The sequence below is a fragment of the Phenylobacterium sp. genome, assembly GCF_030646615.1.
Taxonomy (GTDB): Bacteria; Pseudomonadota; Alphaproteobacteria; order Caulobacterales; family Caulobacteraceae; genus Phenylobacterium.
This window is the reverse complement of record NZ_JAUSLG010000023.1, coordinates 1-110,417: the sequence shown is the minus strand read 5'-3', so window position 1 is coordinate 110,417 and position 110,417 is coordinate 1. Positions and strand designations below refer to the sequence as shown.

Genomic DNA, 110,417 nt, shown 5'->3' with positions numbered 1-110,417 from the left:
TGGGCGCCCGGGCGCGCCGGCCGGCGCCTGGCGCAGGCGCTCGAACGCCGAGGGATTGTCTTCGAAGCGGGCGAGGTGGTCGGCCGGACCTCCGCCGCCTGCCAACTGGCGGATGGCCGCATCCTGCCCTGCGACGCCCTGGTGCTGGCCACGGGCCTGGAGGCGCCGCCGCTGATCGGCGCGCTGGGCCTGCCGGTCGGGGCCGACGGGCGTCTGCGGGTGTCGCCTCAGATGCAGTCGGTGGCCAATGCGCGGGTGTTCGCCGTGGGCGACTGCGCCGTCATCGACGGGGCCGAGCGGCCAGCCGCCGGTGTGTTTGGCGTGCGCGCCGCGCCGATCCTGCTGGCCAACCTGATGGCTGTGGCGACGAATGCGCCGCTCAGGGCCTACCACCCCCAGCCCCGCTGGCTCTCGATCATGGACCTGGGCGACGGGACCGGCCTGGCCCTGCGCGGCGGCCTGTGGAGCCATGGCCGCGCCGCCCTGTGGCTGAAGCGCCGCCTGGACCTGGGCTTTGTCGCCCGGGTCGGGCGTCTCAGGCCAGGTGCTTGAGCAGGGCGACGACCTTGCGGGTGCGGCTTGAGAAGAGGGCGGGCGTGTACCACTGGCCGGCCAGGCGCTTGTTGACCTCCCCCCGGGTCGGATAGGGGGCGATCATGCCGGTGACCTGGCTGAGCTTAAGGCCCGCGGACATGGCCAGAGCCCAGAGCTGGATGTGATCGCCGGCATGGCGACCCACCAGGGTCACGCCGAGGATCTTGCCCTTGGCCGTGGTGATCAGCTTGCCAAAGCCCCGCACATCGCCCTCGGCGATGGCACGGTCATTGCCGGCGAACTCGACGAGCTCCACGCGGATGTCGTCGCCCTGCGCCTTGCGCGCCTCGGCTTCGCTGAGGCCGATGGCCGCCAGCTCGGGATCGGAATAGGTGACCCGGGGGACCTGCAGGGTCTCGGCGTTGACCGGCAGGCCGAAGATGGCGCGCCGGACCACCAGGCCCGCATGGGCGCCGGCCAGGTGGGTGAACTGGCCGCGGCCGGCGGCGTCGCCTACGGCATAGACGCGGCGGTTGCCGCTGCGCAGGCTCCTGTCGGTCACCACGCCGCGGGCGTTGCGTTCGACGCCGGCCTTGTCGAGGTCCAGGCCATCGAGCGACGGCTGGCGACCGACAGCGACCAGCAGGTGCGAGCCCGGGATCTTCTCCTCGCCCGCCGCCCCCTCGACGACGAGGGTCGGGCCAGGTTCGACCCGCACGGCCTTGCGGCCGGCCATAAGGCGCACGCCATCGGCGGTGAGCTGGTCCAGGACTGAGGCGGCGGCGGCGGGATCTTCACGCCCGAGCAGGCGGTCGGCCTCGACGATCACCACCTCCGATCCCAGGCGACGGAAGGCCTGGCCAAGCTCCACGCCGATGGGGCCGCCGCCCAGGATGACCAGCCGCGTGGGCAGGACGTCCAGGTCGAACAGGGTTTCGTTGGTGAGGAACGGCGTGTCCGACAGGCCGGGAATGTCGGGGACCGCCGCGCGGGAGCCCGTGGCGATGACGATCTTGCGCGCACGAACCCTGAGGCTGTCGCTGGCGACGGTGCGTCGGTCCAAGAACCGCGCCGCCTCGCGCACCACCTGGACGCCGAGGCCTTCGAACCGTGCCTGGCTATCGTGGGGCGCGATCGTGGCGATAGCCGCGCGCACATGGGCCATGACCTGGGAGAAATCGACCGCGACCTCGGCCGCATGGACCCCCAGGCGGCTTGCCATGCGCATCTCGTGGGCCGCCGTGGCCGCCGCGATCAGGGCCTTGGACGGGACGCAGCCATAGTTGAGGCAGTCGCCGCCCATCTCCCCCTTTTCGAACAGCACGACCTTCAGGCCGAGCTGGGCCGCGCCCGCGGCTACGGACAGACCGCCAGAGCCGGCGCCGATGACGACCATGTCGGCCTTGATGGAGGTGCTCACAAGGTTTTCCCCGAACGGGCCCGCAGGCGTTGAAAGATGGTGGCCCCCAGCGACAGCAGGCCAAGGGCGACCAGGGGCAGGAGGATGGACGGCTGGAAGATCACGCCCAGGTCCGGCGCCTCATCCCTGGCCAGAAGTTCGCCGACGCCCGCGCCGATGCCGCTATAGATGAAGGTGGCGGGCATGATGCCGATCAGGGTCGCCAGGGCGTAGGCCCGGAGCGGCGCATGGGCCAGGGCCGCAGCCACATTGACCAGCCAGAAGGGCGCCAAAGGGATCAGCCGCAGGGTCAGGATATAGCCGAAGGCGCCAGCCTCGACGCCGTCCATGATCCCCTTGAGCCGTCCGCCCGAAGCCTCGGCCTTGTCACGCAGGGCTGCGCCGAGCGAGGTGCGCACCGCATAGAAGACGGCGATGGCGCCCAGCGTCGCCCCGACCACGGTGGCCGCCCCGCCGACCCAGGTCCCGAACAGATAGCCGCCGGCCAGGGTCAGGATGACGGCGCCGGGGACGCTGAGGGCCGTGGACAGGGCATAAATGCCGATGAAGGCCACGAGCGCCACGACCAGGTTGTCGGCGACCATGGCGCGCAGGGCGGCCTCGTGGGTCTGGAGCGCTTCGAGATTGAGATGGCGGGTCACGCCGCTGGCGAACACAGCCACCACACCGATCACCAGGATCGCGAGCGGCAGATAGCGTTTCAGATGTCTCATCAGCGGCCTTGGCTTGGGGCGATGTGGAGCGCCACACCATGTTACTGGTTACAGCCAAGCCGGGCCGCTCGTCCCCTCAAAACAGCGACGGCGCGCCGGTCCTGAGACCGACGCGCCGTGCGCCAGGATGCGGCTGGAGGGCTTAGAAGGCCAGCCGCATGCCGACCCGGAAGGTGCGACCCACCACATCGTAGAGGGTGCGATTGGTCTGCAGGTAGCCGACCGTGTTTTCTGCGCCGAGGGCGGCCGGGTTCGCCGTGAGCGGCGGATCGTTGTTGAAGAGGTTCTTGATCGAGATATAGGCCTCGCCGGTCGATCCGGTCGCCCCCAGATCAAAGGCGTAGGTCGCCGAGGCGTCGAAATAGAGGGCGCCATCAATGTGGTTGTCATCGATGGTATAGTAGGGTGCCACAAGCGTCGGGCAGGCGCTCTGGCATTCCGTATAGGCGTTGCTGATGACCCCGTCGCTGACCCCGCGCGCTGTGACATTGAAGGTCATGGGATCGAGGTTGTAGGCCGCCGTCACGCGATAAACCCAGTCCGGCGTCGAGCTCACATTGGAGCCCGCCAGATCAATGGCGGTGACGCCGTTGTCCGTGACGTTCTCCATATAATGGGTCGCCATGGCCCGCAGGCTCAGGTCGCCGGCCGCGCCAGGGATGAAGGCGTCGAGGGAGGTCCGGTAGGACGCCTCGATGTCCAGACCCTTGGCGCTCAGGCTGTTCAGGTTGTCGTAGAACAGATCAATGAAGGCCAGCTGCCCGTTCTCGTAGCGGAGATTGCTGCAGTAGCGCTGGACGTTATTGAGCAAGCAGAAGTCGGCGGTTTGTTGGGCGGTCACGAAGTCGATCACCCCTTCCACCTTGATCTCGTAGTAGTCGAGGGAAGCGGCGAAGCCGGGCAAGAAGCTGGGCTGGAACACCATGCCCAGGCCGAGACCATCGGCCACCTCGGGCTGGACGTCGGCATTGCCCCGCAGGTTCTGGACGAAGGCGGTGGCCACGCCGTTGATGGAGACGGAGTTGCTTCGCGCTGTGCCCGCGTCGAACAGTTCGCTCATATTGGCCGCGCGGATGTCGCGCGACGCCGAAGCCCGGAAGGTGATGTCGGAAATCGGCGTGTAGGTCAGCCCGGCCTTCCAGGTCGTCACGCCGCCTGACGTGCTGTAGCGCGTGTAGCGGGCTGCGCCGTTGAAATCGAGGCCATCGATGATCGGGATCAGGGTTTCGATATAGCCTTCGACCACATCATATTCACCGCTGGTGACCTTGTAGTTGCCGTACTTCCACCCATCGAGATACTGGGACTCGACCTCACCGGACATCTTCTCGTTTCGCCACTCGCCGCCGAAAGCGATGTCGATCGGGCCAGCCCAGCCCGGCAGGTCCGTGGTGAAGTTCACCGCGGCCACGTCCTGCACGAACTCCTGGGTCCGAAGGGGCTGGCCAAGGACATAGTCGAGCGCTTCCTGGCTCGCCACGCCGATGCCGAACCGGTTGAGCGGGACGCAGCCATTGGTCGGGTTGGTCAGGGTCGAACGGCAGACGATGGCCCCGCTCGCCGGATCCACGACAGCGTCGGTGGCGAGCGCCAGCCGGGCATTGTTCCAGGTCGGCGTCAGCTCCTCGCGGGTCTTGGTGACGCCGTGCTGATAATAGGCATCCCATCCAAAGTCGCGGCCCAGGGCGCTGAAGTCGCCGTCTGCGCCGACCACGTAGCGCTCGGTCTCGCGGATGTTGTTGCTGCCCGAGGCCGGCATGTCGGCATTGCCTGAGCCCATGACGAAGCTGGTCAGGCCCAGGGCCGTCATCTGGCTCCGCACCGACGCCGGCAGAAAGGCGTTGTCGGCGCGAATGGTGATGCCGGTATTGGTGGGCTGGATATAGTAGCTCAGCCCCTCATAGCGGGCGTAGGAGGCTTGAGCGAACACCGACAGGTTCGGGGCGACTTCATAGCTGACCCGCCCGAAGAAGCTGTCGCGGTCCTCGTCTGGAATAAGCGAGTTGGTGCCGTTCAGGCTGGAGGTGTATTCCCAGTCGCCGCCGACCATCCACTGGCCCGAGACGGCGCCATAGGCGAGCTGGCTGACCTGGCCGTTGACCCCGAAATAGGTGCCGCGAAGCGGGCCGGCCGTGATCAGGCCGCCGGGGGCATAGCTCGAGATGCCCACATTGTCGGCGACGATATAGAAGGGCGCGCCAGCTGAGGTGTCAGTGTTGCGGATGGCGAAATGGCCGGTGGTGTTCCAGTCGCGGCTTTCGTTGTGGACGCCAGTCTGGCTGACGGTTTCTGCGCTGAGCAGGATATGCCCGCGGCCCTCGGCGAAGGGCGTGCCGGCGGTGAAGTTGTACTTCCAGTTTTCGCCGTCGCCATAGGTCGTTTCGCCGTACTCGGCGGTCATCTTCAAGCCGGTATAGGCCTTGTCGAGAATGAAGTTCACGACGCCGCCGACGGCGTCGGAGCCGTAGGCTGACGACGCGCCGCCGGTGACGACCTCGACCCGCGAGATCAGCGATTGCGGGAAGGTGTTGGTGTCGACCTGGCCGGTGGCCGCCGAGACCACGGAGCGTTGTCCATCGAACAGGACGAGGGTTCTGCCGGTGCCGAGGGCCCGGAGGTTCAGGGCGCTGATGCCAGCCGCCCCGTTACTGAGTGAGCCCGACGAGCTGGCCGCCGTGACGGAGCCTGCGACGGAGGGCAGGGTGTTTACAAAGTCGGCGATGTTGGCCGGGGCTTCGGCCAGGATCTCCGCCGCGCCGAGAACGTTGACCGGGGTGGGCGCGTCATAGCCGTCGCGGACGATGCGCGATCCGGTGACGACGACTTCTTCCAACTCCGCGCTGGAGGCGGTCTGGGCGAGGGCGGGCGCGGCCTGGGCCATCAGGGCTGCGGCGCTCGCCGTGGCCAGGGCATAGTGGCGGAGGCGGCGAGAGGGGCGGGAGAGTGACAGTTGGCTCATTGCGGTTCTCAACTCTTCTAGCTTGGCGTCCACCCGCCGCAGGCGGCGTGAGGGGCCGTCACGCCCGCCCCTCCAGTGAGGCGAGCGTCTGCCAAGCGCGCCGGTGGGCCGGCTCGCCTGCTATTTCGGATCGGTCGGAGGCCCCTTCGAGCCGGATCGGGGAGATGATCCGGCCGACATCTCGGGGCTATTTTCTGCGCGCGCCTGCGTCCTAGGGGCGTCGCAGATGCGTATCAGGGCTCATGGGCTGCTGCGCCAAAGGACGCCGCCATTCGAAAAATTGGACTCGCCGGGCCAGAGTGGGCGCGCGGACCTTCTGTAAAATCGACCACACATGGAGACTACCCCCAGTTATATTTGTTCCAATGCGTCGGTTTCTTGCGACCAGGACTGCCGACACCCATCTGCACCCGCTGGTCGCTGTCTCAGCAGGGACAGATTAGTTTCGATTGCTGTTGGGCCACATTTGAATATAGGAATCTTATGCTCAATTCGCGGTTCTGCCGCTGAATTACGCAGTGAAACGGGGATTGCATGTCGAAATTCGAACACGTTGGCCTGGACGCCATCGACTTCCAAATCCTAAGAGAGCTGTCGATCGATGGCCGAGCTTCCGACGTGTGGCTGGGTGAAAAGATAAATCTCTCCAGCACGGCCGTGGCGCGGCGGCGAAAGATACTTGAGGAACGCCAGGCGGTGCTCAGCTACTCAGCTGACCTGAACCTTCCGATGCTTGGGTTCAGCGTCGTGGTCTTCGTGGCCATCGAGCTGAGTTCTCAGGCCGAGCGTGCGCTCAACGAATTCGAACGCGAGGTGGTGAAATGCCCCTCGGTCTCCTATTGCGGATTCGTATCCGGCGACACGGACTTTCTGATCATGCTGAACGTCGAGTCCTTCGAGGACTATGACCGGGTCTATCGCCGTGAGCTGTCCATGCTGCCCCACGTCTCGCGGATCCGCAGCAGCTTCGTGATCCGGGAGGTCACCAGCCGGTCCACCCCGCCGATCGTGTTCCAGGATCGGCCCGAGGGGCGGTGAGTAAAACCCAACTCAGAGGGCGCTTCGGGCCAGGACTCAAAAAAGAAGGGCCGGGGGTGCCGGCCCTTCTCGAATTGGGGCGTCTCGCGCCAAGGGGATCAACGCGAGACGCAGGTCTTGGGATGTTCATTTCGCCGGCGGATTGGGGTAGGCGATCCCAAGTTGTTCCAGATACGTGTCGTACTTGGAGGGGTCGTAATAGAACGGCTCCATCTTCGGACGCATCTGGGCCATGATGTTGGTGTTCAGATGGATGCCCGGCGTGTCCTCGGCCGTCAGGACCGGGTCGTACTTCTCATCCTTCAACTGGACATCTTGGAAATAGGCCTTGGCCTCGGTGACCAGGCTTGGGGTGGTCACCAGATCCAGCACCGTCATCGCCACGGCCTTGGCCCCGACCACCACGCCCTTGTGGGCGATGGGCGTCGCCATCCCGATGGCCGCGGTCACATGGTGGCCGATGGTGTTGGGGATGTTGGAGGGATAGCGCACGGTGATGGTCGGCACGGTCCACATGATGTCGCCGATATCGTCCGAGCCGCCGCCCATGGACGGCCCGCGGCCATCGGGCGTCGAGAGCGGTGACACTTCCGTGGCCAGGGGCTCCACCGTCAGATGGTTGGCCTCCTGTGTGGCCCGGGCGAAGGCCTGGTCAGCCGCGGTCCATTGGGGCATGCCGACGGCCTGGATATTGGCGTAGGCCGCCTCGGCCAGGGGCTTGTTGCCGTAGTTCGGCGCGGCGTAGCCCAGCAGGCGTCGCTCGACCGTGGTGTCGGTGGCCATGGCGGCGGCTTCGGAGATGCGGTTGCCGATTTCGTAGAGGCCGCGAATGGTCTCGAAGTTCTGCTCGCGGAAATAATACCAGACGCTGGCTTCCCCCGGCACGATGTTGGGCTGGCCGCCGCCATTGGTGATCACATAGTGGGAGCGCTGGGTCACGGGCAGGTGTTCGCGGCGCATGTTCCAGGCCGCGTTCATGAGTTCGACCGCGTCCAGCGCGCTACGGCCGGCCCAGGGTGCGCCGGCCGAGTGGGCGGTCTTGCCGTGGAAGGTGTATTCCACCGAGACCATGCCGTTGTTGCCGGCCGGCCCCCAGCCGGTGGAGAAGTCGCGGCTGACATGGCTGAAAATGCTGGCGTCCACGTCGTCGAACAGGCCGTCGCGGACATAGAAGGCCTTGGTGGCCAGCAGTTCCTCGGCGACGCCGGGCCAGATCATCAGCTGGCCGGGAAGGTTGTTGGCCTCCATGACCTCCTTGGCGGCCAGGGCGGCGACCACCATCATCGGCATGCCGGAATTGTGACCCTCGCCGTGGCCCGGCGCGCCGGGCACCTGAGGCTTGATCTCCGGCGAGCCGGGGACCTGCGACAGGCCCAGCAGGGCGTCGATGTCGCTGCCGAGCGCGATCTTGGGGCCGCCGGAGCCCCAGGTGGCGGTCCAGGCGGTGGGAATGCCGGCCACGCCGCGGGTGATCGTGAACCCGTTCTGTTCAAGAATGCCGGTGACGTATTCCGAGGTGCGGAACTCCTGGAAGCCGGGCTCGGCGAAGCTGTAGATCGAGTCGACCATCTCCTGGGCCAGCTTGGCGCGCTCCTCGACCCCGGCGACGGCCGCAGCCTTCATCTCGGGCGGGGCGGCGGCCTGGGCGGCCAGGCCCGGCAGGCACATGGCCGTGGCGAGCAGGATTGCGGTCAAGGATCGTGTGCGGCTGGCGGCCATGTGGTCATCCCCCAAGTGGTTTCACTGCTGACCGTTGGCGACCCTCGAGCCGCCCCCGGTCTATATCGTCCACCCTGAGGTCTTGCTTTCCACTGATCGACCCGCGGTTTGACGCGCAGGAAATCAAATCAAAAAGATCGAATAGGTTCGAAAACCATCAGGATAATGGAGCGCACCATAGAAATCCTGCGGTGTAAACGCCGCGGTGGAGAGGCTCAGGCGGAATCGCCTCGGCGCCCGCGGGTTGATGATTTTTTATGCGCGCTGCAGCCCAGCAGGGCGGTCGACGGCCCGGGAGCTGGGGCGCCACGACCCAGTGGGCGGTAGATTCATGACCAAGATTTCATGGCCGCGCTTGCATCTGTGAGGGACGGCCGCGGCCTCTTATGATCGAACGGGTCAAGAGCATCCGCTGCGCTTAACAGGAAAACTCTCATGGACGTCGCCATTGCTGGCATCATCTCCAGTGTCTTTACGACTGCGATCGTGTTCGGCGCGATCGTGGCCATCGTGGTTGTGCCGCGGTGGCTGAAGGCGCGAGAACGCGACCAGCTGCACAAGACCATTCAGACGGCCTACGACAAGGGCCAGCAATTGCCCCCGGAACTCATCCAGGCCCTGACCCAGGATGTTAAGGTGAAGCCCAAGCCCTCGCCGGCCCGGGATCTTCGCACCGGCATCATCTGGCTGGGGGTCGCCGTCGGCCTGGCCGCCTTCGGCTACGCCCTGGGCTTCGAAGAACCTGACGCCACCTACATCGTCTTGGGCATCGCCGCCTTCCCCGGCTTCATCGGTCTGGCCTTCGTGATCATGTCGTTCGTGGCCAGGGACAGGTCCTGATCGCGCGCATCGGGGAAAAGCCATGTCGCGCGCCGAACGACACCGACTCTCAAGTCTGCACGACGTCGAGCTGGCCAGCCTGTCGGCGGCCGGCGACCGGCAGGCTTTTGGCGAACTCGTCCGTCGGCACGGCTCGGCCGTTCGCGGCCTCCTGCGCAGGATGGGCGCCAGCGCAAGCGAGGCCGACGACCTGGCCCAGGACGCCTTCATCTCGGCTTTTGAATCGATCTCGGAGTTTCGCGGCGAGGGCGCCTTCGCCGCGTGGGTGAAGAAGATCGCCGCCCGGGCCTGCATGCGGCGGATGCAGCGGGCCAGGCGCCTGCGCGACCTGGCCACGGCCAGCGTCGCGGACGACGCCCCTGCGGCCCATCCCGATCCGGGCGGGCGGATGGACCTGGACGAGGCCCTGAAGGGCCTGAACGAGGGCGAACGCTTCTGTGTCAGCCTCTGCTATGGGGCTGGACTGTCTCATGCCGAGGCGGCTGAGGCCTTGAACCTGCCGCTGGGAACGGTCAAATCCCATGTCAAACGTGGTCTGGATAAACTCAGGGCGCGCCTGGCGCCGGAGGTTCAGTCAGTTGAGGGACGCCGCGACAATGGCTGAGGTCGAATTCGAGCGCGCCCTGGAGCGGATGTTCGCCCGCGCGCCGGAGGTCTCCGACGCCGAGAGCTTCGCCGACCGGGTGCAACGCCGACTGGACCGCGGCTGGGCGGCGCGGCGCCTCCTGATCGGCTCGGCCGGGGTCGTGGGCGGCGTCATCGGCGCCAGCCAGCTCATCATGTCCAACCTTTTCAGCCGCGCCGAGGCGGCGTCCAGCGAGTCGGCGCGGGTGCTGACCACTGGCGTCCGTCAGATAGCCCCTCAGGCCGATTGGCTGCTCAGCCGTCCGGCGGGGGTGGAGGCCGTCTGGGTGGCCGCCGGCCTGGCGGTTCTGGCCCTGGGCTTCGTGCTCACCCGCATCATCGAGGAGATCTGACCTGTCCGCCCAACGCCAGGAGACCGTGCGACGCCTTGCGGCGCCCGACATCGCCGAGCGGAAGGGAAAGACGCCCATCGTCTGTCTCACCGCCTATACCGCCCCCATGGCCGAACTCCTGGACGAGGCCTGCGACCTGCTGCTGGTCGGCGACTCGGTGGGCATGGTCATCCATGGACTGCCCAACACTGTGGGCGTCACCCTTGAGATGATGATCCTGCATGGCCAGGCGGTGATGCGGGGCTCGCGCCGGGCCATGGTGGTGATCGACATGCCCTTCGGCTCCTATGAGGGCTCGGCGCAGGAGGCCTATGCCAACGCCGCGCGGCTGATGAAGGAGACCGGCGCCCAGGCGGTGAAGGTCGAGTCCGGCCCCACTGTGGCCGACACCATCGATTACCTGGTCAAGCGCGGCGTGCCGGTGATGGGCCATGTGGGCCTGCGGCCCCAGGCGGTGCTGGTGGACGGCGGCTTCAAGGCCAAGGGCAAGGGCGCCGACGAACGGGCCCGGATCCTGGAGGAGGCCAAGGCCACGGCCGCCGCGGGGGCCTTCGCCCTGGTGGTCGAGGGCGTGGCCGAGGGCCTGGCGCGGGAGATCACTGAGGCGGTGTCGGTCCCGACCATCGGCATCGGCGCCTCGGCCGGCTGCGATGGCCAGATTCTGGTCACCGACGACATGCTGGGCCTCTTCGACTGGACGCCCAAATTCGTGCGGCGCTACGCCGACCTGCGCGGCGAAATCCTGCGGGCGGTGGAGGCCTACGCCCAGGATGTGCAGGCCCGGCGCTTCCCGGGACCTGCGGAAATCTACTTCGCCAAGGCCGTTTAGGCGGGCCTGACGGCTGGCTCGATCAAGGCCTTGGCCACGCCGTTGCGGCGGGACCTCTTGCACTATAGGTTCGCCGCCTCTGTTTCGTCGCCTGAGCGCGGAGTACCCCATACGTGACTGACGTTTTTGAAGAGGTCGAGGAGCAACTCCGCGCCGACCGCTACAAGACGCTCGCCCTGCGCGCGCTTCCCTGGGTGCTGGGCGCCCTTGTCCTGGCCCTGGTCATCGCACTTGCGATCTGGGGCTGGGGGGCCTGGCAGACCCGGACCGTCAATGAAGCCTCGGAAACCTATGCCGAAGGCGTCGAAGCCTTTGCGGCGGGCGACCTGGGCAAGGCCGAGCAGCGCTTCGCCGAGGTCGCTGAGGGGAGCGCCAAGGGCTATGCGGCCATGGCGCTGATGCAGCAGGCGGGCCTGCGCCTCAACGAAGGCAAGACTGCGGAGGCCGTCGCGCTGTTCGACAAGGCCGCCGAGGCTGCGCCGAACCCGATCCTGGGCGACGCCGCCCGCCTCAAATCCGCCTTCGCGCTCCTTGATACCGCGCCCCTGGAGGACATGGAGGCGCGCCTGCAGCCTCTCACCGAAGACGGCCGGCCCTACCGCGCTCAGGCGTTGGAGGCCCTGGCCTTCGCCAAGATGATGGGGGGCAAGATGGATGACGCGCGCGCAGATTTCGGGGTGATCACGCTCATGCCCGGCGCCTCGGACCAGGCGCGCCAGCGCGCCCAGGCGGCGCGGGCGATAATCGCCTCCGGTTCGGCGGCGTCCCTGGCCGGGGTGGTCAAGGCCGCCTCGGCGCTTCCCGACACCGATTCTGACGATGCGGCCTCCGATGGGGTTTCGCAGCAGCAAGGTTCCGCTTCGCAATGATCTCTTCCCGTCTCCCGATGGTCGCCGTGCTGCTGGCCGGCACGGTCGCGCTCAGCGGCTGCTCGACCATCAACCGTCTCAACCCCTTTGGTCAGGACGACGGGCCGCAGGAGGTTGCAGGCGAAGGCGAGCGCATCTCGGTTATCGCCTTCGACGACACCTTGACCGTGTCGGACACCCTGCGGGGGGCGGACTTCTTCCTGCCGACCCCCTACAGCCGCACGGCCTGGCCGCTTCCCGGCGGCAATCTGGAACAGGCGCCCGAGCATATCGAAGCGCCGGTCGCCTTCGACGTCGCCTGGCGCCGCGGCTTTGGCCAAGGCTCCGGCCGGGGTCACCACGTCACCGCCCCGCTGGTGGCCGCCGACGGCCGCATCTATGTGATGGACGGCGCAGCTACGGTGTCGGCGATCGATGCTCGGTCCGGTCAGGTGGTGTGGAACGCCAACCTCGAGCCCACCCGGCGCAGCGAGCGCGAAGGGTTCGGCGGCGGTCTCGCCCTGGCCGATGGCAAGCTCTATGTCGCGTCCGGCTACCGGTTCATGGCCCGGCTGGACGCCGCCACCGGCGCGTCCGAGTGGCGCACCCAGACCGAACAGCCGATTCATGCCGCACCGACTGTCACGGCCGGCCGCGTCATGGCGGTGGCGATCGACAACACCCTGCTGACCTATGACGCCGCCACCGGCGCGCCAAGCTGGACCTATCAGGCGTTGAGCGAGCCGGCCCGCATCCTGGGCGCCTCCAGTCCGGCCGTCTCCGGCGACACTGTGGTCGCCTCGTTCAGTTCGGGCGAACTGGTGGCGCTTCGCAGCGGCAACGGCAACGACCTGTGGAACGAGGGCCTTTCCCGGGCCAGCCGCACCAACGCCCTGTCGGAGATCCGCGACATCGTCGGACGGCCCGTCATCTATCGCGGCGACGTCTATGCGGTCAGCCATTCAGGCGCCTTCGCCGCCGTCGACCTGCGCACCGGCGCGCCCCGCTGGACCCTGCCGGTCACCGGTGTGACGACCCCCTGGCCCGCCGGTGATGTGGTGTTCGTCGTCTCCAAGGCCGGCGAGGTGATCTGCATCTCCCGCGAAAGCGGTCAGGTCTATTGGATCCGAGATCTCAACGAGGACGTCGAGCAGCGCAAGACCGGGGGCTTTTTCGGGATCGGCGGCACGATCGCGCCAAAGCCCCTGTGGACCAGCCCCTTGCTGGCCTCCAACAAGCTGGTGGTCGCCTCGTCGTCCGGCGAAATGGCCGTGCTTAACCCCAAGACGGGGGCAGTCGAGCGCCGGCTGAACCTCGGCGGCTCGGTGCTGCTCGATCCCATCGCCGTGGGTGGGATGATCTATGTGGCGACCGACAACGCCCAACTGATCGCCCTGCGTTAGGCCGGTCGCCCAAGGCGACGGTTGCGTCGCCGGGCCGCAGGCGTCACATCATTCCATTCTCCACCCGGTTCGACCCTTGGGTCGGGCCGGGTTCCAACGCGCCAGGGAGCGCCTATGCCGCTCAAGATCGCGATCGTTGGCCGCCCGAACGTGGGCAAGTCGACGCTCTTCAACCGTCTGGCCGGGCGCAAGCTCGCCATCGTCGACGACCTGCCGGGCGTCACTCGCGACCGCAAGTTCGCCACTGGACGCCTGGGCGACATCGACCTCGAACTCATCGATACCGCCGGGTTCGAGGACGTCACCGACGAGAGCCTGGAGGCGCGGATGCGCCGCCAGACCGAACTGGCCATCGAAGAGGCCGATCTCATTCTGTTCGTGATGGACTCCCGCGAAGGCGTCGCGCCGATGGACGTGGTGTTCGGCGAACTGCTGCGCAAATCCAGCAATCCGGTGATCCTGCTGGCCAACAAGGCCGAGGGCCGCCAGGGCGATGACGGAACGCTCGACGCCTTCCGCCTGGGCTTCGGCGAACCCATCCCCGTCTCAGCCGAGCATGGGGAGGGCATGGCCGATCTCTATGCCGCCGTGCTCGCCATGGCGCCCGAGGCGGGCGAGGATGAGGACGAAGGCGGCGAAAAGCCCGTCCAGCTGGCCATCGTCGGTCGGCCCAACGCCGGCAAGTCCACCCTGGTCAATCGTCTGATCGGTGAAGAACGCCTGCTGACCGGTCCCGAGGCCGGGATCACGCGGGACTCCATCCCCGTGGACTGGGTGTGGGACGATCGCGCCATCCGCCTGGTGGACACCGCGGGCCTGCGCCGCAAGGCCAAGGTCCAGCAGAAGCTTGAGAAGCTCTCCACCCACGACACGATCCGGGCGATCACCTTCGCCGAGGTGGTGCTGCTGGTGATGGACGCGACCCATCCCCTGGAGATCCAGGATCTGCAGATCGCCGACCTGGTGGAGCGCGAGGGTCGCGCCCTGGTCTTCGTCCTGGCCAAGTGGGACCTGGTGGAGGACCCGCAGGCGCGTCTGAAGGAGCTGCAGGAAGAGGTCTCGCGCAAGCTGCCACAGGTGCGCGGCGCGCCGATGATCGCCCTCTCGGCCGAGACCGGGCGCAATATCGACCGGTTGATGCCGGCGGTGTTCAAGGCCCACACCGACTGGTCCACCAAGGTCAAGACCCGGGACCTGAACGACTGGCTGGCCATGGCCGTCCAGCGCCATCCGCCCCCGGCCGTCAACGGCCGCCGGGTGCGCCCGAAGTACATCGCCCAGACCAAGGCCCGCCCGCCGACCTTCGTGCTGTTCGCCAGCCGGGCCAGCCAGTTGCCGGATTCCTATCGGCGCTACCTTATCCACTCGATCCGCGAGAGCTTCGACCTCCCCGGCGTGCCTGTGCGCCTGACGGTCAAGTCCGGCGCCAACCCCTATGCCGACGGCGAGGCGCGCTCGTCGGGGCCGTCCCGCACGGCGCCACGCAAGGTCAAGGCGGCGGGTAAGGGGGGCAATAAGAAGCCGACCGTGGGCAAGAAGCCTGTGGGCGCAAAGCCTGCCAAGCCAGCCCGGCCGAAGAGTTCCGGCTTCGGCGGCTCCAAGGCCAAGCCGAGCCGGCCCCGTCCGGTCAGTGGGCGGAAGACGCCTGCGCGGCCTTCCACGCGGAGAAGCTGACCGGGCTGTCGGGCGGACCCAGCTCAGCCTGGGCCAGTTCGACGATCAGCGGCCCGATCTCGGCGGCGTCCGGCAGGCTGAGGGGGTCTTCCCCCGGCATGGCCTCGGCCCGCATCTTGGTGCGCATGACGCCCGGATCGATCAGGGCGGCGCGGACCGGGCCGTGCTCCAGTTCGTCGGCCCAGGTGCGCACCAGGTGGTCGGTGGCCGCCTTGGTGGCCCCATAGACGCCCCAGAAGGCCTTGGGGCGGGCGACTCGGCCCGTGGTGAAGACCAGGGCCCGGCCGGCGGGCGCAGCCTTCAGCAGGCGCTCGGTGCTGCGCAGCAGGCGATAGGTGGCGGTCAGGTTGAGGGCCACGACCTGATCCCAGGTCTTGGGCTCAATGTGCGAAACCGGGCTCAAGCCCCCCAGCATGGCTGCGGCGTGGACCAGAACGTCCAGATGGCCGTGACGTTCATGGATAGCCAGGCCCAGCTGGTCGATCCCGCCGCCCTGGGCGAGGTCCATGGGCACGAGGGTGGCCGGCTGGCCCGTGGCGGCGCGGATCTCGTCATCCAGCTCTTCCAGCCCGCCCTGCGTGCGGGCGGTGGCGATCACGTGGGCGCCGGCCTTGGCGAGCGCCAGGGCTGAGGCGCGTCCGAGCCCGCGGCTGGCGCCGGTCACCAGGGCGATGCGGCCGGCCAGCGGCCCGGTGGAAGCGGCGGGGGTATCGGTCATGGGCGGCTGTCTAGCTGGTCTGTTCGGGGCTGTCCGCCCGTTTCGCATAGTGTCCGGCGATGGCGGCGCAGGCCATCAGCTGGAACTGGTGATAGAGCATGATGGGCAGCAGCACGAAGCCCACCGTGGCGGCGGGGAACAGCACCGCGGCCATGGGCGCGCCGGCCGCCAGGCTCTTGTTGGAGCCGCCGAACAGGATGGTGGCTTCGTCCTCGACCGGGAATTTCAGCCGGCGGCTGATCCAGATGGTCCAGCCCATGGAGGCCACCAGCAGCACGAGGCAGATGAGCGCCAGGCGCGCCAGGTCGCCCATGGAGACCTGACTCCAGATGCCCACGGCCACGGCGCCGGAAAAGGCGTTGTACACCACCAGCAGGATCGAGCCGCGATCCACCAGGCTGGCCTGCTTGGCATGGCGCTGGATGAAGCCGCCGATCCAGCGGCGCAGAAGCTGGCCGGCGATGAAGGGCACGAGCAATTGCAGCAGGATCGCCTCAAAGGCGCCCCAGGACAGGCCGCCGCCCTGCGCGCTGAGCAGTACGCCCACCAGCAGGGGCGTGATCACCACGCCCAGGATGTTCGAGGCCGAGGCCCCGCAGACGGCGGCGGCGACATTGCCCCTCGCCACCGCCGTGAAGCCGACGGCCGACTGGATGGTGGAGGGCAGGCAGCCCAGATAGATCAGGCCCGGCGCCAGGGCGGCCGGCACGATCCAGGCGGGCAGGGTCGAGAACAGCAGGCCCGCCACCGGGAACAGGGCGAAGGTGGTCAGCAGCACCACCAGGTGCAGCCGCCAGTGGCTGATCCCGGCCACCACCGCCTGGGGCGACAGCTTGGCGCCGTGCAGGAAGAAGACCAGGGCCACGCCGATCTTGGTCGCCACGCCGACCACCTCGGCGGCCTGGCCGCGGGCGGGCACGAGTGACGCGAAGATCACCGTGGCCAGGATGGCCAGGATGTAGGGGTCGATCTTGAAACGGGCGAGGACGCCGCGGATGGCGCCGATCACGCGTCCACCAGGAAGGTCAGCTGGCGTTCGTCGGCGGCGTTGCGCCCTTCGGCGATTTCGCGGTCCAGCAGACGGGTGGGATAGTCGCCGGTGAAATAGTGGTCGGTGAATTGCGGCGCGGCGGGGTTCCGCGGATCGGATTCCATGGCCCAGTAGAGGCCATCCACCGACAGGAAGCCGAGGCTGTCGACCTCGAGCATCTTGGCCATTTCCTCGATGGTGTTGTTGGCGGCCAGCAGTTGCTGCCGCTCGGGCATGTCGATGCCGTAGAAGTCGGGCCACATGATCGGCGGCGAGCCGGAGCGGAGATGCACCTCCTTGGCGCCGGCCTCGCGCACCATGCGCACGACCCGCAGGGAGTTGGTGCCGCGGACGATGGAGTCGTCGATCAGCATCACCCGCTTGCCGGCCAGGACGGCGCGGTTGGGCGACAGCTTCATGCGGACGCCAAGCTCGCGGGCGCCCTGCGTCGGCTGGATGAAGGTGCGGCCCACATAGTGGTTGCGCATGATGCCCATCTCATAGGGCACGCCGGTCTCCTGGGCGTAGCCCAGGGCTGCAGGCACGCCGGAATCGGGGACCGGCACCACCACGTCGCAGGGCGGCGCGCTCTCCTGGGCCAGACGGCGGCCCATGCGCTTACGCACCTCATAGACCGAGCGGCCGTTCACGACGGAGTCGGGTCTTGCGAAATAGACGTACTCGAAGATACAGGGCCGAGCCCGGGCGGCAGGGAAGGGGCGCAGGCTCTCGACGCCGCTCTCGTCGATGACCACCATCTCGCCATGCTCGATATCGCGGATGTAGCGGGCGCCGATCATGTCCAGGGCGCAGGTCTCCGAAGCCAGGACATGGGTGTTGTCCAGCTTGCCCAGCACCAGGGGGCGGATCCCCAGGGGGTCGCGCACCCCAATCAGCTTCTTGTTGGTCAGCGCCACCAGGGCGTAGCCGCCCTCGATCATCGACAGGGCGTCGATGAAGCGGTCGGTCATCCGCCCCTTCCGGGAGCGGGCCACCAGATGCAGGATCACCTCGGAGTCGGAGGTCGACTGGAATATGGCGCCCTCGGCCACCAGATGCTGGCGCAGGGTGAGGAAGTTGGTGAGGTTGCCGTTGTGGGCCAGCGCGATGCCGCCGCTTTCCAGATCGGCGAACATCGGCTGGACGTTGCGGATGAAGCTGCCGCCGGCGGTGGAGTAGCGGGTGTGGCCGATGGCGGCCCCGCCGGGCAGGCGCTGGGCGAGGTCGGCGTCGCCAAAGGCCTCGCCGACCCGGCCCATATGGCGTTCGGTATGGAACCGATGGCCGTCAAAACTGGCGATGCCGCAGGCCTCCTGGCCGCGGTGCTGCAGGGCATGAAGGCCGAGGGCGGTAAGCCCTGCGGCCTGGTCTGCGCCGAACACCCCGAACACCCCACACTCCAGTCGGAGACTGTCGTCATCCGGGTCGCGGACCGGGGAGGACCAGGCGTCGGAAACGGAGTTCATCGGGATTTCTCCACCAGATCGTCGATGTCGTCGCGGGCGCGGACGTCATAGCCTTCTTCCGAAGGCGGATCACCTGCGCCGTCACGAACCGCATCGGTGATGGCCGGCCGTAGCCGATCGGCAACATCGAGTCCCCTTGGCGCGAAGGCTTTCAGCACCTCCCCGGCGGCCTGGGTCAAGGGATAAAGCGCCGCACCGGCGATCCATTGCGGAATCCGTTCCGGGGGCGCCACAGCCGTCAAGGCGAGATGGAAGGCGCCCAGGACCACCAGAGAGCGGATCAGGCCAAAGCCCGCCCCAATCACGCGGTCCAAAAAGCCCAATACATTCGTGGCCTGCACCCGATTGGCGATGCGCCCCCCAATGAGGCGGAGGGCGATATAGATGACGACAAACACCAGGAGCACGGCCGCGACATTGGCCGCCCAGACCGGCTCGAGCATCCCGCGCAAGAGCGGCCCAGAGAACCGGAGTCCCCAAAGCGCCGCCGCCGCCGCCACCAGCAGCGCCAGGACCGTGGCCATCTCCCGCACCGCGCCGCGAAAGAAGCCGACGCCGCCGGACACCGCCAGGAGGGTCAGGGCCATGATGTCAAACAGGGTCAAACGCGACCTTTCCAGTCCCCGTCGCCGATGCGACGTATGGCGTCGGCCAAGCGGGCCACGCCGTTGATCTGCAATCCGCCGCCAGCGTCGGCCTCCGCCGGCGCCAGGGCCTGACCGAAGCCGAGCTTGGCGGCCTCCTTGATGCGGCCATCCATGCGGCTGACCTGACGGATATCGCCTGACAGGCTGATCTCGCCGAACCCCACGCAGTCCTGGGGCAGGGCGACCTCCAGCGCCGAGGACGCCAGGGCCGCCGCGGCGGCCAGGTCTGCGGCGGGCTCGGTGACGCGAAGGCCGCCAGCGACGTTCAGATAGACATCGCGGTCGCCAAATCCAAGGCCGCAGCGGGCCTCCAGCACCGCCAGCACCATGGCCAGGCGTCCGGAATCCCAGCCCACCACGGCGCGCCGCGGCGTGCCATAGGCGCTGGGCGCCACCAGGGCCTGGATCTCGACGAGGACGGGCCGAGACCCCTCGATGCCGGCGAAGACCGCCGCGCCGGCCGCCCGCTCGCCCGAGGTGTTGAGGAACAGGGCCGAGGGATTGACCACCTCGATCAGACCGGCGTCGGCCATTTCGAACACGCCGATCTCGTCCGTGGCGCCGAAGCGGTTCTTCACCCCCCGCAGGATGCGGAACGGATAGCCCCGCTCGCCCTCGAAGGTCAGCACGGCGTCGACCATGTGCTCGATCACCCGCGGCCCGGCGATGGCGCCTTCCTTGGTGACGTGACCCACCAGGATCACCGCGACGCCGCGCTTCTTGGCCATCCGCACCAGTTCGCCCGCCGCGGCGCGGACCTGGGTGACCGAGCCCGGCGCCGCCTCATGGGCGTCGCTCCACATGGTCTGGATGGAGTCGATCACCACCAGGTCGAAGGCGTCGCGCTTCAGACCATCGAGGATGACCCGCAGGGACGTTTCAGCAGCCAGCTGCACCGGGGCCTGGGCCAGGCCCATCCGGTGGGCGCGGGCGCGGACCTGTTCCACAGCCTCCTCGCCGGAGATGTAGGCGCAGCGGGCGCCGCGCAGGGCCGCCTGGCCCAGCACCTGCATCAGCAGGGTCGACTTGCCGACCCCGGGGTCGCCGCCCACCAGCAGGGCCGAGCCGGGCACGACGCCGCCGCCGCAGACCCGGTCGAACTCCGCCACCCCGGTGAGGATGCGCGGCGGGGCGGGCGTTTCGGCCGCCAGGGTTTCGAAGGCCAGGCCCCGCTGGCCCCGGCTGGACTTGGCCGGCGCCAGGCCGCCCGGAGGGCGCGACTGGCTTTCCTCGACCATGGTGTTCCAGGCGTTGCAGGCCGGGCACTGTCCGGCCCACTTGCCCTGGACCGAACCGCACGACTGGCAGACATAGACCGCGCCGTCTCTGGCCAAACAGAACTCCTGATTCGCAATTCGCCGCAGTCTAACCTGCGGGGCCGCTCAGCGCGCCGCCCAGACCGGTTCTGCGACCTTCTCGCCCACATAGAGTCGCTCGGCCCGGGGGCTGAGGCGCACCAGGCATTCGTGAGCGATGCTGCCCGCCGCGGCCGCCAGGTCGTCGAGCAGGGCGTTGGGGCCCAGCAGCTCGACCATCTCGCCCAGCTGCACATCGGCGTCGCCGAGATCGACCACCGTCAGATCCATGTCGACGATGTAGAGCCGGCGAAGGGCGCCGCCGACAAAGGCCTGGCCCTGCCGCCGGGCGGCGCGGATCACCCCGTCGGCATAGCCCGCCCCGACCACGGCCACCCGGGTGGCGCGGTCCACGGCGATGGTGTCCCCATAGCCGACCAGGTCGCCGGGATTGAGGTTGCGGATGTCGAGGACCGGCGCCTCCAGCCGCGCTACGGCCCGCAGGCGCGGGTCGAACCGCTCCCGGGGCCCGCCCCCATAGAGGCTGATGCCTGGCCGGACCAGGTCGAACCGATAGTCCGGCCCCAGGAAGGCGCCGGCCGAGGCGGCCAGGCTGGCCCGGGCCTCCGGGAACAGGGCGCGGACCTCATGGAAGGCGGCGAGCTGCTGGCGATTGCGGGGATGATCGGGCTCAGCGCCACAGCCCAGGTGGCTCATGACCAGGCCGATATCCAGGCCCCTCAGGCGGTCTGGAGACTGGGCGACCGCGGCGGCCTGCGCCACGGTGATCCCCTGGCGGTTCATGCCCGTGTCCACCTGCAGGGCGCAGGGCAGGGGCGCGCGGGCGCTGACGGCGAAGGCGCTGGCGGCGGACACCTGAGCCAGGCCGCTCAGCACCGGCGTCAGGCTGGCCGCCGCCAGCCGGGGTCCGGTTGCCGGGGTGAAGCCGTCCAGGACGAGGATGGTGGCGTGGCGGGCCCCCAGGGCGGCCCTCAGAGCCTCGCCCTCCGCCAGCCGGGCGACGAAGAAGGTGCGCGCCCCTTCGGCCCAGAGGCGTTGGGCCAGGGGGCCGGCGCCCAGACCATAGCCGTCGGCCTTGACCACGGGCGCGGTCTCCGCCCCGGCGGATTCGGCGGCGATCGTGTGGAAATTGTGGGCCAGGGCGTCGAGGTCGACGGTCAGCCGGGCGCGGGAGGACGGAGCCATTTCACCCCCATGAACCCGTGAGGCCCCGGGCGCAAGACCAGCGGCCTCAGTGGGGATCGTAGCGTCCGTCGCGGGCCAGATTGCCGAACTTGGTGAGGTCTTCGTTGAACGACAGTTTCACCGTGCCGATGGGGCCGTGGCGTTGTTTGCCGATGACGATCTCGGCCAGGCCTTTGACCGTATCCATCTGCTCCTGCCACTTGAAGTGCTCCTCGGTGCCTTCCCGAGGCTCGGTGCGGCTGAGGTAGTAGCTCTCCCGATAGATGAACATGACCATGTCGGCGTCCTGCTCGATGGAGCCGGATTCCCGAAGGTCCGAGAGCTGTGGCCGTTTGTCCTCGCGGTTCTCCACCTGGCGCGACAGCTGGGACAGGGCGATCACCGGCACTGACAGCTCCTTGGCCAGGGCCTTGAGGCCCTGGGTGATGGCGCTGACCTCCTGCACGCGGTTGTCACTGGAGCCTGCGCCCACCGTCACCAGCTGGAGGTAGTCGACCATGATCAGGTCCAGGCCCGAGGTGCGCTTCAGGCGCCGGGCGCGGGCGGTCAGCTTGGCCAGGCTAAGGCCGCCGGTGGCGTCGATATAGAGCGGCGCCTCCTGGATTTCGAGGGCCGCGTCACGGATGCGGCCGAACTCCATGGCGTCGATCTCGCCCTTCCGCAGCCGGTCGCCAGACACCCCCGAGGCCTCGGCCAGCAGGCGCATGGCCAGCTGCTCGGCCGACATTTCCAGGGAGAAGAAGGCCACGACGCCGCCGCTGACCGTCTTGCGGGTGCCGTCCGGTCGGGGCTCCCAGGCATAGTTTCGGGCCACGTCGAAGGCGATGTTACAGGCCAGCGAGGTCTTCCCCATGGAGGGACGGGCGGCCAGGATCACAAGGTCGGAGGGGTGCATGCCGCCGATCTTCTGATCGAGATCGATCAGGCCGGTGGAGAGGCCTGCGAGACCGCCGTCACGGGCGTGGGCCTCGGCGGCCATGGCCACGGCGCCATGCAGGGCGTCGGCGAAGGAGACGAAGCCTGAGCTGACCCCGCCGGTCTCGGCCAGGGCGTAGAGCTGTTGCTCGGCGGTTTCGATCTGGTCGCGGGCCGAGGTCTCGCCGTCGGCGGTTTGAGCGCCGGCGGCGATCTCCTGACCGATGCGGATCAGGTCCCGGCGCAGGGCCAGGTCATAGACGGCGCGGGCATAGTCCGGCGCATGGGTCGAGGGCGGCGCCCGGTCCACCAGGTCGGCCATATAGCGCAGGCCGCCGAGCTCCTCGAAGGCCGGGTCGCGGGCGAACTGCTCGGCGATCAGGATCGGCTCGGCCAGCTGCCCCTTGCGGATCGAGGTCTCGATGGCGGCGTACAGGCGGCCATGGAAGGGCTCGAAGAAGTGCCGCGCCTGCAGATGGTCGCCGAGCCGCTCGAAGACGGCGTTGTCATAGAGCAGCGCGCCCAGCAGGGCCTGTTCGGCCTCGATATTGGCCGGCGCGTGGGTGGGGGTGGGGGTGTCGTCCTGCGGCATGCGCAGGTCGAGAGCCGGAACGATCGCCATACCTTGCTGATAGCTTAAGGAGGGCCGGACGGCCCCCGACGAAACGTCGCGGTGCACAGGAAAACCGGTCCTGTGGACAAGCTGCGGGGGCGCCACGAAAAAGGGGGCGGACTTGCGCCCGCCCCCTCGTTTCGGACCGTCTGTTCAGACTACCAGCGCACGCTCATGCGGCCATAGACGAACCGGCCGTTGAAGCCGAACGGCGAGAAGGACGAGAACGGCGCAGCTCCCGTGGTGTTCAGGTTCGGCGGGATCTGGCGCGGATAGACGTCGAACAGATTGTCAGCCCCCAGCGCCAGGGTGACGCCCATGGGGAAGGTCCGGCGGGCCTCCAGATCGACGATGCCACGATTGCCGGTCTCGGTGTCGGCGCTGCCGTCGACCAGGGTGCCCGGCGACAGAACCGATCCGTAGAAGGTGGTGCGCACGGTCGCGCCCCAGTCGTTGAGGTTCCAGTCGCCCTGCAGGGTCAGCTTCTGCTTGGGCGTCCCTTCCTCGAACCGCAGCACGGCCTGGCGGCCGAACAGGCTGGTCGGGGTAGGCAGGATCGAGGTGCTGGTGGTCGGGGTCTTGGTGACCTCGAACTCGTTGATATTGCCAGCCGCCGTCAGGTCGAAGGTGCCGGCCTGCGGATCGACGATCCGGTAGCGGGCGACCACGTCGACGCCATTGGTTTCGGTATCGACCCCATTGATGAAGAAGCGCGCGGCCGTGGCGCCGAAGGGCGCCAGCAGGTCGGCGATGACCCGGGCGTTGGTGCCAGGCGCCGCCGTGGCCGAACCCTGGAAGGTCTCGCTGAGGACGATGCGGTCCTCGACCTCGATGCGATAGGCGTCGACGGTCAGTTCGAACGCGCCCTGACGATAGACCAGGCCCAGGGAGTAGTTGCGCGAGGTTTCCGGATCGAGGTCCTGGCCGCCCAGCGCCTGGCCGATCTGGCTCACCGACGGATAGGTGCCGGTCTCGAAGGGCACGCCGTTGATGTAGAGGATCGAGGTGGCCGTATAGAACTGCTGCTGCAGGCTGGGGGCGCGGAAGCCGGTCGAGGCCGCCCCGCGAAGGGCGAAGGCCGGCGTGAAGTCGTAGCGGGCCGACAGCTTGCCCGAGGTGTTGGAGCCGAAGTCCGAATAGTCCTCATAGCGCAGGGCGCCCGACGCCGAGAACTTCTCGGTCAGCTGGCCTTCCAGGTCGATATAGACGCCGACGGCGTCGCGATCGACATCCACCTCGTTGCTGGGGGTGAAGCCGGTGAAGCCGCGCGAGCCGAACGAGACAGTGGTGATCGGGCCACGGCTATAGGAGGCCGGCTCGCCCTGGTTGATCTCGAAGGTCTCGGTGCGGGCCTGCACGCCGAAGGCCACGTTCAGGGGCCCGGCCATGCCGACGTCCACGCCGCGGCTGAAGTCGGCCGAGACCACCGTCTGGCTGTATTCCAGGCCGCCGGCCTCGAACGAGGTCGGCGAGGCCGCCCCAAAGGACGGGTTGATGGTGTCGCGGACGCCGAAATTGATGTCGTTCTTGCCATAGGCGACGTTGAAGTCGGCGTTGAAGCCGGCGATCTCGCCGCGGACGCCCAGGGCCGCGCTCAGGTCGCTGGTGTCGGTGGCGAGCTTGGGCACATATCCGTTGGGATAGACCGACGGGACGTTCTGGTTGGCGTCGGTGGGCAGGCGATAGGTGGCGGCGCTGGAGGCGTCACGCTCCTGGACGCCGAACCAGCCATAGGCTTCCCAGACATCGTTCAGGGGCTTGCCGGCATTGGCGTAGAAGGAGATGTCCTCCACATCGGCGTCGCCGAAGCGCGAGGTGATGCGGTTGGGGCTCACCCGGGTGTCGATATCGCTGCGGTTGGTGTTCTCCCGGTCACGGTATTCCGCCGACAGGGTCAGGAAGCCGTCGGCGCCGAGGGGCAGGCCCTGCCAGCCGGACACCGTGGTGGTGGCGCCGTCGGAGATGTCGTCGTCGCGGCCGTAGAAGCCGTCGAACTGGGTCTTGTACTGGCCATAGGTCACCGACAGGCCGCCGCCGGAGGCGGCTTCACGCAGGCGCAGATTGATGACCCCGGCGATGGCGTCCGAACCGTACTGGGCCGCGGCGCCGTCGCGCAGGACTTCGATGCGCTCCAGGGCGGTGGAGGGGATGGCGTTCAGGTCCACGGCCGCCGAGCCGCGGCCGACAGAGCCGTTGGTGTTGAGCAGGGCGCTGACGTGGCGCCGCGTGCCGTTGACCAGCACCAGGGTCTGGTCAGGCCCCTGGCCGCGCAGGGTGGCCGGACGGACGGCGTCGGTGCCGTCGGTGTTGGACGGGCGCGGGAAGCTGATGGACGGCACGGTGCTGGCCAGGGCCGAGGCCAGCTCGGTGACGCCGCGCTGCTGCAGGCTCTGGCTGGTGACGACATCGACGGGCGCCAGGGTGTCCAGGCGGCTGCGGCCGGTGGTGCGGGTGCCGGTGACCACAAGCTCTTCAACCTGGGCGGCCGAGGCGGTGGGGGCGGTCTGGGCGATGGCGGCGGTTGAGGTCAGGCTGGCGGCCGAAACCGCGGCGAGAAGAAGTGTTCGATACTGCATGTGATCCCCGATGTTTTGGGGTGCGGTGACCGCCCCCAGGTCCTTGGTGGCCCTTGGGGACTTAGCTAGTGTGCTTGGCTCGCCAAAAGAATGACATATTTACAACAGATCGGCGCCATCTTGCGGGCAAAAGAAAAACGGCCCGGAGCGGGAAGCTCCGAGCCGTTGATCTCGCAGGCTTTTCAGGCCGATCAGGACTCGACGTAGTCGCCTTCGATCTGACCAGCGCCACCTTCCAGCAGATCGGCGGCGGCCTCTTCGGCGGCCGCGCGCTCTTCCTCGAACTGGGAGGTGATGATGTTCTCGCCGCGGGCCTGACGATCGGCCTCGTCCTGGCTGCGGGCGATGTTCATGGTCACCGTCACGACGACCTCGGCGTGCAGGCGGACCTTCACCTCGTGCATGCCGAGCGTCTTGATCGGCTTGTCGAGCACGACCATGGCGCGTTCGATCTTGCCGCCCTCGGCGTTGACGGCGTCAGCCACGTCACGGCCGGAGACCGAACCGTAGAGCTGACCGCTTTCGCCGGCCTGACGGATGAGCACATAGCTCTTGCCGTCCAGACCTTCGCCCGACTTGGCGGCGTCGGCGCGAGCCTCGGCGTTGCGGGCTTCGATCTGGGCGCGCTGGGCCTCGAACACCTTCATATTGGCGGTCGTGGCGCGCAGAGCCTTCTGGCGGGGCAGGAGGAAGTTACGGGCGTAACCGTCCTTGACGGTGACGACTTCGCCGAGGCCGCCACGGCCTTCGACGCGTTCAAGCAGAATGACCTTCATGATCCTGGTCCCTTACTTCACGACGTAGGGAAGAAGGGCGAGGAAGCGGGCGCGCTTGATGGCGCGGGCCAGTTCACGCTGCTTCTTGGCCGACACGGCGGTGATCCGCGACGGCACGATCTTGCCACGTTCGGACACGTAGCGCTGAAGCAGCTTCACATCCTTGTAGTCGATCTTCGGCGCGCCGGCTCCCGAGAACGGGCAAACCTTGCGGCGACGGAAGAAGGGGCGGCGGGGCGCGGCGGCGGCGGCCGGAGCGTCGGTATTGTTCGTATCAGTCATGATTCCAGATCCTCCCCTTAAGCGTCGTCGCGGCGCGGTTCGTCACGGCGGCCTTCGCCGTCGCGACGGGGGCCGTCTTCACGACGGGGCTCACGATCGCGGTCGCGACGGGCCAGAACCGGAGACAGCTCCAGGTCCAGTTCTTCGACGCGGACGGTCATGTAGCGCAGGACGTCTTCATTGAGGGAGAGCTGGCGCTCCATCTCCTTGACGGCCTCGGGCTTCGCATCGATGGCCAGCAGGGAATAGTGACCCTTGCGGTTCTTCTTGATGCGGTAGGTGAGGTTGCGGAGGCCCCAGTACTCGATCTTGGCCACGGCTCCGCCGGTTTCCTCGATCATCGCCTTGAGCTGGTCGTTCAGGGCTTCGGCCTGTTGCGGCGAAATATCCTGCCGCGAAATGACCACGTGTTCGTAAAGCGCCATTGTTCCTCTTCCGTTGGGAGGGCGGCGCGTCTGGGGCGGAAGTTCCGCAGACGCGATGGATCTCAGGCGCGGCGGTCGAGCTTATCCCGACCTGTTCGCGTTCCGGCTAGAGACCGCCATCCATGAAGAGGCGGGCTAGTACGCGAAATCCCCCCCAAGAGCAAGGGCTTGGGCGAAGCGCGGCCTCAGCGGGCGGCGCTCCTCCAGGCCTTCACCGCGCTCAGGGTCTCGGTGACGTGGTCGTTGGGCGACGACGCGCTGAAGGCGTGCAGCACCTTGCCGTCCGGAGCGATCACATAGGAGGTCCGGCTGGACCAGCCCGGACGCACCGCCAGGGTGGCGTCATACTGCTTGGCGATCTTGGCGCCGGGATCGCTGGCCACGGTGAATTTGCCGGCGCATTTCTCGGTGTCGGCGGAAAAGGCCTGAAGCCGGTCGAGATTGCCGGCGGTCACGCCGATGACGGTGGCGCCGTTCTTCCTGAACTCGTCCACGGCCTCGGCGAACAGCCGGGCTTCCAGGTTGCAGCCCGCGGTTTCGGCGGCGGGAAAGAAGTAGACGACGACAGGACCCTTGGCCCGGGCCTCGGCGAGCGAGAAGGCCGTGGGCTTGCCGGCCAGGAAGGCGGAGGCCTTGAAGTCGGGCGCGCGGGCGCCCGGGGCCAGGGCGGCCTGGGCTGGGGCCGCAAAGGCGGCGGCCAGGGCGACCGCGGGCAGGGTGGAGGCCAGAAGGCCTTGCAGGCGTGACATGGCGGGCTCCCGTGAACTTGCCCCCCGTTGTACGGCGGCGCCAAGCGCTTGTCTTCGCTGGGCGCGCCTCCGTGCGCCCTTAACCCCCCGGCAAATGAAAATTAATCAAGCCCATCTAAGTTGAGAGGGTCCGGACAGCTAAAATTCCGGCAGGGAGGAAGCGCATGTCTTCCGTAATGACGTCTTCGTACCGTCGGACCGTCTCCGACCATTTCGAACCGCAGGATGATAGCGATCCTGCCGCCCAGCGCCGGCTGCGTGGCCTGCTGGAACAGATCGACTACACCGCCTTCGCCTCCAATCGTGAGGTCGTGGCCCAGATGCTGGGGGGCGTCGATGTGGCCAAGTTCCAGCGCCTGGCGATCGCCGCAGCCCACGCCCGGGCCGCCTGGGTGGCCGAGGCGATGGCCTTGAGCCAGCGTTCCCACCTTCTGGGCCCTGCAGAAGTGGCGAGGCTCGCCCATCTGAGATCGGCCTTCGAGGAACTGACCGAAGCCTATGAGGCCATGCGGCGCATGGTCGAGCGTGGCTATCTCAACTGCGGGCCTGGGCCGACGACCTGACGTCGGTCAGTGCAGGGGGCGGCCGATCCAGTCGGCCAGGACGGGCAGCACCTGCTGGGCTGGCGCAAAACCACGGGTGACTGCGCCGTACTGTCCAGACTCGTCAGGGCCGCCCACCAGGGTCGGGAAGCCGGTGACGCCAGCCTTCTGTGAGATCGCATAGTCGGCCCAGGTCTCGTTGCGGGCGTTCTCGCTGCGCCAGTTGGCCTGGAAGGCGGCGATATCGGCGCCCGGAACGATCTCGGCCAGAATGTCGCTCAGCACCTGTTCCTGGGTCACATCGCGCCCCTCGCCATAGAAGGCGTGCTGGATGGCGCCCAGATAGTCCAGGGCCAGATCCGGCCGCTCACGGCGGATCACCACCACGGCCCGGGCGGCCGGGTCGGTGTCGTAGGTGAAGCCCGGCTGAGCCATGGCCTGATCGCTGAAACTCTGGCCGGAGGCTTCGGTCACATGGACCCAGTGGCTGCGGAGTTCGACCTTGGCCGCCTCGGTCATGGGCTCGGCGACCCCGGGACGCAGGCCGCCCATGACCAGGCGGATCGGCAGGGTCTCGCCGAAGGCCGCCCGGACCGCCGCGATCACCGGCCAGAACCCGTAGCACCACGAACACATGGGATCGGCGAAGTAGATCAGATGACGGTCGTCCACGGGCGGCTCCCGGCTGGCCTTTGGGGCGGAGAAGGTTGCGGAGTCTGACTCATCGGAGCGGCCGCGTCACCCCGGGGGCGAGGCCTCGCGCTTGCCGCCCTGGGACTAATCCCCTAACCCTCGCGGCTCGGAATCGACCAGAGCGCGCGCCGCCAGCCGGACGCCGCCTTGATAGGGAGCGCAAGTCTCATGAGCCTCGCCTTCATCTTCCCGGGCCAGGGCAGCCAGGCCATCGGCATGGGCGTCGACCTGGCCACCGCCTTCGCGCCGGCCCGCGAGGTTTTCCAGGAGGTCGACGACGCCCTGGGACAGAAGCTGTTCGCCCTGATGCGCGATGGCCCCGAAGGCGACCTGACCCTCACCGAGAACGCCCAGCCGGCCCTGATGGCGGTCAGCCTGGCGGTCACCCGGGTGCTCGAGCACGAGTTTGGCCTGGGCGTCGACAAGGCCGCCTTCGTGGCCGGCCATAGCCTCGGTGAATATTCCGCCCTGGCCGCCGCCGGCGCCATCAGCCTGGCCGACACCGCCCGCCTGCTGAAGCTGCGCGGCCAGGCCATGCAGCGGGCCGTGCCGGTGGGCGAGGGCGCCATGGCCTCCCTGATCGGGCCCAAGACCGATGTCGCCCTGGCCGAGGCCGCCGCCGCGGCCGGCGCCGAGGTGGGCGTCTGCGTCGTGGCCAACGACAATAACCAGGGCAATGTGGTGATCTCCGGCGCCAAGGCGGCCGTCGATCGCGCGGTCGAGAAGGCCAAGGAACTGGGCGCCCGCGCCATTCCGCTGAACGTGTCCGCGCCCTTCCATTGCCCCCTGATGCAGCCGGCCGCCGATGAGATGGCCGAGGCCCTGGCGGCCGCGACCATCGTCTCGCCCCGCGCCCCGCTGGTGGCCAATGTCACCGCCCGCCCGGTCCATGATCCGGAAGAGATCCGCCGCCTGCTGGTGGAGCAGGTGACCGGCCGGGTGCGCTGGCGCGAGAGCATCGCCTGGCTGGTGGAGACCGGCGGGGTGACCCGGTTCGCCGAGGCCGGCGCCGGCAAGGTGCTGTCAGGCATGGTCAAGCGCATCGCGCCGGACGCCGAGGCGACGCCGCTGAATGCGCCGGCCGACCTCGAAGCCTTCGCCAAGTCCCTCTGAGCCAAACCGCCGTGGAGGCGCCTTAGATGTTCGATCTTTCCGGAAAGACCGCCCTGGTGACCGGCGCCACGGGGGGTATCGGCGCCGCGCTCGCCCGCGCGCTGCACGCCCAGGGCGCTCATGTGACCCTGTCGGGGACCCGCGAGGCCGTGCTCGAAGAGTTGGCCGGCGACCTCAAGGAGCGGGTCAGCATCGCCTCGGCCAATCTGTCGGACGCAGCGTCCGTCGATGGGCTGGTGGCCAAGGCGGAGGCCGCCGCCGGCGCGCCCCTGGACATTCTGGTGGCCAATGCCGGCATCACCCGCGATGGGCTGCTGATGCGGATGAAGGATGAGGACTGGGACTCGGTGATCCGGGTGAACCTGGAGTCTTATTTCCGGCTCAGTCGCGCAGCTGTGAAGGGCATGATGAAGCGCCGCCATGGGCGAATCATCGGCATCACCTCGGTGGTCGGCGTGATGGGCAATCCCGGCCAGACCAACTATGCGGCCTCAAAAGCGGGGATGATCGGCTTTTCCAAGGCCCTCGCCCAGGAGGTCGCCAGCCGGGGAATCACCGTCAACTGCATCGCCCCGGGCTTCATCGAAAGCCCTATGACCGACGCCCTGAACGAGGCCCAGAAGGGCCAGATTCTCTCGACAATTCCGGCTGGCCGCCTGGGCACGGGCGACGAGATCGCCGCCTCCTGCGTCTATCTGGCCAGCGCCGAGGCCGCCTATGTCACCGGCCAGACCCTGCATGTGAATGGTGGCATGGCGATGATCTGAGGGTCGGTTTTCGGCGTCCGCTGCCCGCTGGCCTCGCTGGTGGGAACATGCTACGGCGCACGCCGATTGAGCCGGCCTGGACTGCCCGGGACCATATCAGAGGTCTCAAACCCAACACCGGCAACGGTTGACAAGCAGTCTCCCGTCGCGGATGCATCAGTTGAAATTAGAGGGACTAAAAGCGAATGTCCGACATTCTGGAACGCGTGCGCAAGATCGTCATCGAGCACCTCGACGCCGATCCCGAAAAGGTCACTGAGAAGGCCAGCTTCATCGACGACCTCGGCGCGGACAGCCTCGACAACGTCGAGCTGGTCATGGCCTTTGAAGAAGAATTCGATATCGAAATCCCGGACGACGCCGCCGAGCATATTCAGACGGTCGGCGACGCCGTGAAGTTCATTCAGGAACGTCTGGGCGCCTGACGCCTGGGCGTCTCGCCCTGAAGTACCGACAATGACCGCCGCGTCCCTTAGGCCCCTGCGCCAGAGAGGCGCGGCGGTTTTCGTTTAGGCGGCTGGGGAGTAGTAAACGCCATGTCGAACGCCAACACCCGCCGCGTCGTCGTGACCGGCCTTGGTCTTGTGACCCCGCTCGGTTCGGGCGTCGAGGTCACCTGGAAGGCGCTCCTGGCCGGCAAGTCCGGCGCCGGGAACATCACCACCTTCGACGCTAGCGACTATGCCTGCAACGTCGCCTGCGAAGTCCCCCGCGTCGATGGCCGCGGCGGCGGCGGCCCCGATGTGGAGGGCGCCTTCGATCCCGACGCCATCATGTCGTCCAAGGATCAGCGGCGGATCGACGACTTCATCCTCTACGCCATCGCTGCGGCTGACGAAGCCGTGCGCGACTCCGGATGGGCGCCGGAAGACGACGAGGGCCGCGAGCGGACCGGCGTCATCATCGGGTCGGGCATCGGCGGTCTGGCGACCATCGAAAAGACCAGCATCGAACTGCACGAGAAGGGTCCCCGCCGGGTCAGCCCGTTCTTCATTCCCTCCGCCCTGATCAACCTGGCCTCGGGCCAGGTCTCGATCCGCCATGGCTTCAAGGGGCCCAACCACTCGGTGGTGACGGCCTGCGCCACGGGCGCCCATGCGGTCGGCGACGCCGCGCGCCTGATCAAGTATGGCGACGCCGACGTGATGATCGCCGGCGGCGCCGAGGCGGCGATCTGCCCCGTGGGCATCGCCGGCTTCATCGCCTGCCGGGCCATGTCGACGGACTTCAACGACAACCCGACCAAGGCCAGCCGGCCCTACGACAAGGACCGCGACGGCTTCGTGATGGGCGAGGGCGCCGGCGTCCTGGTGCTGGAAGAGTATGAGCACGCCAAGGCCCGCGGCGCGAAGATCTATGCCGAGGTCGCCGGCTATGGCCTGGCCGGCGACGCCTATCACATCACCGCCCCGGCCGATGACGGCGACGGCGGTTTCCGCGCCATGCGGGCGGCCATCAAGGACGCCGGCATTTCCCCGGCCGACATCGACTATATCAACGCCCACGGCACCTCGACCCCGCTGGGGGACGAGATCGAGCTGGGGGCGGTGGAACGCATGCTGGGCAATGCGGCCTCACGGGTGACCATGTCGTCGACCAAGTCGGCGACAGGTCATCTTCTGGGGGCGGCCGGGGCTATCGAGGCGGCCTTCACCTGCCTGGCCATTCGCGACCAGATCGCGCCGCCGACCATCAACCTTGACAATCCCTCGGTGCAGACGCCCATCGACCTGGCCGCCAACAAGGCGCAGCCGCGGGAGATCAAGGTGGCCCTGTCCAACAGCTTCGGCTTCGGCGGCACCAACGCCTCCGTGGTGTTCAAGCAAGTCTGAGCTGATGGCCCGAAAGACCCGCGCCCGACCGGCCAAGACAGGCGCCGGGTCTTCGCCCCTGCGCCGCCTGATCGTGACGCTGACCAGCGCCGCCTTGACCCTGGTCCTGGTCCTGGCGCTGGCCGGCCTCTGGGCGCTGTGGATGTACCGCGGTCCCGGGCCCGAGGCGGCCGCGGAGACCACGACGGTGATGCTGCGCCGGGGGGCCGGCCTGCCGGAGATCGCCAGCACGCTCGAGACCTCCGGGGTCATCTCCTCGGCGCCGATCTTTCTCGCCGCCGCCCAGGCCACGGGCGCGGCGCGGGAGCTCAAGGCCGGTGAGTATGAGTTTCCCAACCGCGCCTCCATGGCCCGGGTCCTGGGCGATATCCGGGCCGGCAAGGTGGTTCGCCATTTCGTCACCGTGCCTGAGGGCATGACGTCTGAGATGGTCGTCGAGATTCTGGCCGAGAACCCCCTGCTGACCGGGGTGGCGCCGGCGCCGCCGGAGGGCGCGATCCTGCCCGAGACCTATCAGATCGAGCGGGGCGAGGACCGGGCCGCGGTCCTGCAACGGATGATGGACGCCCATGACGAGGTCCTGGCGCTCCTGTGGTCCAGGCGTCAGCCGGGCCTCCCGGTGCGGAGCCCTGAAGAGGCCGTGATCCTGGCGTCGGTGGTGGAAAAGGAGACGGGGGTGGCCAGCGAGCGGCCGCAGGTGGCCTCGGTGTTCGTCAACCGCCTGCGCCGCGGCATGCGCCTGGAGAGCGATCCGACCATCATCTATGGGCTGACCAAGGGCCGGCCGCTTGGGCGCGGCATCCGCATGTCGGAGCTGACCGGCGCCACGCCCTACAACACCTATATGATCGACGGCCTGCCCCCGACGCCGATCTGCAATCCCGGCCGGGCGGCCCTGGCCGCGGTGCTCGATCCGCCGCAGACCGATTATCTGTTCTTCGTCGCCGACGGCAGCGGCGGGCACGCCTTCGCCACGACCTATGAAGACCACCGCCGCAATGTCAGCCGCTGGCGGGAGCTGGAGCGCAATCGCGCGCCGGCGCCCCAGGTCGCGGCCGAGCCTTGAGGGCTCGATCCGACGACGCGACCGCTTCAAGGAAAGACAACGGATCATGCCGATTTCGGGGATGACGGGCTTTGGCCGGGCCGAGGGCGCCCAGGGCGACTGGAGCTGGGCGGTCGAGGCGCGCTCGGTCAACGGGCGCAATCTCGACGTCCGGTTCCGCGGGCCCCCCGGCTTCGATGGCCTGGAGCGGGCGGCGCGGGACGGGGCTCAGGCGCGGTTTCAGCGGGGCCAGGTGACCGTCGGCTTGCAGGGCAAGCGGGCCGAGGGCCAGGTCCAGGTGCGGATCAATCTCGACCAGGTGGAGCGCTATCTGGAGGCCACGGCCGCCCTGGTGGCCGCCGGTCGCGCGGCGCCGCCCAGCCTGGATGGCCTGTTGGCCCTGCGCGGCGTGATCGAGGCCGCCGAGCCCGACGCTGATCCCGAAGCCCAGGGGCGCCTGGAGCAGGCGATGGCCGCGTCGGTGGGGCAAGCCCTGGACGCCATGAAGGCCGCCCGGGACGCCGAGGGCCTGGCCCTCACCGGGGTGCTGATCGGCCTGACCGACAGGATCGCCCAGCTCACCGCCCAGGCCGGCGCCCTGGCCGGGGAGCAGCCGGCGGTGCTCAAGGCCCGGTTCGAGCGGCGGATGCGCGAGCTGATCGGCGATCCGGCCGGCCTTGAGGAACGCATCGTCCAGGAGGCCGCCGCCATGGCGGTGAAGGTCGATGTCCGCGAGGAGCTGGACCGCCTGGCCGGCCATGTGGACTCGGCCCGCGAGCTGCTGGCCGGCGATGGTCCGGTGGGGCGTCGGCTCGACTTCCTGACCCAGGAATTCATGCGAGAGGCCAATACGCTCTGCTCCAAGTCGGCCCTCGCCAACCTCACGGCGGTCGGCCTGGAGCTGAAGGCTGTGATCGAGCAGCTTCGCGAGCAGGTGCAGAATGTGGAATAGAGAGCGCGATCCCTCCGGCCGCGCACAGATCGAGTCCTGATGCCCTACAGCTCCATCCCCCGTCGCGGCCTCATGCTGCTGATTTCCAGCCCATCGGGGGCTGGCAAGACGTCCCTGTCGCGCCGTCTGGTCGCCGACCATCCGGACCTGAACCTGTCGATCTCAGCCACCACCCGCGATCCGCGGCCGGGCGAGGAGGATGGGCGCGAGTACCACTTCGTGGACCGGTCGGTCTTTGACGAGATGATCGCGCAGGACGCCTTCCTCGAATGGGCCAATGTCCATGAACATCGCTATGGGAGCCCTCGCGCACCGGTGATGGAGGCCCTGGGGATAGGCCAGGACGTGCTGTTCGACATTGACTGGCAAGGGGCGGCCCAGATCGCCGAGAAGGCCCCCGACGACGTGGTAAGGGTCTTCATCCTGCCTCCGAGCATGGCCGAGCTGTCGCGCCGGCTCCACGCCCGCGCCCAGGACCGGGAGGATGTCATCCAGCGCCGCCTGGGGCGGGCCTATGGGGAGATCGAGCGGGCGGTGGACTACGACTATGTCATCGTCAATGACGACTATGACCGGGCCTTCGCCGATCTGGCCCACATCTATCATGCCGAGCGCCAGAAGCGGGTGCGCAACCCAGGCCTGAAGACCTTCGTCCAGACCCTGCTGGACGAGCCCATCTAGGGCGCGGTCCCACAGGTGGGAACCCCGCTCTAGGATTCGAGCTGAGCCCTCATGCCCTCGGCCACGGCCCGCATGTCGCGGCCGGTCGGCGCCTGGAACAGCCGCAGGTCGAACTCCGGCAGGATGGCCAGGAAATGGTCGAACAGATCACTCTGGATCGCCTCATAGGCGTTCCAGTCCACCGTGTTGGCGAAGCAATAGACCTCGACCGGCAGGCCCTCAGGCGTGGGATCGAGTTGACGGACCATCAGGGTCTTCTCCTTGGCCACCCCAGGATGAACCTTCAGATAGGCGTCCATATAGGCCCGGAAGGTGCCGACATTGGTCAGGCGACGGGTGTTGACCGGATCGCGTCCCGACCGCACCAGAGACTCGTTCCAGGCCTCCAGCTCCTTGGCCTTGCCATCCAGATAGACGTCGAGAAGGGCGAAGCGGCGCAGGGCCTTGCGCTCGTCGGGCGTCAGGAAGCGGATGGCTGTCTGGTCCAGCAAGAGGGCGCGCTTGATCCGACGGCCGCCGGACTCCTGCATGCCACGCCAGTTGACGAAGGACTCGTTGATCAATCGCCAGGTGGGAATGGCGGTGATCGTCTTGTCGAAGTTCTGGACCTTCACCGTGTGCAGGGCCAGATCGATCACGTCGCCATTGGCGTTCAGCTGAGGCATCTCGATCCAGTCGCCGACCCGGATCATGTCGTTGCTGGTCAGCTGCACCGAGGCCACCAGCGACAGGATGGTGTCCTTGAACACCAGCAGCAGGACCGCGGCCATGGCGCCAAGGCCCGAGATCAGCAGCAGGGGCGAGCGATCGAGCAGGGTGGCCACCACCAGGATGGCGGCGGCGGCGTAGAGGATGATCTTGCCGACCTGGATATAGCCCTTGATGGGCCGTTGCCGGGCTTCGGGCCGCCGGGAATAGAGTTCGTTGGCCAGGTTGAGCGCCCCGGTGAGCGCCAGGATCACCGTCAGGATCATGAAGGCCGCCGCGACGTTCCGGACCACGGTCTCGGCTTCCGGCGGCAGGTTCGGAACCACCAGGACGCCCTGATAGATCACGATGGCCGGCGCCACATTGGCCAGACGGGCGATGACTTCGCGGAAGACGGTCTCGGACCTGTCTTTCAGCGACAGGCTGAGCGCGCGACGGACGATGCGCAGCAGAACATGTTGGGTCAGCCAGTTGACGATCACCGCCAGCAAGACCAGGACGCCGAGGCCCGCCAGGGTCTGGAGGTGCGGATAGTCGTTGAGGCTGTTCAGGGTCAGGTCGAGTTCGAACATGGCCCGGTCCTAGAGCATGATGCGATCAGACGGAACCGTCTGATCGTTGAATCATGCTCTAAACTCAAAGACTTGAGCGCGTTCCGACAACCGGTCGTAACGCGCTCTGGAGGACCCAGCCGGGCAGGGGCAAGGCTTGTGAGCTAGGGACGCTCAAGCAGCTTGCCCGCCAGGCCCAGAAACTCCTCCAGGGCCAGGGTTTCGGCGCGCCGTGAGGGATCGACGCCCGCGGCTTCGCAAAGCTCGGCGCCGCCCAGAACCTTGAGGCTGGAGCGCAGCATCTTGCGACGCTGACCGAAGGCCGCCTGGGTGATCTGTTCGAGGGCCGCCAGCAGGGACTCGGGCGGGCGGGTCTCATGGGGATCGAGGCGCACCACGGCGGAGTCCACCTTGGGCGGCGGGGTGAAGGCGCGGGCCGGCGCTTCCATCACGATCTTGGTCTTCGCCGTGGCCTGGGCGATGACGGCCAGGCGGCCATAGGCGTCGTCCCCGGGGCTGGCGACGATCCGTTCGGCGACCTCCTTCTGGAACATCAGGGTCATGGAGGCGGGCCGGTAGGCGCCTGTCAGCCATTTGATCAGCAGGGCGGTGCCCACATTGTAGGGCAGGTTGGCGACGATCGGCACGGATTGGTTGGCGGTGAGCTCCGCCTCATCAGCCTTGAGGGCGTCGGCCATGACGATCCGAAGTTTTCCTTCAGACACATCGGCGAGCTCATTGAGAAGTGGGAGGAATCTGGCGTCCTTCTCAATCACCGTCACCGCCGCGCCAGCCTCCAGCAGCGCCCGCGTCAGGCCCCCTGGACCTGGCCCAACCTCGATCACCTGAAGGCCTTCTAGCGGGCCGGCCAGGCGGGCGATCTTGCGGGTGATGTTGAGGTCGAGCAGGAAGTGCTGGCCCAGGCCCTTGTCGGCCATCAGGCCGTGGGCCTCGAGGCTCTGACGCAGGGGCGGCAGGTCTGTGAGCGCGCTCATAGCCGACGGTCAGCGATCTCTTTGGCCATCCGAATGGCGGCGATCATGCTGTCAGCGCGGGCCAGGCCGCGGCCGGCGATGTCGAAGGCGGTGCCGTGGTCGGGCGAGGTCCGAACGATGGGCAGGCCCAGGGTGATGTTCACCCCGCCCCAGAAGTCGAGCATCTTCACCGGGATCAGGGCCTGGTCGTGATAGAGGCAGAGCACCGCATCATACTTGGCCCGCGCCGCCTCGTGGAAGAGGCTGTCGGCGGGGCTGGGCCCCGTGGCCTCGACGCCCAGGTCGCGCAGGGCGCGCACCGCCGGTCCGACGATCTGGACCTCTTCGCGGCCAATCGTGCCATTCTCCCCGGCGTGGGGATTGAGTCCGGCCACCGCCAGGCGAGGGCGATCGATCCCGAAGTCGCGGCGCAGGGCCTGGGCCGTCACCAGGCCGGCATTGACGATCTTTTCCACGCTCAGCGCCGCCGGCACCTCGGCCAGGGGCTTGTGCACGGTGACGAGAGACACCCGCAGGCCTGGCGCCGCCAGCATCATGATCGGCCCCCGGGCCCCGTCATAGCGGTGGGCCAGGGTGAGTTCCCCAAGGAACTCGGTGTGGCCAGGGAAGGGAAAGCCGGCGCCGTAGAGACTTTCCTTGGCGATCGGCGCGGTCACCACCCCGCCGACCGCGCCCGACAGGGCCAGGCCCACGGCGGTCTCGATCCAGGAGATCACCGCCTTCGCCGCCCGTGGCGACGGGTTGCCGGCGACCACCGGCTCCAGCAGGGGAATGTCGATGACCGGAAGGGCCTGCCCGAAGACGCGGTTGGCGTCTTCCGCCGCGCTGACCTGGCGCACAAGGCCTGCTGTGCCCCCCGAGCCCGCAGCCACCTGACGAAGGTCTCCGACCACGACGAAGCTCGGCCCGGAATGCCGAAGGGCGCTCCAGGCCTTGAAGACAATCTCGGGGCCGATGCCGGCGGGGTCGCCGAGGCTTACGGCGAGAGGGCGGTTTTTCAACGGGTCTCGATGGTCGCGGAATTCCGAAGGTCGCGCATGTAACGCCGGGCGATCAGGCCCAGTTGCTGGAAGAACAGCCGGCGCTCCACAAGCTGGGCCGTGGGCTGGTCGGCGCCCGTGGCGCGCTTGCCACAGACCGCCACGATGTGCATGCCGGCCTCGGTGCGGATCGGCTCAGAGAGCTGGCCCACCTCAAGGGACTCAGCCGCAGCGCGGAAGGCCGGCGCCAGGTCACCGATCTCGGCCTCACCAAGGTCGCCTGCGACGACGCCCTCTTGGCCATTGGCCACGGTTTCCAGGTCACCGCAGCCGGATATCTGCGCGCGAAGCGCCATGAGACGCGCCCGCGTCGCCTCGACCACCGAGGGAGCGGAACCGGCCGGCAAGCCGATGGCGGCCTGCTTGAGGCTCACCAGCGTGGCGCCGGCGCCGGACCGCTTGTCCCGCAGATAGACGATGTAGACCCCATCGGTGACAGGAATCGGCTGGGAAAGTTGTCCCGGCCGCATCTGCTCCAGAGCCCGTTCGACCTCGGCCGGCATTTCGCCAGGGCCGATCCAGCCGGCGTCGCCGCCGGCTGCGGCGGTCGGGGCTGCGGAGAACTGCCGGGCCACGGCCTGGAAGGGCGCGCCCTGCTGCATCTGGCTGACCAGTTGTTCGCCGCCCCGAAGGGCGGTGTCCATGCCGCCGACCCGGGCGGCGTCGATGAAGACTTCGCTGACTTGGAACTGCGGACGCGACGCCTGGGCCGCCTGTTGGGCCAGCACGGCCTGCACCTGGTCGTCGCCAATCCGCAGGCGCGAGCCATAGCGGCCCTGGATCCAGCGCTGCCAGCTGGCCTGGGCGCGAAGCTGTTCGCGCAGGGAGGCCAGCACGCCCTGGCTCTGGAGCATGGAGGTGAACTGCGCGGGCGTCATTTCGTTGCCGGCGGCCATCTCGGCCAGTTCTTCGTCCACATCCTCGTTCGAGGCGATGATCGAGAACTTCTGCTCCCGCTCGACGCGCCGCAGTTCCTGGAACTGTAGGGCCTCGTCCACCAGGGAGATCAGGGCCTCCTGCTGGATCTGCGGCAGGGTCTGTTCGGTGGGTTGAACCCCTGTGGTGGCGATCAGCAGGCGCATCCGCTGCGCCAGGTCATAGGTCGAGATGATCTCGTCATTGACCACCGCAGCGGCGTACTCGGTCATGCCCTGAGGTTGAACCGGGGCGGCAGGCGCAGCCGTGGGGGCCTCGGCCTCGGAGGTTTGAGCCATCGCCACGCTGGAGGGAGCGGCGGCCACGAGAAGGGCCGCAAGGGCGACGCCGCAGGCCGCTCGGCCGCGGACTGAACGCGCAGAAAACATCGCTTGGGTCATTCCTTCGTGGCGGCTTGCAGCGCCGCTGGTCCTAGTTGGCATAGATAGGTTCGCCCAATGTGGCGAGGGTTAGGCGCACGGCGACCGACTCGCTGGGGCCCAGGCGACCGATGACGGTGTCCTCGCGACGATAGATGACTTCGATCCGCGTACATTCGTCCCGATAGACCACGCCGATGTCGCGCACCACCCAGGCGTCCTGCACCATGTCGCGGTTGCCATAGGCGGTAAGGCCCCAGTTCTTGGTCAGGAACACTTCGCCGCCCAGGTCGAGGTTCTCGCGCTTCACGCCATTGATGTCGAGGTCGTCCCACAGATAGCGGAAGAAGCCAGACCCCTGGGCCATGGCGAGATTGGCGCCGGTTTCGGCCCGGCGGACGTCCAGGCTCTCGCCGTCAAGGCGGGCGCGGCTGAAGACCGACAGGCCCCGGATCGGCTGGGCCTCGGCCGCGACAATCCAGTCGGACTCGGTGTCGCGAAGACCTGTGCGGCTGGAAAAGGCCTGCTCCTCGGAGTCCCGGAAGCTCCGGCCGATCAGCACGCTGGCGCGCCGGCCGTCGTCCCACAGCACGCTGGCGCGGCCCGCGACGCTGGCCCGCAGCCCGCCTTCCATCAGGTCGAAGCCCGGGAACTTGTCGGCCAGGAAAAGATTGGTCTCGTCGAACTCGAAGGCCAGGCTGTCTTCATCGAGATAGATCGGGTCGCCATTGGCGTCGACATCCACCTGGATCTGACTAGGCCGAGGGGATGCGGCGATCTGAACCAGAGGTTCAAGAACGACTGTTTTGTCATTGAATCGGCGATAGAATGGCCAGCTCAGATCGAGTCCGGCCGTCGCCATGCCGCGGGTTTCGGTCTTGCCGCCATAGTTTTCGGATGGGACGTCGCCCAGGCTGTAGGCGTCGGCCCGGAGGTTGATGAACGGCTGGACGCGCGCCCCCCCGGCCAGGGTGTAGCTGGCGCGCCAATCGGCCTGGCTAATCACCCGGCGGCTGTCCAGGCCCGGCAGGTTCACAAGGGTGGTGCTGGCCGGCGAGCGGTCGCGCTCCAGGGCGACGGCGTCCAGCTGGAGCTTCACCCGACCGCCGGCCAGCCGGAGATCTGGGGACCAACGGCCTTCAATCACCGGGGCAACGCTGGGGAAGGTGGCGTCATCGTCGCCGGGGCGCAGACCTTGGATATCCAGGGCGGCCGCGGACAAGTAGGAATTATCGTCCTGGCGGATCGCATAGAGCTGGGAGATCAGCCGGCGGTCATCGGCGATATAGGGGCCGCGGGACTGGAAGACGTCGCCGATCTCGTACTTGTCGAACAGCAGGTCCTCAGACGCCCGTTCGGCGGTGAAGCCCCACTCCCAGTTCTGGTCGATGGCGAAGGCGCCGCGGGCCAGGATGTAGCTGCGCGACGTCCGGTCGCCAAACCGGCCGCTGCTGTCGAAATCCTGGGCGTAGGTGTAGCCCCCGCGCACATCGATCTCGCCGGAATAGAAGCGCTTCCGATAGCGGGCGTTGAGGAAGGGCGCGACCTTGGTGTTGATCTGCGGGCTGACGGTCAGGTCGGACGAGGGCGACAGGACGAACAGATAGGGCTGCTCATAGGACAGGCCCCGCCGGTCGGAGGCGGAAATGTCCGGGGTCAGGAGCCCTGATTTGCGCTCGGCGGTCGGGTCAGGGTGCCAGAAGAGCGGCAGATAGAGCACCGGCGCGCCGAACAGGCGGAACACCGCGCCGCGATAATAGACCAGCTGGCGCTCGCGATCCTGGACCACCTTGTCGGCCTGGATCGACCAGGTCGGGGTCTTGTCTGTGTTGTCGGCGCAGATGTCGCAAGGCGTGTAGATCGCCCGGTTCAGCTCGTTGACATTCTCGTTGCGCCGGACCGCGCTGGCCGCCGCCAGCTTGACGTTCATGGGCAGCCGCGCGGAGAAGCCCCGGGCGACGCCGGCCTTCATCTCGTCGTCCAGCACGATCTCGCGGGCGAACTCCACACTGCCGTCGGGATTGAAGATCTCGACATTGGAGGCTTCCAGGACGCCCTGGGCCTCGTCATAGACCAGGGCGTCGGCGCGCAGATTGCGGCCGTCGTAGCGGGCTTCGACCTCGCCGGTCGCGGTCGTCCGCTCCCGGGAATCGTCGCGGACCATGGAGTCGGCCTCCATATAGATGGACCCCGGCAGCAGGCCGTCGGCGCCGCGCACAGGCGCCTCAGTGGCCGTCGCGTCGGCAAGGGGCTCGTCCGCCGTCTGGGCGGCTGCGGCGCCGGCGCACAGGCTGGCCACCGCCGCCCCGGCCAGGAGGCTGCGCTTGACCGAGGCGAGCGATACGCGCCGAGGTGACGTCTTCAAGCGTGAATCCCTTCTTGCCGCGCCCAGTGCGCAGGGAATAGCGGCGTGGCGGCGTGTTTCAACCGTCTTCGGTGTAGCAGAGCAGCGTGACCCCCGACAGGAGGGCGATCACCGGCGGCGCCCAGGCGGCCGCGGCGAGGGGAATGACGTCGGCATTGGCCAGGGCGCCGGCGAATTCGTTCAGGAAGAAGAACACGAATCCCAGGGCGACTCCCGCCCCCGCCAGACCGGCCAGTCCCCCTAGCCGGACAAGCCGCAGAGAGAAGGCGGCGGCCAGTATGGTCATGGCGGCGAACAGCACCGGCGTGGCCAGAAGCTGGTGGAACCGGAGCTGGTAGCGGCTGGCGCTGAAACCGGCCTGCTCGGTCGTGCGAATGGCCGCCGGCAGCCGCCAGAAGGCGATGGCCTCAGGGGAGGCGAACCGCTCCATGGCCGATTCGCTGTCGAGGCTGGAGCGGAGGGACAGGCTTTCGGAGCGCACGGAGCTTTCGCCGGCGGCGGCCTCGCGGACGTCGGTCAGGCGCCAGAAGCCGGGCAGAAGCCGGGCCTCGGCGGCCTCCAGCCGGCGAGTGAACTGCGGCGTACCGTCCTCGTCCTTCTGATAGACGAAGAGGGAGACGCCCCGCAGCACGACCGATCCCTCAATGATCTCCCGATCGCGGGCGTGGATCACGATCTGGCTGCGTTCGTCGCCCTGGCGCAGCCAGACGTCCTGCGGCGCATCGACGAGGTAGTTGTCCATGACCCGGGCGCGCTCGCTGGCGAACCTGGCGTTGGACGCCGCCGCCAGGGGATTGAGCAGGGTCACGGTGATCACGCCGACGACGGCGGCGGCCGCCGCCGTGGGCAGGATGAAGCGCCAGGCCGAGACGCCGGCGGCGCGCATGGCCACCAGTTCACTGCGGCGATTGAGGCTGACATAGGCCGACATGCAGCCGAACAGGAACACGAAGGGCAGAAGCACCAGGATCAGGGAGGGCATGCCCAGGGCGGTCAGGCCGAAGAGCTGGCTGACGCTCACCTCGGCCCGCACGCCCACGGAGCGGGAAAGCTCCACGAACTGCACGAGCAGGATGACCGCCGAGATGACGGCCAGGGCGACCCCGACGCTGAGCAGGTTGCGGCCCAGAACATAGGCTTCGATCCGACCAAATCGCATCAGGCGGCGCCTCCCCGGGCGATCCGGCTGGGCCGTGCGCCCATGTCGATAAAGCGCGACACCTTCTGGCGGAACACACTGCGCAGGGCCAGGCCCATGGCGGCCAGCGGGATGGCGTACTGAAGCAGGTTCAGCCAGGCGTGGGACTCGCTGGCGGCCTGGGCGATGAAGCCCAGGATGCGGGTGATCGCCGCTGCGGCTCCGGCCCAGGCGATCCGCCGGCCATAGCCCATCCGGTCGTAGCCGCCGCCCAGGATGGCGGCCAGGGCCATGGCCATGAAGGTGATATTGTAGAGCGGGCTGGCCAGCCGGGCGTGGCCCTCGGCCAGCATTTCCAGGCGGTTGCGCTGTTCCCAGTCCTGGGTGAGGTCAGGGAAGAACAGCTCATGGAGGTAGCGGTCGGAGGGCTTGTAGTGAACCAGCTCCGCGGACGCGATGAGGGGGCTGAGGTCGAAGATATATTCGTCGAAGGTCAGATAGTTCAGCACGCCGGTCTCGCTGAACTCCTGGGTCGAGCCCCGGGACATGACCAGCACGGGCACGCCGGCGCGGGTCGCCAGCCGACCCTCGTCGGCCGTGTAGGTCGTGGCCACCCCATCGCCCTCCGCCACGTGGATGAAGAGGTTGCCCATCCCGCCGCGGCTGTCGACGTTCTGGGCGTAGACGGTCAGGCCCGGCGCCGGTTCGGTGAACTCCCCCTCGCGCACCAGGGTGGCGGCCAGATCGGTGCGCACGTCGAATAGCGTATCGCGCAGTTCGCGGAACGCGGCGGGCTGGACGAAGAGGTTCAGCACCAGGGCCGCCAAGGCGATCATGGCGGCCAGTCGCATGGGCGGGGCGATGACCCGCCAGCGGCTCATGCCGCCTGCATAGCAGACGACCAGTTCCTGCTCGCTCTGCAGCCTGTTGAGCGCCACCAGGGCGGCCACGAACAAGGCGATGGGCATGACCATATTGATCAACTGCGGCATGGCCAGCAGGGTGATCTTCAGGAAAACACCCGCGCTCTGGCGCTGGTTGATGATCACATCAAGCGCTGAAAGGCTCTGGCTGAGCAGGGCCACCGAACTCAGGGCGAGCGCCGCCAGCAGGGTGGGACCCAGCAGTTGGCGCAGCAGATATCGATCGATCAGGCGCATGAAAAAAAGGCGTCGCCGGCGTGATTTGGCGCGCCCTTGGCGCGAAGCTGTTCTAAACCATGCGTTGCTGCGCCACACAACCGCCGCAGGAGACGCCAGTCTGGGCGCCCTGGCGGCGGAGCGCCTTCAGCTTTGCTTTTGTAGAGAATTCGCATGGACATCCAATTCGTCACGCCCGGTTCTGAGATCGCCGAAAAGACCGCGCTCGCCCTCATCGTCTTTGAAGGTTCTGTTCTTTCCGGGGCGGTCGCCGAGGCTGACCAGCAGGCCGCAGGTGTGGTGGGTCGCGCCCTGGCGCAAGGGCGCTTCACCGGCGCCAAGGGCCAGGTCCTGGACCTGACGGCGCCGGCCGGCCATGCGGCCGAGCGGATTGTGCTGGTGGGCGGCGGCAAGCGCGAGGCCTTCGACGACGTCGGCGCCGAGCATGCGGCGGCCAACGCCTATGGCGCGGTCAAGCTCTCGGGACTCACCGTGCTGCGCGTGGCCTTCGCCGATCCTGCCGCCGGCAAGCCGGAACGGGCTGCGCTGGGTCTGCGCCTGGCCGCCTATCGCTTCGACCGCTATCGGACCAAGGAGCCGGCCGACAAGAAGCCCTCGATCCTCAAGGCCGAGATCGTCAGCGCCGACACCTCGGCCGCCCAGGGCGCCTATGTGGAGCTGGCGGCCCTGGCCGACGCCATTTCGTTCGCCCGCGACCTGGTGTCCGAACCGCCGAATGTTCTCTATCCCGCCGAATTCGCCCGCCGGGTGAAGGGGCTCGAGAGCCTGGGCCTCGAGGTCGAGATCCTCGGCGAGGCCGAGATGGCGAAGCTCGGCATGGGCTCGCTGCTCGGCGTGGGGCAGGGCAGCCGCAAGGACAGCCAGCTGGCCATCATGCGCTGGAACGGGGGGTCTGATCCCGCGGCCCAGCCCATCGCCTTCGTCGGCAAGGGCGTCTGCTTCGACACTGGCGGCATCTCGATCAAGCCGGCCGACGGCATGGAAGACATGAAGTGGGACATGGGCGGCGCCGCCGCCGTGGCCGGCCTCATGCACGTGCTGGCCGGGCGCAAGGCCAAGGTCAACGCCGTGGGTATTCTGGGTCTCGTTGAGAACATGCCTGACGGCGACGCCCAGCGGCCCGGCGACGTGGTCACCAGCATGTCGGGCCAGACCATCGAGATCATCAACACCGACGCCGAGGGCCGCCTCGTCCTCGCCGACGCCCTCTGGTACTGCCAGGACCGCTTCAAGCCGAAGTTCATGGTCGACCTGGCCACCCTGACCGGGGCGATCATCATCAGCCTGGGCAACGACTATGCCGGGGTCTTCTCCAACAATGACGAACTGGCCGACAACCTGCTGGCCGCGTCCAAGACCGAGGCCGAACCCCTGTGGCGGATGCCGCTGCCGCCGGCCTATGACAAGCAGATCGACAGCATCATCGCCGACGTAAAGAACACGGGCGGCCGTCCCGGCGGCTCGATCACGGCGGCGCTCTTCCTCCAGCGCTTCGTCAACGGCCTGCCCTGGGCGCACATGGACATCGCCTCCACCGCCTGGAAGAAGCCCTCCAGCGTGCCGACCAGTCCCGAGGGCGCCACCGGCTACGGCGTTCGCCTGCTCAACCGCATGGTCGCCGACAAGTACGAGGGCTGATCGTCCGCGCGGCGGGATTTTAGGAGACCGCGGTGAGGCTCGTCCTGCTGCATAGCCCCCTGCTGGGTCCGCTGACCTGGCAGGGCGTGGCCGAGGAACTTTCCGGTCGCGGCCTGACCGCTGAGGCGCCCCCCTGGACGCCTCTGGGCGAGGTGGACGGCGACTTCTATGCGACCCTGGCCAAGGCCATGGCCCGGACCATCGAGGCGCGCGGCGACGATCCCGTGCTCCTCGTGGCCCACAGCGGGGCGGGCGCGCTCGTGCCGGCCGCCGCCCAGGCGCTCAGCATCCCCGTGGCCGGGACCATCCTCGTGGACGCCATCCTGCCGCATCCCGGGCTCAGCTGGCTGGACACCGCGCCGCCGGCGCTGCGGGAGGACCTGACCCTGGGCTCGCAGGGCGGAGAGCTTCCGTCCTGGGACGCCTGGTGGCCCCCCGGCGCCCTGGAACGGCTCGTGCCGGAGCCTGGCCTTCGCGCGGCGCTGCTCGCCGAACTCGGCCCGCTTCCGCTCGCCTATTTCGAAGAGCCAGCGCCCCCTGGGACCCTGGCGGGACCCGGCGGATACCTGCAGCTCAGCGGCGCCTATGAGGATCAGGCCGAGGCGGCGCGACGCATGGGCTGGCGCGCCCGGCGCCTGCAGCTCAACCATCTTTCACCGCTGACGGCGCCGCGGGACGTCGCCGGCATGGTCCAGGCCCTGGGACGCGAGATCGCGCTGGACGCCCATGGCTGAGGCCCCCTGCGAAGTCTGGTTCTATCATCTGGAGCGTTCGGGCCTCGATCAGGTGCTGCCCGATCTCCTGGAAAAGACCCTGGCGCGCAACTGGAAGGCGCTGGTCCGCTCGCGCCTGGCCGATCGTCTGGAGCACCTGGACAGCTGGCTCTGGAGCTATCGCGACGACAGCTTCCTCCCGCACGGGGGCGCCGACGAGCCGCACGCCGCGGCCCAGCCGGTGCTGTTGACCACGGAAATGGACAATCTCAACAGCGCCGACGTGGTTTTCCTGCTCGACGGCGCTGATGCGGGCGTGCTTGACGGGTTTGTCCGGTGCATCGTGCTGTTTGACGGCCGCGATGAGGCCGCGCTCGCCACAGCACGGGCGCAATGGGGCGCTATCAAGAAGCAGGGTCTGCCGGTGAGCTATTGGCGGCAGATGACCCGCGGTTGGGAGAAACAGGCATGACACGCAATCTCGTCCTGGCGATGGCCGCTGGACTTCTCCTCTCGGCCTGCGCCAGCGAGCCAGCGCCCACGCCGCCGCCTGAGCAACCGGCTGCTCCGCGCCCGACCCAACCGAGCCAGCCCACCGACCAGTGCGGCGCGGCGCAGGCTCAGCGCCTGGTCGGCCGTCATCGCAGCGAGATACCGGTGCCGGTGAATCCGGGACTGCAGCGGGTGGCCTGCACGACCTGCCCGGTGACCATGGACTTCCATCCCCGGCGCCTGAACTTCTTCTATGACGCCGAGACCGGGCTCATCAAAGAAGTGCGCTGCGGCTAGAGCCTTATCGGCGATTCATCCAGCGTCGGATGATCGCTATGCCCGCTGGCGCCAGCAGCACCAGGACCAGCAGCAGATATATCAGGCGCATCCAGTCCGGCATGGCTAGGCCTCGCTGTCAGGGCTTAGAACGGCGTCCAAGGCGCCCAGCAGGCGCTCCAACTCGATAGGCTTAGGTGTCAGGGCGTCCATGCCCGCATCCAGATATTCCTTTTCATGATGCGACATGGCGTTGGCCGTAAGGGCGATGATCGGCGTCCGCCGCCTACCCTCGGCCTCTTCCCGGGCGCGGATGGCGCGGGCTGCAGTCGGACCATCCATCCGCGGCATCTGCACGTCCATCAGGATGACGTCCCACGGGCTGTCGGCCCAGGCCTCGACCGCCCGCTCGCCGTCATCGACGATGTGCAGGTCGATCATCATGGGTGACAGCAGGGTCTTCAGGACCAGCTGGTTCATGGGGTTGTCCTCGGCCGCCAGGACGCGGATGAGCCGTCCTTCCGGCGCCGTCAGGCCGAGGGGACCAGATTGAGCGGGCGCAGGCTCCGGGGCCTCGGCCGGGGGCAGGGGGAGGCGGACGGTGAAGCTCGAGCCCTGCTCCAGGACGCTCTGCACAGTGATCGTCCCGCCCATGAGGCCGCAGAGCTCCCGGCAGATCGCCAGGCCCAGCCCCGAGCCGCCGAACTTGCGGGTCGTCGAGGCGTCGGCCTGGACGAACTTGTCAAACAGCGACCCGAGCCGGTCCGGGGAGATCCCTGGACCCGTATCTGTCACATTGAGGACGAGGTGGGCGCCCTTGCGGGCGACATTGACCTGCACAGAGCCCCGGGCCGTGAACTTCACGGCGTTGGACACGAGATTGTAGAGCACCTGTCGCACCCGGGTGGGGTCGCCGCGCCAGTAGCCGCGGGCTGAGGCTTCGATCTCAAGATAAAAATAGAGATCCTTCTCGGCCGCCAGGGTGGTGAAGGTCGCCTGGGTGCCTTCGGCGATCCGCACGATATCCACCAGCCCGTCTTCCAACTCCAGCCGCCCAGCCTCGATCCGCGACAGGTCCAGCAGGTCGTTCAGCAGGACCAGGAGGGTTTCTCCCGCTTGACGGATCACCGCCAGGCGCTCCCGCTGGGCTTCCGGCAGTTCGTCCCGCGCCATGGCCTGGGCCATGCCCAGCACGCCGTTCAGAGGCGTGCGGATTTCGTGGCTCATGGTGGCGAGAAAGGCGCTCTTGGCCACATTGGCCGCATCGGCCTGGTCGCGGGCGCGCTTGAGGTTGGCGTTCAGTGTTCGCAGGCGGCGTTCCGAGCGCTTGAGGTCGGCCACCGACTGGGTGAACAGCACCGCCCGGACCGGACCCTCGCCCCTGAACCGCGACGCGCTGAGGCGAAACCACTCGCCGTCCCGCGCCTCATAGGCGCGGATGAATGTCTCGCTCTCCCCCGCCAGAACAGCCCGAACGCCCCGCTCCAGGGCGCGCCCATGGCCATCGGGCAGTCCCCTGAAGATCTCGAACATGCTCCGGTCCATCGGGTACTCGCCCTGATCCCGAATGGCCGCGCCCGTCTCGCGGAATGTGCGATTGGCTTCCACCAGGTGACCGTCGGCGTCGATGACGGCGACCATGGCGGCGATACCGTCGATGACCCCGCGGGCGAATCCCTCGGACGAGCGCAGATCAGCCAGGGCGTTGCGGGTGGTGGTGATATCCTGGCTGGCGCCGCGGATGGCGACGCAGACGCCGTCGACGATCTCCGCCACGCCCATGACCCGAAGCCAGATGCGCGCGCCCGCCGCCGTGGTGGCCTCGGCTTCGACGTCCATGCGCGTGCCGTTCTGAGCCGTCTCCACCAGGGCGGCCAGCACGGATTCCCGGTGTTCGGGCAGGTAGACGTCCATAGCCGACTGGAAAGAGTCAGCCCCGACGGCATGCCCCATCATCGCGCAGAGCTCTTCCGTGTAGCGAACCTCACCCTTGAGGAAATCGATCTCCCATCCGCCCAGCCCGGCCAGCCGGGCGGCGTCGCGCAGGGCGCTGGAGGCGGCGGCGGAGCGGCGCTGGTCTTCCCGATTGGCCGTGACGTCCACCAGGGTGAGAACAAACCCATCGGCCGAGCCGTCCTCGGCGGGCACGGCGCGAAGATCGGCATCGGCCCAGAAGGTCTCGCCGGATTTTCGGCGGCCGGCCACCTCCGCGCGGCGGCCCGGCTGGGCTTGGTCAAGTCCGAACCGCGCGTCGGCATGGCGGTCATCGAACAGCAACTGGCCGACACGCTTTCCCAGGGCGTCGGCCGCGGTGTAGCCGGTGATCTCCGTAAAGCCATCGTTGACCCAGGACAGCTGGCCGTCCGGATCGATGAGCGCCACCCCATGGGCGGCGGCGGCCAGCGCGCGCGACAGCCGTTCCGCAACGGCGCCCGCCGCGGGTTCGGGGCTGGGTGAGCTGTTTAAACCGTCCATGCGCATGGTGAGCCTGAACCTAGGCCTTGGGGAGTGAACAAAGCTGAAAAGGCCTCGGGTGAATCGCCCACCCAACAACCTGGGGTCACCCTAGCCCACGCCGGCCTTCAAGGCCTCATAGGCCTCGACGGCGGCCATCCATTCGGCTTCGGCCGCCTCCAACTTGGCCTGGGCGGCGTCACGCTCCCGGCCCAGGGCGACAGCCTTGTCCGGATTCTGGGCGAAGACGTCGGGGTCGCTCAGCCGCCTGTCGATCTGGGCGACGGCCTCTGTGGCCCTCGCCAGGGCGGCTTCGGCCGCCTCGGCGCGGCGGCGCGCATTGCCGGTCGGCGCCTTGCGGGCCGGCGGCGGGGGCGGCGGGGCAGGGGCGGGCGCTTCATCGCGCACCTGGGTCGGCGCCCGGACGCGGGCCTTGGCCCGTTCGATCACATAGCGGGAATAGTCCTCCAGATCGCCTTCGAAGGGCGCGATGGTGCCGTCAGCCGCCAGCCACAGACGGTCGGCGACCATCTCCATCAGCGAGCGGTCGTGGGTGATCAGGATCACGGCGCCGGCGAAGTCGTTCAACGCCTCCAGCAGGGCGCGGCGCGAATCGATGTCCAGGTGGTTGGTCGGCTCATCGAGGATCAGCAGGTGCGGCGCTTCGGCCGCGACCATGTTCAGCAACAGCCGCGCCCGCTCGCCGCCGGACAGGTCGGCGACCGTGGTCTCCACCTTGTCGCGGTTGAAGCCGTATTGGGCGAGCTTTGAGCGCCGGGAGGCCTCCGACGCCTCGGGCATGGCGCGGCGGATGATGTCCAGCGGCGTATCGGTCGGGTCCATCGCCTCGATCTGGTGCTGGTGGAACCACCCCACCCGCATGCGACGGTCCCGGTGCAGGTGGCCATGCTCGATGGCCAGGGCCTCGGCCACCATCTTGGCGAAGGTGGACTTGCCCGCGCCGTTGACGCCCAGCAGGCCGATGCGGTCATCGACATCCAACCGCAGGTTCAGGTCGCGCAGGATGGGCGGACCGCCATAGCCGACGCTGACCCCTTCCATCCGCACCAGGGGCGGGGCCAGGGGGCGTTCCGGCGAGGGCAGGGTGAAGGGGGCGACGCTCTCGCTGTCGATGGAATCGATCACCGGCAGCTTGGCCAGGGCCTTCAGGCGCGACTGGGCCTGCGTCGCCTTACTGGCCGTGGCCCGGAAGCGGTCGACGAAGGACTGCATGTGCGCCCGCTTGGCCTCGATCTTCGAGCGCATGGCCTCCTGCAGCCGCGCCTTCTCGGCCCGCTGGGTCTCGAAGGCGTCGTAGCCGCCGGCATAGAGGGTCAGCTTGCCGTCGGCGAGATGCAGGGTGTGGTCGATGGAGTTGTTCAGCAACTCGCGGTCGTGGCTGATGATCAGGGCGTTGTAGGGATAGACCCGCAGCCGCGCCTCCAGCCAGAGCGCGCCTTCCAGATCGAGATAGTTGGTCGGCTCATCCAGCAGCAGCATATCGGGTTCGGAGAACAGGGCCGCCGCCAGGGCCACCCGCATCCGCCAGCCGCCGGAAAACTCCGACATCGGCCGCTCCAGATCCTCGGTGGAAAAGCCGAGGCCGGCGAGGATTTCGGCCGCCCGCGAGGGCGCGCGGTCGGCGTCGATCTCGATCAGGCGGGCATAGATTTCGCCCATCTGCTCGGGTTCAGCGGTTTCGAGGTCAGCCAGCAGGCCGTGGCGGATCTCATCGGCGGCCAGGACGGTGTCGATCAGTGACACCGGCGTCGCCGGATGCTCCTGGTCCACCGAACCCAGGCGCGCGCCCTTGGGCAGGCTGATCTCGCCGGAGCCCAGGACGAGCTCCCCCTTGATCAGCTTGAACAGGGTCGACTTGCCCACGCCGTTGCGGCCCACCAGGCCGACCTTGGCGTTGCGGGGCAGGCTGACCGTGGCGCCGTCGAAGAAGCGGCGGCCCCAGGCGTCGAAGACCAGTTCGTGAATTTGCAGCATGGGCGTCAGGGCACAACAATAAGAGGCAGGCGAGATTGCGCGCGGCCGCTCGCACGCAGGCGGGCTCGCCGTCACAGGGGGGAGGGGCCGGGAGTTTCGAGATCTTGCGCCGCCGCCATCCCGACCGTGGCGCGCTCATAGCAGACCTGGTCTTCCCCGTCAGGGGGTATCGCCCCTCTGCGGCTTGGCGCGGCTTGGCGCGCGCCGGACGGGGCGCTATACACGCGCGCCTCTGGGCGAAGTCCCGCCCCAAGACCCCATTCCTGAAGAAAAATCTCATGACCGAACGCACCTTCTCGATCCTCAAGCCGGACGCGACCGAGCGGAACCTGACCGGCAAGATCAATGCGGTGATCGAAGACGCCGGCCTGCGCATCGTCGCCCAACGCCGCATTCGCATGACCGAAGAGCAGGCCAAGACCTTCTATGAGGTCCACAAGGAACGCCCGTTCTATGGCGAGCTGGTCGGTCAGATGACCTCGGCCCCCGTGGTGGTCCAGGTGCTGGAAGGCGAAAACGCCGTGGCCAAGTATCGCGAGATCATGGGCGCGACGAACCCTGAACAGGCCGCCGAGGGCACCATCCGCAAGCTGTTCGCCAAGAATGTCGGCGAAAACTCGGTCCATGGCTCCGACAGCCAGGACAACGCCAAGCTGGAAATCGCCCAGTTCTTCACCGAAGACCAGATCGTCGGCTGATCGGCCTGACATCGGATAACAGAAAGGGCCGCAGCTTGACCGCTGCGGCCCTTTTTCGTGGGCGGACGTTGACCGCGTGGCTCAGGCCGCGGTCAGTTCCCCGCAGATGAAGGCGTCCTCGCCCGCCGCCAGCAGGGCTTCGAGCACCGCTGGGGCGTCCTCGGCGCCGACGATCAGCATCATGCCCATTCCGCAGTTGAAGGTGCGGCGCATCTCGGACTCGGCGACGCCGCCCATCTCCTGCAGCCAGGCGAAGACCGGCGGCGGGGCCCAGGCGCTCCAGTCGAAGCGGGGCGCCAGGCCCCCGGCGATGGCGCGGGGCGGGTTCTCGGTCAGGCCGCCGCCGGTGATGTGGGCCAGACCCTTGATCTGGCCGGCCTTGATCAGCGGCGTCAGGCTGCGGGCATAGATGCGGGTCGGCGTCATCAGCGCCTGGGCCAGGGTCTGGCCCTCGGCGAACGGCGCGGGTGCGTCCCAGGCCAGGCCCGAACGCTCGACGATCTTGCGGATCAGGGAATAGCCGTTGGAGTGCGGCCCCGAGGAGGCCAGGCCGATCAGCAGGTCGCCGGCGGCCTGGTCGTCCATCCGCGGCAGCACCCGGTTGCGGTCCACCGCGCCGACCGAGAAGCCGGCCAGGTCGTAGTCGTCGCCCGCATACATGCCCGGCATCTCGGCGGTCTCGCCGCCGACCAGGGCCGCGCCGGCCAGCTTGCAACCCTCGGCGATGCCGGCGACGACCCGGGTGGCGACCGCCACGTCCAGCCTGCTGGTGGCCAGATAGTCCAGGAACATCAGCGGCTCGGCGCCCTGGGCCAGCAGATCGTTGACGCACATGGCCACCAGGTCGATCCCCACCGTATCGTGCAGGCCCGTCTCGATGGCGATCTTCAGCTTGGTGCCGACGCCGTCCGTGGTCGTGACCAGCAGCGGGTCGTCGTATCCGGCCGCCTTGAGGTCGAACAGGGCGCCAAATCCCCCGAGGGACGCCTCGGCGCCGGGTCGGCGCGTGGCCTTGGCCAGCGGCTTGATGGCGTCCACAAGGGCGGCGCCGGCGTCGATGTCGACACCCGCCTGAGCGTAGGTCAGGCCGTTTGGCCGATCGGTCATTTCGTATGCCCTGGCCCCTTCGGGGGCGGAAAGAAATTGATGCGCCCATGCATCGGGCGCTTGCAGACTCGGTCGCGCGCGAGGCTATAGCTACGGGATGACGCCGATTACAACCACCGCCGAACTCGCGGCGTTCTGCGACAGACTGAAAGGCCAGCCCTTCGTCGCCGTAGACACCGAGTTCATGCGCGAGACCACCTACTGGCCCAAGCTCTGCCTGATCCAGGCCGCGACCCCCAGCGATGAGGCGGTCATCGACCCGATGGCCGAGGGTATGGACCTCGAGCCGTTCCTGGAAATCATGCGGGACGAGACCATTCTCAAGGTCTTTCACGCCGCCCGACAGGACGTGGAGATTTTCAACAACCTGAAGGCCATGCCCAGGCCCCTGTTCGACACCCAGGTGGCCGGGATGGCCGCCGGGTTCGGCGAACAGATCGCCTATGACGCCCTGGTACGCCAGATGCTGAAGATCGAGCTCGACAAGTCGAGCCGCTTCACCGACTGGGCAAGGCGCCCCCTGGCGGAGTCGCAGCTGACCTATGCTCTGGCCGACGTGACCCACCTGGCCAAGCTCTATCCGATGCTGCGCGCGCGGCTGGAGAAGGAGGGACGGCTGGTCTGGGTGACCGACGAGATGCAGGCCCTGACCGACCCGGCCAATTACGACGTCGAGCCGGAAAACGCCTGGAAGCGGCTGAAACCGCGCCGACACACCTCCAAGTACCTGTCGGTCTACAAGGCCGTGGCCGCCTGGCGCGAGCGCACGGCCCAGAGCCGCGACCAGCCCCGGGGCCGCATCCTGAAGGACGACGCCATCGACGAGGTGGCGACCCAGGCCCCGACCGACGCGGCGGGCCTCGATCGACTCCGTTCTGTGCCCAAGGGCTTCTCCGGCTCCAAGTTTGGGCCTGACCTTCTGGAAGCCATCCGGGAGGGGCTGAAGAACCCCGAGGCGAACGCGCCCCAGGTCGAGCGCGCCCGCAGCGCGAATTCGCCGGCCGCCGGCGCCGTGGTCGAACTGCTCAAGGTGCTGCTCAAGGCCCGGGCCGAGGATGCTGGGGTGGCCTCAAAGCTGATCGCCACGGTCTCCGACCTGGAGCAGATCGCCAATGACGACGAGGCCGAGACGCCGGCTCTGCAGGGCTGGCGACGGGAGGCCTTTGGCGAAGACGCCCTGCGGGTGAAGCGCGGCGAGCTGGCCCTGGTGCTCGACGGCGCCCGCGTGCGGGTCGTCGAGGTCCGCCGGGCGCCCCGCGCCTCCAGCTAGAGCGCGTCCAGTTCGAGCTTGAGTTTCAGGGCGGCGGCCAGGGTCGCCGCCCTTTTTCGTGTCTGCTCCCCCAGCAGGAGGTCGGACCAGCCGGGAGTCGCCGTCAGGCGCAGGACCGGCCCGTCGATCTCCAGCGCCGCCTCGGACAGGAGCTGGCCGTTGCGGCCCGAGAGGTCGGCGCCCAGCCGCAGGGCGGCCCCCAAGGCCCGGGCCCTGGCGCGCCGCTCGGCGCTCAGAACCCGCATGATGGTGGCGGACTCCGGGATGTTGCTGGAGGCGGAATGGCGGGCGAAGGTCGCCAAGGCCAGGAAGCATCGCTCGGCATGACTCATTCCGGCGATGGGCGCCCTCAGGACCTGGGCGAAGGCCAGCTCCGCCCGATGGTCGGGGTGCAGGCGGCCGCCGAGATCGGCCAGCCGGCAGGCCGCGGCGATCAGGAGCGGATCTCGATCCCCGAAGACCGGCGGCAGGGCGCGCAGGGCCGGCGTCAACCAGGCGTGCAGGGCGCTGGTGAGATCGCCCGCCGACAGACCACGCATGGCGCTCATGGCCACGCATCCCTCCAGCAGTGGGTCTCGCCGGCGGATCGATTCTTCCATGCCGTGCCAGAGCAGGCCCTCACGCAGGCCAAAGGCGGAAATCACGATCCGCTCCAAGCCCAGGCGCTCGATCAGGGACTCCAGCACCAGGGCGGCATAGGGCAGGGTTTCGTAGCGCTTCTTCGACAGTCCCTCGATCCGCTCCAGCGAGGTGCGCGATTGTCGGACCACGAAGCGGCTCAGATCGAGGGCCTCCGAGCGGGACATCTCATACTGATGGGCCACCCGCAGGGGATAGTCCGTCATGATCATGTGCAGCAGGCCCAGGTTGCGCCAGGCGCCGCCGACCGCATGGAACTCCGCGCAGTTGAGGCCGTCGGCCAGGGGGTCGAGGCTGGCGTCAATCAATCGCCGGGCGTCATCCACCGCCAATGGCCGCGGCGCCCCCAGGGCGAAGGGTCCTAGCGGCAGGGTCACCCCCGGCTCAGGCCCATCCTGGCCCAGTCGCACCAGCTCCAGGCTGGAGCCGCCAAGGTCGCCCGCCAGGCCGCGGGCGCCGGGATGGCCCGCCAGCACGCCGGCGGCGGCGAAATAGGCTTCTTCCTCCCCCGAAAGCACCCGCAGCGGCAGGCCGAGTTCGCCGCGCAGGCGCTCGGCGAAGGCGGGACCGTCCTCAGCCTCGCGGACCGCGGCTGTGGCCACCGCAACGATCTCGTGCGGCTCCCAGCCCTGGAGGATGGCGCGGAACCTGCGCAGGGCGCTCAGGGCGATCTCGACCCCGTCGGGGGCCAGCCGACCGGTCTCGGCCAACTCGCGGCCGAGCCCCGCCAGGGCTTTTTCGTTGTAGACGGTCCAGATCGCGCGGCCTTCCAACCGGTAGATCACCAGACGGACGGAGTTGGAGCCGACGTCGATGACCGCCGCCTGGCGGCTCTCAGGCCTAGCTTCGTGCGGCGACATGGTCGATCGCGCGCGGCATATCCTTCACACGTTGTCCCCGGCCCGACAGGCTTGGATTGGTCATGAAGTACTCGTGCGCGGAAAAGGCGCTGGGATGGTCCCAGTTCGGATCGCGGGTGTAGCGCCCCGAAGCGTCCAGCGTCCAGCTCTGGGCTTCATCCTTCAGGTTGGCGACCATGATCTGCTGCAGCACCTGCTGGTGAACCGTCGGGTTCTCCACCGGCACCAGGCTCTCGACCCGGCGGTCGAGGTTGCGCGGCATCCAGTCGGCCGACGAGATGAAGACCCGCGCCTTGCTCGACGGCATGGTCTGGCCATTGGCGAAGGCCACGATCCGGGAGTGCTCCAGGAAGCGGCCGACGATGCTCTTGACCCGGATATTCTCCGACAGGCCTGGCACGCCTGGGCGCAGGCAGCAGATGCCGCGGATGACGAGATCGATGGAGACGCCGTTCTGGCTGGCGGCATAGAGGGCGTCGATGACCTCGGGATCCACCAGGGCGTTCATCTTGGCCCAGATGGCCGCCGGCTTTCCCGCCTTGGCGTTGGCCGCTTCCTGTTCGATCAGGGCGATCAGGTCGTGCTTCATGGTCACAGGCGAGAAGGACAGCTTCTCCAGCTGGGTCGGCCGGGCGTAGCCGGTGATGAAGTTGAACACCCGCGAGGAATCCCGCGCCAGGGCCGGGTCGGTGGTGAACAGGGAGAGGTCCGTATAGATCCGCGCCGTCACCGGGTGATAATTGCCCGTGCCGTAGTGGCAGTAGGTGCGCACCTGGTCCCCCTCGCGACGGACCACCACTGAGAGCTTGGCGTGGGTCTTGTACTCCACGAAACCGAAGACCACGTGGACGCCGGCCCTTTCCAGATCCCGGGCCCATTTCAGATTGGCCTCCTCGTCAAACCGCGCCTTGATCTCGATGACGGCGGTGACGTTCTTGCCGTTTTCGGCCGCCTCGATCAGGGCTGCGACGATCGGGCTGTCCGATGAGGTCCGGTAAAGGGTCTGCTTGATGGCCAGCACGTGCGGGTCCCGCGCCGCCTGACGGACGAACTGCACCACCACGTCGAAGCTCTCGAAGGGGTGGTGGACCAGGATGTCCTTTTCGCGGATCGCCGAAAAGCAGTCGCCGCCGTGGTCGAGGATGCGCTCGGGAAAGCGGGCGGTGAACGGCTTGAACTTCAGGTCCGGACGATCGGGCGGAATCAGTTGCGACAGCTCGTCCAGACCCAGCAGGCCATCGATCAGCAGGACATCGTCGGGCTGGGCGCTGAGGTTTTCGCAGATGAAGCCGCGCAGGCTCTCGGGCATGGCCTGCTCGATCTCGACCCGGACGACCGAGCCTAGGCGCCGCTGCTTCAGGCGGGCCTCGAACTCGCGGACCAGGTCCTCGGCCTCTTCCTCGATCTCCACGTCGGAGTCGCGGATCAACCGGAACACCCCGCTGGCCTCGACATCGCAGCCGGGAAACAGGTGATCGACAAAGAGCGCGACCATCCCCTCGAGCGAGATCGAGCGCCGTTGCGGCTTGGCCGGCTTGCGCCCGCCCCGGGGCGCTTCAAGCTGCCAGAACCGCGCCACCTGGGCAGGAATCGGCACCAGGGCGTTGAACTTGCGCCCATCGGAATCCCGACGAAGGGTCAGGGCCAGGGAGAAGGCGAGGTTGGGAATGAACGGGAAGGGGTGGGCCGGGTCGATGGCCAGCGGAGTCAGGATCGGGAAGACCAGGCTGAGGAAGGCCTGCTCCAGGCTGGCGCGCTCGGCCGGGGTGACCTCGTCGGCCTCCACCAGGCGCAGGCCTTCGGCGGCCAGCTCCCGGCGCAGATCCCGCCAGCGGTTCTGCTGGTCGGTCATCAGCATGGCGGCCTCGGCGTTGACCTTTTCCAGCTGTTCGGCGGCGGTCAGGCCATCCTGGCTGATGGAGCGCACCCGTTCGCGCACCTGGGCCTTCAGGCCCGCCACCCGCACCATGTAGAATTCGTCGAGATTGTTGGCCGAGATCGACAGGAACCGCAGCCGCTCCAGGAGGGGATGGCGGGGATTCTTGCTCTCTGAGAGCACGCGCTCATTGAAGGCCAGCCAGGAAATCTCCCGGTTGAAGAACCGGTCGCGCGAGGCGGCCATGTCGGCGTCCCAGGCCAGGTCCTTCCCCGTCTGGGGTTCGCCTTCGGGCGGTTGGGACGCGACATAGGACATGGGGGCCTCTCGACGATCGGGGAACCGCGCAAGCCTCGCTGATCCCGGCTTGAGGGTCACTCGAAAAGGTCAAGATTTTCGGTGTCGGTTTCAAGAACCTGCCGCGCCAGGACCCGCGACACTGGCCTGTGGCTTTCGCCGGAGGCGGCGTCCAGGCGGCGGACCACGTCCCAGGCCGCCGGCGCCGAGCGCTCGATCCGGCGCAGGATGAAGGGGATGACGTCGTCGTGGGGCGTGATGTTGCACCGGGCGAACTGTCGCCGAAGGATCGCCTCGAGCACCTCGTCATCCGGAGCTTCGATCTCGGCCACCTGAATGGCGTTGAGGCGGGAGCGGAGGTCGGGAAGCTCGGTCGGCCAGCCGGCCGGAGCCGTACGGGCCGTCAGCAGCAGGCCTGCGCCGGCGCGGCTGGCCATGTTGATCCTGTGAAACAGGAACTCGGCGTCGAACCCCTGGTCGACATCCTCAATCAGGACGGGCGCGCCTTCCGACAGATCGCCGCCGAGGGGGTCGAGCCGGATCGCGCCGACATCCTCGGCCCACAGACTGGCCAGATGGGTCTTGCCGACCCCTTCGGCCCCCACCAGCACCAGGGCGCTCCCATGCCAGCGGGGCCAGGCGGCCAGGGCGGCGCGCGCGGCGGCGTTGGAGGGGCCGGTGGCGAAGGCGTCCCGGTCATAGGACGGCGGGCGTCGAAGCTTCAGCCGAAGCTGCCGGGCCATGGTCCATGTCCTAAGGAGCTCATTTCACGAACGAATCTATCAGGCTTGACCCAACCCGTCGACGCGGCGGCACTAGTAGCCTGGGGATCAATACCACCGGCCTGTGCAGAGGAAATGCACTTGAAGAACCCAATCGGTAGGAGAGATGTCAGGGTCCGCTATCTGGTTTCCCAGACCGCCCTAACGGTCGGCCGCGAAGCTGGCGGAAGGCAGAGACGACTTACTTGGTCCGCGCTGACATCATCTAGTGTGATATTTGGCGGTTCGATAGCGACGTGCCTATTCGGCCAAATACGTCGGATACCAGCGAAGGCGGCGAGCCTGTCACTGTCCACCTGAAGTGGGCCCCTGGTGCTGAAGGTGAACAAAAAGAGGGAGCCGAGACAAAAGGCGGTGGACTGTGCCGTGTGAAGGGGGGCCAAAGCGGTGGCGCTTGGAGGGGGCTCTAGAGAAGATGTCTGCCAAGCTAGGCCGCCTAAACCAAAATGGTTAAACGAGCCCCGCCAACGCGTCCCTTTGAATCTCCCCGCCCAGACAACCCAATCGTCTGGGGGGCGTCCGGTTTGCATCAGCGCTCGGCGCTGCTCCGGCGTAGTCGCCATGGTGTCGATATGGGCAAACTCTAAGACCATCGTGAATAGGCATGCCCAGGCCGATATAGGCTCGATGCTCTCGGGTGAGAGACTGGGCCATTCCCACCGAGTGTATGGCACTAGGTGAGCCTTCGCTTGCTCTTGAATGACACTCATCCAGCCATTGTTGCAGGTCCGGCACACGATCCGAAGTCGCTGGGCGTGAGGATCGCCGGGTCTATCCAGCTTGCCTCGAACCACCTGCTCCAGAGATACCGTTCGCCCGTCTTCGTGCACGACCACCATTCTGATGGTGCCCATGTGCTCCGTTCGGACGAATGTACGTGGAACGTAGTCCCGTAGCCAATCGCCCCATAGATGTTCGCGGCTGATGTTCTTGTTTGTTAAGGTTACGCCGCAGAAGGCGCAGAGCTTTAAGATACCGCTATCCATTGATGCCGATCATTGAAACGCGGTCGAAAAAGTCTGCCGCCGTGATTGGAGGGTCAAGCTTATGCTCCCCTCCCTGCCGTAACCAAGGGGGCCAAGGCTAGAGGAGCGTGGCTGAGAACGGCTTGCGGCGCACCTTCACCCGGCACTTGAATGGGCCTAGACGGGAGATGCCACCCCCTTTGTCGCTGTAGCGATATCAACTCCTTACGACCAGCGCAGCGCTGGAAAGCGCGTTATTGGCGGCGGCCTCATAGTGAAGAATAGTCACCTTCAGCCATCGGCTTTCTCTAGTCCAGCGTGAGAAAACACCTGAAATCAGTCGCATATGCAAAATATGCGGCTCGACCGGAATGGTGGAACGGGGAGGGGCCGCGGGCGCTTAGAGGTCCTGCGCCATCGGGGCGCCTATGAGGGAGTTCACTATGTCGGAGCACGTCTACAGGGTCGTCGAGCTGGTCGGGTCGTCCAAGGACAGCATCGATGATGCGATCCGCAACGCCATCTCCGAGGCCAGCAAGTCCCTGCGCGACATGCGCTGGTACGAGGTCACGGCCACCCGTGGCGAAATCGTCGACGGCCAGGTGGGCCACTTCCAGGTCTATCTGAAGGTCGGCTTCACCATGGAAGGCTCCCGCGACTAGGGTCGGGGGATCAGCCGCGGGGGCCCAGCGCCTCGCGGCTGCTCATCCGCACCCAGCCCTCGGGGCGCAGGAGTTCGATGGGCGAGAAGCGCGCCTTGTAGTCCATCTTGTCGCTGCCCCGCACCCAATAGCCGAGATAGACACAAGGGACGCCGATCAGGCCCGCCTGCACCACATGGTCGAGGATCATGAACGAGCCCAGGCTGCGGCGGGTCTCGGCCGGGTCATAGAAGCTGTAGACCATGGACAGCCCATCGGACATCAGATCGATGAGGGCGCAGGCGATCAGGTCGCCGGGGCCGCCGTCGTCGGATTGGATGCGATATTCCACTAGATGGGTGCGGACGGCGGTGTCCTCGACCATGGCCACATAGTCGGGCCAGCTCATCTCGGCCATGCCGCCCTCGGCGTGGCGGGTCGTCAGATAGCGCCGCAGCAGATCGAACTGCTCCATGGTCGCCTCGGCCTCGACGACCGAGCGAACGATGTCGTGGTTGCGCGCGAGGATGCGCCGCTCCGATCGCGAGAACACATAGTCTTCGACCGGCAGGCGGGCCGAAACACAGGCGACGCAGGCCTCGCAGGCCGGCCGATAGGCGATGTTCTGGGAGCGTCGGAAGCCGATCTGGGTGAGCGAGTCGTTGACGCCGGGCCCGTCGGCCATGGGCAGGTGCGCGAACACCTTTCGTTCGAAACGACCCGGCAGGTAGGGGCAAGGCGACGGCGCGGTCAGGAAGAACCTAAGCTGTCGCGTCGGGAAATGCTGCGTCACGGACCTGCGTTCGCCCTCGAACCCCTGCGGAGGAACCGATTAGGAGCCATGTCTGGCTCTCAGGCAAGCCGACACATTTCGGTGAGCTATTCGGTCGCGATTCGAAACCTGGCTCAGGGCCGAACATCCGGGGGAAGCACAGGCGCCTCCCGCAGCAGGACAATGGCGATCCGGCGATTGCCCGGCAGGGTCGGGTCGTCCGGATAGAGCGGCTCGGAATTGGCCTTGCCGGAGACTTGGTAGATTCGGTCCGATGCGACGCCGGCGGCCTGCAGCACCCGGCGCGAGGAGTCGGCGCGGGTCGCCGACAACGCCCAGTCGCCCTCGGCGCGGGCGCCGTCGGCGTTGACGCTGGTGTGGCCATAGACGCTGACCCGGTTGGGCAACTGGTTGATGACCTTCGAGACCGCCCGCAGCAGCAGGCGCGCCCGGTCATTAGGCTGGCCGGAGCCTTCGGCGAACATGGAGCGGCCTTCCTGGTCGACCAGCTGGATGCGCAGACCCTCGGGCGTCTGGTCGATGATGATGTGCTTCGACAGCTCGGCCAGTTCGGGCATGTCCTGCAGCGCCTGGCGCAGGGACTGGGCGGCGGACTGGAAGGCGGCCTCTTCGCGCTTTTGCAGGGCCTCGCGCAGGGCCTCGGTGCTGGCTTCCTGCAGCTGGCTTTTGGCCGACGGATCCTGGGTTTCGCCGTCCTCTTCCGGATTGGGTGATTCGGGGGACATCTGTTCGATGATCGACATCGAGCCCGATGACTTGGCCCCGTCGGCGCCCAGGGCTGTGCCGCCGAGAATCCCCCCCGAGCCCGAGGTGGTCGACGAGATGCTGGCCGGCGCAAAATAGTCGGCGATGCCGCGCTTCTGCTCCGGGCTGGTGGTGTTGATCAGCCACATCAGCAGGAAGAAGGCCATCATCGCGGTGACGAAGTCGGCATAGGCCACCTTCCAGGCGCCGCCATGGTGCCCATGGCCGCCGCCCTTCTTGACCTTCTTGATAACGATCGGCCGCTCGCCCGACGCCATCGCCCCACCCCGGTTAACGCTAATTGAGCCGCAAGGAGACGCGGGGCTCGTTAAGATGGCGTTGCCAGTCGATGAGTCTGAAGAGGGTCGAAACTTATGAAACTGGCGTTTGCGGGCCTGGGCGTGATGGGATTTCCCATGGCCGGCCATCTGGCCAAGGCCGGGCACGAGGTCGCGGTGTTTAACCGTAGCCCGGAAAAGGCGGCCCGCTGGGTGGAGACTCATGGCGGGCGGGCCGGCGCGACGGCGGCCGAAGCCGCGCAGGGCGCCGAGATGCTCATCCTGTGCGTCGGCAATGACGATGATGTCCGCGCGGTCGTGACGCAGGCCCTGCCGGCCCTGGCGCCCCAAGCGGTGATCATCGATCACACCACCACCTCGGCCAGGCTGGCGCGGGACATGGCGCAGCTCTGCGCCGGAGCGGACGCGCGCTTCATCGATGCGCCGGTGTCTGGCGGCCAGGCGGGGGCGGAGGCGGGCCAGCTGACCATCATGTGCGGCGGCGAACCTGACGCCTTCGCCCGCGCCGAGCCTGTGGTCGGCGCCTATGCCAAGGCGGTGAAGCTGATGGGACCGGCGGGCGCTGGCCAGCTCACCAAGATGGTCAACCAGATCTGCATTGCCGGAGTCGTCCAGGGCCTGGCCGAGGGCCTGCATTTCGCCACCCGCGCCGGGCTCGACCCGGCTGACGTCCTGGCCGCGATCTCCAAGGGGGCGGCCCAGTCCTGGCAGATGGACAACCGCTGGCCGACCATGGCCGAGGGGCGGTTCGACTTCGGCTTTGCCGTCGACTGGATGCGCAAGGACCTGGGCCTGGTGCTGGATGAGGCCGCCGACAATGGCGCACGCCTCGACGTGACCCGCCTGGTGGACAGCTTCTATGCCGAGGTCCAGGCCATGGGCGGCGCCCGCTGGGACACCTCCAGCCTGGTGGCCCGCCTGGAGCGGCCTGCCGTCACCTGAAGATCAGGCCCCCAGCAGGCGCGCCGCGTGGGGGGCGAAATAGGTGATGGTTCCGGCCGCGCCGGCGCGCTTGAAGGCGCCCAGGCTTTCCAGGATGGCGCGATCCTCGTCGATCCAGCCATTGGCGCCGGCGGCCTTAATCATGGCGTACTCGCCAGACACCTGGAAGGCGAAGGTCGGCAGGCGGTAGGCCTCCACCAGACGCCGAAGGATGTCGAGATAGGGCAGGCCCGGCTTGACCATGACCATGTCGGCGCCCTCGGCGATGTCGAGGGCGACCTCGCGCAGGGCCTCCTCGGTATTGGCCGGGTCCATCTGGTAGGTCTTCTTGTCCCCAGGATTATCCACAGCGCCCGTGCCCAGTTTCCCCGAGCCGATGGCGTCGCGATAGGGGCCATAGAAGGCCGAGGCGTACTTGGCCGCATAGGACATGATCATCACGTCCTGCAGGCCCTCGGCCTCGAGCGCCGTGCGCAGAGCGCCGACCCGGCCGTCCATCATGTCCGAGGGGGCCAGGATGTCACAGCCGGCCCTGGCCTGGACCAGGGCCTGTTCGACCAGGCGTTCAATGGTGGCGTCGTTGAGGATGCGGCCGTTCTCGATCAGGCCGTCATGGCCGTGGTCGGTGAAGGGGTCGAGCGCCACGTCGCACATGATTCCGACCTCGGGCGCCGCGTCCTTCATGGCCTTGACCGCCCGGCAGATCAGCCCGTCCGGATCGGCCGCCAGGGAGCCTGAGGCGTCTTTCCGGGCCATGTCGATGTGCGGGAAGATGGCGATGGCCGGGATGCCCAGCTGGCGAGCCTCGACCGCGGCCTTGGCGGCCTCGGCCACCGAAAGTCGGGCGACCCCGGGCATGGAGGCCACCGGAACCTGGCCCTCGCCCTCGTGGACCACCATCGACCAGATCAGGTCGGACGGCGTGAGGACGGTTTCGCGAACGAGGCTGCGGATCCAGTCGGCCTGGCGCAGACGGCGCAGGCGCAGGGCGGGGTAGGCGGCGAGGGGAGGCAGGGTCATGGGACCCGGCTCTTACCCATCGGTTTGTCCGACGCAAGCCTGATAGCGCCGACGATGGAGGCGCCGATCAGCCAGAGCCCCGACAGAAAGCCGAGCGCGATGGCGCCGACAATGAGGAACAGCAGGGTCGCGTCGATGGCCACCTGGCCGATCACCACCTCCATCTGATCGATGCCGCCCCACCCGGCCGTGTTGGCGAGACCATAGAGCGAGGCGAGGATGTGGATGACCGCGGCAAGGCCGCAGATCCCGGCCAGCAAGGCGAGGAAGAAGGCGACCCAGAAGCTGCGAATCTGGAATCCCAGATGACTGCGCGCCGGTTCGGCGGCCGAATCGCGCTGGGTATAGGCGATGATCACCGCCGCCAGCGCAGGCACCCCGGCGAAGAACACCGCCGCGAACATCAGGGCGTAGTTGAGGAGAGCAAGATTGCGGGACGACTCGACGGAGCTGGCCCCGCTGCTGTTGAAGGTCATTCTGATCTCCCCCTGTCGTTGACAGGGTGCGCCGCCCGCGCAACTTCCTCAAGCCCAGGGAGGGCCACGGCCATGGATTTCGAGCTCTCAGAGGACCAGCGCGCCCTTCAGGCCGCCGCCCAGGCCTTCGCGGCCGCCGAACTGGCGCCCTTTTCGGCGCAATGGGACCGCGAGGGCCATTTTCCCGTGGAGACCCTCCGCCAGGCGGCCGGGCTCGGATTTGCCGGCGTCTATCTCTCGGAGGATGTCGGCGGATCTGGCCTGTCGCGCCTCGACGCCTCGCTGATCTTCGAGGCCCTGGCCTATGGGGACGTGGCGACCACGGCCTATCTGACGATCCACAACATGGCCGCCTGGATGGTCGACCGGTTCGGCGACGCTGAGCTTCGCGCCCGCTATCTGCCGCGGCTCACCACCATGGAGCTGGTGGCCTCCTACTGCCTCACCGAGCCGGGGGCCGGCTCTGACGCCGCGGCCCTGGCCACGACCGCGGTCCGCGACGGCGAGGCCTATGTGCTGAACGGCGCCAAGGCCTTCATCTCCGGCGGCGGAACCTCCGACATCTATGTGGTGATGGCTCGCACGGGCGGGGCCGGGGCCGCCGGCGTCTCGGCCTTTGTGGTGGAGGCCGGCGCGCCGGGGCTCTCTTTCGGGGCGCGGGAGCGGAAGATGGGCTGGAACGCCCAGCCCACGGCCCAGGTGAACTTCGACGGCGTGCGCGTGCCGGCCGGCAACCGGATCGGCGGCGAGGGGGAGGGTTTTCGCTTCGCCATGATGGGCCTGGACGGCGGGCGGCTGAACATCGCCTCCTGCTCCCTGGGCGGCGCGGGGCTCGCCCTCGACACCGCCCAGGCCTATTTGGCCGAGCGCCGGCAGTTTGGCCGACCGCTCCGCGACTTCCAGGCCCTGCAGTTCAAACTGGCCGACATGGCCACCGAACTGGAGGCCGCGCGGCTGATGGTCAGGCGGGCCGCTGCGGCCCTGGACGCCGGACGGCCCGACGCCACCAAGCTCTGCGCCATGGCCAAGCGCTTCGCCACCGACGCCGGCTTCCACGTGGCCAATGAGGCGCTGCAGCTGCACGGCGGCTATGGCTACCTGGCCGACTACCCGCTGGAGCGGATCGTCCGCGACCTGCGCGTCCACCAGATCCTGGAGGGGACGAACGAGATCATGCGGGTGATTATCGCCCGGGAGCTGTTTCGATGACCGACGAGCCCGACGTCCTGACGCGCATCGAGGGCTCGGTTGGGCGGATCACGCTGAACCGTCCCAAGGCCTTGCACGCCCTGACCACCGACATGTGTCGCGTCATGATCGACGCCCTGGTGGACTGGTTGGGTGACCCGGCCGTGGACTTCGTCCTGATCGATCATGCCGGTGAGCGGGGCTTTTGCGCCGGCGGCGACATTCGCATGCTGGCGCAGAGCGGCGCCCGCGACGGCTTCGCCGCCCGGGAGTTCTTCTTCACCGAGTACCGGTTGAACCATCTGATCTTCGAGTACCCCAAGCCCGTGATGACCATCATGGACGGGGTGACCATGGGCGGCGGCGTGGGCCTCGCCCTGCCGGCCCGCTACCGGGTGGCCACCGAGCGGACGAGCTTCGCCATGCCCGAGACCGGCATCGGCCTGTTCCCCGACGTGGGCGGCGGCTGGCACCTGCCGCGACTGCCGGGGAAGTCTGGCCTGTGGCTCGCCCTGACCGGCGCCCGCCTCAAGGCGGCAGATTGCGAACTGCTGGGCCTGGCCACGGACTATGTGGAGTCCGCCAGTATCGAGCGCCTGAAGGCGCAGGTGATCGCCGACCCGGCTGCGGTCGAGACGCATCTGACCTTGCTGGAGGCCGATCCCGGCCGGCCGCCGCTGGGGCTGCATCGCGACGAGATGGACCACCTGTTTGGCGGCGACAGCGTCGAGGCGATCTTCGCCGCCCTGGACGCCGATGGCGGCGCCTGGGCCGCCGCCCAGCTTGAAGTGCTGAAAACCAAGTCGCCCCAGACCCTGAAGGTCGCCTTCCGCCAGCTGGCCCTGGGCGCCCAGGCCAAGACCTTCGCCGAGAACATGGAGATGGAGTACCGCATCGGCGCCCGGGTAGTCGGTCTCTACGACTTCATCGAGGGCGTGCGGGCGGTGATCATCGACAAGGACAACGCGCCGCGGTGGAACCCCGCCAGCCTCGAAGGGGTCAGCGAGGCCATGCTCGATGAGATATTCGCCCCCCTGCCTTCCGCCCAGACCTGGCGACCGCTACCCTTGGAGTAAGGCGGCGCGCGTCCGCCACCAAGGGAGAACCGCCATGGAAACCGCCAGTCTCGCGAGGGGCGCATGACCCGCTACGCCTTCATCGGCCTGGGCAATATGGGCGGCGGCATGGCCGCGGTCCTGGCTGCGGCCGGCCACGAGGTGCAGGCCTTCGATCTGTCCGCCAAGGCCCTTCAGCGCGCCGTAAGCGCGGGCGCGCAGGCGTCGGACACGGCGGCGGCGGCGGTCGAAGACGCCGAGGTGGTCATCACCATGCTGCCGGCGGGGGCGCACGTGCGGGACGTCTATGACCAGGCGATCCTGCCGACCGCCGCCAGGCACGCGCGGGTGATCGACTGCTCCACCGTCGATGTCGACACCGCCCGGGCCGTGGCCGGCCAGGCGAAGACGGCCGGCCTGCGACCGGCCGATGCGCCGGTGTCCGGCGGCGTCGCCGCGGCGGCTGCGGGCGCGCTCACCTTCATGGTCGGGTGTGGCGACGACGATTTCGCCGCGGTGGAGACGGCGCTGGCGCCGATGGCCAAGACCGTCGTGCGGGCCGGCGAGGCTGGGGCGGGGCAGGCGGCCAAGATCTGCAACAACATGCTGCTGGGCGTCTCGATGATCGGGGTCTGCGAGGCCCTGTCCCTGGCCGAGGGGCTGGGGCTCGACCCTGAGCGTTTCTTCGAGATCGCCTCGGCCTCCTCGGGGCAATGCTGGTCGCTGAGCGCCTATTGTCCCTGGCCTGGGCCGGTGGAGGCCGCGCCGTCCAACCGCGGCTATGAGGGGGGATTCGCCGCCGCCATGATGCTGAAGGACCTGAAGCTGGCCCAGGGGGCCGCGGCCGCGGTGGGGGCCGCAACGCCCCTGGGGGCGCAGGCCGAGGCGCTTTATGCGCTGTTTGACCGTCTCGGCTATGGCGAAAAGGACTTTTCGGGCCTAATTCAGATGCTTCGCGGGCGACTGGACCTGCTGACCTGACGGTCGGCGAAGAACAGGCGTTCGTTGACGCAGATCAAGCCGGCGCGACACAGCGCCTTATAGACATGCTCCGAACCCGGTGCGAAAAGCCGGGCGGAATCTTTAGGGGACCGGCTGCGGCGTGAGATCGTCGAGCGTGCAGCCGGATTTCGTGTCGATGGATTACAGGACCGCTTTCCACAACGCCCTCGAGCGTGTGCACGCCGAAGGCCGCTATCGGGTTTTCGCCGACCTGAAGCGTCATCGCGGGAACTTCCCCCGCGCCACCTGGACGCGGCCCGACGGCGAGGCCCAGGACATCGTGGTCTGGTGCTCCAACGACTATCTCGGCCAGGGGCAGAACCCGGTCGTGATCGAGGCCATGAAGCAGGCGATCGACGAGGCCGGCGCCGGCTCCGGCGGCACCCGCAACATCTCCGGCACCACCCACTATCATGTGGAGCTGGAGCACGAGCTGGCCGACCTGCACGGCAAGGAAGCCGCCCTGCTGTTCACCTCGGGCTATGTGTCCAACGAGGCCTCGCTCTCGACGCTCTATAAGATCCTGCCCGGGCTCATCATGTTTTCCGATGAGCTGAACCATAATTCGATGATCTCCGGCATCCGCGCCGGCGCCCGTGAGCAGCGCCGCGTGTTCCGTCACAATGATCTGGCGCACCTGGAAGAGCTGCTGGCCGCTGCGCCCGCCGATGCGCCCAAGCTGATCGCCTTCGAGAGCGTCTATTCCATGGACGGCGACATCGCCGACATGCCCGCCATGGTCGCCCTGGCCAAGAAGTACGGGGCCATGACCTATCTCGACGAGGTCCATGCGGTGGGCATGTATGGCCCCCGCGGCGCCGGCGTCGCCGAGCGCGATGGGGTGATGGATCAGATCAACATCATCGAAGGCACGCTGGGCAAGGCGTTCGGCGTCATGGGCGGCTACATCGCCGCCGACGCCGTGATCATCGATGCGATCCGCTCCTATGCCGACGGCTTCATCTTCACCACCTCGATCCCGCCGGCCCTGGCCGCCGGCGCCGTGGCGTCGATCCGCTATCTGAAGGAACACAATGAGGTCCGCGTCGCCCACCAGGGTCGCGCCCAGGCTCTCAAGGAACGCCTGGTCAAGGCCGGGCTGCCGGTCATGCCGTCGGAAAGCCATATCGTGCCAGTGCTGGTGGGCGATCCCGTCCACTGCAAGATGATCTCCGACATCCTGCTCAGCGACTACGGCGTCTATGTCCAGCCGATCAACTATCCCACCGTGCCGCGGGGGACCGAGCGCCTGCGCTTCACCCCGTCGCCGGCCCATAGCGACGAGATGATCGATCACCTGGCCAAGGCGCTGGAAGCCCTCTGGGTCCACTGCAACGTGCAGCGGGTGGGCGGCGTCGCTGCGTAGGCGGCGGGCCGGCGCTAGCTGCGCCGGCGCACCCCGCGGCCCAGGCCGATCTGCTTGGCGAAGTCCGAGCGCCGCGCGGCATAGGTCGGCGCCACCATCGGATAGTCCGGCGGCAGGCCCCAGCGGCGGCGGTAGTCCTCGGGGCTCATATCGTAGCGGGAGCGCAGATAGCGCTTGAGCATCTTCAGCCGCTTTCCGTCCTCAAGACAGACGATGTAGTCGTCCTGGACCGACTTGCTGATCGGCACGGCCGGCTTGGGGCGCTCTTCCGGCGGGGCGGGCTCGGGCTCGCCAAGGTTCGCCAGGGTGTCGTGGACCGCACGGATCAGGTCGGGCACGGCGTCTGTGCTGACAGGATTGCGGCTCACATAGGCCGATACGATATCGACGCCCAGGCGCAGCATGTCGCTCGAACGCTCTGTGAGGCCGCGGTCAACACTCATATTGTTCCCCTCTGGATACTGAACCGGCGACAGGCCGGACGACGCTTGAGCGTGCGAGAAACGCCGGCGATCAGACTTCGTTCCCACAGATTGCGCGAGCGGTTGGAACCCGAGCGGGAATGGGAGTAAAAGGCGCCTCCGCCCCCAGCAGATTCCGATGCGAGCCCCGCCCTTGACCGCACAAGCCCAGACCGCCTCCGCCGCCGACGCCTTCTTCACCCAAGGCCTGGCCGAGAGTGACCGCGAGATCGCCGAGGTCCTCGGCCGCGAACTCAAACGCCAGCAGGACCAGATCGAACTGATCGCCTCCGAGAACATCGTGTCCCGTGCGGTGCTGGAGGCCCAGGGCTCGGTCCTGACCAACAAATATGCCGAGGGGTATCCGGGCAAGCGCTACTACGGCGGCTGCGAAGAGGTGGACGTGGCCGAGACCCTGGCCATCGAGCGGGCCAAGCGCCTGTTCGGCGCCGAGTTCGCCAATGTGCAGCCCCACTCCGGCAGCCAGGCCAATCAGGCGGTCTTCATGGCCACCATGAGCCCAGGCGACACCTTCATGGGCATGGACCTGGCGGCGGGCGGCCACCTGACCCACGGCAAGAACGTCAACCAGTCGGGCAAATGGTTTCACCCGGTGTCCTATGCGGTCCGCCAGCAGGACCAGCTGATCGACTATGACGAGGCCGCCGAGGTCGCGCTGGCGGCCAAGCCCAAGGTGATCATCGCCGGCGGTTCGGCCTATAGCCGTGAGATCGACTTCGCCCGGTTCCGCGAGATCGCCGACAGCGTCGGCGCCATCCTGATGGTGGACATCGCCCACTATGCCGGCCTGGTGGCCGGCGGCGCCTATCCCAATCCCATGCCGCACGCCCATGTGGTCACCACCACCACCCACAAGACCCTGCGCGGCCCCCGGGGCGGCATGATCCTGACCAACGACAAGAAGCTGGCCAAGAAGATCGACTCGGCCGTCTTCCCCGGTCTGCAGGGCGGGCCCCTGATGCACGTGATCGCCGCCAAGGCTGTGGCTTTCGGCGAAGCGCTGCGGCCCGAGTTCAAGCTCTATGCCCGCCAGGTGGTGGAGAACGCCCGGGCCATGGCCGACGCCCTGGCGGCCCGCGGCCTGAAGATCGTGTCCGGCGGCACCGACAGCCATCTGATGCTGGTGGACCTGACGCCCAAGAACGTCACCGGGGCCGACGCCGAGGCGGCGTTGGAACGCGCGAACATCACCTGCAACAAGAACGGCATCCCGTTCGACCCGCTGCCCTTCACCCAGACCTCGGGCCTGCGCCTGGGCTCGCCGGCCGGCACCTCGCGGGGCTTTGGCCCGGCCGAGTTCCGCCGCATTGGCCAGATGATCGCCGAGGTGGTCGATGGCCTGGCCGCCGGGGGTGACAATTCGGCGGTCGAGGCCAAGATCCGCGACGAGGTGCTGGCCTTGACCCGCCGGTTCCCGATCTACAACTAGGCCTCATCAAGAGGACGCGGCCGGGGAGGGGCTGACCTGATGCGATGCCCATTCTGCGGCCACAGCGAGAGCCAGGTGAAGGATAGCCGTCCGTCGGAAGACGGGGCGGCTATCCGTCGCCGCCGACTCTGCCCGGCCTGTGGCGGCCGCTTCACCACCTTCGAGCGCGTCCAGCTCCGCGAACTGACCGTGATCAAGCGGTCGGGGCGGCGGACCCCGTTCGAGCGGGAGAAGCTGCTGCGCTCCATCGACATCGCCACCCGCAAGCGGGCCATCGATCCCGAGCAGGTGGATCGGATGGTCAACGGCATCACCCGCCAGCTCGAGAGCATGGGCGAGACCGAGATCGGCTCTGAGGTGATCGGCGAACTGGTGATGAAGGCCCTGAAGGCCCTCGATGACGTGGCCTATGTTCGCTACGCCTCGGTCTACCGGGACTTCCGCGAAACCCGCGACTTCGCCGACTTCCTGGGGCGCGAGGGCCTGTCCGAGGCGCCGGAGGAGGAGCGCTAGAGGGCGCGCTCGCCCATGGCCTCGTCCCTGATCACCCTGAAGCTCGCCACCTCGCTGGATGGGCGCATCGCCACCGCCAGCGGGGAGAGCCGATGGATCACCGGGCCTGAGGCCCGCGCCCAGGTGCACCGGCTGCGCAGTGAGCACGACGCCGTCGTCATCGGCGCGGAGACCGCCCTGGCCGACGATCCTGAACTCACCGTCCGCCTGCCGGCGTATGCGGGCCGCCAGCCGGCGCGGGTGGTGCTCGACAGCCGGCAACGCCTGCCGAAGTCCTCGCGACTGGTCCGGTCGGCCGGCGATGTCCCGGTCTATGTGGTGGCTGCCGGCGCGCCGTCGCAGGACCTGGTCGAGGCCGGCGTCCAGATCGTGTCGGCACCCGCGGCTGAAGGGGAGCGCTCGGACCTGCACGGCGTTGTCGCCGCTCTGGCTGAGCGCGGGCTGCGGCGCCTCTTCGTCGAAGGCGGCGGACAGGTGGCGGCCAGCTTCCTCCACCATGGTCTCGTGGACCGGCTGGAGTGGTTTCGCGGGCCGCAGATCATCGGCGGCGATGGCCGACCGGCCGTGGGCGCCCTGGGTCTTGCGGCGCTGGATCAGGCGCCTCGGATGCGCCGCATCGAGGTCGTCATGCTCGGCGACGACCTTTGGGAACGCTACGAAAGGATCTGAATGTTCACCGGAATCGTCACCGATGTGGGCCGGGTGCGCGCCGTGCGCGACACCGACCGCGACCGCAGGTTCGAGATCGAGACCGCCTTTGATCTCGCGACCGTCGATATCGGCGCCTCCATCGCCCATGCCGGCTGCTGCCTGACCGTGGTGGAGAAGGGGCCGACCTGGTTCGCCGTCGAGGTCTCCGGCGAAACCCTGGAGCGCACCACCCTGGGCGAATGGCGCGAGGGCCGCGCCGTCAACCTGGAGCGCTCGGCGCGGGTCGGCGACGAACTGGGCGGTCATATCGTCTCGGGCCATGTGGACGGGGTGGGTGAGCTCATCTCCATCGTCTCCGAGGGCGGGTCACACCGGGTGAAGGTGCGCGTCCCCCGGCCGCTGCACCGCTACATCGCCCCCAAGGGCTCGATTGCGATCGAGGGCGTCTCCCTGACCGTGAACGAGGTCGAGGACGACATTTTTGGCGTCAATCTGATCCCCCACACCTGGGAGGTGACCACGCTCGGGCGGCTTTCGGTGGGCTCGAAGGTCAATCTGGAGATCGACATGCTGGCGCGCTATCTCGCGCGATGGCGCGAAACCGCCTAAAGGCTGTCCCCTTAGGATCGCCTCCCGCGATTGCTGGATTTTGTGATGCAAGACGAGAAGCTGCGCGTCCTCGTGGTCGAGGCGCGGTTCCATGGGCAGATCGCCGACGCCCTGCTGGCCGGCGCCACCGACGTGCTGTCGGCCCACGCGGTCGAGTTCGACGTGGTGAGCGTGCCCGGCGAGCTGGAAATCCCGGCCGCTATCGCCTTCTCCGACGCTGCGGGCAGCGGCGGGGGCGTGGCGTATGACGGCTATGTGGCCCTGGGCTGCGTGATCCGCGGCGAGACCTACCATTTCGAGGTGATAGCCAACGAATCGGCCCGGGGGCTGATGGACCTGGCGCTCAGCCGACGCCTCTGCATCGGCAACGGCGTCCTGACCGTCGATGAAGAGGCCCAGGCCTGGGAGCGGGCGCGAGCCAGCCAGGGGGACCGCGGCGGCGTAGCAGCGCGCGCCTGCCTGGAGATGATCAGCCTGAAGGCGCGGCTGTCGGGACACGATCAATGAGCCAGGACATCCCCGTGCCCACCGGTCCCATCCCGCGCCAGTCCCGTTCGGTGGCGCGCCTGGCCGTCGTCCAGGCCCTCTATCAGATGGAGGTCTCGGGCGCCGGCGTGGAGGCGGTGATCCGTGAGTTCTCCGACCATCGCTTTGACCGCGACGTGGAGGGCTTCGCCCTGAGCGGCGCCGATGAGGCCTTTTTCGCCGAGCTCCTGCGCGGCGTGATCGCCCGCCAGGCCGATGTGGACAAAGCCGTGGTTAAGCGACTGGCCCAGGGCTGGCGGCTGGAGCGCCTGGACGCCACCGCCCGCGCGATCCTGCGGGCCGGCGCCTACGAGCTGGTCGAACGGTCCGACATCCCCACCGAGGTGGTGATCGATGAGTATGTCGAGCTGGCCAAGTCCTTCTTCGAGGGGCCGGAGCCCGGCTTCGTCAACGGCGCCCTCGATGGCGTGGCCCAGGATGTCCGGGCCTGAAGACAGCCCAGCCCAGCCGGACGAGTTCGAGCAGATCGCCCGGCTCTACCGGCCCCTGACCCGCGGGGCGCCTGAGGCCCTGGGCCTGCTGGACGACGCCGCGGTGATCCCCCAGCGCCCGGGTTTTGACCTGGTGGTTACCAAGGACGCTCTGGTGGAGGGGGTGCATTTCCCCGTCGGCGAGGCGCTCGACCTCGTGGCGCGCAAGCTGCTGCGGACCAACCTTTCGGACCTGGCGGCCATGGGCGCTGCGCCCTACGGCTATTTTCTCGCCGTGGCCTGGCCCTCGGGGACGAACCTGGCGGCGCGCGAGCTGTTCGCCGAAGGCCTGCGCTTCGACGGTGAGGCCTTCGATCTGAGCCTGCTGGGGGGCGACACCGTATCGACCTCAGGCCCGATGGTCGCCAGCCTGACCCTTCTGGGCTGGGTCCCGCAGGGGCGCGCCGTGCGTCGCTCCGGCGCGCGGCCGGGGGATCTGGTGATGGTCAGCGGGCCAATCGGCGACGGCTGGCTGGGCCTCAAGGCCGTCATGGGCGAGCTTGGCGATCCGGACGGCTATCTGGCCGAGCGCTACCGCCTGCCACGACCGCGCCTGGACCTTATCGAACCCCTGCGAGACCAGGCCAGCGCCTGCGCCGACATCTCCGATGGCCTGGTCGCCGACGCCGGCCATATCGCCCGGGCCAGCGGCGTGGTCCTTCGCCTGGATCTGGATCGCATGCCCCTTTCGCCGGCTGGCGCAGCCTGGCTGGCTCGTCAGCCTGACCGCCGCCAGGCCCTCATCACGCTGGCCACATCCGGCGATGATTACGAGCTCGTCCTGACTGCGCCGCCTGGGGCCAGCGACCGGCTGGGACTGTCGGTGATCGGCATGGTCGAAGCCGGCGAGGGGGTCCAGGCCCTGATCGACGGAAGGCCCGCGCCGACGGGGCCGGGGGGCTGGACCCACACCTGAGGCTGGCATGGGGCGTCGTAAAGACGGCGGCAACCCTGTCAGGGCTAAGCTTGCGCCATGCTGCGCCGCGCCTTCATCTCCGCCCTGCCTGTGACCCTTCTGGCCGGTCCCAGCCTTGCGGCCGGGGCGCCCCCGAAGGAGAAGGCGGCCGGCGGCCAGTATGTGGACATCTCGCCGGTCGCCCTGCCGGTCGTGGCCCGCGACCTGGTGGTCAACTACATCTTCGTCGCCGTGCGCCTGAACCTGTCGCAGGTGGCCAATATCCAGAAGCTCAGGGAACGCGAGCCCTTCTTCCGCGACGCCCTGGTGCGGGCGGGCCATCGCACGCCGTTCACCAGCAAAGAGGACTATCTGAGCCTCGACGTCGCCCGCCTGAAGGCGGTGATGCTCAAGGAGGCCGTTCGCCTGGGCGGCAAGGATATCCAGTCCGTCTCGGTCATGTCCCAGACGGCCAAGCGGCGCACGGGCGTGCCTAAGCCCCCCAGCGCCTGATCGCGCGCGCCTCAGGGCGAGCGACCCGTCCACCACAACCGTTGCGCCCCCTTGGCAACCTTGGCACAGTCCCAGGGCTAAAGAACAAGGGTCGGCGCATGTACGCCGGCCCAACCAAGAGGAAACGTAGCGACCGGGGGCGGTCTCCATTCGGGGGCGAGCCTGAGCCGGTTCGCGCCATTCAAAGGGGCGCCTAAACGATGAGTCTCGTGCTTACGCTGGTGATTGTCGCCGGCTTGCTGGCGGTGCTTTACGGCATCGTCCAGTCCGCATTCCTGATGCGGGCTTCACCCGGCAACGAACGGATGCAGGAGATCGCTGCGGCGATCCAGGAAGGCGCCCAGGCCTATCTGCGCCGCCAGTACACCACCATCGCCATGGTCGGCGTCGTGATCCTGATCGCGGTCTGGCTGCTGCTTGGTCCGGAGCCGGCCATCGGCTTCGTGGTCGGCGCCGTCCTGTCGGGCGGCGCAGGCTTCGCCGGTATGCTGATCTCGGTTCGGGCCAATGTGCGAACCGCTCAGGCGGCCTCCGAGAGCCTGGAAAAGGGCCTTTCGCTGGCGTTCCGTTCGGGCGCGGTCACCGGCATGCTGGTGGCGGGATTCGCCCTGGTGGGCGTGGCGGGCTATTTCTTCGTCCTCACCGGTCCCCTCGACCATGACCTGACCAGCCGCACCGTGGTGGACTCCCTGGTGGCCCTGGGCTTCGGCGCCTCGCTGATCTCGATCTTCGCCCGCCTGGGCGGAGGCATCTTCACCAAGGGCGCCGACGTGGGCGGCGACATGGTGGGCAAGGTGGAGGCCGGCATCCCCGAGGATGACCCGCGCAACGCCGCCACCATCGCCGACAATGTGGGCGACAATGTCGGCGACTGCGCCGGCATGGCCGCCGACCTGTTCGAGACCTATGCGGTGACCACGGTGGCCACCATGGTGCTGGCGGCGATCTTCTTCCGCGGAACCGCCGCGGTCGAAACCATGATGCTGCTGCCCCTGGCCATCTGCGGGGTCTGCATCATCACCTCGATCATCGGCACCTTCTTTGTCCGGCTGGGCAAGTCGCGCAACATCATGGGCGCCCTCTATCAAGGGCTGATCGTCACCGGTCTGTTGTCGGTCGGCGCCATCTGGTGGGTCACCACCACCATGGTTCCTGGCGTGGTCAGTGTGGGCGCGCGCAGCTTCGACGGCATGTCGCTGTTCTATTGCGGCCTGGTCGGCCTGGCCGTGACCGCGGCCATCGTCGTGATCACCGAATATTATACAAGCACCGCCTTCCGGCCGGTGAAGTCGGTGGCCAAGTCCAGCGTCTCGGGCCATGGCACCAATGTCATCCAGGGCCTGGCCGTGAGCCTTGAGTCCACGGCCCTTCCGGCCCTGGTGATCATCGCCGGCATCATCGTCGCCAATGGCCTGGCCGGGCTGTTCGGCATCGCCATCGCCACCACGGCCATGCTGTCCCTGGCGGGCTTCATCGTCGCCCTGGACGCCTTTGGCCCGGTCACCGACAACGCCGGCGGCATCGCGGAAATGGCGGGCCTGCCCGCTGAGGTCCGCGTCTCCACCGACGCCCTCGACGCGGTCGGCAACACCACCAAGGCGGTGACCAAGGGCTACGCCATCGGCTCGGCCGGCCTCGGCGCCCTGGTGCTGTTCGCCGCCTATACCGAGGACCTGCGCTACTTCATCGCCACGGCCGAACCCGGCTCGTTCTTCGAGGGCATGACCCAGGTCGCCTTCGACCTGTCGAACCCCTACGTCGTGGTCGGCCTGCTGTTCGGCGGCCTCTTGCCCTTCCTGTTCGGGGGTATGTCCATGACTGCCGTGGGCCGGGCGGCCGAGGCCGTCGTCGTCGAGGTTCGCCGCCAGTTCAAGGAGAACCCCGGCATCATGACCGGCGAGGTCAAGCCGGAGTACGGTCGGGCCGTCGACATCCTGACCAAGGCCGCCATCCGCGAGATGATCGTGCCCAGCCTGCTGCCGGTCGTCTCGCCGGTGGTGCTGTTCTTTGTGATCATGGCCATCGCAGGCAAGGGCGACGCCTTCTCCGCCCTTGGCGCCATGCTGATGGGGGTGATCGTCACGGGCCTGTTCGTGGCCATCTCGATGACCTCCGGCGGCGGCGCCTGGGACAACGCCAAGAAGCTGATCGAAGAGGGCCACCACGGCGGCAAGGGGTCGGAGGCCCACAAGGCCGCCGTCACCGGCGACACCGTCGGCGACCCCTATAAGGACACCGCCGGTCCGGCGGTGAACCCGATGATCAAGATCACCAACATCGTGGCCCTGCTGCTGCTGGCCGTCCTCGCCCACGGCGTCGGATAGCCTGAGGCTTCAAGGCCCCAAACGAAGAACGCCCCGGAGAGCGATCTCCGGGGCGTTTCTCATAGTGGATGGGGGAGGGCGTTCTAACGGTCGCCGGGGCGGGTGCCGGGCACCCCTTCGTCGTCCCGGGGCAGCATGCCGCCACGGCCCACATTGCCCAGCAGCTGCTCCAGCACCGTCAGCTCACGGCCGCGGGTCGGGGTTTCGCGGTCGTTATAGGCGATGACCTTGCCGTCCTCGAGGGTGTAGTGGTCCACCGTCTCGACCACTTCCGTTTCGGGATTGAAGGTGATGGACACCACTTCGCGGTTGACCACCTGGGCTCGCCGGAAGGCCACGCGCTCCTTCACCTGGGCGATATAGAACCAGACGTCGTCCTCGAAGGTCGAGGTGGCCGAGGGCGATCCGAGGCTGCCGCGGACGGTCGACTTGGTGTCCTCGCCGACCTTGATGTCCTTGGGATTGGCGTCGATCGCCTGGAATCCGGAATAGGTGGTCATCGGCGCGCAGGCGCTGGTGGTCAGCAGTCCGACCGTAAGGGCGGCGAAGGCGACACGGCGAAACATGTGGGAACCGGACCTGTTCAAGATTTCAAGACTTTGACCTATCGCCCGCGGGGCCTTAGTTCAATGCCGCCGTTAACGCCCTGTGGCGGCGAAATCGAGGCCAAGATGATCCTGGAGCGTCTCTTTCGTCCAAAACCCGCAAAGGTCGCGGGGCAGAAGCTCTATGCCGAGGTCGTGTTTCAGGCCCGCCAGCCCGAATTCTACAGCCGCCTGGGGGCGCCCGACACGGTCGAGGGCCGGTTCGAACTCTATTCCCTGCATGTGGTCCTGCTGCTGGATCGTCTGAAGCGCCAGGGCGAGGCCGCCGCCGACACCGCTCAGGCCCTGTTCGACGCCTATGTCTCGGCCCTGGACGACGCCCTGCGCGAGATGGGCGTCGGCGACCTGTCGGTCGGCAAGAAGATGCGCAAGCTGGGCGAGGCCTTCTACGGCCGGGTGAAGTCGTATGAGACCGCCCTGGCGGCCCTGCCGGACGACGAGCCTCTGGCGGCCCTGCTTGGGCGCACGGTCTATGCCGAGGCTGCAGAGGCCCCCACGGCCTCGATGGTGGCCTATGTGCTGCGCCAGCGTCAGGGCCTGGCCGACCAGCCCCTGGAGGCCTTCCTCGCCGGCGACGTCGCCTGGGTGGCGCCGTGACCGAGGCCTGGACCCACCCGTTCAAGATGGGCGCCCTGGCCCGGGGGCCGGTCACTCTGCGGCTGGAGCCGGACGCGGCGATCCTCAAGGCGCTTGCGCCGCAGCTCGGCGTGCGCGCGATCAAGAGCCTCAGCGCAGATCTGCGCCTGCGCACCTGGCTGGACGGCGTGGAGATCGGCGGCCGGTTCCAGGCCGTGGTCGAACAGGAATCGGGTCTTTCCCTTGAGGTCTTCGACCAGACGGTCGAGGGGCCGATCGAGGTTCGTCTCGTGCCTGCGGGCAGCCCCAATGCGCCCGACCCGGAAGTCGAGATCGAACTTGATCCCGAATCGCCCGATCCGCCTGAAATTCTCGAAGGCGACACCGTCGACCTGGCCGCCTATGTGGTCGAACACCTGGCCGTCGAGATCGACCCCTTCCCCCGACTGCCGGGGGAAACCTTCGATTACGCGCCGCCGCAGGATGACGACTCGCCCTTCGCCGTGCTTAAGCGGCTGAAGGACGACAATGGGTGATCCTCGGCCATGCGCCGGGCACAACGCCGCGGACCTGCGGCGAACAGGGGCTGAATTCACGTCGTGAGCCAATCGGTCACCATATCCATCGACGCCATGGGCGGCGACCACGGCCCGGCCGTCACCATTCCGGCCCTGGCCCATGCCGCGGCCAAGATGGGGGAGGGGCTTTCCTTCCTCGCCCATGGGGACGCCGCCCTCATTGAGCCAGAACTGGCCTGCCTGCCGAAGCTGGCCGGCAAGGTCGAGGTGCGCCACACCGACAAGGTGGTGGCCAGCGATGAAAAGCCCGCCACGGCCCTGCGCCGGGGCAAGGGCTCGAGCATGTGGAACGCCGTCGAATCGGTGAAGATCGGCGAGGCCCAGGGGGCCGTCTCGGCCGGCAATACCGGCGCCTTGATGGCGATCTCCAAGCTCGTGCTGCGGATGAGCGCCGATCTGGAGCGCCCCTGTCTGACCGCCAGCTGGCCCACCGTCTCGGGCTTCACCACGGTGCTGGACGTCGGCGCCAATGTGGACTGCGACGCCGCGCGGCTGGTGGAGTTCGCCATCCTCGGCGAGGCCTTCCACCGCGCCGCCCATGGGGTGGAGCGCCCCAGCATCGGCCTGTTGAACGTCGGCTCTGAGGACATCAAGGGCCATGAGGAGGTCCGCGAGGCCCACCGCATGCTGCGCGAAGGCGGGTTCGGCCTGAACTATTACGGCTTCATCGAGGGGGACGACCTGACGCGCGGCGTGGTTGACGTGGTCGTCACCGACGGCTTCACCGGCAATGTGGCCCTGAAGACGGCCGAGGGTGTGGCCAAGTTCATCACCAGCGAGCTGCGCACGGCCCTGATGTCGAGCCTGCCGTCCAAGCTCGGGGCGATGATGGCGCGCAAGGCGCTGCTGGCCTTCCGCGAAAAGCTCAGCCCGCCGGCCGCAGCGCCCCTGCTTGGCCTCAATGGTGTGGTGGTCAAGAGCCATGGCGGAGCCGAGATTCGCGACTTCGCCGACGCAATTCAGGTGGCCGCGGATCTGGCGCGCAACGATTTTGTGGCCGAGATCACGCGAAGCATGACCCGTCTCGGCTTCGGCGCCAGTCCGCCGCCGCCCGCGGGCCAGGGAGGCGAGTGAGTGAGTTCCGTGCTTCGCAGCGCTGTGACCGGTGTGGGCGGCTATCTGCCCGACGACGTCGTCACCAATGACGATCTGTCCCGCTTTGTCGACACCAGCGACGAATGGATCCGCGAACGGACGGGGATCCGGCAGCGCCATCGCGCCGCGCCCGACCAGGCCGTTTCAGACCTGGCCGTGGAAGCCGCGCGCAAGGCCCTGGCGGCGGCCGGCCGCACGCCGGACGATATCGACCTGATCATCGTCGCCACCACGACCCCGGACCTGACCTTCCCGGCGACCGCGGCCATCGTCCAGCGCAAGCTGGGCTGCCCGGTGGGCATAGCTTTTGACATCCAGGCGGTCTGCTCGGGCTTCGTCTACGCCCTGTCGGTGGCTGATGGCTTCGTGGCCCATGGGCGGTCCAGGTGCGCCCTGGTGATCGGGGCCGAGACCATGACCCGGCTGATGGACTGGACCGACCGCGGCACCTGCGTGCTGTTCGGCGACGGGGCCGGCGCCGTCGTCCTGGAACCGGTGGCCGGGGCGGGGACCACTGAGGATCGCGGCCTGCTGGGCTTTGCGCTCCGCGCCGACGGGACCAAGCAGGACCTGCTCTATGTGGACGGCGGCCCCTCGACCAACGGCGAGGTGGGCAAGCTGCGGATGCAGGGCAACCAGGTGTTCCGCCACGCCGTGGTCAACATCTCCGAAGCGGTCACGGCCGCCGCGGCCGACGCCGGGATCGAGGTCGCCACGGTGGACTGGTTCGTCCCCCACCAGGCCAATATGCGGATCCTGGAAGGGGTGGCGCGGCGCCTGGGCATTCCGGAGTCCAAGGTGGTCACGACGGTGGCTGATCACGCCAACACCTCGGCGGCCTCCATCCCACTCGCCATGGCCGTCGCCGTGGCCGATGGCCGCATCAAACCCGGCGACCTTCTGTTGCTGGAGGCCATGGGCGGTGGCCTGACCTGGGGCGCCTGCGTGCTGCGCTTCTGAGTCTGGGCGCAGAACTGGACCGGAACCCTTTGACCTTGCCCGACAATCACGGCATGACGGGACCAGTTGATTTGTCCGGGGGCGGGGTACGCATGAAGGGCTCGACTCTGACGCGAGCTGATCTTTGCGAGGCGGTGCACGACGAGGTCGGACTGTCTCGGCAGGACTGCGCTACGCTCGTCGAACGCACGCTGGAGCTGATGATCCAGGCCCTCGAGGCCGGTGAACAGGTCAAGCTATCCGGCTTCGGCGTCTTCCAGGTCCGCGCCAAGCGCGCGCGCATGGGCCGCAACCCCAAGACCGGCGAGCCGGCGGCCATCGAGCCGCGCCGGGTGATCGGCTTCCGCGCATCCCAGGTGATGAAGGCGAGGGTCGACAAGGCGCTCGCAGAGGAAGACTAGGCCGTGGCCAAGGGCCCCGAGGCCTTCCGGACCATTTCGGAAGCGGCTGAGGAGCTGGACGTGCCCCAGCACGTGCTGCGGTTCTGGGAGACCAAGTTCTCGTTCATCCGCCCCATGAAGCGGGCTGGCGGGCGCCGGTTCTACCGGCCCCAGGACATTGCCGTCCTGCAGGGCGTGCGGCGGCTGCTGCACGATGAAGGCTACACGATCAAAGGCGTCCAGAAGCTCCACAAGGACCAGGGCCTGCGTCGGCTGCTGGCCGAATCGGGGGCCGATCTCGGCGGAGAGGCGCCCGATGAGACCCTCGCGGACTCTGAAATCCGCGACCGTCTGGCGCTCGTTCTGCAAGACCTCGAAGCGGCCAAGGCGCGGCTGGATCGACTGCTTGGGGACGGCGACCAACAGGCCTGACTTTGCGGGTTGCCGGGCCGCAGGCGCCCGCCTATAAGACGCGACCTCGCCGCTGGCGACGGAGCGTAGCGCAGCCTGGTAGCGCACTTGACTGGGGGTCAAGGGGTCGTGGGTTCGAATCCCGCCGCTCCGACCATCGCCTGATACGGCGGGGTCGAAACAAGCATCACTTGAGATTTTTCGCCGCCTGCGGCGCGGCCTCGCCTCAGCGGCCGCGGTTCATCCACGAGATGAGCGGCAGGATCGGCACGCCCCAGGCCAGTCCGACGACTCCGTAGAACAGGGCCTGGATGGCGATGTGGTCGGGCAGGCGCTCGCCTATGGCGACGGCGGCCACGGCATAGGCGGCCACGAAGGCGAGGATGGCGAACATGCCGATCAGCTTGCGTTGGCGCGCGCCCATGGAAAGCCCCCTCGAACCTCGCGCCGATCCGGCGCGCCCCTCCCTATAGGGCGCGCGCCGGGGGCGTGTCACTTCCGGCGGATGAGGCCCAGAATAGCCAGAAGCAGGACGGCGCCGATGGTCGAGACGATCAGGCTGCCGATAAAGCCATCGAAGGGGAAGTCGATCAGGTTGGCGATGAAGCCGCCGATCAGGGCGCCGACCAGACCCACCAGCAGGTTGGTGAAGAGCCCGTGGTCTCGCTTCATGATCTTTTCGGCGATCCAGCCGGCGAAGATGCCGATGATGATCGCGGTAAGAATTCCGACGCCGCTCATGGTTGATTGCCTCCCAGAATGCGGCCGAAATCGCCGCCCCCGATGAATGCGGTTAAGCTTGGGGAGTTCCCAATCGGCAGGCAAGCGCGGCAAGGCATGGACGGAAATGATCCCGTGCTTTAGCCCATGGCCCAACTTAAACCCAAAAGAGGCGCGATCTCGCCGTAATGACCTCGTTCCTGCGCTCGGACCGGTCGACGCCGGTCGCCCTCTGGCTCTCCATCGTGGCCGCCCTCGTCCTTGCGATGGTGGTGGTTGGCGGGGCGACTCGCCTGACCGACTCCGGCCTCTCCATCACCGAATGGAAGCCCGTCACCGGCGCCCTGCCGCCGATGTCCGACGCGCACTGGAACGCCGAATTCGCCAAATACCAGGAGATTCCCCAGTACCAGCTGGTGAACCGGGGCATGACCCTGGCTGAGTTCAAGACCATCTATTGGTGGGAGTGGGCGCACCGGTTCCTCGGGCGGCTGGTGGGCCTCGTCTACGCCCTGCCGTTCGTCTACTTCCTGGTCCGGCGGGAGATTCCCAAGCGCCTAATCCTGCGATGCGTCGGCCTTCTGGCGCTGGGCGGCCTGCAGGGCGCGATCGGGTGGTGGATGGTGGCCAGCGGACTGGCCGATCGGGTCTCGGTGGCGCCCGAGCGCCTGATGGTCCATCTGGGCCTGGCCTTCATCCTGTTCGCCGCCCTCATATGGACAGCCCTGGACGCCTGGCGTGGGGAGGCGCGGCAGCCCTTGCCCAGCCCCTGGAGCGCGCTCGCCCTGGGCCTGATGGGCCTGATCTTCCTGCAGATCCTGCTGGGGGCCCTGGTGGCCGGAAACGACGCCGGCCTTGTCTATAACGATTGGCCGCTGATGAACGGCACGCTCTTCCCCCGGGACTATGCGGGTGACGGGCTATGGGGCACCCTGGCCCACAGCCAGGGCGCGGTGCAGTTGCACCACCGGCTTGGCGGCTATGCCCTGACCCTCGCCGTCATCTGGATGGCGATCAGCGCCCGGCGGACCAACTATGTGCCGCCGCCGGCCAAGCGGCTGATGATGGCCACCACCCACGCCACCCTGCTGCAGGCCGTCCTGGGGATCGCCACCCTGATCCTGGCCGTGCCCCTGTGGCTCGGCATGTTGCATCAGCTGATGGCCGCCGTGGTCCTGGGGCTGGCGACGGCCTTCGCCTGGCGGATCCGCCGGGTCTAGACCCGGAAGCTGTTCCAGGGGCCGGTGATCGCCAGGGTCAGGCCCGGCCAGTAGATGTTGACGAAGCAGGTCGACCCGTCGGGCGAGAAGCAGGCGCCGGCCAGTTCGGCGTTCCCCTCGAAGACGTTGCGGGCGATCGTATAGACCCGGCCATCGGGGGTGATGCCCTTCAGGTGGTTGCGCAGGGTCTCCGAATAGCGGTCCTCGCAGGCGAACATGTGCCCCCAGGGCGAGATGGCCAGGTTGTCGGCGAAGTCCATGACCCGGGAATCGGTCGGCTCGACGAACAGCTCCAGCCGTCCGGGCGCGTCGGCCTCGCCGGCCTGGCCTTCGTGGGGGCTGGGGATGTAGCGCAGCACCTGACCATGGCCGGCCGGGCCGCTGGACGTGCAGGTGAAATAGACCCCCTCCGGGCTCCAGAAGATGCCTTCGCCGCGGCCGATGAAGGCCGCCCCGGCCGCCTGCATGCGCAGGCGCAGATCCTCGTGCGGATTGTCCGAGCCCTCGACATCGATCCAGACGCAGTCGCGGCTCTCGCCGACCCGCCAGGTGGGCTCCGAGCCCTTCATGTTGCGGGCGTCGCCGCCTTCGGGGGCGTTGCGGAAGCCCAGGGCCTGCAGCCGCCCGCCCTTGGCCGGGTTGCGCCGGTCATGGGGCAGGAAGCGGTAGAACAGGCCCTTGGAGTCGAAGGAGTCCTCGGTCTCGTAGATCACCCCGGTCCCGGGATCGACGGCGGCGGCCTCATGCTGGAAACGGCCCATGGCCGTGAGCGGGACGGGATCGACCAGTCCCTTGGCCGTGGCCGGGACCTCGAAGACCCAGCCGTGCGACTTGCCGAGGCCCGCCTGGGCCGAGAGGGTGGTTTCTTCGCAGGACAGCCACGAGCCCCAGGGCGTCGCCCCGCCCGCGCAGTTGATCAGGGTTCCGGTCAGGCTGAGATGCTGGCTCTCCAGCCGCTGGCTCTTCAGGTCGTAGATCAGGGTGGTGACGCCGCCGGGCAGGGGGTAGCCGTCGGGGCCGACATCGTAGGCCTGCTCGGGCTTCAGCTTGTCGATCAGCTTACGGCCCGGCCCCGTGGGGCCATAGTTCAGGTCCCGGGCATTGAGCTCATGATTGCGCAGCAGGGCGATCTTCGAGCCGCCGACTGGAATGGCGGCCATGCCGTCGGCCTTGTAGGGGACGAAAAACCCGTCATCCATCGTCTGGCCGGCGTGGGAGATCACCCGGTAGGAAAAGCCCTCGGGCAGATCGAGGATCTTGTAGGGATCGGGGATCAGCGGGCCATAGCCATGGACCTCGTTGAGATAGGTTTCGCCGGCAGCCTGGGCGGCCGCGGTCTGAGCCTTGGCGCGCATCGCGTAGCCCGAAAAGGCGGCGCCGGCCGCAGCGGCGCCTAGCAGGGCGCGACGGTGAAGGGGCATGGGGAATCCGTGATCAGGCATCTGTGTCGCCGCATCATACGACAAAGCCATGGCGAGGCGATGACGAACGCTGGGGTCTTGGATGAAGACGAAGTGACAGTTATCATGCCAAAATAACGAAGGCCGCGACGGCTTTGCGGCCAAAAGGGATGCCTATGACCCTGACCTACGACCTCTACTGGTCCTTCCGCTCGCCCTATTCCTACATGATCACACCGCGGCTGATGGCCCTGGAGGCGGCCTTCGACGTGAAGGGGAACATCCGCCCGGTCTATCCCCTGGCCGTTCGCACACCGGAATTCTTCGAGACCCGGGACCCCCTCTGGTTCAGCTATTTCCTCGCGGACATTCACCGGGAGGCGGCCTTCCTGGGCCTGCCGTTCGCCTGGCCGCGCCCGGACCCGGTCTTGATGGACATGGCCACGCGCACCTATCCCAAGGAACAGCCGCACATCCATCGCCTGACCCAGATGGGCGTCGCCGCGGCCGAGCGGGGGCGGGGCCTGGCCTATCTGACCGAGGTCAGCCGGTTGATCTGGAGCGGCGAGGTGGAGAACTGGCACCAGGGCGACCACCTGGCCCGGGCCGCCGAACGCGCCGGCCTCGATCCCGAAGAGCTGGCCAGCGCCGTCGACGCTGAATCGGCCCGCCTCGACGCCGTCGTCGAGGCCAATCAGGCGGCGCAGCGCCAGGCCGGCCACTACGGGGTGCCAATGATCGCCTTCAACGGCGAGCCCTTCTTTGGTCAGGACCGCTTCGACCAGTTCAAATGGCGGCTGGAGCAGCAGGGCTTGCAGGCGCGATAGCCGCCGTCAGTCTTTCGCGGTAATATGATACCAGCAGCCCGCAGGCCGTGTTTTATAAGGCTTTCCGGGCCATTCGTGTTGACAAGGTGGCGTGCGACCCGTACATGCCGCGCCTCACGTCGCCGGCGCCTTGCCGCCGTCGCAACTTACGGATCGTCCCCATGATGAAGACCACGGCTTCTTTGAAGCCCGCCGAGGTCGAGAAGAAGTGGATCGTGATCGATGCTGAGAACGCCGTGGTCGGCCGCCTCGCCTCGTTCATCGCCATGCGTCTTCGCGGCAAGCATCGGCCCGACTACACCCCGCACGTCGATTGCGGCGACTTCGTCGTCATCGTCAACGCCGACAAGGTGAAGTTCACCGGCAAGAAGCTGACCGACAAGGTCTATTACTGGCACACCGGCCACCCGGGCGGCATCAAGGAACGGACCGCGGACAAGATCCTCGGCGGCAAGTTCCCCGAGCGCATCCTGGAAAAGGCCGTGGAGCGCATGCTCCCCAAGGAAAGCCCCCTGGCCCGCAAGCAGATGACTCACCTGCGCATCTATACGAGCGCTGAGCATCCGCACGCCGCCCAGAACCCCGAGACCATCGCGTTCGCCGAGATGAACGCCAAGAACGTGCGGAGCGCCTGAGGCCCATGTCCGAGACCCAAGGTTTCGAGGCCCTGCAAAGCCTCTCTTCCAACCCCGAATCCGCGCCGCGCGAACCGGTCATCGACCAGTACGGCCGCGCCTACGCCACCGGCAAGCGCAAGAACGCCGTGGCCCGCGTGTGGATCAAGCCCGGCATGGGCGTGATCTCCATCAACGGCCGCACCGAGGAAGTCTAGTTTGCGGGACCCGTGCTGCGCATGTTGTTCGCCCAGCCGCTGGAGATCGCCGACCGCCTGGGCCAGTTCGACGTCATCGTGACCGTGAAGGGCTCTGGCCTTTCGGGTCAGGCCGGCGCGGTTCGCCACGGCATCGCCAAGGCGCTGACCTATTATGAGCCGGGCCTGCGTCCGGTGCTGAAGCCGCACGGCTTCCTGACCCGCGACTCCCGCGTTGTTGAGCGTAAGAAGTACGGCAAGGCCAAGGCCCGCCGTAGCTTCCAGTTCTCGAAGCGCTAATCGCGCGCGAACACCGCGTATGCGAAAGGGGGCGCTTCGGGAGACCGGAGCGCCCTTTTTCTTGTCCATCGTCCCAGTTCTTCTTCATCGCCCCCAGTTCTTGTTTATCGTTTATGGGAGACGACCATGGCCCACAGGATCTTCATCGACGGCGAGGCCGGCACCACGGGCCTGCAGATCCGCCAGCGTCTCGCCGACCGGCGCGACCTGGAGGTGGTGTCGATCGATCCGGCGCGGCGCAAGGACCCCACAGCCCGGGCCGAGTTGCTCAACAGCGTTGACGTGGCGATTCTCTGCCTGCCCGACGAGGGGGCGCGGGAGGCCGTGGCGATGATCGAAAACCCCGATGTTCGGGTGATCGACCCCTCTACGGCGCACCGGACGGCGCCGGGCTGGGTGTTCGGCTTTCCGGAACTGGCGCCGAGCCATCGCGGCGCCATCGCCGCCTCCAAGCGGGTGACCAATCCCGGCTGCTGGTCCACCGGTTTCATCGCCCTGGTGGCGCCCCTGGTGCGGGCGGGCCTGATCCCGGCCGAGGCCGCGCTCAGCGTCCATGGGGTTTCGGGCTATTCCGGCGGCGGCAAGGGGCTGATCGAAGAGTTCGAGCAGGGGCCGCCCCCGTCATCGGCCGACGCCTTCCGGCCCTATGGTCTGACCATGGCGCACAAGCATCTGCCGGAGATGGTCGCCTATACGGGTCTTGCTCATCCGCCGATCTTTTCGCCGGCGGTGGGCCGCTACGCCCAGGGGATGATCGTCGAGGTCCCCGTGGCCCTGTGGGCGCTGGCCGGGCGTCCGGCGGCGGCGGATCTGCGCGCCGCCCTATCGGAAGCCTATGCCGGCGAGGCCTTCGTCGAGGTGGCGACCGACCTGGAGACGGCCCAGCTCAGCCAGGCGCGGGCGGGCGCCGGCGGCTATGTGGAGGCCCTGGACCCAGAGGCGCTGAACGGCACGAACGGCCTGCGGCTCTACGTGTTCGGCGACGAGGCCAAGGGCCAGGCCCGCCTGCTGGCGGTGCTGGACAATCTGGGGAAGGGCGCCTCCGGCGCCGCTGTGCAGAACCTGAACCTGATGCTTGGCCTGGATGAGGGGGAAGGATTGAGTCGCCCCTAGGGATATGCAGAATTCGGCGCGACTGATGTCGATTCTGTCCCTCCCGCCGCCGCTTCTCCCCGCGCCCGCAATCAGAGCTTAACTTCGCCCGCCTAAATCTGCCGGGGTCGTCGTTCGACGCTTATAAGGATCTCTCGCCCATGACCCATGCGTCATTCGTCGATCCGCAGGGCGACGCGCCGGCCCGGGGCCGGGATGGGTGGGATCTCGATATGGGGACCTTCTTCGAGGTGTCCCTCGACCTGCTGGTGATCCGCGACCTCGACGGGCGTGTGCTCAAGGCCAGCCGCTCCTGGCAGACCACCCTTGGTCACGACCCCGAGGATATGGAAGGCCTGCCTCTGCTGCGCCTGGTCCATCCTGACGACCTTCCCGGCACCCACAACAGCGTCACCGAGGTGGAGCTGCGCCGGCCCGGCGATCCCGTCCTGGGGTTCATCAACCGCTATCGGCACCGCAATGGCGGGTATCGCACCCTGGAATGGCGCGCCCAGCGGTTCGGCGATCGCATCTATGGCGTCGCCCGGGACGTGACCGAGCGGGTCGCCGCCGAGCGCGAACTGCGCGAGGCCAAGGCGGCGGCTGAGGCGGCCAGCCGGGCCAAGACCGATTTCCTCGCCAATATGAGCCACGAGGTGCGGACGCCCCTCAATGGTGTGATCGGCATTATCGACGCCCTGGCGCGGACCCCCCTGAGCCCCGAGCAGGCCGAAATGGTCGGCCTCGTCCGGGATTCCGGGGTGATCCTTGAGCGGCTGGTGTCGGACTTCCTGATCGTCTCCAAGATCGAGGCGGGCCAGCTCGAGTTGGAGCCCCAGCCTTTCGACCTGGACGAGGCCCTGCGCCCCTATATCGAGGTCACCCGCCACCGGGTGGATGACAAGGGCCTTACTCTGAAGGTCGAACACGACGCGGTCGCCAAGGGACGTTTTCTCGGCGACGCGACGCGCATCGGCCAGATCGTCAACAATCTACTGTCCAATGCGGTGAAGTTCACGGAGCAAGGCCAGGTCACCCTGCGGATCGGGCGGATCGAGACGCCGAATGGCGATTGCGTGACCTTCGAGGTCGAGGACACCGGGGTCGGCTTCGACGCCGACCAGGCGGCGCGGCTCTTTGACCGCTTCAGCCAGGCCGACGCCACGATCAGCCGTCGGTTTGGCGGCACGGGCCTGGGTCTTTCGATCTGCCGCGCCCTCACCGACCTGATGGGCGGAGAGATCTCGGCGATGTCGCAACCGGGGCAGGGAAGCCGCTTCATGGTCTCCCTTCCCCTGCCGCGGGCCGAGGCTCTGCCGGAAGGCGAGGGCGCGCGCCCGAGGCCGGCGGATTCGGGGCCAACCTGTGCGCGGCCGCTGCGGGTGCTGCTGGCCGAGGATCACCCCACCAACCAGCGGGTGGTCCAGTTGATCCTGGCCAGCCAGGCCGTGGAGCTGTTGACCGTCGAGGATGGTCTTCAGGCGGTGTCGGCCTTCGCCTCGGGCGCCTTCGATGTCGTCCTGATGGACATGCAGATGCCGCACATGGACGGCCTGGCCGCGACCCGCGCCATCCGGGCCCTGGAGGTCGAGCGGGGGTCGGCGCCGACGCCTATCGTCATGCTGAGCGCCAACGCCATGGTGGAGCACCAGAACGAGGCTTTGGCGGCTGGCGCGGACATCCATGTGGCCAAGCCGATCACGGCGGCCACCCTGTTGAGCGGGATCCAGGCGGTCGTCTCCGCCTAATCATCGCGGCCTCATCCAGGGCCCGATTTCCCACGTATGATGAGGCATGAACCTCATGCACGCCTTTCATCGTCGGGGCTTCCTGCTGGGCGCCAGCGCGCTGGCCGCCTGCAGCGGCGGATCGCAGGCCCAGGCCGCCGACGCCCATGCCAATTCCTCCTGGCGCAAGCTGACCGACGCCCAGTGGAAGAGCCGCCTGTCGCCGGCCGCCTATCAGGTCCTGCGTCGCGAAGGCACAGAGCGGGCCGGCTCCAGCCCTCTGGACCGCGAAAAGCGCAAGGGGACCTTCGTCTGCGCCGGGTGCGAACTGCCGTTGTTCAAGTCGGACTGGAAGTATGACAGCGGCACCGGCTGGCCGAGCTTCCACACCTATATCGACGGCGCCCTGGGCGAGAAGACCGACTTCAAGATCGGCATGCCTCGCACCGAGTACCACTGCGCTCGCTGCCTCGGCCACCAGGGCCATGTGTTCAAGGACGGCCCGCGCCCTACCGGCCTACGCTATTGCAACAATGGGGTGGCGCTGAAGTTCGTGCCCGCCTGACGCGAGACGCGCGCCACATCTGGTCCGCAGTACGGCGGCGCCCTAAGAGTGCTCCCAACAAGAAAAGCATCTTAGGGAGGCACTATGCGACTTCATCCTGCGCGCCGGCTGGCCGCGGCGGCTTCGGCCCTGACCCTGGCGGTCCTCATCACCGGCCCGGTCCTCGCCGCCGACGTCCCCATGGCCGCCCCCGCGGAGGCCGGCTTCACGGCCTCGGGCGTCGAGGCGCTGAAGCGCGAAATGCAGGCCCTGGTCGACCAGAAGAAGCTGGCCGGCGCCGTCACCCTGCTGGCCCGCCAGGGCAAGGTTGTCCACTTCGAAGCCTATGGCGTCCAGGACGTGGCCACGGGTCAGGCGACCGACCGCGACACCATCTATCGCATCGCGTCAATGACCAAGCCGATCACCGGCGTGGCCATGATGATCCTCTGGGAAGAGGGCCGGTGGAGCCTGGACGATCCGGTCGCCAGGCACATCCCGGAATTCGCGGACCTGCAGGTGGCCACGGCGGACGGCGGAACCGAGCCCCAGGCCCATCCCATGACCATGCGCGAGTTGATGAGCCACACGGCCGGCTTCGATGTCAGCGCCGGCTATGACGACGACGGCCTGCAGGACGGCGACCTCCAGGCGATGATCGACAAGCTGGCCGCCCTGCCGCTGGCCGTTCAGCCGGGAACCGACTGGCGCTATGGGCCGAGCGTCAACATCCAGGGCTATATCGTCGAAAAGCTGTCAGGCCAGAGCCTGGACGCCTTCTTCAAGAGCCGGATCTTCGATCCCCTGAAGATGGATGACACCGGCTTCCATGTGGACAGCGCCAAGCTGTCGCGGGTGTCGGCGGTGCACACCTATGGGGAGGATGGCCTGATCGCCCCGGCCGGCGAGGTGAGGGCCGCGCCCACCAGCCGACCCGCCTTCCTGTCGGGCAGCGGCGGCCTGTTCTCCACCGCCGAGGACTACTGGCGCTTCGCCCAGATGCTGGCCAACGAGGGTGAGCTGGACGGCGCGCGCATCCTGAAGGCCGACACGGTCGAGCTCATGCGCACCAATGTGCTGGCCGAAGGCGTGACGGTCGATCTCTATGGTCCTAGCCAGGCCGGGACCGGCTTTGGCCTGGACTTCGCGGTCATCAATGATCCCCAGGCCGCCGGCACGCCCCAGGGGCTGAACTCCTTCTATTGGGGCGGCGCCTTCGGGACCTGGTTCTGGATCGACCCCACCAATGACCTGGTCTTTGTCGGCATGATTCAGAACCTGCGGGGCAGCATCCCCGGCGCCGGCACGCCGGCCATGCGGGATATCTCGCCGCGCCTGGTCTACGAGGCCCTGACGACCGACTGATAGGGTCGGGCCGCCACCGACGTTCGGTGGCGGCCCGTTCCTAGGACTTCACCTGAACATAGCCGCCCGGCGCATCCTCGATCGGCTTGAGCGGACCCTTGGCCGGGTCGCGGGCCGGGACCATGCCGCCGGAATGCGACTTCAGCCACACGATCCAGTGGGGCCACCAGGAGCCGGGGGTCTCGACGGCGTTGGCCTGCCAGTCGACCAGGCTTTCGGGGAGCTGGTCGTAGGTCCAGTGCTGGTACTTCTTGGCGGCCGGCGGATTGACCCCGCCGGCGATGTGGCCGGACCCCGACAGGGTGAAGGTGGTGGGGCCGCCGAACAGACGCGCGCCGCGATAGACAGAACCCGCCGGGGCGATGTGGTCCTCCCGGGAGGACTGCACATAGACCGGCGTCTTCACCGCCCCCAGGTCCAGGCGCACCCCGTCCAGTTCCAGCTGGCCCTTGGCCAGGGCGTTCTGGCCGTAGAACTGGCGCAGATAGAACATGTGCAGCGCCTTGGGCATGCGGGTCTGGTCGGAATTCCAGAACAGCAGGTCGAAGGGTCGCGGCTCCTTGCCCATCAGATAGTTGTTCACGAAGAACGACCAGATCAGGTCGTTGGAGCGCAGGACATTGAAGGTGTCGGCCATGGCCTGGCCCGACAGCACGCCGCCCTCGGCGTCCATCTTCTGTTCCAGGTCCTTCAGCCAGGACTCGTCGGTGAACAGCAGCAGGTCGCCGGCCTCGCTGAAATCCTGCTGGGCGGCGAAGAAGGTGGCCGAGGCGATCCGCTCGTCCCCCTTGGCGGCCATATGGCCCAGGGCCGCCGACAACAGCGTGCCGCCGATGCAGTAGCCGACCGCGTTCAGGCGATCGACGCCCGCCTGCTTCATGGCCGCGTCGGTGGCCTCATAGATGCCCTGGCGCAGATAGTCCTCGAAGGTCTTGCCGGCCAGGCTCTTGTCGGGGTTCACCCACGAGGCGACAAAGACCGTGATCCCCTGGTCGGCCAGCCAGCGGATCATCGAATTGTCCGGGCGAAGATCCAGGATGTAGAACTTGTTGATCCACGGCGGGAAGATGATGAGCGGAAGCTCATGCACCTCCGGCGTCGAGGGGGAGAACTGCAGGAGCTGAAGCAGCTCGTTCTGGAACACGACCTTGCCCGGCGCAGTGGCGACATTCTCGCCAATCTTGAACTGCTCGTAGTCGGTCTGGCTGATCGCCAACTGGCCGCCCCCGCGGGCGAGGTCGGCGGCGAAGTTCTCCATGCCGCGGACCAGGCTCTCGCCGCCGGTGGCCATGATTTCGCGCATGGCCGTGGGGTTGGAGGCCAGGAAGTTGGTGGGCGAAAAGGCGTCGGTCAGCAGCTTCATGAAGAACTCGACGCGACGCCGCGAGATGGGCTCGACGCCTTCGACCCCGCCCACCAGGCCCTGCAGCCAGTCGGCCGTGACCAGGTAGGACTGCTTCATCACGTCGAAGACCGGATTGTCCGACCAGTCCGGGTCGAGGAAACGCTTGTCGCCCTTGAGCGGCTGGGCGACCGGATCTGGCGTTTCGCCCGCCATTCGTCGGGCGGTGGCCTGCCAGAGATCCATGTAGCGGGTCAGGAGATCGGCCTGGGCCCTGACCAGGCGATCTGGCTGACTGGCCAGTTTGCCCATGACCTCGGTCAGGGACGGGCCGATATGGAAGGGATCTGGCGACAGGGCGGCGGGGCGATCGGCCTGCCGCAGGGCCGCCTCGGCGATCGCGCCCTGGGCGGTCATGGCGGCGCGGGCGAGGTTGGCGGACAGGTTCTCCAGCAGGCGCCGCTGCTCGGCCGTGAGGTCCGGGAAGGCGGCGGCGGGCGCCTCCTGCGGCGCGGCGGGGGGCGCGTTTGGCGGCGGCGCCTGGGCGATCTCAGGCTGTGGGCGCCGCGGGGGCTGCGGTTTGGATTTGCGGGCGGGTTTTGGGGCGGGTTTTGGCGCGGCCTTCGGCGCCGGCGAAGCCTTGGCTTCAACCGGCGAAGCGGCCGCCTTTGCGGGAGCCTTGTCGGCGGCCTTGTCGGCGGCCTTGGTCTTGGGCGGGAGCGACTTGGACTTGGTGCGGCTCTTGGAGCCAGAACCCTTGGTCTGCGAGCCTTTTTCGCTCATGGAACGCCATCCTCCCGGCAGGTGGGCCGATTGCAGCCCTTTCACTGGGTCGCATCATGTCATAAGAGCGAGACCGATATGAACGTCTTGGCTCGCCTTTTTCCAAACGCACCAGATGCCCGGTCGTGGCGTGGCGCAGGCGCGTGCCTGGGTCTCTCGATCCTGGGCGGCTGCGCCGGCGTGAGCCCGTTCGCCACCGCCCCTGTCGATCCCGAGTCGCCGGCCGCTCAGGCGGTGATCGCCGGGGCCCGGGCCGACACCGCCTATCCGAAGTTCAGCGACATTCCCCCGACGCCGGCCAATCCTCGCCCGGCCCGCGATTGGGCGCAGGCGGTGGCCGGGGCCGAGTCCGCCGGCGCGCAACTGGCGGCCCAGACGGCGCCGGAGACCTGGACCCTGGACGGCACGTCGGCCTTCGCCGCCCGCGCCCAGGCCGATGTCACGCCGCCGCCGGCGATCACCATGAGCGACACCGAGGCCTTCGCGCGCGACGCCAGGGCGCGAGCTACACCGCCTCCGTCGCCCCGTTGAGGGGGCCTGCGGAGGCGAAAAGTTCCCCGAGCCTGCTTGGCGGACTCCAGCCCGGAGTCTATCCATGCGCGACTTTCAGCTCCCCAACGCCGCAGCAGCGGCAGAGCTTGCAATGACCCCCGAATTCCACCGCATCCGACGCCTCCCGCCCTATGTCCTCGAGGAGGTGAACCGCATCAAGGCGCGGCTCCGCGCCGAGGGCACCGACATCATCGACTTCGGCATGGGCAATCCCGACATGCCGACGCCCAAGCACATCGTCGAAAAGATGATCGAGACCGCCCGCGATCCCAAGGCGGGCCGCTATTCGGCCTCCAAGGGCATCATCGGCCTGCGTCGCGCCATGGCCGGCTACTACAAGCGCCGCTTCGGCGTGACGCTGAACCCCGACACCGAGGTGATCGCCACCCTGGGCTCCAAGGAAGGCTTCGCCAACCTGGCCCAGGCCCTGACCGCGCCGGGCGACGTCATCATCTGCCCCAACCCGGCCTATCCGATCCACGCCTACGGCTTCATCATGGCCGGCGGCGTGATCCGCCACGTGCCGGCCCATTCGCCGGAAGAGTACCTGGCCGGGGTCAGCCGGGCGGTGAAGCACTCCGCGCCGCCCCCCAGCGTGCTGATCCTGTCCTATCCGTCCAACCCGACCGCCCAGTGCGTGGACCTGGACTTCTACAAGGACGCCATCGCGCTGGCCCGGAAGCACGACCTGCTGGTGATTTCCGACATCGCCTATTCGGAGATCTATTTCGACGACAACCCGCCGCCGTCGGTCCTGCAGGTCGAGGGCGCCAAGGACATCGCCGTCGAGGTCAATTCCCTGTCCAAGACCTACGCCATGGCCGGCTGGCGGGTCGGCATGGTGGTGGGCAATGAGCGGATCTGTAATGCGCTCGCCCGGGTGAAGTCCTATCTGGACTATGGCGCCTATACGCCGATCCAGGTGGCCGCCGCCGCCGCGCTCAACGGTCCTCAGGACTGCGTCGCCGAGATCCGAGCCATCTACAAGTCCCGCCGCGACGTGCTGGTGGAATCCATGAAGCGCGCCGGCTGGGATATTCCATCGCCCCAGGCGTCGATGTTCGCCTGGGCGCCCGTGCCCGAGAAATTCAAGGAGGCCGGGGCTCTGATGTTCTCCAAGCTGCTGATCGAAGAGGCCGGCGTGGCCGTCGCGCCGGGCGTGGGCTTTGGCGAATACGGCGAAGGCTATGTGCGCGTCGGTCTGGTGGAGAACGAGCACCGCATCCGCCAGGCGGCCCGCAACGTGAAGAAATTCCTCGGCGCCGCCGATGAGATCCTCGAGCGGGCGCACAACACCATGGCCGCCCAATGAGCCCGCGGGACTGGCGGATCGGCGTCGCCGGCCTGGGCACCGTCGGTACGGGCCTGCTGACCTTTCTTGACGAGCGTCCCGGCTTCGCGCCGGCCGGCGGTCAGGCCCGCGTCACCGGCGTCTCGGCCCGGTCGCGGACGAGGCCCCGGGTGTTCGACATCTCGAATCTTCCCTGGTTCGACGATCCCGTGGCCCTGGCCCAGTCGGACGAGATCGACATCTTCGTCGAGCTGATTGGCGGTTCGGACGGCCCGGCCAAGGCGGCGGTGGAAGCCGCGCTGAAGGCCGGCAAGCCCGTGGTCACCGCCAACAAGGCCCTGATCGCCGAGCACGGCGCGGCGCTTGCGGCCCTGGCCGAGGCCGCCGGCGTTCCCCTGCTGTTCGAGGCCGCCGTGATGGGCGGCACGCCGGCGGTGAAGATGGTCCGCGAGGCCATGGTCGGCGACGACGTCCGCAGCCTGTCGGGCATTCTGAACGGCACCTGCAACTTCATCCTGACCGAGATGGAGCAGGGGGGCCGCGCCTTCGAGGACGTCCTCGCCGAGGCCCAGCGCCTGGGCTATGCCGAGGCCGATCCGACCATGGACGTGGGCGGCTTCGATGCGGCCCACAAGATCACCATCCTGGCGGCGCTGGCCTTCAACTGCGCCCCGGACTTCGCCGCCTGCGAAGTGGAGGGGATCAATCAGGTCGAGCTGCTCGACATCCGCATGGCCAAGGACCTGGGCTATCGCATCAAGCTGATCGCCTCGGCCGACCGCAGCGACGAGGGGGTCTCGGTGCGGGTCCATCCCTCGCTGGTGCCTCTGGCCCATCCCCTGGCCCAGGCCGGCGGCGCGCTCAACGCCCTGTTCATCGAAGGCGAGCGGCTGGGCCGCATCTTCATCCAGGGCGCCGGCGCCGGCGCTGGCCCGACGGCGGCGGCCGTGGCCGCCGACATCGCCGACGTGATGACCCAGGCCGTTCGCCCGGTCTTCCAGCGGCCCGCCACCGAACTGGCGGCCTTCACCCCGGTGGACCGCAGCCGCAGCCTTGTGCGCGCCTATCTGCGCCTGCTGGTCAAGGACGAGCCCGGCGTGATCGCGGCGGTCTCCGAGACCCTGGCCGAGGCCGGCGTCTCCATCGAGAGCTTCCTGCAGAAGCCCGTCGAGGATGCGCAAGGGGTGCCGATCGTGCTGACCACCCATTCGGTGTCCGAGGCGGTGCTGGCCGAGGCGGTGGCGCGCATCGGCGGGCATCCGGCGGTGATCGAAGCGCCCCGGCTGATGCGAATCGCACGGATCTGAGAATCCGGCGAAACTGCCGGCGACGACCCGAGACCAAGGAGACGCCTATGACCGCTGAGACTTTGGATCGCGGACTGGTGCTGGACTCGGTGCGGGTGACAGAGATCGCCGCCATCGCCGCCTGGAACCTCGTGGGCCGCGGCGACGAGAAGGCCGCCGACCAGGCCGCCGTCGACGCCATGCGCACCGGGCTCAACGACCTGGATATCGATGGCGAGATCGTCATCGGCGAGGGCGAGCGCGACGAGGCGCCGATGCTCTACATCGGCGAGAAGGTCGGCCGCGGCGGGCCGGCGGTGGATATCGCCCTTGACCCGCTGGAAGGCACGACCCTCACGGCCAAGGCCATGTCCAATGCGCTGACCGTCATGGCCTGGGCGCCCAAGGGCACGCTGCTCAACGCCCCGGACACCTATATGGACAAGATCGCCTGCGGCCCGGGCTTCCCTGCAGGCCTGATCGATCTCGACGCTTCGCCGGCCGAGAACGTGCGCGCACTGGCCCGCGCCAAGGGTGTGGATGAGAATCAGATCACCGTCTGCATCCTTGATCGCCCCCGCCACGGCGAGATCATCGCCAAGGTCCGCGAGGCCGGCGCCCGGGTGCACCTGATCACCGACGGGGACATCGCCGGGGTGATCAACACCGCTGATTCCGATACCGGGGTGGACCTCTATCTCGGCCTGGGCGGCGCGCCGGAGGGGGTGCTGGCCTGCGCGGCCCTGAAATGCGTGGGCGGCCAGTTCCAGGGCCGGCTGGTGTTCCGCAACAGCGACGAGCGGATGCGCGCCGAGCGTTGCGGCATCACCGAGTTCGACAAGAAGTACGACCTTCACGAGATGGTCCGGGCCGAGGCCATCTTCGCGGCCACCGGGGTGACCAAGGGCGCGCTGCTGGACGGCGTGCGCCTGCGCAATGGCATGGTCCACACCCACTCCCTGGTGATGAACTCGTCCACCCGCACGGTTCGCGAAGTGCGGATGAAGCGACCGGTCTGATCCATGGCCGATGGCGGAGCCTCCCTCGGCTATCTCGATGTGGACCGCTCGCTCAGCGGGCGGCGGTGGCGTGCGCGTCCCGCCGACGCCGAACTGACCCGCCGTCACCAGATGATGCTCGGCCTCGACGAGCCCATGGCCCGCGCCCTGGCGGCCAGGGGGATCACGGCGGAGGCGGCCGACAGCTATCTGGCGCCGACCCTCAAGGCCCTGTTTCCCGACCCCTCCAGCTTCGCCGACATGGACAAGGCCGCGACCGTCCTGGTGGACGCCCTGGTGGCCGACCGGCCCGTGGTGGTCTTCGCCGACTATGATGTGGACGGCGCCTCCAGCGCGGCCCTGCTGGTCCGCTGGTTCGCCGCCATGGGCAAGCGGCTGTCGATCTATGTGCCCGACCGGGTGACCGAGGGTTATGGCCCGTCACCGGCCGCCTTCCGCCGCCTGCGGGAGGAGGGGGCCGAGCTGGTGGTCACCGTGGACTGCGGCGCCGCGGCCGTCGACGCCATCGCCTGCGCCAGCGAGATCGGTCTCGACGTGGTGGTGATCGATCACCACCTGATGCGTGACGAGATCCCGGTCTGCGCCGCCCTGGTCAATCCCAACCGGCCCGACTGCGGCTCGGGGCAGGGGGTGCTGGCCGCCGCCGGGGTCACCTTCGTCCTGCTGGCGGCCCTCAACCGTGAGGCCCGCGGGCGCGGCCTGTTCGCTGAGCGGCCGGAGCCCGACCTGCGCCAGTGGCTGGACCTGGCCGCCATGGGGGCGGTCTGCGACGTCACCCAGCTGGTGGGCTTCAATCGGGCCCTGACCGCCCAGGGCCTCAAGACCATGTCGGCCTGGCGAAACCCGGGGCTCAAGGCGCTGCTCGAGGCGGCGGGGTCCAAGGGGCCGGCCACCACCTTCCACGCCGGCTTCGTCCTGGGGCCGCGAATCAATGCGGGCGGGCGAATCGGCCGCTCGGACCTGGGCGCTCGTCTGCTCTCCACCGACGACCCCGATGAGGCCCGGCGCCTGGCCCTGGAGCTCGACGCCCTGAACGCCTCGCGCCGGGAGGTCGAGGCCGAGGTGCTGGAGGCCGCCGTGCGTATCGTCGAGCGGGAAAGCAATTTCGCCGACCTGCCGCTGCTGCTGGTCGCCGCCGACGACTGGCATCCCGGCGTCATCGGGATCGTGGCCGGGCGCCTGCGTGAGCGATTCCGCAAGCCGACCCTGGTGGTGGGCGTCGACCGCGCCGCCGATGTGGGCAAGGGCTCGGGCCGCTCGCAGCCGGGGGTCAATCTGGGCCGGGCTGTCCAGGCGGCCTTCGATGAGGGCCTGCTGCTGGCCGGCGGCGGTCACGCCATGGCGGCCGGGCTATCGGTGCGCCCCCACCTGTTGCCCGAACTGCGCGCCTTCCTGTGCGAACGTGTCGCCGTGGAAGCTGTGGCGGCGGCCGAGGCCGACAGCCTGGAGATCGACGCCCTGATCACCACGGCCGGCGCCGACCGCGCCCTGCTGGAGTCTTTCCAACGCCTGGCGCCCTTTGGCCCCGGAAATCCCGAGCCGGTCTTCGCCGCCGCAGAGGTGCGCGTGGAGCGTCCGATGATGCTGAGGGGCGGTCATGTCCGGTGCACCCTCACGGACCGCTCTGGGGGACGTCTGAAGGCCGTGGCGTGGCGGGCGGAAGCGACCGAGATGGGAAGGCGCCTGATGTCGGAGGGCGGGGCCATCCATGTGGTGGGTCGTCTGAAGGCGGATGACTGGAATGGCCGGCAGGGCGTCGAGCTCGAGATCGACGACGTCGCCGATCCCCGTCGCAAAAACGTCTAGAGCGTGGTTGCAAGCCACAGGGAAGGCGGATATAGAGCCGCCCTCCGCGTCGAGTGGTCCCTTCGTCTATCGGTTAGGACGCCAGGTTTTCAACCTGGAGAGAGGGGTTCGACTCCCCTAGGGACTGCCACGCGGTGCTTCTCTTCACCTCGAAAATCTAGACGTCGCGTCGCCCTCCTGGCGCAACGAAACGGCGACGCTTTGCGTTGGTCTCCGGCAATTGACGGAGAGAGCCCTGATGAAGACCCTGACCTTCCTGGCCGCCGGCGCGGCCGCCCTGGCCCTTGGCGCCTGCACCGACACCAACCCCGAAGCGACCGACACGGCCGCGGCCATGCCCGACACCAGCGCCAGCACGTCGCCGGCGCCCAGCGCCGGACAAACCGGGGTGGCCGGCGAGGCCGCCAGCCCGATGGCCCCGACAGCGCCGGCCACCGACGGCTCGGCTGAGACCGACGAGAACCTGCCCCCGGTGAACCTGCCTGAGGTGAGCCGCTGAGCCCACCAACTACCCCCCGCCTGCCCATCTAGGCTCGAACATGCTCGCAAAGGCCTCGAATCGGCCTTTGCGAGCCCGTTTGCGTGGGTGGCCCTTGACGCCTCTCGACTTACGAGAACAGTGTTATAGTTGGCCCGCCCTTAAGGAGCAGGGGTGAAGCGGGGCCAGAGGGGCGCATGTCTGGTTACGATTTTGAAGATGCCGGCGCAGACGAGTCTGTCCGCATCAGTGGTCGCGTAAAGTGGTTTGACGCCGGCAAGGGTTATGGCTTCGTCGTCCCGGACGATCCCAGCCAGACCGGCCTCAAGGACGTGTTGCTGCACGTCACCTCCCTGCGCAATTCGGGTCATGAGAGCGCCTTGGAAGGCGCCGTCATCATCTGTGACGCCATCCGCAGGCCCAAGGGCTGGCAGGTGGCCGAGGTGCTGGAGCTGGACGAGAGCGCCGCCCCGCCCCCCGAGGTTCGTCGCCCGCGGGAGCCGGAGTTCGCCCGCCGCGACCGTCCCTATGACCGCTCCCACGATCGCGGCGACATGGGCGGCTTCAACGCCCGGCCCAAGCGCCCGCCCCTGGCGGCCGGACCGCTGGAGCGGGCCAAGGTCAAGTGGTTCAATCGCGCCAAGGGCTATGGCTTCGTGGTCCGCGAAACCCATTCCGGCGACATCTTCATCCACATCGAAACCCTGCGTCGCGCCGGTCTGGAAGACCTACAGCCGGGCGATGACGTGATGGTGAGGTTTGCCGAAGGTCCGAAAGGGCTTGTCGTCGCTGAGATCGAGCCGATAGGTCTGGCCTGAGCGACGGTCCCGCCGTCGCCAACGCCGGAGGACAAAGCCCGTGTCGACTTCCACCCTGCCGCGGCGCGCCTTCCTGGCGGGCCTCGCCACCCTGGCGACGCCGGGCCTGGCGACCGCCAAGACATCCGTCGCCCTTGAGCCCCTGGCGATCCTGACAAGCCGTGGGCCGGTCAGCTTCCAGGTCGAGGTGGCCGCCGACGACGCCGCCCGCGCCCGGGGGCTGATGTATCGCAAGTCCCTGGCGCCTGACCGCGGCATGCTGTTCGACTTCCACACCCCGCGTCCGGTCTCGTTCTGGATGCGCAACACCTATATCTCGCTGGACATGATCTTCATCCGGGCCGACGGGCGCATCCTGTCCATCGCCCGCAACACCACGCCGCTGTCCGAAGAGGGCGTGCCCTCCGGCGGATCGGTGCGCGCCGTCCTGGAACTGATCGGCGGCCGGGCGGCCGAGATCGGCGCCCTGCCCGGCGACCGGGTGCGGCATCGGATCTTCCCGAATGGGTGAGCCAGAGGACGCCGGCAAACCGGCCCCGCCGCCGCCTGAGGGGTTTGTCCTGTCCGAAGGCCGCGGCGCCTTCTCCGGCCATAACGGCCCCTATTACCATCGCGCCCAGCAGGGTGAGAGCACCGAGCAGGCCTTCTTCGGCCTGCCGCGGCACGCCAACGGCCTGGGCCTGGTCCATGGAGGCATGCTGACCAGCTTCCTCGACGGGCTGATGGGGGCTGCGGTGTTCCGCGCCGCCCGCCGTCCAGGGGTGACCATCCACCTCTCGGTGGACTTTCTGCACATGGCGCGGGTGGGGGAGTGGGTGATGGGCGAAGCCAAAGTGACCCGCCTGACCCGCGACGTCGCTTTCGTCGAGGGCCGCGCCTATGTGGGCGCCCGCGACGTGGTCCGGGGCTCCGGCGTCTTCAAACTGATGCACAAGCGCGCCTGATCGCAGGCCTCACATTGCGGCGCGGCGCCTTGCGTGGCATGAGACGCCCAATGTTGGCGTCCGTCTCGGGGCGTAGCGCAGCCTGGTAGCGCATCTGGTTTGGGACCAGAGGGTCGCGTGTTCGAATCACGCCGCCCCGACCAGACGCCGACGTGGAGCCTTAGCCGGCTCCGGGATCGCTAATGGGACAGCCACATGCTCGCGCGCATCTTCCGCCCCGCCAAGAACGCCATGCAGTCCGGACGCGCCAAGTCCCGCGAATGGGTCCTGGAATTCGAGCCGGCCAGCGCGCGCAGACCCGACGCCCTGATGGGCTGGACCCAGACGGACGACACCCGCACCCAGCTGCGCCTGTCCTTCGACACCAAGGACGAGGCCGTGGCCTATGCCGAACAGCACGGCGTGGCCTTCGAGGTCTTCGATCCCAAACCGGCCAAGCGCATCATCAAGGCCTATGCCGACAACTTCGCCTTCGGCCGCAAGGTCCCCTGGACCCACTAAGGTCGGCCCTCACTCACGCGCCCTTAGCTCAACCGGATAGAGCATCCGCCTTCTAAGCGCATGCCCCACACTGAAAGGGCCTTCTATTACAATATCTTAGGGCCGTCGTTGGACTTTCGCCAGACGCGCCCGTTAGACTTTTTGGACGCCACGTGTTCCGGGCCCGTAGCTCAACTGGATAGAGCATCGACCTTCTAAGTCGGCGGTTGCAGGTTCGATTCCTGCCGGGCTCGCCAATCACCGGAGAACCGAGATCGTGAGTGACGTCCCTCCAACTTGCGCTGACGCCGTGGATTGGGATCGCTTGTCTCACCTCGTCACCACCGGGCTTGGGGAGTTCCCCGACCAAATCCAGTGGTCGCTACCTTTGGTAGCGCAGGGTTTTCAAGTACTCGCGGGCATTCAGGACGTACTTGAACGGGGGCAGCCGGGGGGCAACATCGGCATTGCGGTTGGCCCTGGCTGGAGCGGAGACGCCGGGCTTCCCCTAGCGTTAACCTGTCTGCGCAAGGCGCGCTTGCTGGGAACGGGTCCCGCTGTGACGTGGCTGCGCGATCTGTTGACCCGTCGAACCTTCGAAGTTCGCGGATATGCGCGTGTTCTGGGCGTGTCCCCCGGCGACGCTGGTGTCAGCCTTGCTCCCAACCTGGAAATCCGACCCCTTGCGCAATCGGGCAGCGTTCGGGTCGGACGCTCTGACATGCTGGCCAAGCGAGAGGCAGAAGCGGTCCAGAGATCAATCGGCACGCCCACTGTACTCGTGGCGTCACTCCAACAATCGCCTGCCATCACAGAGGGGGCGGCGCAACCACAGCCGGTTCACTACGATTTCTGGCCGATTGTGAACATTCTAGGGGGCTTAGCGGCCTCTCCAGCGACCCTTGCGTACGTGTGGTGGGAGGCCGCGGACCCGGATCTCGAAGCGTGCATGATGGATGCAGGTGTCGGTTGGCCAATGCTGGATGTTGATCTGGCCCATCGGTACCAGCCCGCTCCCATGTCAGCCTATGCCGCCCAGGTCGTATCTTGTGTGGTTGGCTCCAACGGCCAATTTCGACGGCGGCTTGAGCTGGCATTCGAGCGCATAAATCAGGCCCTAAAACGCCAGCGCCCCGGCGACCGTGCCTTAGAGGCGGCCATTGCCCTCGAGGCGCTCCTTAACGACGAGAAGACGGAGCTCCGGTATAGGTACAGTCTCCGTGCGGCGAGGCTGCTAGGCTCGGACTTTAGTGATCGCCGCGCCGTGCGCAAGGCGGTCCGCGACCTCTACGACCTTCGCAGCAAAGTCGTTCACGGGGGTGATATTGCATCCAGCGCGAAGAACGATGCGATCGCCGCGGAAGGGATAAGGGTGGCCTCGGAGGTCGCGCGCCATCTGGCGCTCGCCGGAGGCATTCCTGATTGGGATGCGGTAGAGCTCAGATGAGCCCCCGCTTCTGCCGAGCATTCCAGGCGACTTCGTTGTCGCGGGGCAGGTAGACATCGAGGACCTTGCTCACCGATGCATGACTGTGGCCGGTGATCACGGCGATCTCCGGGATCGTGCAGCGCGCCCGCGCTAGCTGAACGACGCACGAATGTCGAAGCCAGCGCAGGAGAAGTGGGCGAGCTCCGTTCTTCACGGCCGCAGTTCGAACCCAGGCGAAGGTCTTTGACAGGCGCTCGCCGGTTTAGGCCTTGCCGCTCTTCTCGTTTGTGAAGAGGAACAGCTTCCCCTCCGCCGCTTTTGTCAGGAGCTTCTGAAGCCGCTCGCTGATTGGGATCGTGACGCAACTGCCGGTCTTCGATTGGTAGAACATGAAGACGCCGGCGGTCGAATCGTACTCGGACCCGGCGCGGAAACTGCGAACGTCGGTCAGGCGCCGGCCGATCTCCTACTCAAGCAGCACGATAAGCGCGATGCCACCGTGGACTCTATCCACCCGGCAAGACACAATCTTCACGAGGCGGGGAAATGGCGGGTAACAACTTCAATGCGGCCGGTCTTGCTGGGATTCAGATCCAGCATGGACGCCCGATCACGGCACATCTTCCGACGGTATATAGGCGACTGCCAGTTCAATTCGTCGATACGTTTTTCAGCAGCGGCGAGCTCAGGCTGTCGTGCTTCGCCCAATTCAAGCGCCACACGAACGAGCTCCAGGGAGACCGCCGCGAGGGCGAGACGCTGCTTGGCATCAATGATGTAAAGGCGGACCGATCCTTCTTCGTGTTCACTGAGACGGGCAAAAATGCTTTCATTCTGAGCACGACTGTCCGGACGACAGCACTAATGGATAGCGTGTTCGGCGATGCTAGTATTGAGATTTTTGATCCTCTTATCTTTGCGATAGAAGTCGCGAACGAGATACCGGGCTGCATCGGGACGCGCATGGGCTGGTGCATCTACGTCGACAACAAAATTCTAGTGTCGGACCAGCGAGGTCCAGAAAGAGAGGAGCTTGAAATTGGCAATGGCTCCGAGCAGACCGACCATCAAAAAATTGCGGGTCTCACCCGGAAAATATCTGGCCCCAGAGAACTTTTTCTGAAGCCGATCAAGCATGAAGCTGAGGCAGAGTTTCGGTTCATCTGGGAAACAAATCGCCAGGTGGACGAACCATTGATCGTCACGCTGCAGAATCTAGAACGGTTCTGCAGGCGTGGGGGGGATCTGGGATAAAGCCAACTTGCTGAGCCTCTATCCATCGAACCGGTTTTCCGGGCAAACTCGGATAGACAATCAGCTGACGAGCTGAATTCGAAGTCGACTCGAGAGGCTTCCAAGAATCTCGCCTATTTCGACCATTTCCGTGCTTACGGCGTGCCCCCTCAATTCAGAGTCAGTCGCGATCGGCCTACAGGCACAGGCGCATAGCGCGCCAAGGCGGGTGCCGAGCGCAGACGCCCCGATGGAGGACGCTATTAGGCTTGGATGCCGAGGGCAGGCAGGGCAGGGCAGGGCCTGAACGGACCGAGAACGGTCGGTCCACATCGTGAAAACGTTAACTCCGCCTTCTAAGCGGACGGTTGCAGGTTCGAGTCCTGCAGGGCGCGCCAGGGCTCTAGAGCGCGTTCCGATAAGTGGGAACCGGTTCTCGGAACAAGACGCGCTCAAGTCTTTGAGTTTAGAGCATGATTCAACGATCAGACTGTTCCGTCTGACCGCATCATGCTCTAGCGCCGGCGTCGCAGCCGCCATCCGGCGACCACGCCCGTCAGAAGGATCAGGCCGCTGCCAGCCAGCATCCAGACGATCATCGCCTTCGCCTGCATGAGGAACATCACGGCGTCGATATTGCCCGTCTTCCAGTAGACCCATTCGCTGGCGAGGCGGCTCGCCGTCAGGTCGCCGCCGGTCTCCAGCACGACGATCCCGTCGCCCGTGGCGGGATCCAGACGCACGGCCGTGTTGATGGCCGGCTCGTTGTTGCCGTCGTGGCCGATGATGAAGTCGCCGCGCCCATTGGGGGCGTAGAGCATCACACCCAACCCCCAGATATCGACCCCCAACTGCGAAGCCTGCGGCGTCCGCATGGCGGCGCGTGTTTGAGCCGACAGAACGGCGTCCGGCTCAGGAGAGGCGGGCGCCTGGGCTGCAACGAAGCGCGCCATGTCGCCAGCGCTCGTAAACAGCGAAGCCGCGCCCAGCGCCGTATAACGCCGCAGGGGCTCGGTCGCGCCGGACAGGGTGAAGCTCTGCGCCAGGTCGCGCCGGGACGCCTCATCGAAGTCGAAGGTGGTGTCGTTCATGCCGAGCGGCTGGAAGACCTCCGCCTGCATGTAGTCGGCGAAGGCCTGGCCGCTGACCTCTTCCACGATGAGCTGCAGGAGGGTGTAGCCGCCCCCCGAATAGTTCCAGCCGCTCCCCGGTTCGGCCACGACGCGCGTTGCCCCGTCCGCGCCTGGCGAGGCGTCACGGGCTTGGGTCAGCGACTCTTCCAGGGACTGCACCTCATCGGGGGAGGTGAAGCCCCCATAGCCGAGGCCGTCGCCCAGGCCGGCCGTGTGGCTGAGAAGACGGCGCACCGTGACGCCGTCTTCGTCGAACGGGCTATCCGGCAGTCGCCAGCGGGTGAGATAGGTGGCCACCGGCGCATCCAGGTCGATCCTGCCGTCCTCGACGAGGTTCATGACGCCCCACGCGGTCAGCCATTTGCTGAGCGAGGCCACCTGAAACAGGGTCTGAGGCCCCACAGGGGCGTCAGCCGACACGTAGTCATCGCCGACGACGGCGCCATCTTCGATGAGCGCCATGGCCAGATTGCCAACGCCCTCATCTGCGATCTGCGAGCGTGCGGCGCTGATGAAGGCCTCAGGCTCGGGCGAGGCGGCTATCGGCTTGCGCCCCCAGCCCTCGCTGAAACCCAGAAAGACCAGACCGCACCAGACTACCGCTGCGATTAGGGTCGCCCCGGCGATCAAGACTAAGCGTTTCATATCATCTCCGCCCGTTGGTCTTCGGGTGAGCGACGTGCCTCGATCGCTCCAAGGATAGAAGCTTTACCTTAGCATGGGCGCGGCCCTGGTTCGACCCGCCTGCGGACGGCAGGGGTGCGGCGGGGCGGCGGCGGCGCGGATCAAGTTTGCGCGATCTGTCGGCTTCACCACAGACGAACTCGTCCATAGGTGGTCATAATCGTAGCTAAAATGGCCCCCGGCGGTGGGCGCAACTTGGACGGGAGTGGCGCATGGCTTGGTTGGAGAAGGCCGGAGCTGCGTTGGACAATGTGGTGACGGTGACGCCAGTGGAGGGCGGATGGTCCGTGACCTCGTCCCTGGCCGATCATCCTCTGATGTTCTTTTCCGGCGCGCACGCCGAGGCCAAGGCTCGCAGCCTGGCGCAGCTGATCGCCTCGGCCGGGGGCGACGCCCAGGTCATCGTGCATGACCGGCGCAACGCCCTGATCGGCACGGTGCGGTACTTTGCGGCCGAGGACGAGGTCAGGTGTTCGGCGACGGTCGAACCGCCCAGCGCGGCGGCGTCATAGTCCGCTCCGCCGTCATGGGAATCACCGCGTCGGCATAGGCCGGCATGGTCTCAAGGATGTGGGTGGTGAGCCGCTCATAGAGCTGGATAAAGGCCAGAACCTGATCGTCGCTCATGCTGCGGGCCGGATCGGCGCCTTGCGCCGCCAGCCTCATCCGCAGCTTGCGCTCCTGCTCCTGCCGCCAGGCGGCGACCACCTCGAATCCCGGCGCCTGCAGCAGGATCAGAAGGTCGATCCGGCCAAACAGAGTCTGATACGGCCCCGCCAGGCTGTCATTGACGTAGCGCCGCCAGAGGCCGGCCAGGTCGCGCCGCGCCTCCAGGTCATTGACCGGCGCCGCCAGGTCCGGCCCCGCCTGCGGCCTCGCCCCCACGCACCAGCCTTCGAACAGGACGACATCGACCCTGGCCGGCGCCGTCGGCCAGGCGCTGGTCGGGGCCAGATCATCGCGGGCCTTGTCGAAGCGGGGCAGGGTGGCGGGGCGTCCCTCGGCCAGCTCGTCCAAGAGCCGCAGGCCGAGCGCCACATCGTGGGTTCCCGGCGGCCCGCGGGTGGCGAGCAGGGGGTGGACCTCGGCGCCCAGTCGCTGGCGCGCCGCATGGGAGAGATAGAGGTCGTCGATGGAGAGGACGGCCACAGCCAGGTCCTGGGCCTGCAGCAAACCCGCCAAGGCGGCGGCCAGGGTGGACTTGCCTGACGCCTGGGGGCCGCAGAGGCCGACGACAAGCGGCGTCCGGCGGCTCGTGGCCTTGGCGGTGATCCGTGCGGCGAGCGGGCTGGCGACCTCGTCCAGGATGCGGCCATAGGCCGGCGGCAGGCCATGCTCGGCCAGGAAGGCGCGCGCCCAGGCCGGACCCACGGTCAGGCGAAGCTCCGCCAGGCGTCAAGGGCGCCGGTGAGGTCGGCGATCAGGTCCGCGGGATCTTCCAGCCCGATATGCAGGCGGATCAGGGCGCCGTCCTCGCGGTGATCATCCGCGCGGCAGCGGAGTTGGGGATCGCAGTCGATCGCCAGGCTCTCGAAGCCGCCCCAGGAGAAGCCGAGGCCAAACACCTTGAGCGCATCGAGGAAGGCCGCCGTGGCCGCCGCAGGCGCTGGCTGCAGGGTGAAGGCGAACAGGCCGCAGGCGCCGCTATAGTCCCGGCGCCAGATGTCGTGGCCAGGGCTGCCGGGCAGGGCGGGATGGCGCATCTCCGCCACCTCCGGCCGATCCGCCAGCCAGCGGGCGATGTGGCGGGCCGACTGGTCGTGACGGGCCATCCGGGTGGCGAGCGTCCGCAGGCCCCGCAGCATCTGATAGGCGTCGTCCGGCGACACCGCCCAGCCGATGTGCAGCACACCCTCATCCATCGCCTTGACCAGCGCCCCGTCGCGGACGGCGACAGAGCCCATGAAGACGTCGGAATGGCCGCCCACATACTTGGTCAGGGCCTGGACGCTGATATCGACCCCATGGTCGAGCGGCTT

The 110,417-nt window shown here is 67.8% G+C and carries 106 protein-coding genes, 5 tRNA genes and 2 pseudogenes; 70 read left to right on the top strand and 43 right to left on the bottom strand.

What is annotated here, in order from left to right:
• On the top strand, positions 1-552 hold a 552-nt coding region (locus tag Q7S93_RS04080; protein WP_304712357.1), incomplete at its 5' end, for an FAD-dependent oxidoreductase.
• Here Q7S93_RS04080 and Q7S93_RS04075 read toward each other — a convergent pair.
• From Q7S93_RS04075 to Q7S93_RS04065, 3 genes are all read right to left on the bottom strand, one after another.
• Entirely contained in the window at positions 536-1,954 is a 1,419-nt protein-coding gene (locus tag Q7S93_RS04075) for a dihydrolipoyl dehydrogenase family protein (protein ID WP_304712355.1), read from the bottom strand. The two genes, Q7S93_RS04080 and Q7S93_RS04075, sit on opposite strands and share 17 nt — an antisense overlap.
• Positions 1,951-2,667, bottom strand: coding sequence for a TVP38/TMEM64 family protein (locus tag Q7S93_RS04070; protein ID WP_304712353.1), 717 nt, complete (start codon positions 2,665-2,667; stop codon positions 1,951-1,953). The genes Q7S93_RS04075 and Q7S93_RS04070 overlap by 4 nt, the downstream gene beginning before the upstream one ends.
• Before the next feature lie 142 nt (positions 2,668-2,809).
• On the bottom strand, positions 2,810-5,626 hold the full coding sequence (locus tag Q7S93_RS04065; RefSeq protein WP_304712351.1) for a TonB-dependent receptor plug domain-containing protein: 2,817 nt from the start codon (positions 5,624-5,626) through the stop codon (positions 2,810-2,812).
• 534 nt (positions 5,627-6,160) lie between these two features.
• On the opposite strand from Q7S93_RS04065, the gene Q7S93_RS04060 reads away from it, so the two are divergent.
• Positions 6,161-6,664: an Lrp/AsnC family transcriptional regulator gene (locus tag Q7S93_RS04060; protein WP_304712349.1), complete on the top strand. Its 504-nt coding sequence runs from the start codon at positions 6,161-6,163 to the stop codon at positions 6,662-6,664.
• A gap of 126 nt (positions 6,665-6,790) precedes the next feature.
• Here the strand turns inward: Q7S93_RS04060 and Q7S93_RS04055 are convergent, their stop codons facing one another.
• Entirely contained in the window at positions 6,791-8,383 is a 1,593-nt protein-coding gene (locus tag Q7S93_RS04055) for an amidohydrolase (RefSeq protein ID WP_304712347.1), read from the bottom strand.
• Positions 8,384-8,818: 435 nt separating this feature from the next.
• Here Q7S93_RS04055 and Q7S93_RS04050 point away from each other — a divergent pair, with 435 nt between their 5' ends.
• From Q7S93_RS04050 to der, 7 genes are all read left to right on the top strand, one after another.
• Complete coding sequence (locus tag Q7S93_RS04050) at positions 8,819-9,223, top strand: DUF6249 domain-containing protein (protein WP_304712346.1); 405 nt, start codon at positions 8,819-8,821, stop codon at positions 9,221-9,223.
• Between the two features lie 22 nt (positions 9,224-9,245).
• On the top strand, positions 9,246-9,827 hold the full coding sequence (locus Q7S93_RS04045) for an RNA polymerase sigma factor (protein WP_304712344.1): 582 nt from the start codon (positions 9,246-9,248) through the stop codon (positions 9,825-9,827).
• The gene (locus tag Q7S93_RS04040; protein WP_304712342.1) at positions 9,820-10,200 is read left to right on the top strand and encodes a hypothetical protein; all 381 of its coding nucleotides are present in this window, start codon (positions 9,820-9,822) and stop codon (positions 10,198-10,200) included. Before Q7S93_RS04045 ends, Q7S93_RS04040 begins: the two co-directional genes overlap by 8 nt.
• A gap of 1 nt (position 10,201) precedes the next feature.
• Positions 10,202-11,029: a 3-methyl-2-oxobutanoate hydroxymethyltransferase gene (panB, locus tag Q7S93_RS04035; RefSeq protein WP_304712369.1), complete on the top strand. Its 828-nt coding sequence runs from the start codon at positions 10,202-10,204 to the stop codon at positions 11,027-11,029.
• Positions 11,030-11,142: 113 nt separating this feature from the next.
• Positions 11,143-11,898, top strand: a complete 756-nt coding sequence (locus Q7S93_RS04030; RefSeq protein WP_304712340.1) for a tetratricopeptide repeat protein — start codon at positions 11,143-11,145, stop codon at positions 11,896-11,898.
• Entirely contained in the window at positions 11,895-13,280 is a 1,386-nt protein-coding gene (locus Q7S93_RS04025; RefSeq protein ID WP_304712339.1) for a PQQ-like beta-propeller repeat protein, read from the top strand. Before Q7S93_RS04030 ends, Q7S93_RS04025 begins: the two co-directional genes overlap by 4 nt.
• 114 nt (positions 13,281-13,394) lie before the next feature.
• Positions 13,395-14,954 carry a ribosome biogenesis GTPase Der gene (gene der, locus Q7S93_RS04020; RefSeq protein WP_370652067.1) on the top strand — a complete coding sequence of 520 codons (1,560 nt, stop codon included), beginning with the start codon at positions 13,395-13,397 and terminating at the stop codon, positions 14,952-14,954.
• On the opposite strand, the gene Q7S93_RS04015 is transcribed toward der, so the two are convergent.
• The 12 genes from Q7S93_RS04015 to Q7S93_RS03960 all read right to left on the bottom strand — a co-directional run bounded on the left by Q7S93_RS04015 (position 14,908) and on the right by Q7S93_RS03960 (position 27,652).
• Positions 14,908-15,672, bottom strand: a complete 765-nt coding sequence (locus tag Q7S93_RS04015; protein ID WP_304712338.1) for an SDR family NAD(P)-dependent oxidoreductase — start codon at positions 15,670-15,672, stop codon at positions 14,908-14,910. The two genes, der and Q7S93_RS04015, sit on opposite strands and share 47 nt — an antisense overlap.
• A gap of 10 nt (positions 15,673-15,682) precedes the next feature.
• Positions 15,683-16,681, bottom strand: a complete 999-nt coding sequence (locus Q7S93_RS04010; protein ID WP_370652066.1) for a bile acid:sodium symporter family protein — start codon at positions 16,679-16,681, stop codon at positions 15,683-15,685.
• On the bottom strand, positions 16,678-18,168 hold the full coding sequence (gene purF / locus Q7S93_RS04005; RefSeq protein WP_304712336.1) for an amidophosphoribosyltransferase: 1,491 nt from the start codon (positions 18,166-18,168) through the stop codon (positions 16,678-16,680). Before purF ends, Q7S93_RS04010 begins: the two co-directional genes overlap by 4 nt.
• Positions 18,165-18,773, bottom strand: a complete 609-nt coding sequence (locus tag Q7S93_RS04000; RefSeq protein ID WP_304712333.1) for a CvpA family protein — start codon at positions 18,771-18,773, stop codon at positions 18,165-18,167. The genes purF and Q7S93_RS04000 overlap by 4 nt, the downstream gene beginning before the upstream one ends.
• A complete protein-coding gene (radA, locus tag Q7S93_RS03995; protein WP_304712332.1) occupies positions 18,770-20,149 on the bottom strand; it encodes a DNA repair protein RadA in 1,380 nt (459 codons plus the stop codon). Before radA ends, Q7S93_RS04000 begins: the two co-directional genes overlap by 4 nt.
• 48 nt (positions 20,150-20,197) lie before the next feature.
• Positions 20,198-21,316 carry an alanine racemase gene (gene alr / locus Q7S93_RS03990; protein WP_304712331.1) on the bottom strand — a complete coding sequence of 373 codons (1,119 nt, stop codon included), beginning with the start codon at positions 21,314-21,316 and terminating at the stop codon, positions 20,198-20,200.
• 46 nt (positions 21,317-21,362) lie between these two features.
• Complete coding sequence (locus tag Q7S93_RS03985; RefSeq protein WP_304712365.1) at positions 21,363-22,823, bottom strand: replicative DNA helicase; 1,461 nt, start codon at positions 22,821-22,823, stop codon at positions 21,363-21,365.
• Positions 22,824-23,002: 179 nt separating this feature from the next.
• A complete protein-coding gene (locus Q7S93_RS03980; protein WP_304712328.1) occupies positions 23,003-25,420 on the bottom strand; it encodes a TonB-dependent receptor plug domain-containing protein in 2,418 nt (805 codons plus the stop codon).
• Between the two features lie 191 nt (positions 25,421-25,611).
• The gene (gene rplI, locus Q7S93_RS03975; protein ID WP_304712326.1) at positions 25,612-26,196 is read right to left on the bottom strand and encodes a 50S ribosomal protein L9; all 585 of its coding nucleotides are present in this window, start codon (positions 26,194-26,196) and stop codon (positions 25,612-25,614) included.
• A gap of 12 nt (positions 26,197-26,208) precedes the next feature.
• A complete protein-coding gene (gene rpsR, locus Q7S93_RS03970; protein ID WP_304712324.1) occupies positions 26,209-26,478 on the bottom strand; it encodes a 30S ribosomal protein S18 in 270 nt (89 codons plus the stop codon).
• Between the two features lie 17 nt (positions 26,479-26,495).
• Positions 26,496-26,903, bottom strand: a complete 408-nt coding sequence (gene rpsF / locus Q7S93_RS03965; RefSeq protein WP_300578734.1) for a 30S ribosomal protein S6 — start codon at positions 26,901-26,903, stop codon at positions 26,496-26,498.
• 185 nt (positions 26,904-27,088) lie between these two features.
• A complete protein-coding gene (locus Q7S93_RS03960) occupies positions 27,089-27,652 on the bottom strand; it encodes a peroxiredoxin (RefSeq protein ID WP_304712322.1) in 564 nt (187 codons plus the stop codon).
• 164 nt (positions 27,653-27,816) lie between these two features.
• Between Q7S93_RS03960 and Q7S93_RS03955 the strand changes: the two genes are divergently transcribed.
• Positions 27,817-28,215, top strand: a complete 399-nt coding sequence (locus Q7S93_RS03955; RefSeq protein ID WP_304712320.1) for a hypothetical protein — start codon at positions 27,817-27,819, stop codon at positions 28,213-28,215.
• Between the two features lie 6 nt (positions 28,216-28,221).
• Here Q7S93_RS03955 and Q7S93_RS03950 read toward each other — a convergent pair whose 3' ends face one another.
• Positions 28,222-28,866: a DsbA family protein gene (locus tag Q7S93_RS03950; protein WP_304712318.1), complete on the bottom strand. Its 645-nt coding sequence runs from the start codon at positions 28,864-28,866 to the stop codon at positions 28,222-28,224.
• A 189-nt stretch (positions 28,867-29,055) separates the two neighbouring features.
• Between Q7S93_RS03950 and fabD the strand changes: the two genes are divergently transcribed.
• The 7 genes from fabD to gmk all read left to right on the top strand — a co-directional run bounded on the left by fabD (position 29,056) and on the right by gmk (position 35,277).
• The gene (fabD, locus tag Q7S93_RS03945; RefSeq protein ID WP_304712317.1) at positions 29,056-30,000 is read left to right on the top strand and encodes an ACP S-malonyltransferase; all 945 of its coding nucleotides are present in this window, start codon (positions 29,056-29,058) and stop codon (positions 29,998-30,000) included.
• 26 nt (positions 30,001-30,026) lie between these two features.
• Complete coding sequence (fabG, locus tag Q7S93_RS03940) at positions 30,027-30,767, top strand: 3-oxoacyl-[acyl-carrier-protein] reductase (RefSeq protein WP_304712316.1); 741 nt, start codon at positions 30,027-30,029, stop codon at positions 30,765-30,767.
• Between the two features lie 185 nt (positions 30,768-30,952).
• Positions 30,953-31,192 carry an acyl carrier protein gene (locus tag Q7S93_RS03935; RefSeq protein WP_293318447.1) on the top strand — a complete coding sequence of 80 codons (240 nt, stop codon included), beginning with the start codon at positions 30,953-30,955 and terminating at the stop codon, positions 31,190-31,192.
• Between the two features lie 111 nt (positions 31,193-31,303).
• Positions 31,304-32,599 (top strand): beta-ketoacyl-ACP synthase II, encoded by a 1,296-nt coding sequence (fabF, locus tag Q7S93_RS03930; RefSeq protein ID WP_304712310.1) that lies wholly within the window; start codon positions 31,304-31,306, stop codon positions 32,597-32,599.
• A gap of 4 nt (positions 32,600-32,603) precedes the next feature.
• Positions 32,604-33,665 (top strand): endolytic transglycosylase MltG, encoded by a 1,062-nt coding sequence (mltG, locus tag Q7S93_RS03925; RefSeq protein WP_304712308.1) that lies wholly within the window; start codon positions 32,604-32,606, stop codon positions 33,663-33,665.
• Between the two features lie 46 nt (positions 33,666-33,711).
• Entirely contained in the window at positions 33,712-34,596 is an 885-nt protein-coding gene (locus tag Q7S93_RS03920; RefSeq protein WP_304712306.1) for a YicC/YloC family endoribonuclease, read from the top strand.
• Between the two features lie 39 nt (positions 34,597-34,635).
• Positions 34,636-35,277: a guanylate kinase gene (gene gmk / locus Q7S93_RS03915; protein WP_304712304.1), complete on the top strand. Its 642-nt coding sequence runs from the start codon at positions 34,636-34,638 to the stop codon at positions 35,275-35,277.
• Positions 35,278-35,306: 29 nt separating this feature from the next.
• Here the strand turns inward: gmk and Q7S93_RS03910 are convergent, their stop codons facing one another.
• The 7 genes from Q7S93_RS03910 to lptF form a co-directional block, all read right to left on the bottom strand.
• On the bottom strand, positions 35,307-36,557 hold the full coding sequence (locus Q7S93_RS03910; RefSeq protein ID WP_304712302.1) for a mechanosensitive ion channel family protein: 1,251 nt from the start codon (positions 36,555-36,557) through the stop codon (positions 35,307-35,309).
• 143 nt (positions 36,558-36,700) lie between these two features.
• Entirely contained in the window at positions 36,701-37,531 is an 831-nt protein-coding gene (rsmA, locus tag Q7S93_RS03905; protein ID WP_304712300.1) for a 16S rRNA (adenine(1518)-N(6)/adenine(1519)-N(6))-dimethyltransferase RsmA, read from the bottom strand.
• A complete protein-coding gene (gene pdxA / locus Q7S93_RS03900) occupies positions 37,528-38,532 on the bottom strand; it encodes a 4-hydroxythreonine-4-phosphate dehydrogenase PdxA (protein ID WP_304712298.1) in 1,005 nt (334 codons plus the stop codon). The genes rsmA and pdxA overlap by 4 nt, the downstream gene beginning before the upstream one ends.
• The gene (locus tag Q7S93_RS03895; protein ID WP_304712297.1) at positions 38,529-39,785 is read right to left on the bottom strand and encodes a peptidylprolyl isomerase; all 1,257 of its coding nucleotides are present in this window, start codon (positions 39,783-39,785) and stop codon (positions 38,529-38,531) included. The genes pdxA and Q7S93_RS03895 overlap by 4 nt, the downstream gene beginning before the upstream one ends.
• Positions 39,786-39,918: 133 nt before the next feature.
• The gene (locus Q7S93_RS03890) at positions 39,919-42,231 is read right to left on the bottom strand and encodes an LPS-assembly protein LptD (RefSeq protein WP_304712295.1); all 2,313 of its coding nucleotides are present in this window, start codon (positions 42,229-42,231) and stop codon (positions 39,919-39,921) included.
• A 58-nt stretch (positions 42,232-42,289) separates the two neighbouring features.
• The gene (gene lptG, locus Q7S93_RS03885; RefSeq protein WP_370652064.1) at positions 42,290-43,390 is read right to left on the bottom strand and encodes an LPS export ABC transporter permease LptG; all 1,101 of its coding nucleotides are present in this window, start codon (positions 43,388-43,390) and stop codon (positions 42,290-42,292) included.
• Positions 43,390-44,529, bottom strand: a complete 1,140-nt coding sequence (gene lptF, locus Q7S93_RS03880) for an LPS export ABC transporter permease LptF (protein ID WP_304712293.1) — start codon at positions 44,527-44,529, stop codon at positions 43,390-43,392. The genes lptG and lptF overlap by 1 nt, the downstream gene beginning before the upstream one ends.
• A 153-nt stretch (positions 44,530-44,682) precedes the next feature.
• Between lptF and Q7S93_RS03875 the strand changes: the two genes are divergently transcribed.
• From Q7S93_RS03875 to Q7S93_RS03860, 4 genes are read left to right on the top strand one after another with little or no spacing between them, the layout of a single operon-like run.
• Positions 44,683-46,167, top strand: a complete 1,485-nt coding sequence (locus Q7S93_RS03875; protein ID WP_304712291.1) for a leucyl aminopeptidase — start codon at positions 44,683-44,685, stop codon at positions 46,165-46,167.
• Between the two features lie 32 nt (positions 46,168-46,199).
• On the top strand, positions 46,200-46,901 hold the full coding sequence (locus Q7S93_RS03870; RefSeq protein WP_304712289.1) for a hypothetical protein: 702 nt from the start codon (positions 46,200-46,202) through the stop codon (positions 46,899-46,901).
• Complete coding sequence (locus Q7S93_RS03865; RefSeq protein WP_304712287.1) at positions 46,894-47,352, top strand: DNA polymerase III subunit chi; 459 nt, start codon at positions 46,894-46,896, stop codon at positions 47,350-47,352. Before Q7S93_RS03870 ends, Q7S93_RS03865 begins: the two co-directional genes overlap by 8 nt.
• A complete protein-coding gene (locus Q7S93_RS03860; protein WP_304712286.1) occupies positions 47,349-47,669 on the top strand; it encodes a peptidase inhibitor I78 in 321 nt (106 codons plus the stop codon). The genes Q7S93_RS03865 and Q7S93_RS03860 overlap by 4 nt, the downstream gene beginning before the upstream one ends.
• A 105-nt stretch (positions 47,670-47,774) precedes the next feature.
• On the opposite strand, the gene Q7S93_RS03855 is transcribed toward Q7S93_RS03860, so the two are convergent.
• On the bottom strand, positions 47,775-50,123 hold the full coding sequence (locus Q7S93_RS03855; protein WP_304712285.1) for an ATP-binding protein: 2,349 nt from the start codon (positions 50,121-50,123) through the stop codon (positions 47,775-47,777).
• 90 nt (positions 50,124-50,213) lie between these two features.
• Positions 50,214-52,097 carry an ABC-F family ATP-binding cassette domain-containing protein gene (locus tag Q7S93_RS03850; RefSeq protein ID WP_304712284.1) on the bottom strand — a complete coding sequence of 628 codons (1,884 nt, stop codon included), beginning with the start codon at positions 52,095-52,097 and terminating at the stop codon, positions 50,214-50,216.
• A 278-nt stretch (positions 52,098-52,375) separates the two neighbouring features.
• Between Q7S93_RS03850 and ndk the strand changes: the two genes are divergently transcribed.
• Positions 52,376-52,795, top strand: coding sequence for a nucleoside-diphosphate kinase (gene ndk / locus Q7S93_RS03845; protein WP_304712282.1), 420 nt, complete (start codon positions 52,376-52,378; stop codon positions 52,793-52,795).
• Between the two features lie 81 nt (positions 52,796-52,876).
• Here the strand turns inward: ndk and purM are convergent, their stop codons facing one another.
• The gene (purM, locus tag Q7S93_RS03840) at positions 52,877-53,902 is read right to left on the bottom strand and encodes a phosphoribosylformylglycinamidine cyclo-ligase (protein ID WP_304712280.1); all 1,026 of its coding nucleotides are present in this window, start codon (positions 53,900-53,902) and stop codon (positions 52,877-52,879) included.
• A gap of 97 nt (positions 53,903-53,999) precedes the next feature.
• Here purM and rnd point away from each other — a divergent pair, with 97 nt between their 5' ends.
• Entirely contained in the window at positions 54,000-55,172 is a 1,173-nt protein-coding gene (gene rnd / locus Q7S93_RS03835) for a ribonuclease D (protein WP_304712278.1), read from the top strand.
• Here rnd and Q7S93_RS03830 read toward each other — a convergent pair.
• From Q7S93_RS03830 to Q7S93_RS03820, 3 genes are read right to left on the bottom strand one after another with little or no spacing between them, the layout of a single operon-like run.
• Complete coding sequence (locus Q7S93_RS03830) at positions 55,169-56,671, bottom strand: Ppx/GppA phosphatase family protein (RefSeq protein ID WP_304712276.1); 1,503 nt, start codon at positions 56,669-56,671, stop codon at positions 55,169-55,171. The two genes, rnd and Q7S93_RS03830, sit on opposite strands and share 4 nt — an antisense overlap.
• Positions 56,652-58,865, bottom strand: coding sequence for an RNA degradosome polyphosphate kinase (locus Q7S93_RS03825; protein ID WP_370652062.1), 2,214 nt, complete (start codon positions 58,863-58,865; stop codon positions 56,652-56,654). The genes Q7S93_RS03830 and Q7S93_RS03825 overlap by 20 nt, the downstream gene beginning before the upstream one ends.
• 56 nt (positions 58,866-58,921) lie before the next feature.
• A complete protein-coding gene (locus Q7S93_RS03820; RefSeq protein WP_304712274.1) occupies positions 58,922-59,587 on the bottom strand; it encodes a DnaA ATPase domain-containing protein in 666 nt (221 codons plus the stop codon).
• Positions 59,588-61,034: 1,447 nt separating this feature from the next.
• On the opposite strand from Q7S93_RS03820, the gene Q7S93_RS03815 reads away from it, so the two are divergent.
• Positions 61,035-61,253 carry a dodecin gene (locus tag Q7S93_RS03815; RefSeq protein ID WP_304712272.1) on the top strand — a complete coding sequence of 73 codons (219 nt, stop codon included), beginning with the start codon at positions 61,035-61,037 and terminating at the stop codon, positions 61,251-61,253.
• A 10-nt stretch (positions 61,254-61,263) separates the two neighbouring features.
• On the opposite strand, the gene Q7S93_RS03810 is transcribed toward Q7S93_RS03815, so the two are convergent.
• Positions 61,264-62,025 carry an arginyltransferase gene (locus tag Q7S93_RS03810; protein ID WP_304712270.1) on the bottom strand — a complete coding sequence of 254 codons (762 nt, stop codon included), beginning with the start codon at positions 62,023-62,025 and terminating at the stop codon, positions 61,264-61,266.
• Positions 62,026-62,138: 113 nt separating this feature from the next.
• Positions 62,139-63,047 carry a flagellar motor protein MotB gene (locus Q7S93_RS03805; RefSeq protein ID WP_304712268.1) on the bottom strand — a complete coding sequence of 303 codons (909 nt, stop codon included), beginning with the start codon at positions 63,045-63,047 and terminating at the stop codon, positions 62,139-62,141.
• 96 nt (positions 63,048-63,143) lie between these two features.
• Between Q7S93_RS03805 and Q7S93_RS03800 the strand changes: the two genes are divergently transcribed.
• On the top strand, positions 63,144-64,010 hold the full coding sequence (locus Q7S93_RS03800; RefSeq protein ID WP_304712266.1) for an NAD(P)-dependent oxidoreductase: 867 nt from the start codon (positions 63,144-63,146) through the stop codon (positions 64,008-64,010).
• 3 nt (positions 64,011-64,013) lie between these two features.
• Here the strand turns inward: Q7S93_RS03800 and hemB are convergent, their stop codons facing one another.
• Entirely contained in the window at positions 64,014-65,030 is a 1,017-nt protein-coding gene (hemB, locus tag Q7S93_RS03795) for a porphobilinogen synthase (protein ID WP_304712265.1), read from the bottom strand.
• Entirely contained in the window at positions 65,027-65,506 is a 480-nt protein-coding gene (locus tag Q7S93_RS03790) for a hypothetical protein (protein WP_304712263.1), read from the bottom strand. Before Q7S93_RS03790 ends, hemB begins: the two co-directional genes overlap by 4 nt.
• Positions 65,507-65,578: 72 nt before the next feature.
• Here Q7S93_RS03790 and Q7S93_RS03785 point away from each other — a divergent pair, with 72 nt between their 5' ends.
• From Q7S93_RS03785 to hemA, 4 genes and pseudogenes are all read left to right on the top strand, one after another.
• Positions 65,579-66,715 carry an acyl-CoA dehydrogenase family protein gene (locus tag Q7S93_RS03785; RefSeq protein WP_304712262.1) on the top strand — a complete coding sequence of 379 codons (1,137 nt, stop codon included), beginning with the start codon at positions 65,579-65,581 and terminating at the stop codon, positions 66,713-66,715.
• Complete coding sequence (locus Q7S93_RS03780) at positions 66,712-67,770, top strand: enoyl-CoA hydratase/isomerase family protein (protein ID WP_304712261.1); 1,059 nt, start codon at positions 66,712-66,714, stop codon at positions 67,768-67,770. Before Q7S93_RS03785 ends, Q7S93_RS03780 begins: the two co-directional genes overlap by 4 nt.
• A gap of 51 nt (positions 67,771-67,821) precedes the next feature.
• Positions 67,822-68,730, top strand: a pseudogene (mmsB, locus tag Q7S93_RS03775) (3-hydroxyisobutyrate dehydrogenase); the annotation flags it as partial.
• 157 nt (positions 68,731-68,887) lie between these two features.
• A complete protein-coding gene (gene hemA / locus Q7S93_RS03770; protein ID WP_304712260.1) occupies positions 68,888-70,117 on the top strand; it encodes a 5-aminolevulinate synthase in 1,230 nt (409 codons plus the stop codon).
• A gap of 14 nt (positions 70,118-70,131) precedes the next feature.
• On the opposite strand, the gene Q7S93_RS03765 is transcribed toward hemA, so the two are convergent.
• Complete coding sequence (locus Q7S93_RS03765; protein WP_304712259.1) at positions 70,132-70,560, bottom strand: MucR family transcriptional regulator; 429 nt, start codon at positions 70,558-70,560, stop codon at positions 70,132-70,134.
• A 157-nt stretch (positions 70,561-70,717) separates the two neighbouring features.
• Here Q7S93_RS03765 and glyA point away from each other — a divergent pair, with 157 nt between their 5' ends.
• From glyA to Q7S93_RS03720, 9 genes are all read left to right on the top strand, one after another.
• A complete protein-coding gene (gene glyA / locus Q7S93_RS03760; RefSeq protein ID WP_370652061.1) occupies positions 70,718-72,028 on the top strand; it encodes a serine hydroxymethyltransferase in 1,311 nt (436 codons plus the stop codon).
• Positions 72,029-72,067: 39 nt separating this feature from the next.
• Complete coding sequence (gene nrdR, locus Q7S93_RS03755; RefSeq protein ID WP_304712257.1) at positions 72,068-72,541, top strand: transcriptional regulator NrdR; 474 nt, start codon at positions 72,068-72,070, stop codon at positions 72,539-72,541.
• Between the two features lie 15 nt (positions 72,542-72,556).
• Entirely contained in the window at positions 72,557-73,210 is a 654-nt protein-coding gene (locus tag Q7S93_RS03750) for a RibD family protein (protein WP_304712255.1), read from the top strand.
• Positions 73,211-73,801: a riboflavin synthase gene (locus tag Q7S93_RS03745; protein WP_304712254.1), complete on the top strand. Its 591-nt coding sequence runs from the start codon at positions 73,211-73,213 to the stop codon at positions 73,799-73,801.
• A gap of 45 nt (positions 73,802-73,846) precedes the next feature.
• Positions 73,847-74,308, top strand: a complete 462-nt coding sequence (gene ribH, locus Q7S93_RS03740) for a 6,7-dimethyl-8-ribityllumazine synthase (RefSeq protein ID WP_304712253.1) — start codon at positions 73,847-73,849, stop codon at positions 74,306-74,308.
• Entirely contained in the window at positions 74,305-74,778 is a 474-nt protein-coding gene (gene nusB, locus Q7S93_RS03735; protein ID WP_304712252.1) for a transcription antitermination factor NusB, read from the top strand. The genes ribH and nusB overlap by 4 nt, the downstream gene beginning before the upstream one ends.
• On the top strand, positions 74,750-75,733 hold the full coding sequence (gene thiL, locus Q7S93_RS03730; RefSeq protein WP_370652060.1) for a thiamine-phosphate kinase: 984 nt from the start codon (positions 74,750-74,752) through the stop codon (positions 75,731-75,733). The genes nusB and thiL overlap by 29 nt, the downstream gene beginning before the upstream one ends.
• A gap of 57 nt (positions 75,734-75,790) precedes the next feature.
• The gene (locus Q7S93_RS03725) at positions 75,791-76,225 is read left to right on the top strand and encodes a hypothetical protein (RefSeq protein ID WP_304712249.1); all 435 of its coding nucleotides are present in this window, start codon (positions 75,791-75,793) and stop codon (positions 76,223-76,225) included.
• A gap of 200 nt (positions 76,226-76,425) precedes the next feature.
• Positions 76,426-78,549, top strand: coding sequence for a sodium-translocating pyrophosphatase (locus Q7S93_RS03720; protein WP_304712247.1), 2,124 nt, complete (start codon positions 76,426-76,428; stop codon positions 78,547-78,549).
• Between the two features lie 83 nt (positions 78,550-78,632).
• On the opposite strand, the gene Q7S93_RS03715 is transcribed toward Q7S93_RS03720, so the two are convergent.
• Positions 78,633-79,115, bottom strand: coding sequence for an outer membrane protein assembly factor BamE (locus tag Q7S93_RS03715; RefSeq protein ID WP_304712246.1), 483 nt, complete (start codon positions 79,113-79,115; stop codon positions 78,633-78,635).
• A gap of 105 nt (positions 79,116-79,220) precedes the next feature.
• On the opposite strand from Q7S93_RS03715, the gene Q7S93_RS03710 reads away from it, so the two are divergent.
• The 7 genes from Q7S93_RS03710 to Q7S93_RS03680 all read left to right on the top strand — a co-directional run bounded on the left by Q7S93_RS03710 (position 79,221) and on the right by Q7S93_RS03680 (position 83,311).
• Positions 79,221-79,751 (top strand): ubiquinol-cytochrome C chaperone family protein, encoded by a 531-nt coding sequence (locus Q7S93_RS03710; RefSeq protein ID WP_304712244.1) that lies wholly within the window; start codon positions 79,221-79,223, stop codon positions 79,749-79,751.
• Positions 79,748-80,266 carry a YceD family protein gene (locus Q7S93_RS03705; RefSeq protein WP_304712243.1) on the top strand — a complete coding sequence of 173 codons (519 nt, stop codon included), beginning with the start codon at positions 79,748-79,750 and terminating at the stop codon, positions 80,264-80,266. Before Q7S93_RS03710 ends, Q7S93_RS03705 begins: the two co-directional genes overlap by 4 nt.
• Positions 80,267-80,329: 63 nt before the next feature.
• Positions 80,330-81,382 carry a phosphate acyltransferase PlsX gene (gene plsX, locus Q7S93_RS03700; RefSeq protein WP_304712242.1) on the top strand — a complete coding sequence of 351 codons (1,053 nt, stop codon included), beginning with the start codon at positions 80,330-80,332 and terminating at the stop codon, positions 81,380-81,382.
• Positions 81,383-82,363, top strand: a complete 981-nt coding sequence (locus Q7S93_RS03695; protein WP_304712241.1) for a beta-ketoacyl-ACP synthase III — start codon at positions 81,383-81,385, stop codon at positions 82,361-82,363.
• A 92-nt stretch (positions 82,364-82,455) separates the two neighbouring features.
• Positions 82,456-82,764, top strand: coding sequence for an integration host factor subunit alpha (locus tag Q7S93_RS03690; RefSeq protein ID WP_300578845.1), 309 nt, complete (start codon positions 82,456-82,458; stop codon positions 82,762-82,764).
• A 3-nt stretch (positions 82,765-82,767) separates the two neighbouring features.
• Positions 82,768-83,175, top strand: coding sequence for a MerR family transcriptional regulator (locus tag Q7S93_RS03685; RefSeq protein WP_304712240.1), 408 nt, complete (start codon positions 82,768-82,770; stop codon positions 83,173-83,175).
• Positions 83,176-83,234: 59 nt separating this feature from the next.
• Positions 83,235-83,311, top strand: a tRNA-Pro gene (locus Q7S93_RS03680).
• Between the two features lie 69 nt (positions 83,312-83,380).
• Here the strand turns inward: Q7S93_RS03680 and Q7S93_RS03675 are convergent.
• Positions 83,381-83,578, bottom strand: a complete 198-nt coding sequence (locus tag Q7S93_RS03675) for a DUF2842 domain-containing protein (protein WP_304712238.1) — start codon at positions 83,576-83,578, stop codon at positions 83,381-83,383.
• A 68-nt stretch (positions 83,579-83,646) separates the two neighbouring features.
• Positions 83,647-83,895: a GlsB/YeaQ/YmgE family stress response membrane protein gene (locus Q7S93_RS03670; protein WP_304712236.1), complete on the bottom strand. Its 249-nt coding sequence runs from the start codon at positions 83,893-83,895 to the stop codon at positions 83,647-83,649.
• Between the two features lie 167 nt (positions 83,896-84,062).
• Between Q7S93_RS03670 and Q7S93_RS03665 the strand changes: the two genes are divergently transcribed.
• On the top strand, positions 84,063-85,094 hold the full coding sequence (locus Q7S93_RS03665; protein ID WP_304712234.1) for a COX15/CtaA family protein: 1,032 nt from the start codon (positions 84,063-84,065) through the stop codon (positions 85,092-85,094).
• Here Q7S93_RS03665 and Q7S93_RS03660 read toward each other — a convergent pair.
• Positions 85,091-86,515 (bottom strand): alkaline phosphatase PhoX, encoded by a 1,425-nt coding sequence (locus tag Q7S93_RS03660; RefSeq protein ID WP_304712232.1) that lies wholly within the window; start codon positions 86,513-86,515, stop codon positions 85,091-85,093. The two genes, Q7S93_RS03665 and Q7S93_RS03660, sit on opposite strands and share 4 nt — an antisense overlap.
• A gap of 155 nt (positions 86,516-86,670) precedes the next feature.
• Here Q7S93_RS03660 and Q7S93_RS03655 point away from each other — a divergent pair, with 155 nt between their 5' ends.
• From Q7S93_RS03655 to Q7S93_RS03625, 7 genes and pseudogenes are all read left to right on the top strand, one after another.
• A complete protein-coding gene (locus tag Q7S93_RS03655; RefSeq protein ID WP_304712230.1) occupies positions 86,671-87,321 on the top strand; it encodes a 2-hydroxychromene-2-carboxylate isomerase in 651 nt (216 codons plus the stop codon).
• A 161-nt stretch (positions 87,322-87,482) separates the two neighbouring features.
• Positions 87,483-87,956 (top strand): 50S ribosomal protein L13, encoded by a 474-nt coding sequence (rplM, locus tag Q7S93_RS03650; RefSeq protein ID WP_304712229.1) that lies wholly within the window; start codon positions 87,483-87,485, stop codon positions 87,954-87,956.
• Between the two features lie 5 nt (positions 87,957-87,961).
• Positions 87,962-88,432: pseudogene (gene rpsI, locus Q7S93_RS03645) on the top strand (30S ribosomal protein S9).
• A 126-nt stretch (positions 88,433-88,558) separates the two neighbouring features.
• Positions 88,559-89,545: an N-acetyl-gamma-glutamyl-phosphate reductase gene (gene argC / locus Q7S93_RS03640; protein WP_304712227.1), complete on the top strand. Its 987-nt coding sequence runs from the start codon at positions 88,559-88,561 to the stop codon at positions 89,543-89,545.
• Between the two features lie 140 nt (positions 89,546-89,685).
• On the top strand, positions 89,686-91,272 hold the full coding sequence (locus tag Q7S93_RS03635; RefSeq protein ID WP_304712225.1) for an ATP-binding protein: 1,587 nt from the start codon (positions 89,686-89,688) through the stop codon (positions 91,270-91,272).
• 46 nt (positions 91,273-91,318) lie between these two features.
• On the top strand, positions 91,319-91,816 hold the full coding sequence (gene msrB, locus Q7S93_RS03630) for a peptide-methionine (R)-S-oxide reductase MsrB (protein WP_304712223.1): 498 nt from the start codon (positions 91,319-91,321) through the stop codon (positions 91,814-91,816).
• 84 nt (positions 91,817-91,900) lie between these two features.
• The gene (locus Q7S93_RS03625) at positions 91,901-93,160 is read left to right on the top strand and encodes a serine hydrolase domain-containing protein (protein WP_304712221.1); all 1,260 of its coding nucleotides are present in this window, start codon (positions 91,901-91,903) and stop codon (positions 93,158-93,160) included.
• 40 nt (positions 93,161-93,200) lie between these two features.
• On the opposite strand, the gene phaC is transcribed toward Q7S93_RS03625, so the two are convergent.
• Positions 93,201-95,285, bottom strand: a complete 2,085-nt coding sequence (phaC, locus tag Q7S93_RS03620; RefSeq protein ID WP_304712218.1) for a class I poly(R)-hydroxyalkanoic acid synthase — start codon at positions 95,283-95,285, stop codon at positions 93,201-93,203.
• A gap of 180 nt (positions 95,286-95,465) precedes the next feature.
• On the opposite strand from phaC, the gene Q7S93_RS03615 reads away from it, so the two are divergent.
• The 16 genes from Q7S93_RS03615 to Q7S93_RS03540 all read left to right on the top strand — a co-directional run bounded on the left by Q7S93_RS03615 (position 95,466) and on the right by Q7S93_RS03540 (position 107,019).
• Positions 95,466-95,816: a hypothetical protein gene (locus Q7S93_RS03615; protein WP_304712216.1), complete on the top strand. Its 351-nt coding sequence runs from the start codon at positions 95,466-95,468 to the stop codon at positions 95,814-95,816.
• Positions 95,817-95,928: 112 nt separating this feature from the next.
• Positions 95,929-97,149 carry an LL-diaminopimelate aminotransferase gene (locus Q7S93_RS03610; protein ID WP_304712358.1) on the top strand — a complete coding sequence of 407 codons (1,221 nt, stop codon included), beginning with the start codon at positions 95,929-95,931 and terminating at the stop codon, positions 97,147-97,149.
• On the top strand, positions 97,146-98,435 hold the full coding sequence (locus tag Q7S93_RS03605) for a homoserine dehydrogenase (RefSeq protein WP_304712215.1): 1,290 nt from the start codon (positions 97,146-97,148) through the stop codon (positions 98,433-98,435). Before Q7S93_RS03610 ends, Q7S93_RS03605 begins: the two co-directional genes overlap by 4 nt.
• A 47-nt stretch (positions 98,436-98,482) precedes the next feature.
• Positions 98,483-99,433: a class II fructose-bisphosphatase gene (gene glpX, locus Q7S93_RS03600; protein WP_304712214.1), complete on the top strand. Its 951-nt coding sequence runs from the start codon at positions 98,483-98,485 to the stop codon at positions 99,431-99,433.
• Positions 99,434-99,436: 3 nt separating this feature from the next.
• Positions 99,437-101,239, top strand: coding sequence for a single-stranded-DNA-specific exonuclease RecJ (gene recJ / locus Q7S93_RS03595; RefSeq protein WP_304712213.1), 1,803 nt, complete (start codon positions 99,437-99,439; stop codon positions 101,237-101,239).
• Positions 101,240-101,294: 55 nt separating this feature from the next.
• Positions 101,295-101,369: transfer RNA gene (locus Q7S93_RS03590), tRNA-Glu, on the top strand.
• Positions 101,370-101,477: 108 nt separating this feature from the next.
• Positions 101,478-101,738: a hypothetical protein gene (locus Q7S93_RS03585; protein WP_304712211.1), complete on the top strand. Its 261-nt coding sequence runs from the start codon at positions 101,478-101,480 to the stop codon at positions 101,736-101,738.
• 176 nt (positions 101,739-101,914) lie between these two features.
• Positions 101,915-102,535, top strand: coding sequence for a cold-shock protein (locus tag Q7S93_RS03580; protein WP_304712209.1), 621 nt, complete (start codon positions 101,915-101,917; stop codon positions 102,533-102,535).
• A gap of 40 nt (positions 102,536-102,575) precedes the next feature.
• Positions 102,576-103,046: a DUF192 domain-containing protein gene (locus tag Q7S93_RS03575; protein WP_304712207.1), complete on the top strand. Its 471-nt coding sequence runs from the start codon at positions 102,576-102,578 to the stop codon at positions 103,044-103,046.
• Positions 103,039-103,479 carry a PaaI family thioesterase gene (locus Q7S93_RS03570; protein ID WP_304712205.1) on the top strand — a complete coding sequence of 147 codons (441 nt, stop codon included), beginning with the start codon at positions 103,039-103,041 and terminating at the stop codon, positions 103,477-103,479. The genes Q7S93_RS03575 and Q7S93_RS03570 overlap by 8 nt, the downstream gene beginning before the upstream one ends.
• A gap of 66 nt (positions 103,480-103,545) precedes the next feature.
• Positions 103,546-103,622: transfer RNA gene (locus Q7S93_RS03565), tRNA-Pro, on the top strand.
• Between the two features lie 52 nt (positions 103,623-103,674).
• Complete coding sequence (locus tag Q7S93_RS03560) at positions 103,675-103,980, top strand: ETC complex I subunit (RefSeq protein WP_304712203.1); 306 nt, start codon at positions 103,675-103,677, stop codon at positions 103,978-103,980.
• 159 nt (positions 103,981-104,139) lie between these two features.
• Positions 104,140-104,216: transfer RNA gene (locus Q7S93_RS03555), tRNA-Arg, on the top strand.
• Between the two features lie 68 nt (positions 104,217-104,284).
• Positions 104,285-105,406 carry a HEPN domain-containing protein gene (locus tag Q7S93_RS03550; RefSeq protein ID WP_304712201.1) on the top strand — a complete coding sequence of 374 codons (1,122 nt, stop codon included), beginning with the start codon at positions 104,285-104,287 and terminating at the stop codon, positions 105,404-105,406.
• A 528-nt stretch (positions 105,407-105,934) separates the two neighbouring features.
• On the top strand, positions 105,935-106,642 hold the full coding sequence (locus Q7S93_RS03545) for a hypothetical protein (RefSeq protein ID WP_304712199.1): 708 nt from the start codon (positions 105,935-105,937) through the stop codon (positions 106,640-106,642).
• 278 nt (positions 106,643-106,920) lie between these two features.
• Positions 106,921-107,019 (top strand) — tRNA-Arg (locus Q7S93_RS03540).
• Between the two features lie 117 nt (positions 107,020-107,136).
• On the opposite strand, the gene Q7S93_RS03535 is transcribed toward Q7S93_RS03540, so the two are convergent.
• Positions 107,137-108,399 (bottom strand): serine hydrolase domain-containing protein, encoded by a 1,263-nt coding sequence (locus Q7S93_RS03535; RefSeq protein WP_304712197.1) that lies wholly within the window; start codon positions 108,397-108,399, stop codon positions 107,137-107,139.
• A 251-nt stretch (positions 108,400-108,650) separates the two neighbouring features.
• Here Q7S93_RS03535 and Q7S93_RS03530 point away from each other — a divergent pair, with 251 nt between their 5' ends.
• Positions 108,651-108,950 carry a hypothetical protein gene (locus Q7S93_RS03530; protein WP_304712196.1) on the top strand — a complete coding sequence of 100 codons (300 nt, stop codon included), beginning with the start codon at positions 108,651-108,653 and terminating at the stop codon, positions 108,948-108,950.
• On the opposite strand, the gene Q7S93_RS03525 is transcribed toward Q7S93_RS03530, so the two are convergent.
• Together Q7S93_RS03525 and Q7S93_RS03520 are read right to left on the bottom strand one after the other, a co-directional pair.
• Positions 108,904-109,809: a kinase gene (locus tag Q7S93_RS03525; RefSeq protein ID WP_304712194.1), complete on the bottom strand. Its 906-nt coding sequence runs from the start codon at positions 109,807-109,809 to the stop codon at positions 108,904-108,906. The two genes, Q7S93_RS03530 and Q7S93_RS03525, sit on opposite strands and share 47 nt — an antisense overlap.
• A 2-nt stretch (positions 109,810-109,811) precedes the next feature.
• Positions 109,812-110,417 (bottom strand): PLP-dependent transferase (locus tag Q7S93_RS03520; protein ID WP_304712192.1); only part of this gene is annotated, 606 nt, incomplete at its 5' end.

Excerpts from the sequence above, each read along its gene's own strand:
- Q7S93_RS04070 (WP_304712353.1), bottom strand. The coding sequence starts at position 2,667 with ATGAGACATCTGAAACGCTATCTGCCGCTCGCGATCCTGGTGATCGGT.
- Q7S93_RS04065 (WP_304712351.1), bottom strand. The coding sequence starts at position 5,626 with ATGAGCCAACTGTCACTCTCCCGCCCCTCTCGCCGCCTCCGCCACTAT.
- Q7S93_RS04060 (WP_304712349.1), top strand. The coding sequence starts at position 6,161 with ATGTCGAAATTCGAACACGTTGGCCTGGACGCCATCGACTTCCAAATC.
- Q7S93_RS04055 (WP_304712347.1), bottom strand. The coding sequence starts at position 8,383 with ATGGCCGCCAGCCGCACACGATCCTTGACCGCAATCCTGCTCGCCACG.
- Q7S93_RS04050 (WP_304712346.1), top strand. The coding sequence starts at position 8,819 with ATGGACGTCGCCATTGCTGGCATCATCTCCAGTGTCTTTACGACTGCG.
- Q7S93_RS04045 (WP_304712344.1), top strand. The coding sequence starts at position 9,246 with ATGTCGCGCGCCGAACGACACCGACTCTCAAGTCTGCACGACGTCGAG.
- Q7S93_RS04040 (WP_304712342.1), top strand. The coding sequence starts at position 9,820 with ATGGCTGAGGTCGAATTCGAGCGCGCCCTGGAGCGGATGTTCGCCCGC.
- Q7S93_RS04025 (WP_304712339.1), top strand. The coding sequence starts at position 11,895 with ATGATCTCTTCCCGTCTCCCGATGGTCGCCGTGCTGCTGGCCGGCACG.
- der (WP_370652067.1), top strand. The coding sequence starts at position 13,395 with ATGCCGCTCAAGATCGCGATCGTTGGCCGCCCGAACGTGGGCAAGTCG.
- Q7S93_RS04015 (WP_304712338.1), bottom strand. The coding sequence starts at position 15,672 with ATGACCGATACCCCCGCCGCTTCCACCGGGCCGCTGGCCGGCCGCATC.
- purF (WP_304712336.1), bottom strand. The coding sequence starts at position 18,168 with ATGAACTCCGTTTCCGACGCCTGGTCCTCCCCGGTCCGCGACCCGGAT.
- alr (WP_304712331.1), bottom strand. The coding sequence starts at position 21,316 with ATGGCTCCGTCCTCCCGCGCCCGGCTGACCGTCGACCTCGACGCCCTG.
- Q7S93_RS03985 (WP_304712365.1), bottom strand. The coding sequence starts at position 22,823 with ATGCCGCAGGACGACACCCCCACCCCCACCCACGCGCCGGCCAATATC.
- Q7S93_RS03980 (WP_304712328.1), bottom strand. The coding sequence starts at position 25,420 with ATGCAGTATCGAACACTTCTTCTCGCCGCGGTTTCGGCCGCCAGCCTG.
- rplI (WP_304712326.1), bottom strand. The coding sequence starts at position 26,196 with ATGAAGGTCATTCTGCTTGAACGCGTCGAAGGCCGTGGCGGCCTCGGC.
- rpsR (WP_304712324.1), bottom strand. The coding sequence starts at position 26,478 with ATGACTGATACGAACAATACCGACGCTCCGGCCGCCGCCGCCGCGCCC.
- rpsF (WP_300578734.1), bottom strand. The coding sequence starts at position 26,903 with ATGGCGCTTTACGAACACGTGGTCATTTCGCGGCAGGATATTTCGCCG.
- Q7S93_RS03960 (WP_304712322.1), bottom strand. The coding sequence starts at position 27,652 with ATGTCACGCCTGCAAGGCCTTCTGGCCTCCACCCTGCCCGCGGTCGCC.
- Q7S93_RS03955 (WP_304712320.1), top strand. The coding sequence starts at position 27,817 with ATGTCTTCCGTAATGACGTCTTCGTACCGTCGGACCGTCTCCGACCAT.
- fabD (WP_304712317.1), top strand. The coding sequence starts at position 29,056 with ATGAGCCTCGCCTTCATCTTCCCGGGCCAGGGCAGCCAGGCCATCGGC.
- fabG (WP_304712316.1), top strand. The coding sequence starts at position 30,027 with ATGTTCGATCTTTCCGGAAAGACCGCCCTGGTGACCGGCGCCACGGGG.
- Q7S93_RS03935 (WP_293318447.1), top strand. The coding sequence starts at position 30,953 with ATGTCCGACATTCTGGAACGCGTGCGCAAGATCGTCATCGAGCACCTC.
- fabF (WP_304712310.1), top strand. The coding sequence starts at position 31,304 with ATGTCGAACGCCAACACCCGCCGCGTCGTCGTGACCGGCCTTGGTCTT.
- mltG (WP_304712308.1), top strand. The coding sequence starts at position 32,604 with ATGGCCCGAAAGACCCGCGCCCGACCGGCCAAGACAGGCGCCGGGTCT.
- Q7S93_RS03920 (WP_304712306.1), top strand. The coding sequence starts at position 33,712 with ATGCCGATTTCGGGGATGACGGGCTTTGGCCGGGCCGAGGGCGCCCAG.
- gmk (WP_304712304.1), top strand. The coding sequence starts at position 34,636 with ATGCCCTACAGCTCCATCCCCCGTCGCGGCCTCATGCTGCTGATTTCC.
- Q7S93_RS03910 (WP_304712302.1), bottom strand. The coding sequence starts at position 36,557 with ATGTTCGAACTCGACCTGACCCTGAACAGCCTCAACGACTATCCGCAC.
- rsmA (WP_304712300.1), bottom strand. The coding sequence starts at position 37,531 with ATGAGCGCGCTCACAGACCTGCCGCCCCTGCGTCAGAGCCTCGAGGCC.
- Q7S93_RS03895 (WP_304712297.1), bottom strand. The coding sequence starts at position 39,785 with ATGGCTCAAACCTCCGAGGCCGAGGCCCCCACGGCTGCGCCTGCCGCC.
- lptG (WP_370652064.1), bottom strand. The coding sequence starts at position 43,390 with ATGCGATTTGGTCGGATCGAAGCCTATGTTCTGGGCCGCAACCTGCTC.
- lptF (WP_304712293.1), bottom strand. The coding sequence starts at position 44,529 with ATGCGCCTGATCGATCGATATCTGCTGCGCCAACTGCTGGGTCCCACC.
- Q7S93_RS03875 (WP_304712291.1), top strand. The coding sequence starts at position 44,683 with ATGGACATCCAATTCGTCACGCCCGGTTCTGAGATCGCCGAAAAGACC.
- Q7S93_RS03865 (WP_304712287.1), top strand. The coding sequence starts at position 46,894 with ATGGCTGAGGCCCCCTGCGAAGTCTGGTTCTATCATCTGGAGCGTTCG.
- Q7S93_RS03860 (WP_304712286.1), top strand. The coding sequence starts at position 47,349 with ATGACACGCAATCTCGTCCTGGCGATGGCCGCTGGACTTCTCCTCTCG.
- Q7S93_RS03855 (WP_304712285.1), bottom strand. The coding sequence starts at position 50,123 with ATGGACGGTTTAAACAGCTCACCCAGCCCCGAACCCGCGGCGGGCGCC.
- Q7S93_RS03850 (WP_304712284.1), bottom strand. The coding sequence starts at position 52,097 with ATGCTGCAAATTCACGAACTGGTCTTCGACGCCTGGGGCCGCCGCTTC.
- ndk (WP_304712282.1), top strand. The coding sequence starts at position 52,376 with ATGACCGAACGCACCTTCTCGATCCTCAAGCCGGACGCGACCGAGCGG.
- purM (WP_304712280.1), bottom strand. The coding sequence starts at position 53,902 with ATGACCGATCGGCCAAACGGCCTGACCTACGCTCAGGCGGGTGTCGAC.
- rnd (WP_304712278.1), top strand. The coding sequence starts at position 54,000 with ATGACGCCGATTACAACCACCGCCGAACTCGCGGCGTTCTGCGACAGA.
- Q7S93_RS03830 (WP_304712276.1), bottom strand. The coding sequence starts at position 56,671 with ATGTCGCCGCACGAAGCTAGGCCTGAGAGCCGCCAGGCGGCGGTCATC.
- Q7S93_RS03825 (WP_370652062.1), bottom strand. The coding sequence starts at position 58,865 with ATGTCCTATGTCGCGTCCCAACCGCCCGAAGGCGAACCCCAGACGGGG.
- Q7S93_RS03820 (WP_304712274.1), bottom strand. The coding sequence starts at position 59,587 with ATGGCCCGGCAGCTTCGGCTGAAGCTTCGACGCCCGCCGTCCTATGAC.
- Q7S93_RS03815 (WP_304712272.1), top strand. The coding sequence starts at position 61,035 with ATGTCGGAGCACGTCTACAGGGTCGTCGAGCTGGTCGGGTCGTCCAAG.
- Q7S93_RS03805 (WP_304712268.1), bottom strand. The coding sequence starts at position 63,047 with ATGGCGTCGGGCGAGCGGCCGATCGTTATCAAGAAGGTCAAGAAGGGC.
- Q7S93_RS03800 (WP_304712266.1), top strand. The coding sequence starts at position 63,144 with ATGAAACTGGCGTTTGCGGGCCTGGGCGTGATGGGATTTCCCATGGCC.
- hemB (WP_304712265.1), bottom strand. The coding sequence starts at position 65,030 with ATGACCCTGCCTCCCCTCGCCGCCTACCCCGCCCTGCGCCTGCGCCGT.
- Q7S93_RS03790 (WP_304712263.1), bottom strand. The coding sequence starts at position 65,506 with ATGACCTTCAACAGCAGCGGGGCCAGCTCCGTCGAGTCGTCCCGCAAT.
- Q7S93_RS03785 (WP_304712262.1), top strand. The coding sequence starts at position 65,579 with ATGGATTTCGAGCTCTCAGAGGACCAGCGCGCCCTTCAGGCCGCCGCC.
- Q7S93_RS03780 (WP_304712261.1), top strand. The coding sequence starts at position 66,712 with ATGACCGACGAGCCCGACGTCCTGACGCGCATCGAGGGCTCGGTTGGG.
- hemA (WP_304712260.1), top strand. The coding sequence starts at position 68,888 with ATGGATTACAGGACCGCTTTCCACAACGCCCTCGAGCGTGTGCACGCC.
- Q7S93_RS03765 (WP_304712259.1), bottom strand. The coding sequence starts at position 70,560 with ATGAGTGTTGACCGCGGCCTCACAGAGCGTTCGAGCGACATGCTGCGC.
- glyA (WP_370652061.1), top strand. The coding sequence starts at position 70,718 with ATGCGAGCCCCGCCCTTGACCGCACAAGCCCAGACCGCCTCCGCCGCC.
- nrdR (WP_304712257.1), top strand. The coding sequence starts at position 72,068 with ATGCGATGCCCATTCTGCGGCCACAGCGAGAGCCAGGTGAAGGATAGC.
- Q7S93_RS03750 (WP_304712255.1), top strand. The coding sequence starts at position 72,557 with ATGGCCTCGTCCCTGATCACCCTGAAGCTCGCCACCTCGCTGGATGGG.
- Q7S93_RS03745 (WP_304712254.1), top strand. The coding sequence starts at position 73,211 with ATGTTCACCGGAATCGTCACCGATGTGGGCCGGGTGCGCGCCGTGCGC.
- ribH (WP_304712253.1), top strand. The coding sequence starts at position 73,847 with ATGCAAGACGAGAAGCTGCGCGTCCTCGTGGTCGAGGCGCGGTTCCAT.
- nusB (WP_304712252.1), top strand. The coding sequence starts at position 74,305 with ATGAGCCAGGACATCCCCGTGCCCACCGGTCCCATCCCGCGCCAGTCC.
- thiL (WP_370652060.1), top strand. The coding sequence starts at position 74,750 with ATGGCGTGGCCCAGGATGTCCGGGCCTGAAGACAGCCCAGCCCAGCCG.
- Q7S93_RS03725 (WP_304712249.1), top strand. The coding sequence starts at position 75,791 with ATGCTGCGCCGCGCCTTCATCTCCGCCCTGCCTGTGACCCTTCTGGCC.
- Q7S93_RS03720 (WP_304712247.1), top strand. The coding sequence starts at position 76,426 with ATGAGTCTCGTGCTTACGCTGGTGATTGTCGCCGGCTTGCTGGCGGTG.
- Q7S93_RS03715 (WP_304712246.1), bottom strand. The coding sequence starts at position 79,115 with ATGTTTCGCCGTGTCGCCTTCGCCGCCCTTACGGTCGGACTGCTGACC.
- Q7S93_RS03710 (WP_304712244.1), top strand. The coding sequence starts at position 79,221 with ATGATCCTGGAGCGTCTCTTTCGTCCAAAACCCGCAAAGGTCGCGGGG.
- Q7S93_RS03690 (WP_300578845.1), top strand. The coding sequence starts at position 82,456 with ATGAAGGGCTCGACTCTGACGCGAGCTGATCTTTGCGAGGCGGTGCAC.
- Q7S93_RS03675 (WP_304712238.1), bottom strand. The coding sequence starts at position 83,578 with ATGGGCGCGCGCCAACGCAAGCTGATCGGCATGTTCGCCATCCTCGCC.
- Q7S93_RS03670 (WP_304712236.1), bottom strand. The coding sequence starts at position 83,895 with ATGAGCGGCGTCGGAATTCTTACCGCGATCATCATCGGCATCTTCGCC.
- Q7S93_RS03665 (WP_304712234.1), top strand. The coding sequence starts at position 84,063 with ATGACCTCGTTCCTGCGCTCGGACCGGTCGACGCCGGTCGCCCTCTGG.
- Q7S93_RS03660 (WP_304712232.1), bottom strand. The coding sequence starts at position 86,515 with ATGCCCCTTCACCGTCGCGCCCTGCTAGGCGCCGCTGCGGCCGGCGCC.
- Q7S93_RS03655 (WP_304712230.1), top strand. The coding sequence starts at position 86,671 with ATGACCCTGACCTACGACCTCTACTGGTCCTTCCGCTCGCCCTATTCC.
- rplM (WP_304712229.1), top strand. The coding sequence starts at position 87,483 with ATGATGAAGACCACGGCTTCTTTGAAGCCCGCCGAGGTCGAGAAGAAG.
- argC (WP_304712227.1), top strand. The coding sequence starts at position 88,559 with ATGGCCCACAGGATCTTCATCGACGGCGAGGCCGGCACCACGGGCCTG.
- Q7S93_RS03635 (WP_304712225.1), top strand. The coding sequence starts at position 89,686 with ATGACCCATGCGTCATTCGTCGATCCGCAGGGCGACGCGCCGGCCCGG.
- msrB (WP_304712223.1), top strand. The coding sequence starts at position 91,319 with ATGAACCTCATGCACGCCTTTCATCGTCGGGGCTTCCTGCTGGGCGCC.
- Q7S93_RS03625 (WP_304712221.1), top strand. The coding sequence starts at position 91,901 with ATGCGACTTCATCCTGCGCGCCGGCTGGCCGCGGCGGCTTCGGCCCTG.
- phaC (WP_304712218.1), bottom strand. The coding sequence starts at position 95,285 with ATGAGCGAAAAAGGCTCGCAGACCAAGGGTTCTGGCTCCAAGAGCCGC.
- Q7S93_RS03610 (WP_304712358.1), top strand. The coding sequence starts at position 95,929 with ATGACCCCCGAATTCCACCGCATCCGACGCCTCCCGCCCTATGTCCTC.
- Q7S93_RS03605 (WP_304712215.1), top strand. The coding sequence starts at position 97,146 with ATGAGCCCGCGGGACTGGCGGATCGGCGTCGCCGGCCTGGGCACCGTC.
- glpX (WP_304712214.1), top strand. The coding sequence starts at position 98,483 with ATGACCGCTGAGACTTTGGATCGCGGACTGGTGCTGGACTCGGTGCGG.
- recJ (WP_304712213.1), top strand. The coding sequence starts at position 99,437 with ATGGCCGATGGCGGAGCCTCCCTCGGCTATCTCGATGTGGACCGCTCG.
- Q7S93_RS03585 (WP_304712211.1), top strand. The coding sequence starts at position 101,478 with ATGAAGACCCTGACCTTCCTGGCCGCCGGCGCGGCCGCCCTGGCCCTT.
- Q7S93_RS03580 (WP_304712209.1), top strand. The coding sequence starts at position 101,915 with ATGTCTGGTTACGATTTTGAAGATGCCGGCGCAGACGAGTCTGTCCGC.
- Q7S93_RS03570 (WP_304712205.1), top strand. The coding sequence starts at position 103,039 with ATGGGTGAGCCAGAGGACGCCGGCAAACCGGCCCCGCCGCCGCCTGAG.
- Q7S93_RS03560 (WP_304712203.1), top strand. The coding sequence starts at position 103,675 with ATGCTCGCGCGCATCTTCCGCCCCGCCAAGAACGCCATGCAGTCCGGA.
- Q7S93_RS03545 (WP_304712199.1), top strand. The coding sequence starts at position 105,935 with ATGGCGGGTAACAACTTCAATGCGGCCGGTCTTGCTGGGATTCAGATC.
- Q7S93_RS03535 (WP_304712197.1), bottom strand. The coding sequence starts at position 108,399 with ATGAAACGCTTAGTCTTGATCGCCGGGGCGACCCTAATCGCAGCGGTA.
- Q7S93_RS03530 (WP_304712196.1), top strand. The coding sequence starts at position 108,651 with ATGGCTTGGTTGGAGAAGGCCGGAGCTGCGTTGGACAATGTGGTGACG.